This is a genomic window from Pseudomonas azerbaijanoccidentalis, from assembly GCF_019145495.1.
Lineage (GTDB): Bacteria > Pseudomonadota > Gammaproteobacteria > Pseudomonadales > Pseudomonadaceae > Aquipseudomonas > Aquipseudomonas azerbaijanoccidentalis.
Genome location: NZ_JAHSTU010000009.1, coordinates 227,339 through 316,489, shown reverse-complemented (window position 1 = coordinate 316,489; position 89,151 = coordinate 227,339). Strand labels below are relative to the sequence as shown.

Here is an 89,151-nt window from a genome sequence, read left to right as displayed (position 1 = left end):
GTGGCCGTTCACCGCGTTCGCCGTAGCCCGTTTCATCGACCTGCGTCAGATGACCGCCGAGGTTGTAGCTGAAGCGCCGGGTCAGGTTGTCGATGCGTTTTTCTTCGATCAATCGGTCGGACGCATCGTAGGCAAACTGATACGCCGCGTTGTTTTCGTTGACCAAGGCAGTCAGGCGAATCGCCGGGTCGTATTCGTAGCGGATGCGCTGGCCCTTGGCGTCCTGACGACTGCTCGGCAGACCACGGGCGGTACGTAGCAGGCGTGTGGTCTGGCCTTTGCCGTCAGTGTGCGTCAGCACCTGGCCGAGGGCGTTGTAGGTAAACGATTCAGCGCTGCCATCCGGGTGCTGGATGCGCAGCACCTCGCCGTCGGGTTTGCGTTCCAGCGTGGTGGTCTGCCCCAACGCGTCAGTGACGGCGACCAGGTGCTGGCGTTCGTCGAAGCGATACGTGGTGGTTTTACCCGAGCAATCCTGGAAGCGTTCGACTTGGGCCAGAGTGTTCCACCACAGATACTTGGATTTGCCGGTCGCATCGATGATGGTGTGCGGCAGGCCGTCGTCACCGTTCAGGTATTCGGTGGTGTGACCGAGGGCATCGATTTCGGCGATGAGGTTGCCCTTGTCGTCGTAGCGCGCTTGCCAGGTGCTGCCATCGGGGTAGTCGACCTGCGTGACCAAGGGGGTCAGGTGGTGATAGCGATATTTGATCGCGCGCCCGAGCGGATCGGTCTCTTCGAGCAAGCGCGAGAATTCGTCGTACTTGAGCGTGACCCGGTTGCCATCAGGCAATGTCAGGCCCGTCATGTTGCCGCTGTCATCGATGTCGATAACGTAGTGCTCGCCTCCGAAGTCGCGACTTGAGGTGACGCGATGATCGGCGTTGTAATGAATCTCGGCTTCGCGCCCGAGCACATCGGTGATCCACGTGGTACGGGCCTTTATGTCGTAGCGGAACTGGTACCGCTCGCCATCGCTGGTCCAGTGCTCCACCACGCGTGGCTGGCCGCCAATCTGTTCCCAGCGATAGTTACAGGTCAGGCCCAAGGCATTGCTATGACTGGCCATCACGCCATCGACATAGCTGAAACGGCGTACCGAATCGCCGTTGCGGTTGATCACTTCGTTGAGCTGGCCATGGTCGTCGTAGCGGTACTGCACCAGGGTTTCAACGGCCTGGTTGTCGACCACGCGTCTGACGTCGGTCAGGCGACCCAGCGGGTTGTCGTAATGCAGGTGCACCCGCACGCCACCGGTGGCGCTGATGTCGGTAAGCGTGCCCTCGGTGGTGCGGGTGAAATGCAGGAAGTGGCCCAGTGCATTTTCGATGCGTTGCAGCGGCACGGGGATGTTGTCGTCCGCCACTTCACCGAAGTAGAAGAAGGTGTTGTCGAGGGTTTGCAGCAGATAGTGGCCGCCTTCGGTACAGACCAGATGCACCTGCTCGTGGGGGTTGTAGATGCGTTCCCCCGGTTGCACGTCGACGAATGGAACACTGCGGCCCTGATTGTCGGTGAGATAAACGAAAGCACCACTGCGACGCAGGCTCTGCTCCCAGGGCAAGACCCAACCCTTGCCAAGCACGCTGTCGACGCTCAGGTCGCTGGCATAGAAACGCGACCATTGAATGGGCATCAGGCCCGGGAGGCTGAAGTCGGTTTCGTCGGTGATGACCTTGCGGCCGGTGGTGGCGTCGACCGGATTACCGACCAGGCCACCCACCGCACGCTCGATCGCAGGCCCCACGACGTAACGCGAAGCGACCTCGCCGGCGACGAACCCGGCGGTGAATTTCAGGACACAGGGCATGACGGCTTTCATGCCGGCCTGGGTTCCGGCCTTGATCAACTGGGCGATACCACCCGCCGCACCCGCGACCGCCATCAGGATGTCGACCGTGGTCCGCAGCCAACCGGGAATTTCGTCGTCCACTGGCAGGTAGCGATAGGTTCCGCCACCGATGAAGACATTGTCCGAACCGCTCGAGAGCGTTGCGCCGCAGGTCAGCTTGTCACCCTTGCGGGCGGCCGCAGTGCCGTTGATGAAGACGTTGGTCGAACCCTCGGCGACCTTCACCGGGCCGGGATGCTTGTCGCAGGCGCCGGTGCTTTTCTCCACATGAGCCGCTTTGCGACTGTTGATGAAGACGTTGGGCGACGCGGTGACGATGGTCCCCGCGGGTGAAGAAAACATGCTGCCTATTTTCTCCCCGGCCGCGGTGAGCAGGCTACCTCCGACGCCTGCGGCCAAGCCCGCCAACAATGCCACGCCAAACCCACAGGTGAACGTCGCGATCGCCACCGTGGCGATCAGCGCGATACCCAGTGCTGCACCGATGAGAAACCCGCCCAACGCACTGGTGTGCGACAGTTCATCACCAAACCTTGCGGCTTCAAACATGACCGTTACTCCTGGGGGCTGGAGTCGGTCATCGGGGCGCCCGGCTGGCGAGGCTGAAAGCTTGCCAGCAGGTCCATCCAGTTCTGGTTCTGCTCGCTGCTGAAGTCAGCCTGGGCGGTGGTGGAAAAAATGATCGCGCGTCCGGGTTCGATCAGAAACGCTGCCTGGCGCTGATAGAAAGGACGGCCATCGGTCATGTAATACGCATCGATCTGCACGCCGTCGATCGGTGCCGTGGCCGACAGCGCTACGGCTTTTTTGCCCAGGAGCGTGTAGCCGCGCAGCTTGGACGCGAGCATTTTGATCTGACGCTCGACGTAGGCTTTGAGCACCTCGCCGGGCAGCAATGTGTCCCGGGAAATGGTGATGCTCAACGGCGCTGGAATGCTTGCTCCCAGCACGAACATGTTAACGGTTCGATCCTGGAAACCCTGTGGCAACACAATGCTGCCTTCCTGCAACTCATAATCCATGTGATGTAAATTCCTGAATTCAAAAAAAGGGCATTTCAGCGGGCCGCGAGGCCATCGAGCATGCCGTCAAAATCAACCAGCCAGAGACTGAGCGCGGGCCGGGCGGGATCAATCTCGCAAGCAATACTCAGCCATTGCGCATCGTCACGCCCGGCGACAGGCACCAGGGCATCGACCAGGCGCGCGTGACGATCGGCATGGCCGGACTTGAAGTGCAGATCCACCGACTTCGCCGCACTGCCGGCCACGCGGACATCGCGCTGGCGGATGATGCGCACGTCCGGATGGTCCTTGCGAAACGCCTGCACCGAGGCTTCGAAAAGCTGCTCCAGGGTCTGCCACTGTTGCACATCACGACGCTTGATGCTGAGGCTGACCGACTCGCCTTCGTGCTCGAGGGTGGTCTGCACCTCGCGGAAATTGAACCCCGTCGGGAATCCCAGATTGAAGCCACCGAAGTTGAAACTGCTGGGCGTGTCTTGCAGCGCCACCACAGGTTCGGGTTCGGGCTCCGGCTCGGGCTCAATGACCGGCGCGTTCTGCAGCTCAATGCGTGCAGCTTCTTCCTGCGCAATGCGTTTTTCGGAAATTCGATCGTAAAGGCTGGTTCTGATCATGGCGCCACTACCTCAGTCATTGACCCTGACCTCGGAACCAGTGATCTGGGTCATGCCGGTACTCGTCGTGGTGATCGCCTTGCCCTTGATCTCGATGCCGTCCGGCGTGAGGATGATGCTGCTCTCCCCTACCTGAAGAATGATGTGTTGCTTGGCGTTGACCTGAATGAACTGGTTGTCGACCTGAATCGTCAGCGAGCCTTCCTGGACGTTCATCACCGTGTCTTTCTTGATCGTTTCAGTGTGCGTGCCACCCACCGTGATCGTGCGGTTGCTGCCGACACTGTGGCTCTCGTCGACCTCGATCTCGGTGTCCATGTTGCGCTCGGCATGCATGATGATCTGCTCGGCACCGGCCTTGTCTTCGAAACGGAAGAAGTTCGCCGTACCGCCGTCGCCTTTCATCGACCGGGTCAGGAAACCGCTTTGCGTCTTGTTGGCCGGCAACGACCATGGCGGCGTGTTCTGGCTGTTGTAGAGGCTGCCCATGACCAGCGGGCGATCTGGATCACCATCAAGGAAAGACACGACTACCTCGTCGCCAACCCGAGGAATCAAGACACTGCCGAAACCGCCACTGGCTCCGGATTGTGCGACACGGACCCAACAGGAACTCTTGTCGTTGAACTCCCCGTAGCGATCCCAGTGAAACTGCACTTTTACCCGGCCTAGTTCATCGGTGTAGATTTCTTCACCCGGTGGGCCGACGACGATCGCGGTTTGTGGGCCATTAATAGATGGTTTACGCGTGGTCAGTTGGGGACGGTAGGTGATCTTACTACGCACGCAAACAAATTTGTTCAGATAACCAGCTTGATCGCCGGTCATATAATTATTGCTACCGCTGTGTTCAACGCTGATGAGCAAAAACTGTCGATTCTCAGCAGAGCCCAGATCGTGTTCGTAGTGCTGCGTCAACTCAAAGGTGAAACCCGGCTTCATGGCGCGACAGTTGCTGTCGCCATAAAACGTTTTTCCGAGTAACTCCAACGCCTCGACCCGATTTCGCACAAATGCTTCACCGTCTTCATAGGAGCCGTGAGTGTACTGTCCGGGAAAGTCGTAGACTTCAAATTTTTCAACATTCCCTTGTTGATTGAGGCTCTGCATGGTGACAGGTAAGAAGTTCCGCGGCTGTCGGTAATCAAAAGTACGCACAGCGATCTTGCCTGACTGCAACTGACGAGTTGCGCTCCAACGAGTGATCGAGTCTGCCGTTTCTGTCACCGATGCGCTGTGAAAACGAATCTGCGGTTGCTCGGGTAATGGATCTAAAGTTCTGGAGTTATCCGCGATAACCATTAGGTGCGAGTCAGCAGTATGTTCAAAATAGTAAAACAACCCCTCGCTCTCAAGCAGTCGCTGTACAAAATTGAAGTCACTTTCGCGATACTGAGTAATGAAACTGCGCTGCTTGAGTGTTTTGCTCAGGCGAAACTCAAATTTCGGCAAAGTACCAAAATTACCAAAAACGTCGACGAGCACGTCTTGTACCGTCTTGTCCTGAAAAATCCGTGAATCAAATCGGCAGGTAAGCATCCACAACCATGGTCCCAGCACCGCACCGTAGCGAATGACTCCACCATCGCTGCCTTTACTACTGAAACGATTGATGTATCCGTTTAAATAACGTGTAGAACCATCCGCGAGCTCAATTTCAACCGTTGCGAGACGGCCGATCAAAGATTTTAGCTTTACATCCGCCCGGTGGCTTAACAGACCTAGATCAAACTGGAAAGGCTTCGATAATGCTTCAGCTCCGGAGAAGTATTCCAGCAGCAGTTCTTCGTCTCCGGGCTGGGCAAACGTGTTGAGTTTGAAGAGCCGTTTATTTTGCGGGCTCATCATCGCAAGCAAGTCCATTAACATTTCACTCTCCTTGAAACTGAAGTCTGATAAATCTCAACGATCAATATTTGCAGTGAACATCCGACCAATCAAAGAGGAAGCGCGCTTTTTACGAATCTCTTCAATATTCATAAATGTAAAACAAGAACCTTCTCGCGCCTCCTGCTCCTTCAGGGTTCTTAACGCAGATATACTGGAACGGTGATAAAACAGCATAAACAACGATATGACAATAAAAAGAAACACCAGCATTGAAGTCGACGACTTATATGCGTAAAAAACTGGATAGGTTAAAGAGCCCAAAGCAGCGCCAACCACACCTAATAACCAATGATTTTCCTGGATAGCCCCTATCACCTCGACCCGCTGCCCTCGAACGACTAAAGGGCTATGACCTCCACGCCACCGGTATAGGAAGCCATAGACAATCAAGGACAAGAATACGGGAACGAAACTTATAAAAACAGCTAACGGAGCATTCAACTTTAATTGCTTATAGCAAGTCACCAACGCAGCGACAAATGCAAAACCAGGCGCAATGGCAAGATTGGTAAATAGCCGAAGGCTAGCGTATTTGGTGAACCTTTCCGTCCGATAAGCACAATTTATGCACCAATACGTTAACCATAGGACAGCAAAAACTGCAGGCAAAGTCATAATTTCCGGCAGAATCCCAATCGAGAATGCAGCCAGCAAAGAAAACAAAAACCAAGTACCGAACACCGTGGACAAAAACCGCTGAGACTCAACACTAAACATAGTCAATCCTTCCCCAAAAGAACATCTCCGAAAGAAGTCCCCCAACCTGTAACTTCATCACTCATGACCACCTGTATCAACAAGCCTGCTCCAATACCCAACGCAATCACCACAACTGCAGGGGCACTAACGGTTGCACCAATAATTACACCACTGGCAAAAACCAAACCATTGGTAGGCTGACTGTAAGCAGTTTTTTCAAGGAATTCATCGGTACTCTCTGAACTTCTAATATCCATGACGAGTTGGGGACCAAATGCAAGCAGCGGCCCAGCTGCATTGCCAACAAGTACGCGACCCACGCCCCTTTGACCATACGCAGCGGCATCAACATGACTTGTCGCCCGCAACGCCTTGGCTGCGTTATGAGTAGGTATATGAATGACATCACCCACTACTTTGCCAGCGACTCTATAGATACTGGCTTTGGCTGATGCCGGTATTTCGAGATAAAGCGCACCCGCTATTCGAACAACTTTAATTCGCCCACGAAATGTTTTCTTTGCTGAGACACTACCAGATTTGCCACGCGAGGCAATCCATTTTTTAAGTTGCTTCCTAGTTGATTTATCAATATCAAGAAGGTCTTCAACCTTGGCTGCTCGCGAGCCAGCATGAATAAGCCCCCCAACACTTGCCAAGGTACCGGGCAGGTTCGCCGGTGAAAACAGCAATGGTCCAACTACAGGAATTGAAACTGCCTTTTTCTGTATCTTTGCAAATTGCTCTGCCGTGACATTTACAGCCTTTTTCAGTTTAGCAATAAGGGAGATCAGCAGTATCCAGTATTCCTCATATTCGTCTTCACTCAACTCTGCCTCAGGTGAACTCAATTCCTTTATGAGGAACTCAGCAGCACTCAGATCATCGGTAGAGTAGAGCCCTCCGATAGCCAATGAAGAAGGAAACGCTCGGGAAGCAATTTCACTTGGCCATGGTAGTGCCCCCTCACCTAACAACCCATCGTGGGGGCCAACACCCATTGGATCGGCGGCCGTACAGGGATAAAGTCCATTATTCATGCAACAGCTCCTTTAAAAAGTGAAAATCCCTGGATCCTGCGCGGTCGCACATCTGATTATTTCGCTTTTGAAATACTTTCAAACCCTGTCATGGCTCAGCTTGCCGCAATGACAATCGCAAAAATCTCAAGCCCCTCCTGACCGCCAAAGATCACCAGAATCGGTTATTGTTCGGTAGGTAGCGGGGAATCGAAGGCGGTTAGCTGATTTTTCTGGGCGGTCAACTGCCCGTTATCATTCGTTGCATCCCGCAAAAATTGGCCTCAAGTCAGCGATGGAAACCTCTTGAAAGTTCTTTGTCAAGGTAACGAAACACTTCTCAGTGATGGCAATTTGCCTGTTTGATTTTATTTTTCGGTCAGTGCAGCCTGCACTTCAGACGCTTGCCACGTAAGGCGAGTAGACAGGCTTACAGGGAGTTCGTCATGAGTTTGAGTGATACACAACTCGATCAGCTGGGCCGTGACATGGACAGCAATCAACATGAAATGGTCGTTCTGAGCATGGATGACGCAAACGCGTTGATAGCACAACGAAACGGCACCGCAGATACTGGCACCCGGCCACCAACCATGTGCCCAGGACCCAACCGGAAATGCTGGATGGTCTTTGGGGCAACACGCAATCAATCTACAACGCGACCGTACATTCTTTCGTCAATACGAACTGGGGAGTACCGGCAGCGTTGGGCGCCTATGATGCGTACAACGTTGGCCGCTTGCTCAGTGACATTGGCGGAATTGGAACCAAGATTCGCGTCTTAATTAAAAACGGAAAGCAATATGTCGTTTTAACCGGATATCCGGGGTTGCGGAACCGCTTGAAAGGAACTCGTTACGGGATTCGAAATGCTCAGTTAGTTGAGGTTGGAATAGGCAAATATGGGATTCGAGGATCTTCAGTAAAAGGCTTTAAACTTTCTTGCTATGTCGCGGTTGGCATTGAAGTATTGGAATGGGTATTTAATGACGAGGCTGTACTTTCTGATCTTTTTGCAGGCGTTGGCGTTGAGTTAATTAAAGCAGGGATAGCGACTGCGATTGGGTATGCGGCTGCAATGGCGGCAGGGGCGCTTTTTACCGCCGCCGCATTTCCGGTCGCAGTTGGAGCGGTGGTGGTATTCGGCATAGGCATTGGGTTGAATGTTTTGGACAATCAGTACGGCATCAAAAATAGTGTAAAGTCTGGAATGCGCTACGCCCTTCATAACATAGAACAACTACACGAAAAAGCGACCAGAATCAGCATTAAAGACTTGCAAATATATACTGAAAAAGTGGCCACCAGCGTCATAGGCGAACTTATTGATCAAGCATACGACGAAACAAAATCCTGGATTGTCCGGAAAATACAGCCCAACGACCTTCCATTACCTAGCTGGCCAAAAGCTCCGGAACTACCAAATATATCAAAATTGAAATTTTTTTGAAGTCTAGATCACTTATGAACAATAAATCATGCGTATCTGCGCACTCCATGTCTCCTCTGGCCTTCAGACTAGGTGCTTTGGCCTTTGCCTTCTTCATGATACTCACGGGCTTTTTTTCGCTGTATTGGCTTTATGAACACGTGCTCCCAATTTACGGACGCATTTACCGAAACGCTCCCGTTGTAGAGACTCCTTATCTAGCGTTCGGCCTATTGATGGCTCCGCCTATTGTATTAATCGGGATAATAGGTGCCTTTATTGCTGCTTGGACGGGAAAAAAATTTGACCCTCCAAAAAACTCCTTCTTGCTGCGCCTTCAAACTCTGATGTTATACCTGTGTTTCAAGACAATAATATATATTGTACCCGCCACTATGATCCTGACCACTCTTACATTGCTCTATAAAGACTACACACCTTGCCCGAAGCTACTTATCTCTGGGTCGGCCTGGCAGTTGTTCTGGGTAAATGACGAAAACGCCTGCTTCAAGCCTACTCGCTATATCAATGATCATTGGCCTTGTAAAATGATCGGCGAGCAGGAGGTGTGCATACAGGTAGACGGAAGATGAACGTCTTAAGAAAGATTCAACTGCTTTAATCAGCCAGCCTGATCAAACAACATTAGGTTGCGGGTGAGGGAACCGGCGCCGTTGAAGACTGTTGATCCTGCTGAACAGGGAGCTAAGGCGAAAGAGGCACCAGCGGTAAAATCTGCGAAAAGAACTGATATCACCCATCGTCTAGCTAGCGAGGTAAATTCAACCTTTCCTGAAGGTTGGGCACCACCATACAAACCCGGCACTAGAGTCACCGAATTTACAAATACTATGGATGATATGTATGTCCGAGTGCATGGTGAAAATAATATGGCCCGCTCGGCACGTGATATCACACCGTCAACGGTTACACCTCTGTAATGTTGCAAATACCGCTTCACAAAAATTTCGGATCTTCACCGCACGATGAAATGATGGAAATTTAGCGATTGACAACAGCATCCCGCTAAAGAACTCGAATGCTCGTCGAACACCATCAAAACTGAATCCAAAACGACAATTTACGGACAAAAAACCTCACTTAAAAACAAAAAAAAACGTCCGAGACAGACAATGAATAAACCAACAATACTTGAACTAGAGAACCTGATAAAACAACATCCGGATATCGCCGCGCTTGGATCACCCGCTGACGCTGTATCTGATGACTGGCTGATAAAAGCCGAAAAAAAAATCCGCCATAAACTGCCTGCATCCTACATATGGTTCCTTCTCAATTATGCAGGAGGAGAAGTCGGGACGGATGAAATATATAGCATCTATGGAATGAACTTCGAGGACATCAATGGTGGAGATATAGTTTTCCAGCACATCAATCGCCTAAAACACAAATCAACAACCACTAAAAAAGTAGTCATCAGCGAAACCGACCTTGGCGAGGTTTTTTTCTTCGATTACGACACCTATAACGGCGAAGAATGCCAGATTTTCGTTAGAATCCCGTCGGGGAAGAACTTATTGTATGCGAACAATTTTTACGAATTTCTCGCCAAGAGAATTAAGGCGTATTTGCCATAAGGAACGCTTTGTCGTGGAACATCACTGCCTCGCACCGAGAGGTTAAAAAACCATGTTTGATCTCAGAAGCTCAAACGAAGCGCTCACCCAATACACCGAGCGTTACGACCACCTGCTCCCTCCGCCCTCTCCTCAGCTGCTTCAGCGCATGGACCCTATGTTGCAGCCGGACGCACCCAGATATCCGAACAGGAAGCCTGAGTGGCTGACTTCCAGGCCTTGCACCCTCACTGAAGAGCTGGCGCAGGACCGCGCAAAAGGTTGCCTGCTGGGAATCAGATCAAGCTGAAACCCGAAATCAGTCGATAAACCTTCACACCCGGCAAAGGATTCAAGCAACAACTCCTGGCCGCCCTTGAGGGCCATGGTCAGCTTGAACAGGCGCCTGTTCAGCGCGGACAACAGTGAGGAAAGATCCATCGCTTCAACTACTCCTTAAACCGGTAACACGTCATCAGGCTTGGGCGGCCTGCTCGTATTGATCATCGAAAATCAGACACCCGGCGACTTGCGCCAGTAAGCGAACCACTTGAACAATCTGCTCAACCACCAACGACTGCGCGCTTCGCGAATGTCGTCGATTTGCATGAAGGTGTACGGGGTGGGCATGGTTTTTTCTTGGATGCGGAGGGTGCGCAGGCCTCTGATTATGTGGCGTGCGTAGAATAAAAATGTGACGGAAACAGCTAGCATCCCAAACAGGGCAACCATACCGGTAGTGAGGAAGCCGGCTGATTTAGTAAAAATACTCGCCGCCAAGGTGGTTGCGCCAGCCACCAAAAGAGGGCTATATGCGGCCGATGTTTTTTGCTTGTTTTGCGGACGTGGCTGCACCTTGATTCCATCATATTCGAATGGATGAAATGACGATTTGCCATTTGCCAGGACCAAATATGTTAGCAATGTGACGGCCATTGGAAAAAGCCCTACCATGAGGGCAGCAATACTTGTCTTTCCCCAGAAACTTGCACCAATCACATAAGCTGCAGTACAGGCCAAATAGGAAAATGCACCTGCGACCGCAACAAGTATCGAAGTTAAATAAAAAGTAATTCTCTCACATACATAAACAAGATATATAGTACACATGAATGCAAGCAACGACATAATAAAAAATGCCTGCCAAAAATACTTTAAATTTGAAGGCCCAAATACCATAAAAAAAACCAAGAACCCGAAAAAACCCCAACTAATTTTCTTAATATTCTGGGAATCGATCATTCGTCATCCTCAATCTTCAACGCGTCGCTAACCGTCTTATCAAGTCCGGTTTCAACTATGACCCATTGTACAAGTACACCTGCAACAAAGCTGACGGCCACCACCGCTACCAAGGGCGCAGCAGGAAGCGCAAGGGCAGTCGCACCAGCTGTCATCAACCAACCAGCGCCAACTCCGGCAACTGCCGATGCAATGTTAGTTGGCTGACTTTGCACAGACTTGTTATAGAACTCCGTACCTGTTATTGAACTTGAATAATCCAGAAATGCGTGCGGCCCTATAGCCAGAGCAGCACCGACAGAATTCCCCCCCATGAACTTCAACATGCCGGTAGCGCCATTCGCATGCAGATGTGTACGTTGGTTCAGTGCAGCCTTGGTATTCCCGATAGGGATATGAGCGACAGACGGCCCCACCGCACCTAGAATTTTATAATGCTTCGCTACGGCCGTCACAGGCACTTCAAAAAACAACTGACCTTCTTTAGCAATGATTTTTATGCTGCCTTTAAATGTTTTACCGGCCGACTGTGCGCCGGGGGTTCCTCGGCTATTGGCCCACGCGTGAAGCTTCGCTTTTTGGGCGGGAGTCATGTCCAGAAGATCAGTAACCTTCCTCGCCTTGGCTGCTGCCATAACGCCACCCGCTGCAGCCGCAATGGTTCCGGGCAAGTTACCTCCCGAAAACATCAGAGGTCCAATTACTGGAATTTTTTCGGCAGCCTGTTGCAGGGCTTGCAGCGCTTCAACCGATACATTAGTGGCGAACTTCAGCCTCTGCAGAAGCTCGCGGAGCAGCAGAGCAGCACGTCTGAATTCATCAGGGCTCATATCCTCGTCGCGAGATGACAACTGATGTACCAGGTACACTGCAGCCGTGTAATCATCGGTCGCGTATTCTCCGGCGAATTGCCCAGGCTGCATGTAGAAATCCATTGCGGACTCGCCTGCAAACCCCTGCTGCCCACGCCCTAGTAGGCCCGGTTGCCTGCGCTCACATCGCATGCTGGCCGAAGTGGGAGGTCTCAGAAAGTTACTCATGCGTGCGCCGTCACTGTCTGCCCGGTCAGGTTCTGAACCGCGGCATCAATCGATCCAGTCGTGCTCCATAATTCGCACCCACGACGCAGATCGATATTTTGCAATCGTTGGCAATTTGACGGTGTAAGCAGTCTAGAGATGTCCATATTTCTGAATATATCCTTGGATACGACCGCAATGCCACTGCGCTGGAGTGACGAGTCGAGGCGTTGGAGAACCACACTCGGAACGCCAAAATTAACGCTTCCAGCGAAACGGTCCTACTGCTGGCATCGCATCGAACTGTACTAAAGCCCTAGAACTCTGCAGGACAGAGGCTACAGCCTTCCGAGCACCATCATGCTGCTTTCGGCAGGCGTGTGTCTCACCGGACTGAACCGCTGAGACATGGGAAAGTACCATCAGTGCTACAAAAAAAAGAAAGTGGTCACAGTTGCTTTAACGTTACACCCCAATTGCCCAAATGAGACACCGCTGAGCCGATGGTTTCAACCTTAGGACGATCAACTTCAGCATGCTCAGACGCAATTCTGGAATTTTGACACCAAATGCGGAGAACAAAAAACCCTGACTCCAAGAGTTTGCAGTTCGGTCTTGTTCATGGGATTCAACTGTAATCGAAAGTGAATAGCACCAAGCCTTCAATCGGCTCTATCTACGCCGGCCGTCCGGTAATGGTAGCCATGACACCCGTACCGCTCGTTCACAATCAACGACGTTGTTCTATATGAAAACGCAAAACCCTTGCTGGACGAAAACAACGAACTGCAAGGGCTGCTATCAGATCTTCATCAGCTTTGCGCAGGGAGCCTTTGAACCCGGCGCCCCACGCTTGCCGATGCTGAAAGCCTTCAGGCCTGCTCGAATCGTTGCTGCAGCAAGTGCCGCGCAGTACCTGCAATCAGGTAGGTGCCGATCATGTCCGCCAACTCGGGTAATCCACTCGCGCAATCGTGCGCGAAAAGGAAGCGATGTATATCCCGACATCCCGAAATGCCATCACTTCGTGCCAGTAATATGACACTTATCCTGCAATCTTTTCTTCTCTGGGCAATTCAGCACGCATTGGGTGAACCGGTTCACCTTTTTCAAATTATTTTCATTTAAAAATTGGATCCATGGCGTGCCTGAAACCATTGAATTAACTGGGTTTCGGAACTATCCGACAGACACACCCCACAAGTAATGGCAAGCCGACATCATTGCGGCGTGTAACAAAAACGAGAAAAAATCCGTTCTCGAATGAACTTTTCGATACGTGGTGTTGCCATACACGACGTTACTGGCAACTCAATATCCATATGCCAGCATCACACTCCCGGCGATCCCCGGCAGTGTGTTTTTTTGATTTCGAACATTAGCAATCACTTCTCGTGGACAACGGTTTACTCGAGAAATCAGTCGATCGACATGCCCCGGTTTTTATCCAGGAAGGCGTGAAGTGTTCAAGGACGATGTACCGATGACTCAGACGTTTTTTGATGTTGAAGCATTGATCAAGCTGCGAAGCCAGACCCGAGCCATTTCTGATGCGCTGAAGGCGCAGGCTTCGGATTATCTGGCGACCCTGGCATTGCTGATTCGTCCGCAGACGTTTTTCGGTGAGTACCTGCAGGGCGCGCAACGCAGTAGCGGCCGCGAAACCCAGCACCATTTCAAGGAACTCAAGGAACTCTACGACCGCATCGGTTCGGGCGCTCCGTTCCAACTGGTCAATGAACTCGAAGTGCCGCTCAACCTGCTCAGCACCACTCCGCAACTGTATGCGCTGGAGTACGACAAGGTGCTGTCCCAAAGCGGTCAAACCATTCGCATCACCAGTCCCGTGCGTTGGGTGGTGGGCTTCAGCTCTTTCGACCTGGCGCGTTTCCGTACGGTGATCAAAGACCCCAATCGCAGCAGCGCCGAGTTGTACCGGTTCGTGGTGCATTACCTGGTGCTCTTCTACTGCCTGAGCAAGTCGCCCGGCATCAGCCGCCTGCTCGAAGGCCTGCGTTTCCCCGTCAGTTTCGAACGCTTGAAGGACTTCGGCGACCTGCCCTTCTGCGTCATCAGCTCACCGGTTCGTTCGCAATTGCCCGACGAAGCGGTAATCCGCAGCAGCACCCAGATCGCCGGCAACACCAGCTTCGAAGAGTTGGTGGGCCTTGAAAACATCATGGACATGAACGATGAAATCCGTCAGCGCCTGCTGCTGACGATCGAAGGAATGTAACGCGCTCGGCCACCCATTGAACCGACACGCAAACGACTTGCAGCGAATTGTTCGCACAGGAGATCACGATGGCGAAGAAGGAAAGTACCCAGCACAAACTCGACCGCGTTCGCGCGCCTCGGGTCCATATCACCTATGACGTGGATATCGGTGACGCTCAGGAAAAGAAAGAGCTGCCCTTTGTCGTCGGTGTGCTGGGCGATTTCTCCGGCAACCCGCTGGAGCCGCTGCCGAAGCTCAAGGACCGCAAGTTCATTTTCATCGACCGCGACAACTTCAACGGCGTGCTCAAGGGCATCAAGCCGCGCCTGACCTACCGCGTCGACAACACCCTGGCGAAGAACGGCACGCAGCTGGGTGTCGAACTCAACTTCAACGCCCTCGAAGACTTCGAACCACAGAACGTGGTCAAGCAGGTCGAGCCGCTGCGCAAGCTGCTGGAAGTGCGCAACAAGCTGGCGGACCTGCGCAACAAAATGGGCGGCAACGACAAGCTCGAAGAGCTGCTGATGGACGTGTTGCAGAACACCGAGAAGTTGAAAACCCTGGGCAAGGAATTCGGTCGCGAAGCCGCCGTTCCAGCCACCGACGGCAAAGCGTAGGAGCCTGACGATGAACGACAAGCAAACCGTGACTCAACAGGACAGCGAGCTGGTTGAAGTGGAAAACTTCACCGCGCAATCCTCGCTGCTCGACAGCATCATTTCGCAAAGCCGCGTGGCCCGCTCCGAGACCGAGCGCACCCGCACCCGCGACCTGATCGGCGAGTTGGTCAACCAGATCCTGGAAGGCGAAATGACGCCGAGCAAGGACCTGATCGCCGTGCTCGACGCGCGCATCGCCGAGATCGACGCGATGCTCTCCGAGCAAATGAACGAAATCATGCACGCCAACGAATTCCAGCAGCTGGAAGCGTCCTGGCGCGGCCTGAAGTACCAGGTCGACCAGACCGAGACCAGCACCACGCTGAAGATCCACCTGCTCAATGCCTCGAAGAAAGACCTGGTGCGCGACCTCAAGGCCGCTTCCGAATTCGACCAGAGCGCGCTGTTCAAGAAGATCTACGAAGAAGAGTACGGCACCTTCGGTGGTGCACCGTTCGGCATGCTGCTGGGTGACTACGAGTTCAACCGCAGCCCGGAAGACATGTACCTGCTCGAAGAGATTTCCCACGTCGCGGCGGCCGCCCATGCACCGTTCATCTCGGCGGCCTCGCCTGAGCTGTTTGGCTGGGATTCGTTTACCGACATGTCCGGCCCACGGGATCTGGCGAAGATTTTCGACACCGTCGAATATGCCAAGTGGAAGTCGTTCCGCGCCTCCGAAGACTCGCGTTATGTCGGCCTGACCCTGCCCCACGTGCTCGGTCGCCTGCCTTACGGTCCGGATACCACGCCGGTCGAGGAATTCAACTTCGTCGAAAGCGTTGATGGCCGCGACCACAACAAGTATCTGTGGATGAACGCCGCCTACGCGCTGGGCACCCGGGTCACCGATGCGTTCTCCCGTTACGGCTGGTGCGTGGCGATTCGTGGTGTCGAGGGTGGTGGTCTGGTTGAAGGTCTGCCGACCCACACGTTCAAGACCGATGACGGTGAAATCGCCCTCAAGTGCCCGACTGAAATCGCCATCACCGACCGCCGCGAGAAAGAGCTGTCGGACCTCGGGTTCATTCCGCTGGTGCACTGCAAAGGCACCGACTACGCCGCGTTCTTCGGCACCCAGTCGACGCAGAAGCAGAAGCAATACAACACCGACATCGCCAACGCCAACGCCCGGCTGTCCGCGCAGTTGCAGTACATCTTCGCCACCTCGCGCATCGCCCACTACATGAAGGCGATCATGCGCGACAAGATCGGCAGCTTCGCCTCGCGCAAGGACGTCGAGCTGTTCCTCAACAAGTGGCTGTCGAGCTACGTGTTGCTGGACGACACCGCGAGCCAGGAAGCCAAGGCCAAGTTCCCGTTGCGTGAAGCGCGTGCCGAGGTGTTTGAAGTGCCGGGCAAACCGGGCGTCTACAAGGCGGTGACGTACTTGCGCCCACACTATCAACTGGACGAACTGACCGCTTCGTTGCGCCTGGTCGCTGAATTGCCGCAATCGACGCGCGGCTGATCGAGCACATTGCCAGGGAGGCACCATGACCAGTCAACACAAGCTGTTGCCATCACTGCTGGATCGATTGCTGGACGATCGTCCGCATCAGTCCGTCGAAGCGTCATCGCAGCGCTTGTGTTCGCTGGCCGATTACAAGGCCAGCATCATTCGCGACCTGGAAATTCTGGTCAACACCCGCCAGTCCCTGGTCGCCAACGAGCTGGACGGTTTCGTCAACCTGAGCGGCAGCATCCTCGATTACGGCATGCCGGACTTCACCAGCCGCAGCGTGCTTGACCCCAAGGATCGCCTGCTGATCCAGCGGCAACTGGAGAAAGCGATCACGGTCGGCGACCGGCGTTTTCGCAGCGTCAAAGTGCAACTGCTCGCCCAACAGACCGGCCAACGCATGCTGACCTTTCGTGTGGACGCGGTCCTGCGCCTGCAAGACGTTACCCGTCAGGTGTCCTTTGACGCGGTGCTGCAGGTCAACACCCAGGAATACAAAGTGCAGAACCTCAACTGATGCTCGACGATCTGCTGCCCTATTACGAAAAGGAACTGTCGCACCTGCGCTTTTTGGGCCAGGAGTTCGCGAGCCAGTACCCGAAAATCGCTTCGCGGTTGCTCATCGAGGGCGATAACTGCGAAGACCCGCATACCGAGCGCTTGATTGAAGCGTTCTCGTTCCTGTCGGCGCGGGTGCACAAAAAACTCGATGACGAACTGCCGGAAATCGTCGAGTCGTTTCTTGAAGTGCTGTACCCGCATTACCTGCGCCCTACCCCGTCGATGTCGATCGTCGAGTTCAATCTGGGCAAACAGGAAAAAGTCACCGAAGCCTTCCGTGTGCCCCGGCATACCGAGCTCAGTGCCAACCCGATTGATGGTGTGGTGTGTAAATTCCGTACCTGCTACCCGGTTGAGCTGTGGCCGGTGGCGGTGCAACAGGCGTCGTTCATCGAGATGGAGCGCTCGGCGTTCAACGGCCACAGTGCCGATCTGGTCGCACGCTTGCGCATCGGTCTGGCCGCGACCTCCGATGTGATGTTCGGCAAGATGGAACTCGACAGCCTGCGGTTTTTCCTCGACGGCGAAAGCACGTTGATGCTGCAACTGTACGAACTGCTGTTCAACAACCTGGCCAAGGCCACGCTGAGCTTCGAAGATCAGGGGCGCACCCGCGAGGTTGTCTTGCCGGCCAATGCGTTGAAAGCCGTCGGCTATGGTCTGGACGAAGGCCTGGTGGACTATTCGGAGCGCTCGTTCCTCGGCTATCGCCTGCTGCACGAGTACTTCACCTTTCCCGACAAATTCATGTTCTTCGACCTGTCGGGCTTTGCGCGGATTCTGGCGGGCAAGGACATCGAGAAGGTCGAGGTCAACTTCTACTTCTCCGACTATGACCTGAGCGACCGCCTCGCACGCCTGACGCAAAACATCGGGCGCAATAACTTCAAGCTCAATTGCACGCCGATCATCAATTTGTTCCGCCAGCAGGCCGAGCCGATCAAGTTGACCCACGCCCAGCACGAATACGCAGTGACACCGGATGTGCGCCTGCAAAGCTCGGCGGAAGTGGTGTCCATCGATCGCGTGCGGCGCGTGCGCAAGGTCGGCGGTCTCGACCAGGTTGGCACTTGCCACCCGTTTTTCGAACCCCGTGGCGACCAGGGCCCCGGCCAGAGTTTCTGGATTGCCCGACGCCGTGCCGTGCAGACCGGCCAGCGCGATGGCTCGAACGTGTTTATCCGGGTGGTGGACCGAGAGCTGGGGTTGATGGAGTCCAACAACGATACGTTGAGCATCCGCCTGACTTGCAGCAATCGCGATTTGCCCCTGATGTTGCCATTCGGTGGCGAACGCGGTGATTTCAACATTCCCGGTAACTCGGTGATCAAGGACATCCGCTGCCTGCGCAAGCCCACCGCCACCGCGCGCGTGCCGCTGGGCAACGGGGTGATCTGGCGGCTGATTTCACACCTGTCGCTGAACCACATGTCGCTGGTGTCCCGTGGTCGCGAGGTGCTGCTGGAGCTGTTGTCGCTCTACAACTACCGCAACGTTTCGGCGATCCGCAAACAGATCAACGGCATCGTCTCGGTCAGCAGCGAACCGGTGGTTGCGCGCATCGGCCACCCGCGACCGAACTTCGTGCGCGGTGTCGGCATCACCCTCAATTTCGATGAAAGCCAATACACCGGCAGCGGTGTGTTTTTGTTCGGCATGGTGCTCGACCACTTCTTCGGTCAGTACTGCTCGATGAACAGCTTTACCCAATTAACCCTTCGCACCTTGCAGCGCGAAAAGAGAGTCGTCCAATGGCCACCGCGAACCGGCGATCAACCCCTGGTCTAATTGATCAGGCACGGGCTGAGCCGCACCGATTCGAGTTTTTCCAATTGGTGCGCTTGCTTCGCCTGCATTACAGCAGAACCGGGCGCATGGACCTGGAAACCCGACCGCACGAAGACCCTCTGCGTTTTCGCTCGCAGCTGTCGCTCAACTTCCCGGCCAGTGAAGTCAGCGATTTGCAGTTCGAGCGTGAAGGCAAGGTGTCCGTGGCCGGCCTGCCGCTGTCCGAAGTGCAAGTCACGTTCATGGGGCTGGTCGGGCCGTCGGGTGTCTTGCCGCGCCCGTACACCGAGCTGTTGATCGAGCGGCACATTCAGTACCGGGATGACGCGGCCCATGCGTTCCTCGACATCTTTTCGCATCGCATGACCACGCTGTTCTACGAAGCCTGGCAAAAGTACAAGTTCTACATCGAGTACGAGCGCAACGGCAGTTCGGATTTCGACCGCTACCTGCTGAATCTGGTGGGGTTCGGCCCCGAGGCGCAGAAGCAGAAATTCGACAAGCAAGGCTCGCCGCTGCGTCGTGAATTGTTCAGCTACTTCTCCGGGCTGTTCGCGCAGAAGCCACGCAATGCCTTGAACCTGGAAGTGATGCTCAGCTTCTATTTTTCGCTGCCATTCAAGGTCAAGCCCTTTGCCGGTCGCTGGCTGAAGCTCGATACCAGCCAATGCACGCAGCTGGGGCGCAAGAACGCTGTGCTTGGGCAGAGCGCCGTCGCCGGCAACCGGGTCTGGGATTACCAATCGTGCGTGCGCATCGAAACGGCGCCGCTGGAACTGGCCGACTATCAACGCTTGCAGCCGGGCAGCGTCGACTACCAGAAACTGGTTGAACTGGTGCGCTTCTACGTCGGTGCCGAACTCGATTTCCAGTTGGCACCCAAGCTTAAACCCCAAGCCGTCCCTGTCGCCCGCCTCGGTCGTCAGGGCAACGTTTCGCTGGGCCGGCTCGGTTGGCTCAAACGACCAGGCGTCGACGTGGAACTCTCCCGTTGCGCGCTCTTCCACATTCCTTTTGATGGGGTCTCCCTGTGAACCTGAAGTCCCTGTTCGCCAAGCTGAACGACACCAGCCGTACCGCCACCGAAAGCGCCGCGGCGCTGTGCCTGTCGGAACACCATTACGATGTCGAGATCGAGCACCTGTTGTTGCAGTTGCTCGACAGCCACGACAACGACCTGCCAGCCATCCTGCGTCATTACGACGTGGTGCCTGAACGCTTGCAGGCGCAATTGGTGACGGCGCTGGGGACGTTCAAGAAAGGCAATACCCGTACGCCTGCGCTGTCCCCGCACCTGACCCGCATGATCGAGCAGGCATGGGTGCTGGCGTCCATCGAATTCGGTCAGGCGCAGATCCGCACCGGCCATCTGTTGCAGGCGTTGCTCGATGACGACGAACTGCGCCGGGTGGTGATTGCGGGTGCGGCGGAGCTGGAAAAAATCAACGCCGACGATTTGCGCGTGAACCTCAACGCGTTGGTGGAGGGCAGCGCCGAGTCGGCCCTGGCCAAACCGCTGGGCACTTCAGATACCGCCAGCGCCAGCCCGATCAAAGGCAACGGCAAGACCCCGGCCCTCGATCAATACACCATCAACCTTACGCAAAGCGCTCGCGAAGGCCGGATCGACCCGGTGCTGGGTCGTGAATTCGAAGTGCGGCAGATGGTCGACATCCTCACCCGCCGCCGCCAGAACAACCCGATCCTCACCGGTGAAGCCGGCGTGGGTAAAACCGCTGTGGTTGAAGGCCTGGCCCTGCGCATCGTCCAAGGCGACGTGCCGTCTGTGCTCAAGGGCGTTGCCATTCACACCCTGGACCTGGGTTTGTTGCAGGCCGGTGCGGGCGTGAAAGGCGAATTCGAAAACCGCCTCAAGTCAGTCATTGAAGAAACCAAGCGCAGCCTGCACCCGATCATTCTGTTCATTGATGAAGCGCACACCTTGATCGGTTCGGGCGGCCAGGCCGGGCAGAACGATGCCGCCAATCTGCTCAAGCCGGCCCTGGCTCGCGGTGAGTTGCGCACCATCGCGGCGACCACCTGGGCCGAGTACAAGAAGTACTTCGAGAAAGATGCCGCCCTCGCCCGCCGTTTCCAGGTGGTGAAGGTCGAAGAACCGGACGAGGACAAAGCGATCCACATGCTGCGCGGCCTGCTGGTCAAAATGCAGGAGCATCACAAAGTCACGGTGATGGACGAAGCGCTGGTGCAAGCCGTGCGCCTGTCCAATCGCTACATCACCGGGCGCCAACTGCCGGACAAAGCCGTCAGCGTACTGGACACCGCTTGCGCACGAGTGGCCCTCGGGCAATCGGCGCAACCGGGTCCGTTGGAAGACTGCAAGCGCCAGATCGACAACCTGCAAGCGGAAATCTCGGTACTGCAACAGGAAGCCGCCAAAGGCAGCGATCATGCCCGACGTCTGGCCACCCTCAACACCGAGTTGCTGAGCGAACAGCGGAAACGCGAGGCCCTTGAGCAACAATGGCAACGCGAGCTGCAACTGGTGGAAAAACTCGGCGCCCTCAGCCATCCCGAGAATCAGACACCGGATGCCCAGGAGATTGCCGCGGTGCGCGACGAACTGGCCAGCGTCCAGGGTGAGCAACCGCTGGTGCATGCCTTGGTGGATGGCGGCACCATCGGTGAGGTGATCTCAGGCTGGACCGGTATTCCGCTGGGCAAGATGCTGCGCGACGAAATCGAAACCGTGCAACGCCTGCCTGCTCTGCTGGGCGAGCGGGTGCTCGGTCAGGATCACGCGCTGCACGAAATCGGCAAGCGCATCAAGATTTCCCGTGCCCGCATGGAAGATCCGAACAAGCCGATCGGCGTGTTCCTGTTGCTCGGCCCGAGCGGCGTCGGCAAGACCGAAACCGCACTGGCGCTGGCCGACACCTTGTACGGCGGCGAGCGTAACGTCATCACCATCAATATGTCCGAGTACCAGGAAGCCCACACTGTTTCGAGCCTCAAGGGTTCACCTCCGGGTTACGTCGGTTATGGCGAGGGCGGCGTGCTGACTGAAGCCGTGCGGCGCAAGCCCTACAGCGTGGTGCTGCTCGATGAAGTGGAAAAGGCCCACCCGGACGTGCTCGAACTGTTTTTCCAGGTGTTCGACAAAGGTGTGCTGGATGACGGCGAAGGTCGCGAGATCAACTTCCGCAACACCGTGATCATCCTCACGTCCAACACCGGCACCGACCGCATCATGCAGTGGTGCCTCAATGCCCAGCCGCAACCGACACCGGAAGACATCGTCGAAGGTCTGCGTGACGAATTGAACCAGGTATTCAAGCCAGCCTTCCTCGGCCGCCTGACCATCGTCCCGTATTACCCGGTCAAGGACGCGATTCTTGAGCGCATCGTCGCGCTCAAGCTTGCGCGCATTCGCCAGCGCTTCGAGCGCAATCATCAGGCCGTTCTCAGCTATGACGAGGCGCTGATCAAAGCCATTGCCTCGCGCTGCACGGAAGTCGACAGCGGCGCCCGCAACATCGACAACATTCTGTCCAAGACCCTCATGCCGGAACTGGCGCAGCGGGTACTGGAGCGCATGGCGCAGGACAAACCGATCCAGAGTTTGAACATCGAATTGGGCAGCGACGGCGATTTCGCCTATCGCCTGTGCTGATCGAGCATTTACAGGTAGTGGTCATGGACAAGAATTTTTCAGGGAAACGTCCCGCGAAGGCATTGGCTCAATGCCTGACGGTGGTGGCGATGATGACGGTACTGAGCGCCTGCGGCGTCACCGACCGGGTCAGCAAGCGTGTCGACGATACGTGGGCCGGCGACATGCTGTTCGATGACAACGAGAAAGTCATCCTGACCTCCGACGGCGGCAACCAGCTCAACCCCGACGCTGAGGGCAAACCGCTTTCGGTGGTGCTGCGCGTCTATCAGCTGACTTCGCTGGAGCGCTTTTCCTCGGTGGACGCCGACTCGCTGTGGGACGACCCGCAAAAAGCCCTCGGCAACACCCTGATCGAGAACCGCGAGATCACTTTGCTGCCGGGCATGGGCCAGGTCGACAAGTGGCCCCTGAACAAAGCCGCCGGTTATGTCGGCGTTGCGGCGTTTTTCCGCTCCGACGAAAACAGCCGCTGGAAGGTCGCGTTTGACGCCAATTCGTTGCGCAAGGACGGCATCTGGTTTTCTTCCGACGGCCTGCGAGTCCTGGTCGACAACAACACCGTTTCCGCCGTCAGTGGCGTCGACGTGCTGAACAAACCCAAGACCGAAGAGCAACTCGCCAAAGCTTCCGCCCTGCCTGACCAACCGGCGCAGCCAACGCTGACTCAACGGGTGCAGGACGCGTTGATTGAAAAAGCCCAGGACAAGGCAGCGGGCTCCGCGCAGAAAGCCGTGGACTCGAAATTGAATTCATTATTGGAAAGCGCTCAATGAGTAAGCAAAGCCGGGTGATGTGGTCCGAAGGCATGTTCCTTTTGCCACAACATTTCCAGTATCAGGATGAGTTCCACCAGCATCAGCTGGCGCAGGCGACCCTGCGCAATACGCCTTTTCACTGGGGCGTGCAGTTGCTCGAAGTGGACGAAGAAGCCCTCGCCACCGGTTCCCTGCAGCTGAAACGGCTGAAACTGGTGTTTCCCGACGGCAGCCTGTTCGATGCGCCGCAGCATGATCCGCTGCCCGCAGCCCGCGACTTGAAGGACTTGCTCAAGGGCAACGACCTGAAGGTCTACGCCGCGCTGAAACTGCCCGAGCCCTTCGGCCTGAACTATGTCGAAGACGGCCAGGAGCAAAAGACCGGGCGGCGCTTTCGCAAGCAGTTCGACACCTTGCCGGACCTCAACGAAGGCGACCTGGAAAACGAAATCACCAGCCTGCGCCTGAACGTGGTGATGCTGATCGATGGCGACAATCTGGATGGCTATACTTGGTGCCCGATTGCTCGTCTGTCGCGCAACAATATCGGTGGTTTCAACCTCGACGGACATTTCGTGCACCCGACGCTGCACCTGGGCACCCACGACACCCTGATCGGGCTGGGCAAGCGTTTGCTCGGTGCTTTGCAATCGAAAAGCAAGGCTTTGTCCGGCCGTCGTCGCGAGCGCGCGGATCAGATCGCCGAGTTCGGCTCCAGCGACGTAACCCTGTTCTGGCTGTTGAACACGGTAAACCGCGCCCATCCAACCCTCGCGCATTTGCTGGCGCATCCGCGTTTGCACCCTGAGCGCCTATATCTGTTCCTGGCTGAACTCGCCGGCGGCCTGCTGACATTTTCGTTGGATACACAGCTCAACGACATCCCCGAATACGACCACCACGACCCGGCGGCCTCGCTGGTCAAGCTCGACGAAATGATTCGCGTGCTGCTCGACAACGTGGTGCCGAACCAGTGCGTGGTGATCAACCTGACCCAGACCAAACCCTCGTACTGGCAAGGGCAGTTGCACGACCCACGGCTGGCGGAGGCGGATTTCTACATTTCCGTGCATGCCGACATGCCGGGCGCGAGCCTGTTGGAACTGGTGCCACGGGCGTTCAAGGTCGGCTCGCCGGAGGACATCGAAGTGGTGGTCAACAGCGCCATGCCGGGGGTCACGCTCAATCACTCGACGCGCCTGCCCAATGCGATTCCGGTGCGACTGGACAATCACTATTTCTCCATCGAGCCCCATGGTCGGGTCTACGAACGAATGATGAGTGCTCAGGCCATTTCTTTCTATGCGCCCAGCGCGTTCACCAACCTCAAGCTTGAACTGATGGCGGTACTCAAATGACCGAAGCCGTACTGCAAGGCGCCGTTGCGGCCGCCAACGAAAAACCGACACTCAAAGACCTGGTGCAAGATTTCATCAGCATGGCGCTGATCGTGCGCAAGGGCCGCCAAGTGACCTCGGTCAGCGCCTTCGAGGCGAGCGTCGACACCTTCTTCAAGGCACTGGAACGCGATGCGCGCAGCGCCAACTACAGCGTTGAACAAGTGAAGGACACCCAGTACGCCTTGTGCGCCTTTCTTGATGAAAGCGTGTTGCGCTCCGGTGACAACGAACTGCGCCGTCACTTCGAATTGCAGCCGTTGCAGTTCCGCTATTTCGGCGTGCACCTGGCCGGCGAAGGCTTTTTCGAAAAAATCGATTCATTGCGCGGTGACGTCAAACAGAACCTCGATGTCCTCGAGGTTTACCACCTGTGCCTGGCCCTGGGTTTCGAAGGCAAATTCAGCCTCGGGCAAAAAGACCAGCTGCGTTATCTGGCCAATACCCTGGGCCAGGATATCGCGCGGTTTCGCAAGACGCCCAAGGCGCTCTCACCTGACTGGGCTCTGCCCGACCAGGTCTCGCAGATGCTGCGTCACGAAGTTCCACTTTGGCTCTACCTGGCGCTGATTGCGCTGGTCTGCGTGGGGGTTTACCTGACGCTCGACTGGCTGCTGGCCAAAGACGTAGCCGCGTTGTCCGAACAAATCAGCCAGCTGTTCAGTGCCTGAGCACAGGTCAGGTAACCGAGTCAGGAAGACATGAAGACATTATTGCGTTTGTTGAAGAGTTTTTGGTTCCTCGTCCCCGTCCTGTGGCTGGCAAGCCTGGCCGTCTGTTGGTTCGTGGCCCCGCACGTGAGCTGGTTGCGCGGTTATGCGCTGGAGGCGATGGCGATCGTCAGCGCCTTCTACCTGCTGATCATTGTGCTGCGTCAGTACAAGCGTATCCGTGCAGAACACAACCTTGAAAACCTGGTGCAGATCGAAGTCGATCGCTCGCTCAAATCCACCGGCGAGTTCCGCGATCAGCAAGTTCTGCGCGAACGCCTCAAGCACGCCATTGCGATGCTGCGCGCCGACCGTTCGGCCGGTGGTGGCGGTTCGTCGGCACTTTACGATTTGCCGTGGTACCTGGTGATCGGGATGTCGGCAGCGGGCAAGACTTCGTTGCTGACCCGCTCGGGCTTGTCCGCGAGCATTGCCAGCAGCGCCAACGACACCGAAAGTGGCACCCAGCATTGCGATTGGTATTTCAGCCCCGAGGCCGTGATGATCGATACGGCCGGCCGCTACCTGCGCGACGACCCGTCGGCCAGCGAGTTCGCGGCGTTCCTGCGCATGCTGAAAAAGCAGCGCAACAAAGCCGCCGTCAACGGTCTGGTGTTGGTGGTGAGCCTGCCTGAACTGCTGGCGTGCAGCGCGGCCGAACGCAACGAACTTGCCGCACAACTGGTGTCGCGCATCGAGGAATACAACGATTGCCTGGACGCCAACCCACCGATCTACCTGATGCTGAGCAAGACCGATCAACTGCCGGGCTTCAGCCAGGCATTTGAGGGGCTGGACCTGAACGAACGCCAGCAACCACTGGGTATGACCTTCGGTTTGTCCGAGATCCGCAACCAGGGCCTGCGCCCGGTGCTGGATGCCAAACTGGCCAATTTGCACAGCCATATTCGTCGTCACGTCGATGCGCAGATGATTGCGTTGGGCGCCGATGCCAACAGCGCATTGCTGAACTTCCCGAATTATTTCGCCGAGCTGTCGGGCGTGCTCGAGCAGTTCCTCCAGCACTTCGCCGAAACCGGTCGCAGCGGCGCGCCGCTGTTGCTGCGCGGGTTGTATTTCACCAGTGCCCTGCAGACCGACCAGCAACTGAGCCAAGTGTATGAAGACGACCTGGCCGAGTCGTTCGCCCTGCAACCGGCGCATGAGCAACCGGAGCCAAGCACCGGCCGCAAAATCAGCGACCGCAGCTACTTCATCACCGACACTTTCCGTCGGGTGATTTTCCCGGATCGCGACCTGACCCTTTACCAGTCGCGTTTCGGCAAGAACAAATCCGCCAGCCCTGCCCTGCTGGGCCTGGCGGTCCTGGCCGGTGTGGCGTTCATCGGCTGGCAAGCCCTGTCGTTCCAGAACAACCGTCAGTGGCTGGCCACGCTGCGCGAGCAATTGAGCGAACTGCAACAATCCCCGGACAGCGCGCGGTTGCTTGCATCGGGCCAAGGCCTGGAGCTGCTGCGCGATCAACTCACGGCTATCGAGAAGCACCGCGCCAAAGGTGTGCCACTGCAACTCGGCGCCGGCCTGTACCGTGGTGACGACATTTACCGCGTCGCCCAGACCGCCTACTTGCAGCAACTGCGTACCCAGGCGCTGGAACCGATCAGCCTGCAATTGCAGTTGCAGATGCGCGCGTTCAACGAGTTCGCCAAGACCATGGACCCGCAAAATACCTTTGCGCCCGCAACGTCCAAGGCCGGCTCGGCAAAAAACCGCTTGCAGGGGCAGAAACTGCCAATCCGCTTGAACAACGTGCCACGCAGCACCGCTGATGTTGCCGGTCGCCTGAACGGTGCAGCCCGTGGGGCCGTCAACAAGGCTCGCGGCGAAGCCCTGACCGCATTGCGCAACCCGGCCACGGCGAGCGATGCCGCGGAACTGTCGGCGACAACCGGCGGGCTTTCGTTGTCCGAAGAAATGCTCGGTCGACTGGATGAGCGCCAGGTCGCTTCGATCATCGAGTCCTACAACGCACTCAAGCTCTACCTGATGCTGACCCAACCCGCCACCCATCCGGATGCGGAGTTCGTGGCGGCTGCGTTGCCGCTGGCCTGGGCCAATACCGCCAGCGCCGACAACGCTGTCAGCAGCGCGGTGATTGCCGACAACGCGCCGGTGTATGTGCAATTGCTCAAGAGTGGTCAGGCGCCGACATTGTCGCGCAACGAACAACTCATCAGCGAAACCCGCAACAGCCTCAAGTCCTTCATGATTTCCAGCTCGCTGGTCGATCGCGAATACCTGCGCCTGCAACTGGAATCCAGTCGCCAGTTCCCGGCCGTCGGCCTGAGTGATCTGGTGCCATTGCCGGGCCGTCAGTTGCTCTACGGCACTGAAGCAGTCCCGGCGATTTTCACCCGTCAGGGCTGGGAACAGTTCGTCAAGCCGGAGCTGATCAAACTGGTGTCGGGCAACCTGCAGAACGAATCGGATTGGGTGCTGGACGGCGAAGGTGCCGACAGCATCGTGCAGAAAGCCAACTTCATCCGTGAGTTCATGACGCGCTACAAGCGCGACTACACGCAAGCCTGGTACACCCTGATCGACAGCGTCGGCGTGCGCCATTTCACCGACATGGCCAACGCCACCCAACAACTGTCGCTGCTCAGCGACGTGCAGAACTCGCCAGTAAAAATTCTCCTGGCGGCGGTCAACGACAACACCCAATGGGATGTCCCTGCCCCACGCGAAACCCTGCCAGCGGGTATCAAGCCTGAGGACGGTTTCTGGAGCAGCGTCACCGGTATTTTTGACGGCAAGAACGCATCGCCGAGCACGCTGATTTCGCCTTTGCCGGCGGTCGACGACGGCAGCCTGGCGAAACGCTTCGAGCCTGTGTCCCGGGTGTTCGCCGTGCAAAACGCCGAAGGCGCCGACAGCACGATCATGGATCGTTATCTGGCGGCGTTGCGCAAACTCAAGGTGCGAATGAACAACATCCAGCGCTCCCAGGACGTTGGCAAGAGCAGCAAGCAGTTGATCAGCGAAACCCTCGAAGGGCTGCCGAGCGAAGTGACCAGCGTGCGCAACTACGTTGAAACCACCGTCGACACCAGCCAGGGCGGCCTGTCCACGTCGTTGCAGGGGCTGTTCAGCCTGCCGATCCAGTTTGCCTGGGAAACCCTGCGCGACCCGGCCGGCCAACAGATTGCCAAAGCCTGGGCGCAGCAGATTGCCAAGCCGTGGGAACAGGTCATGGCGCACCGTTACCCGATTGCACCCGGCAGCCGCAACGAAGCGTCGGTCAAGGACCTGCAGCGTTTCGTCGACCCGGAATCCGGGCTGCTGCCGAACTTCAAGCGTAACGAAATCGGCAACCTGTCCGGTGGTGAAGGCCTGGGGATGAGCAGCGACAGCAAGGCCACGCCGTTGGTTAATCCGAGCATGGTCAACAGCATCGACAAGGCCAGTTCGTTGGGCCAGGTGATTGCCAGCCTGTCGGACCGCGACAACGGTTTCGAGATCATGCTCGAACCCGCGGCCAGTCTCACCGACATCATCTTCACCCTCGACGGCCAGGTGCAGCACTACCGCAACGGCAAAACCAGTTGGAGCCGCTTCTCGTGGCCGGGCACGACCACCACGCCGGGCGCACGCCTGGATGTGGTGACCCTGACCGGCGAGCGCATCACGGTGTTCGACTACCCGGGCCGTTGGGGCCTGCTGCGCATGAACGACAGTGCACGGGTCAGCGATCTGGACGGTATCCAGCAACGCTTCAGCTGGAACACCAGCAGTGGCCCGGTCAGCCTCGCCGTGCGCAACTACGGCGGCGTCAAACTGACGGACCTGGCCAACGTCAAAGCCTTGAGCGCGCTGAACGCCAAAGAAGGTCGTCCGCTGTGAGTCGCCGAACCTTGAATCAGGGAACCGGCCAATGATCGGCTGCTTCGGAAAAGTCCCGTCGAGCCCGGACTTCGTCAGCCTGCAAGGTGCGGGCGACGACGTGTGCGAGTTCGATGGCTGGCTGCAAGGCGCGCTGGCCGCCTTGCAGCACCGCGAAGACTGGCGCGAGCTGTTCGACGCGTTGCCGGTGTGCTTTTTCAGCTATCGCGCGCGCAGCGGCAACTGGTTGCTGGGCGGGCTGATCAGCTCGAAAGATTCGAGTGGGCGGCGCTACCCGTTTTTCATTTTCCAGACACTCAAGGCCAGCGAAGCCGAACCTCTGGTCAATCCGTTCACCCTTGGCGAACTGTTCAGTGGCCAGATCAAGCCTCTGCTGCACATGGCCGTCCAGGGTGAAAGCACCTCGGTGCTGTTCGAACGCATCAAGGCCCTGCGCCCGTTGCAAGGCCAGGACTTCGAGTTGTTCCGACGCGTGCATGACAAGTTCCTGGTGAACTTCAACCTGCGCGATATCAGTCGCGCACTCCAGGGTGCCTACCCGGAATTCGTCGCCAACGCCGTGCTGACCCGGCTTCAGGCCCTCAGACGACACTTGGCGCACGCGACGCCAATTGGCATCGCCCTGCCCTTGCCGGCGGAACGAGGCCTGAAGAATCCAACCGCTGATTTGTGGGTCACCTGGCTGACGCAAATGACCCCGGAGCGCGCAGTGCCGCAGATCAGCCTGCTGGCCGACGACTTCATACGCCCCCGGTTGATCTGCTTCGCCTCACGCCAAACCAGCGATGCCTACCGCGTGCTGACGGGCATCAGTGATCGCTCGCAAAGCTACGACGTGCTGGCGTCTTTCGATGCGTTCGACGAGCACCACCGCCAACACGCCTTTCCCGAAATCGACCGCCCTCTGGGTGACGTTATCGACCGTTTTGTCGATGCCCTGGATTCGAAGCCTGTATGAACAAGATCAAGTACTACTTCTTGCGCTATCAACCCTACATTCTGGGGGTGTGCTTTTTCCTCACGATTTTCGTGGTGTGGGGCATCGGCCGTGCGTTTGATTTCAGTTCGCTCAACAGCCTGCTGACCGGCATCGGCGTGTTCCTGGTGCTGTCGGCGGGCTATGTGCTGCTGCTCTATCGTGGCGTGTCGCGGCATCACAACCTCGAAGAGCTGCTGCGTGACGATGCCGATCAGGCGGTGTTGAACGCGAGCCCGGCGGATCGCGAAGAGGTCAGTCTGTTGCGTGAGCGGCTGTTGCAGAGCATCGAACGCTTGCACAGCAACAAGCCCCGAGGCAGCAACGCCAAAGATGCGCTGTACGCTTTGCCCTGGTATCTGGTGGTCGGCCAACCTGCGGCGGGCAAAAGCACCATGCTGTACCAATCGGGTCTCAATTTCCCCTACGCCGAACGTGAAGGCGTGCGCGTTGCCGGCCTGGGTGGCACGCGCAACTGCGACTGGTTTTTCAGCTCCGAGGCGGTCCTGCTGGACACCGCCGGCCGCTACATGAACAACCAGGAAGAGGCCGGCAAATGGCGGGCCTTCCTGCAACTGCTGCGCCAGCATCGGCAGCGCCGGCCACTCAATGGCCTGATCGTTACCGTCAGCATCCACGACATCCTGCAAGCCTCGCTCGAAGATCAGGAGCGTATCGCCAAGCGCCTGCGCGAACGTATTCAGGAAACCCATGCGCTGCTCGAAGTGCGTCTGCCGGTGTACCTGGTGTTCACCAAGTGTGACCTGGTGCCGGGCTTCGCACCCTTCTATCGCCAACTGGACGAAACCGCGCGCGGCGAAGTCATGGGCAAGACTTTTTCCCATAAAGGTTACGAACAGGCCGATTGGGGCCAGCGCTTCGGCGTCGCAATGGATGAACTGGTCAGCTACTGGCAACAGGTAGCGAGCCAGCAATTAGTGACGCAGGACATCCAGATCACCCGCCAGGATTCGGCGGTGTACCGCTTCCCGCTGGAACTGGCGGCTCTCAAGCCACGGCTGCAACTGTTCGTCGATGCGTTGCTGCGCGCCAACCCGTATCAACAGGCAGAACTGCTGCGCGGCTTCTATTTCACCAGTGCCCTGGATGCCGACCAACCGGAAATGGGCGGACACGCGCGCCAGGTGACCGAGCGTTTCTCACTGGAACGCGACCTGGAGATCGCCAGCGGCAACGCCCAGCCACGTCCTTTGTTCATCAACAGCCTGTTCCGCAAGGTCATCATCCCCGACCAGCATCTGGTGGCGCTGTACACCACCAACCATCGCGAACGCCGGCGCAAGGCGGCATGGATCGGCGGCGCCGGGTTGGTGGCGGTGCTGCTGTGCAGCCTGCTCGGCTGGTCGTACGTCAACAACCGGAACACCCTGCATAACATCACGGCCGAGCTGACCCAGGCAGGTGTCGATGATCGCTCGGCCAGCGGTCAATACACCGATTGGCAAACCCTGGATCGCCTGCGCTTCTGGACCGCGCATTACTACGCACAGCATCACGATGAAGGCGTGCCATTGCGCATGCGCCTCGGGCTTTATCAGGGCCATAAGGTAGAGCCACTGGTGCGCAGCCAGTATTTCGATCGGCTGGAAAGCGTGATGCTCAAGCCCACCGCCGACAACCTGACCCGCTCGTTGTATCTGCTGACCACGCTCAAGGTCTATCAGCGCAATGCCAAAGAGCTGATGCCCGTCACCGGTGTGGACAGTGTCGAGCCCAAGGCGCTGCCCAACGACAACCGCGCGCAATCCATTGCCGCGTTCGGCAAGGCAACGCTGGACACTTACGTCATGTTGTCGCGAGCCCAACGGGACAAGGCCGACCCGGCCTTCCTGAAAGCGAAAATCCCGGATTACTGGTACCCGGCAATCGCCCGCCAGGTCGGCAGCGCCGCTGTCGCCACCGGTAATCAGGACTACGAATTCGCCAGCCGCCAGATCAATTTCTATAGCGATCAGATTCACGAGCCGGACGTGCCGCGGATTCTCGATAACGCGTTCCTGATCTCCAGCTCGCGCAACTACATCAACAGTTTGCTGACCCAGTCGCTGCGTTCGATCGAGACCATCACGCTGGAGTCGGACACCTTGTTCGCCTTCGCCCGTGCCGATTTCCAGAGCCTCAAGACCGAGGGTCAAAGCCAGCTCAGCGCGATTGCCGGCAAGCTGCTCAGCACCCCCAACATCGGGAAAATCATCATCGCCGGGCACGCCGATCAACTCGGCGACCCACAAGGCAACCTCCAGGTTTCCAAACAGCGGGCGCAAACCATCAAGACCTATCTGGTGGGCAAAGGCGTCCCTGGCGAGCTGGTAGAAGCGGTCGGCGAAGGCAGCACCAAGCCTTTGGTCAAGTGCGATATGCAGCAACCACGGGCGCAACTGATTCACTGTCTGGAACCTAACCGACGAGTAGAAATCGAAGTGCGGGCACTCAACTGAGAAGCCTGCGCCGGTGATAGAAAATCCGGTGCCTGGGCCATCTCGAAGTGGGCCGAGGCTGCCGTAACACACCTCTCTTGATCGTTTCAAAGAGGTTAAAACGAAGGGCTGCGATCTGTTTTCAGATTCATCCCTTTAAATGAAGGTAAGGAGAAATTAGAAATGGCATTTGACGCATACATCCAGATCGACGGCATTCCAGGTGAAGTACTGGACGACAAACACAAGGATTGGATCGAAGTGCTGGGCTACGAGTACGGCGCTACCCAGGCCACTTCCGCGACTGCCAGCTCGTCGGGCGGTGCTTCGTCGGAGCGTGTCGCGCTGAGCGATTTCAGCATCCGCAAAGCCGTGGACAAGGCTTCTGCCAAGCTGTTCGAAGCCTGCTGCAAAGGCACGCACATCCCCAAGATCCAACTGAATGTGAACCGCGCTGGTGGTGACAAGGTGACCTACCTGACCATCAACCTGGAAGAAGTCGTGGTGTCGTCGGTCAAAGCGGTCGCCGGTGGCAGCCAGAACGGCGAAGACAAATCGGTTGGCGACCTGCCAATCGAAGAAATCAGCTTCAACTTTGCCCGCATCAAAACCACCTACACCCAGCAGAGCCGTGCCGATGGCCAGGGCGGCGGCAACGTCACCGGCGGTTGGGATCGCACTGCCAACAAGGTTTTCGCATAACACCGTGGCAATGACGGGCCGTCCAGGCGGCTCGTTTTCAGCACCGTGCCCGCCGGGCGGGTACGGTGTTCTTTTATTTTGATCAGAGTTACCTATGTCTGAATTTCTCAACGACCTTTCGCTGGCCGAACTGACCGCGCCCATCAATGAGGGGAGCGGCGAAGACTTGAGCTTTTCCGCCTTGTTCGATCAGGTGAAAGAAGCGCGGCGAGCAGACCCCGATTATTTGACCCAGGGTGACTGGCAAACGGATCTGAAGTCCTCTGACTGGGACCTGACCATCACCCTGGCGGCCCAAGGCCTGGCTCGACAGAGCAAGGACCTGATGCTGGTCGCCTGGCTCAGCGAAGGGCTGGCGCACCAGCATCATTTCAGCGGTATCACCTTTGGCCTGACGCTGGCCGAACGCATTCTGGATAATTTCTGGAGCGATCTCTATCCCTCCCTCGAAGACGGCGTCGATGAACGCGCGGCGCGTTTGGCGTGGATGAAAACCACCCTGACCGATGTCGTAGGCGGACTGCCCATCACTCAGGGCCAGCAGTACGGTTTGCTGCGTTACGACGAGTCCAGGCATGTCGAAAACCTGGCACTGCAAAGCCCTCAGGCCATGCGCGCCGCCCTTGATGAAGGCAAGATCAACGCTGAGGTTTTTCAGCGCTCGGTGGTGCTAACCGATTCCGATCACCTGCGCCGCAAGGCCGCCGAAATCGCCGCCAGCCTCAACGCGTGCCAGCAATTGCAGAGCACCGCTGACCGGCTGTTCGGCCACGAGGCGCCGAGCTTTGCCGGGCTGCATGACGTGCTGTCCCGTGCCGGCCAATTGGCCGAGAAGCTGCTTAAAGATCGGGGGATCGAACTGCATCCGGCCCCTGTCGCTGCAACCCCGACCGTCTCTGAAAGCGCTGGCGCACAACCTACAGGTGCTGCAATGACCCAGACCCAGCAAGACATTCCCGTCACGCCGCTGCGCACCACGCCGCAGACCCGCGACGAAGCGTTCACCCTGCTGGCGGGTATCGCGCAGTTCTTCAAGCAGACCGAGCCCCAGAGCCCTGTCCCCTACTTGATCGAACGCGCGATCAAATGGGGCAACATGCCGCTCGAAGGCTGGCTCAACGATGTGATCAAGGACAGCAATGTCGTGGACAACATACGCGACGTGCTGGGCACCAAGGAAGCGAAGTCCTGATGAGCTGATGGGCGCAGAAATGACAGGCAAAAAAAATCCCGGGCAGCTGATGGACGCCCGGGATTTAAAAATGCATAAACCGTGGTGGTGAACGCGGCGCGGATATTACGCAATGTTTCACGCTGTAACAAGATATTTTATTTAACCGGTCAGTTACTAAAATCTCTAAGCCGTTAAATAGCCAGACATTTTTTAGGGCTAACCTCGAAACGTCTTTAACTACAGGAACCAGCGGTACTCCCGCGCGCTGATGTCGTGCAGGAATGCCAAATGATCCTGACGCTTGTTCTCGCAATAGACATCGACAAACTCGGCCCCCAACCCTGCGCGCAGTGACGAATGGTTTTGCATCGACTGCACGGCCTCAAGCATTTCCAGCGGGAAGTCGATGCCGCTGCTGCGGTCTTCGTTCAGCGGCGCAATCGGCTCGCGCTCCCCTTCCAGCCCCTGCTCCAACCCCACCAGAATGGCGGCAAGTACCAGGTATGGATTGGCATCGGCGCCGGCCAGGCGATGCTCGATCCGCAGGTTCTTCGCGTCCGAGTCCGGCACCCGCAGGCAGGCGTCACGGTCTTCAAAACCCCAACTGGCGCGCGATGCGACGTTCACCGTGCCGCTCAGGCGGCGCATGGCATTGTGGTTCGGCGCGAAGATCGGCATGCAGTGCGGCAACACATCCAGGCAACCGGCCACGGCATGGCGCAACGCACGCTGACCATTGGCCGCCAACAGGTTATTGCCGGCCTTGTCGTAGAGGCTCACATGCACATGCATGCCGCTGCCAGGATGCTGCAGGTAGGGTTTGGCCATGAAACTGGCGCGGTAGTTGTGCTTGAGCGCCACGCCACGGGTGCTGCGGCAAAACAGGGCGGACCAATCGGCGGCACGCAAGCCGTCATCGCAGTGGCCGAAATTGATTTCAAATTGACCTGGCCCCAGTTCGGCGGTGATCACCGTGGCGTCGATGCCTTGCGCCCGCGCGGTCTCGACCATTTCATCGAGCACCGGGGCGAAACGCGAAAGACGCTCGATGTGCATGTTCGGCTGATCATCGGCATCGCCTGTCAGCGGATCGCGGGCAAACTGCGGCAAGCCGTCACGCAACTGGCTGTCGAACAGATAGAACTCCAGCTCGAATGCCACCACCGGAAAAATGCCCTTGCGGCCCAGCCGCGCCAGCACTTGTGCCAACACTTCGCGCGGCTCGAACTCGATCGGTTTTTCTGTGCCGTCGGAGGTGATCAGCATTTGTCCCAGCGGCTGTTTTTCCCAGCTCACCAACTTCAGCGTGCCGGGCACCAGGCGCCGCAATGCATCCGGGTCGCCGTCGTTGAAGCAGTAGTCGCCGATCTTGAACAACCCGCCCTGAGTACCGAGCAATACACAGTTCTGCGGCAATTTCAGCGCACTGCCGGCAGCCACTTTTTCGAGCATTTCGACCGGGTAGCGCTTGCCGTAAAAATGCCCGGGGATGTCCAGGGAAATCAGGTCGACGTAACGCACATCGGGGTAGCGCTGACGAAACCCACGCACTTCGGCCAGCAGTTCAGAGCACACAGCATCCATCATCTTGTTCCTTGTTGTTTTTATCAGGTGTAAACCCAAAGCACGCGGGTAAGTTGGTCGCTCAGATTGCCATAGCGGCAGTGGGCATGGCTGGCCAGTTGAAAGCTGTCACCGGCGTGCAGGGTCACCGGCTCGTCGTTATCCAGCCACAGTGTCAACGCGCCTTCGAGGACATAACCGCCCTGCTCCGAGCTGTCTTTCATGTGCCGGTCACCGCTGCTCGCACCGGGTTCGAGCTGGCTTTCGAGCATCGAAAACGAGGCGCGCATCTTGGGTGAGACCATGATGTCGGTGATGCCGTCGGCGTAGTACAACGTGCGGCGTTCATCCGGCCGGGTCACCCAGGGCAACGCCATGGGTTTGGGCAGACTGTAGAAATAGGTGGTTGGCACACCGAGGGTTTCGCTGATGGCCGTCAGGTCCGCGACCGTCGGGCGCGATAACCCGCGTTCGACCTGCGACAGGAAACCCACCGAACGGCCGATTTTGTCCGCCAGTTCCTTGAGGGTGTACTTCTTGTGTTTGCGCAGGTCCTGAATCAGGATCGCCAACGCCGAAATCTCTTCTTGCATGTCCATCGAAAGGCTTCCGCAAATTCTCGTTTTTTCAAATGCTGTCGCGCAGCCGATACCAGGCTTTGCCGATGGCTTCCAGCGGCGCGGCCATGTATTTGCCGCCGGGAAAGCTGCCGTTGGTCAAACCCTGGTACAACGCCAGTTCGTCCTGCTGGCCCAGTATTGCATCGGACACCGCACGCGCCGCAGCCAGGGTGGGCAGCACACCGTGCCCGGAGTAGCCCTGCAGCCAGTAAAGGTCGCCGCGTCGGCCGATGTCAGGCGTGCGCTTGAGGGTCAGGTCGATATGACCGCCCCAGGCGAACTCCAGCTCGACGCCCTTCAATTGTGGAAACACACGTTCCAGGCACGGCCGGGTCGCACCGGCGATATCCTTCGGCATGCCCCCCAGATACGTGCAACCTCCGCCGAACAGCAGCCGGTTGTCCGGTGTGCGGCGGAAATAATCGAGCACGAACTGGTTGTCGGTGACGCACACATTGCTCGGCAACAACGCGGTTGCCTGTTCCTCGGTCAGCGCTGCGGTGGCCACCTGATAAGTGCCGACCGGCAACACACAACTCGACAGTTGCGGGTCGAGCCGATCCAGGTAGGCGTTGCAGGCCAGTACCAGTACATCGGCGCGGACACGTCCGCGTTCGGTAGTCACCACGTAGCCGTTTGCATCCTCGCGATAATTCAGTGCCTTGCTGTGTTCATGAATCACCCCGCCGGCCCGCTCAACCGCAGCAGCCAGCCCCAGCGCCAGCTTCAGCGGATTCAAATGCCCGCCTTCGGGATCAAACAGCCCCGCCTGATAACGCTCGCTGGCAACCCAGTCGGGCAGTTGTTGCCGCGGGATGAATTGCAGACCGTCATGCCCCCATTTGTGACTGGCTTCGTGCTGCCAATCGGTGAGCAGACTGACCCGTCGTGGCATCACCGAGGTCCACAGGTGACCCGGCCGGTAATCGCACTCGAAGCCATGGCGTGCTGGCAGTTCACGCAACTCGCGCGCCGCCCAGCGCATGCCCTCCCACAACTGCCGTGCGCGCCCGTAACCCAGCGCCGCTTCCAGCGGTGGCATGTCACACGACCAGCCGAGAATGGCCTGGCCGCCGTTGCGTCCCGATGCCGCCCAAGCCACCCGACTGGCTTCGAGCAACGTCACTCGCTTACCGGCCAGGGCCAGGCGCAATGCCGTGTGAAGGCCACTGAAACCGGCGCCGATGATCAGTATGTCGGTGGCGTGTTCGCCTTCCAGAGCCGGTCGATTGGGCAGCTGATCCGCGCAGGTGTGGGCGTAATAGCTGTCGATGTGTCGGGTGGATTGCTGAAACATGCCGGCTCCATGAAATTTTATCGTTTTAATTTCATGAAAAAATACACGATAGATTTCATACGGGCAAATTGATTGTCGGATGAGCTGACTGCCACACACGAGCAACCCGGTGTATACCGCCCCAAAAACCGGCAAACACAATTCCCCGCCACTCCCCTAGAATGGGCGAACCGCGAATAACAAAAGGATCACGCAATGGACCACACCAACCACATCCTGATCGTCGACGACGATCGCGAAATTCGCGAACTGGTGGGCAACTACCTCAAGAAAAACGGCCTGCGCACGACTATGGTCCCCGACGGCCGGCACATGCGCAGCTTCCTCGAAACCAACCAGGTCGACCTGATCGTCCTCGACATCATGCTGCCCGGCGATGACGGCCTGGTGCTGTGCCGCGAACTGCGCTCAGGCAAACACAAAGCCACGCCGATCCTGATGCTGACCGCTCGCAATGACGAAACCGACCGCATCCTTGGCCTGGAAATGGGCGCCGATGACTACCTGACCAAACCTTTCGCCGCCCGTGAATTACTGGCGCGGATCAACGCCGTGTTGCGCCGCACCCGAATGCTGCCGCCGAACCTGCTGGTCACCGAAAGTGGCCGCCTGCTCGGTTTCGGCCGTTGGCGGCTGGACACCACCGCGCGCCATTTGCTGGACGAAGACGGCACCCTGGTCGCCCTCAGCGGTGCCGAATATCGATTGCTGCGGGTATTCCTCGATCACCCGCAACGGGTGCTCAACCGCGATCAACTGCTCAACCTGACCCAGGGCCGCGACGCCGATCTGTTCGATCGCTCCATCGACTTGCTGGTCAGCCGCTTGCGCCAACGACTCAAGGATGACTCGCGGGAGTCGACCTACATCAAAACCGTACGCAGCGAGGGCTATGTGTTTTCCTATCCGGTGGAAATGCTCGATGAACAGGCTTAAGCCTTTATCAAGGGTTTTGTATCCGTTTGTATAAGACCCTCGCCCAGATACGTTAAAGCCGATTTCGCGCGTTTCAGGCACACATCAGCGATACACCCCGGCGTTTAACTGTGACCACCAGATAGCACGAGCTACTGACCCCTCACACTTAAGCGCACGGAGAATTACCCATGATCAACTTCTCGAAAGTTTCGTCCCTGGCACTCGGTCTCGCCCTGGTGGGCGGTCTTGGCTTGTCGAACCTGGCATCGGCCAACACTTCCAGCACCGTTTCCCACAGCCAGATCCAGTCGCTGCTGGCCAAAGACGGTTCGGACCGGTTGCAGCAGAATCGTGTGGCCGAAGGTGGCTCTGATCGCCTGATCCAGAACCGCGTGGCCGAAGGCGGCTCTGATCGCCTGATCCAGAATCGCGTGGCCGAAGGTGGCTCTGATCGCCTGATTCAGAATCGTGTGGCCGAAGGTGGCGCCGACCGTCTGCAAGAACTGCGTGAGCGCGTGGCCTCGATCCCGAGCAACGCACTGCTCGGTGGCGTGATCGTCGCGGAAAACCGTGCCGAGTTCGGTTCGAAATATCAGCGCTACTGATTACGATCTCCCCGCCCACAACGATCCACTGCAGGAGCGAGCCTGCTCGCGATGAGGCAATGTCAGACGACATCATTGTCGACTGGAAGGCCCAATCGCGAGCAGGCTCACTCCTGCAGTTCGCGTCTATCGATCAACGCGCTCGATAACGACTATTCCTCAGGGTGTTTTCTCATCGTGCAGCTCCAGCACTACAGTGGCCACATCTTCTTCCCACGCTCTGGAGCAACACCATGAAAAGCATCATCGGTCTTGGATTCGCCCTCTCGGTTCTTGGCGCTACTTCCGCCATCGCCGCCCCACACGCCACTTCGCAAGTGGTTGCCGCTGCCAAAGTCAGCCAGCCGGCCACTTTGAACGTGAACACTGTGGGTATCGACCACAAAGACAGCCAACAAGGGAAAATCTACGTCGCAGAAAATCGCCCTGAGTTCGGTTCCAAATACCAGCGCTATTGATCAACAGCCTTGGGCTGCCTGAAACAAGAAACCCCGCCAAAAGCGGGGTTTCTTGCATTTGCCACCACCAAAATCTGTAGCAGCTGCCGAGGCTGCGTTCGGCTGCGCAGCAGACGCAAAACCTGTGATCGAAATCTTCTGGGTTCAGACTATCGCCTGCCGCTTCACGACCGCTGCGCGCTCGAACGCAGCCTCGCAGGCTCGGCAGCTGCTACACAGGTCGGGGAGTTGCCAAGCGCGCCGCCAAGGACTTGGCTTGGCTGGCCACGTCCGTCACCGCGGTACTTTCCCACCACATCCCGCGCAATGGCGGCCCCATCGCGAACAATCGTTCGGCGGGACGTCCTTCGGCATCCAGTACCGCACCATCCACTTCGGCGGCAATCCCCAGCGCCAACGGCCCCGGACGAATCAAGCCGCGTGCCAGCAATTGCTGCGGCAGCGGGCGTGCCACCCGGCGCCAGTCGTACTCGATGCCGCTGGAGTTGATCAACGCCGCACCGCTGACCATCGTGGTGTGCGCCTCGCCCCGACGTCGAATGCGTATGCTCACTTCGCCGTTCGTCGACGGTTCCAGCCCTTGGAACGACGCCGCTTGAATCCGCAACCGTCCCTCCCCGTGCAAGCGTTCCACCATTTCGGCGCTCAGCGGTGGCGAGCGGTGGTGATGGCTTTCCCACCATGGCCGCACATGGCGCACAAACTGCCGGCGCTGCACATCCGTCGCCTGATGCCACAAACGCCCGATATGCGCGCGCACCGTGTCCAGCGGCGCTTGCCAATCGATGCCCTGAGCGATGGCTTCCCGGCAATGCCGACGCAGTTCGCGCAGCAATTGACGGGGTGTGCGAATGCTGTGGTCTTCAGCCAGAAAATCCACCCAGGCCGGAGGTTGCCGTCGCACATGGGGCAGCAAACCGTGACGGGAAAACACTTCGATCGGCCCGCGATGCCCAGCCTGTTCCAGTGACACCACGGCATCGACCATGGTCAGACCCGAGCCGATGATCAGCACCGTCGACTGTGGATCCAGCTGCTGCATCGCAGCCACATCCCACGGATCGAGGGCCGCGGCATTCAAGCCGCTGGATTCGGTTTGCGGCGTGCGCGCGGCGGGAAACATGCCAGTGGCGAGCACGGCGAATGTGCCTTGCAAGCGCTGGCCGTCGCTCAAGGTCAAGCGCACCGCTTGCGCTTCGGTTTGCAGATCCACGACTTCAGCCCGCACATGTTCGACCGTCGAGCCGATCACCAATCCCGCGACCTTGGCCTCGGCCAGACGCTGCTGCACATACAGGCCGAACATTCCCCGAGGCGGAAACAGTTCACTGATCGGCACATGCTGTTCATCCGACTCCGGCCAGCCACCGGCGGCAATGAACTCGGTCAGCCACTGGGTCAGGTCATCGGCGTTGTCCGGATCGACGCTCATGCGCGCCGCATTGCCGTTCAGCGTATGGCCCAGCTCCAAGGCGCTGTAGGCCTCGCCCCGGCCCAGTTCGGCGCGGGGTTCTATCACCAGCACTTGCCGCTGGCCCGGCAGGCGCATCAACTGCGCCGCCAGCATCGCGCCGCTGAGGCCGCCGCCGATGATCAGGATGTCCGCGTGACGGATGGCGTCGGTCGCCTGTCCGCTTTGGGTTTCACTCATGCCGTTCTCACTGGTCAATGTTTAGCTGGATAGAAATCACGTACACCGCGCGAACGATAATAGGCGCCTAAGCCATGGAAGGTTCGCCCAGCAGGACTAAAGTAGGACGCTTCACCCGCCAGGTGACATCGATACTGAATGTACCGGCCTCATCGCGAGCAAGCTTGCTCCTACGGTGGATCGGCGTTCGGCGCAATATTACCGAACATCCCCATTCCCCTGTGGGAGCTAGCCTGCTAGCGATGGTGGCCTTACAGGCGAGACTTCTAGGCGGACACCACCTTCTTCTCTTGCTGTCGCAAAGCCGCGAGGTCGCGATAGCCGGCGCCTGGGTGAATGTCCGGCAGCTTCGGTCCCTGGCCGAACAATTTCTCACGCAAGGTGCCAGGGGCGTATTCGGTTTTGTACACGCCGCGTTTCTGCAACTCCGGCACCAGTAAATCCACAGCGTCAATGAAGGTCTCGTGGGTCAGCGCATAAGCCAGGTTGAACCCATCGACATCAGTCTCGTCGACCCACTCTTGCAACAGATCGGCCACTGTTTCCGGGCTGCCGACAAACAGCGGACCGAAACCGCCGATACCCACCCAATCCGCCAGCTCGTTGGGCGTCCAGACCTTGTTCGGATCGGCCGTGGAGAACGCCTCCACCGCCGATTGAATGGCATTGGTGTGCACATGCTTGAGCGGCTCATCCGGTTTGAAACGGCTGAAGTCGATGCCGGTCCAGCCGGAAATCAGCGCCATGGCGCCCTCATAGCTGACCCAGCTTTTGTATTCCTCGAACTTGGCCTTGGCTTTGGCATCGGTCTCGCCCAGGATCACCGTTTGCAGGTTGAAGATCAGGACCTTCGACGGATCGCGCCCCGCTTCGGCGGCTCGTCGACGAATATCGGCCACGGTTTTTTTCAGCAGCACTTTCGATGGCGCAGCGACGAACACACACTCGGCATGTTCAGCCGCGAACTGTTTGCCGCGGCTCGATGCACCGGCCTGATACAGCACCGGCGTGCGTTGCGGCGAAGGTTCGCAAAGGTGGATGCCTGGTACCTGGAAGTGTTTGCCGACGTGCTGGATCTCGTGGATCTTGCTCGGGTCGCTGAACACCCGGCGCTCGCGGTCACGCAGGATCGCGCCGTCTTCCCAACTGCCCTCCCACAGCTTGTAGCAAACCTCCAGGTACTCTTCGGCAAAGTCATAACGCGCGTCGTGTTCGGTCTGGGCCTTTTGGCCAAGGTTTTTCGCACCGCTCTCCAGGTATGACGTGACAATGTTCCAGCCAGCACGGCCCTTGGTCAGATGATCGAGGGTCGAAAGACGCCGGGCGAACGGATACGGATGTTCGAACGACAGCGACGCGGTCAAGCCGAAACCCAGATGCTCGGTGACTAGCGCCATCGGCGGGATCAGTTGTAGCGGATCATTGACCGGCACCTGCGCCGCCTGGCGAATCGCCGCGTCACCATTGCCGTTGTAGACGTCATAGATGCCCAGCACATCGGCAATGAACAATCCGTCGAACTTGCCGCGCTCAAGGATTTTCGCCAGGTCGGTCCAGTACTCCAGATCCTTGTACTGCCAAGAGCGATCCCGCGGGTGCGCCCACAGTCCTGGCGACTGGTGACCGACGCAGTTCATGTCAAAAGCGTTGAGACGAATTTCACGGGCCATCAAACGGCACTCCGAAAACCTGAGGATGAATAGCCAGAGGTTTGCAGGAGTCATGCCTGAAAATAAATTACTTAAATTTCAATTGGATACGCAAATAAAGACAGGAAGCTTACAACTTCAAAAAGGCAAAATGTAGATCCGCTGTTGCTGGCCCAACAGTCAGATCACCACATTGCGCACGAATCGCACGGCCACGGGCCCTTCGTTGCGATAGGAGTGCGGCTGGTTACTGGCGAACATGAAAAATTCACCGGCAGCGATCCTGTGCGGCACATCGCCGACCATCAGCGTCAGGCAGCCTTCAAAGACGTAGAACTGCTCGCTCCAGCCATCGGCGTCCGGTTCCGAGGGATAGTGCTCGCCCGGTTCAAGGCGCCATTCCCACAGTTCCACTTCACGGCTGGCATTGGCCTTGGCCAGCAAAACGGCCTTGCTGCCGGGGATCGTACCGGCCCAGGCCAGTTCGTTGATGCGGCTGTGGTCGCGGACGTCTGGGGCCTGGATCAGATCGCTGAACGCCACGTCCAACGCCTCGGCCACGCGGTCGAGTGTGGTCAGGCTGACGTTTTTTTCACCGGCCTCGATGGCCACCAGCATGCGGCGGCTGACACCGGACTTTTCCGCCAAAGCGGTCTGGCTCATGTCGGCGGCATGGCGCAAACGTCGAACGTTTTGACTGACGTGCTGGAGGACCGAAGCCCGTTGCGTGGAATCTTTGTGCACTATATTGCTCACTTGGTGGTGCTGCGCAGTATACTGCCCAACTTCCGGCGCATTGTGCGTCCCCCTCAGGTAGCGCGCAAGATCATGACGTCGGTGAACACCCCTCAGGCTTCCTCCCGTTTCCTTCGGCTCAGCAAGGCCGAATGTGTACTGGTGTTGATCACCATGGTCTGGGGCGGGACCTTTTTGCTGGTCCAGCATGCGATGACCGTCAGCGGCCCGATGTTTTTCGTCGGCCTGCGTTTTGCCGCTGCGGCGATCATCGTTGCCCTGTTCTCCTGGCGCAGCCTGCGGAACCTGACTCTGTTCGAACTCAAGGCCGGTGCTTTTATCGGCGTGGCGATCATGCTCGGTTACGGCTTGCAGACCGTCGGCCTGCAAAGTATTCCCAGCAGCCAATCGGCTTTTATTACCGCGCTGTACGTGCCTTTCGTGCCGTTGCTGCAATGGCTGGTGCTGGGTCGTCGACCGGGGCTGATGCCGAGCGTCGGGATCATGCTGGCGTTTACCGGGTTGATGCTGCTGTCCGGCCCGTCCGGTGCTTCGCTCAACTTCAGTCCCGGTGAAATCGCCACGCTGATCAGCGCCATTGCCATCGCCGCAGAGATCATTCTGATCAGCAACTTTGCCGGTCAAGTCGACGTCAAGCGAGTGACCGTGGTGCAACTGGCGGTGACGTCGGTGCTGTCATTCCTGATGGTGGTGCCGACCAATGAAGCCCTGCCGGATTTTTCCTGGTTGTTGCTGTGCAGCGCACTCGGCCTGGGTGCGGCGAGCGCGGCGATCCAGGTGGCGATGAACTGGGCGCAGAAGAGTGTTTCGCCGACCCGCGCCACGTTGATATACGCCGGTGAACCGGTGTGGGCCGGGATCGTCGGACGGATCGCCGGGGAGCGCTTGCCGGCAATTGCATTGCTGGGTGCCGGGTTGATCGTGGCGGCGGTGATTGTCAGTGAATTGAAGACCAAGGGTAAGACGGTAGCCGAGGTTGAAGAATCGCTGGAGAGTGAAAGCGGCAATTGATAGCAAGATTAAAAGATCGCAGCCTTCGGCAGCTCCTACAGTAGGAGCTGACGAAGGCTGCGATCTTTTTTCTATGCCGGTTGAAACAATGATAAACAAGACTTTTCCGTCTACCTTGTAGGATTCTGCGACAGCTTGGCGTTTGGTGATCCGGGAGCTGGCACGTATGATGCTTCACAAACTTCCGCAGATTAGAAGCCTATGTCCCTGATAGTTCTACTGCTTCTGCCTTTCATAGGCAGCTGTCTGGCAGCGGTGCTGCCACACAATGCGCGTAATACCGAATCGCTGCTGGCTGGTCTGGTTGCCCTGATCGGCACCGTCCAGGTCGCCCTCCTGTACCCGCAAATCGCCCATGGCGGCGTGATCCGCGAAGAGTTCATGTGGCTGCCCAGCCTGGGCCTGAACTTCGTTTTGCGCATGGACGGTTTCGCCTGGCTGTTCTCGATGCTGGTGCTGGGCATCGGCACGCTGGTGTCGTTGTATGCCCGCTACTACATGTCGCCGAACGATCCAGTGCCGCGCTTCTTCGCGTTTTTCCTTGCGTTCATGGGCGCCATGCTGGGGCTGGTGATTTCCGGCAACCTGATCCAGATCGTGTTTTTCTGGGAGCTGACCAGCCTCTTCTCATTCCTGTTGATCGGCTACTGGCACCACCGCGCCGATGCGCGACGCGGCGCATACATGGCGCTGATGGTCACCGGTGCAGGCGGGTTGTGCCTGCTGGCGGGGGTGATGCTGCTCGGCCATGTGGTCGGCAGCTATGACCTGGACAAGGTCCTGGCCGCCGGCGATCTGATTCGCGCTCATGCCCTCTACCCCATCCTGCTACCCCTGATCCTGATCGGCGCGCTGAGCAAAAGCGCGCAATTCCCTTTCCATTTCTGGCTACCCCACGCCATGGCGGCGCCGACTCCGGTCTCGGCCTATCTGCACTCGGCGACCATGGTCAAGGCCGGCGTATTTCTACTGGCGCGGCTCTGGCCGTCACTGTCCGGCAGTGAAGAATGGTTCTACATCGTCAGCGGCGCCGGGGCCTGCACCCTGTTGCTCGGTGCTTACTGCGCGATGTTCCAGAACGACCTCAAGGGTTTGCTGGCCTATTCGACCATCAGCCACCTCGGCCTGATCACCCTGCTCCTGGGCCTGAACAGTCCGCTGGCCGCCGTCGCCGCGGTATTCCACATCCTCAACCACGCCACGTTCAAAGCCTCGTTGTTCATGGCCGCCGGGATCATCGACCACGAAAGCGGCACCCGCGACATCCGCAAACTCAGCGGGCTGGTCAAACTGATTCCGTTCACCGCCACCCTGGCCATGGTCGCCAGCGCCTCGATGGCCGGCGTGCCGTTGCTCAACGGTTTTCTGTCGAAAGAAATGTTCTTCGCCGAAACCGTGTTCATCAACGCTACGGCCTGGGTCGAAGCGACCTTGCCGATCGTCGCGACCATCGCCGGGACTTTCAGTGTCGCCTATTCCCTGCGCTTCACCGTTGACGTGTTCTTCGGCCCGCCCGCCACCGACCTGCCTCACACCCCGCACGAACCACCGCGCTGGATGCGTGCGCCGGTCGAGTTGCTGGTGTTCGCCTGCCTGGTGGTCGGGATCTTCCCGGCGCAAGTGGTCGGCCCGCTGCTCGCCGCTGCCGCGCAACCGGTGGTTGGTGGTCAATTGCCCGAATACAGCCTGGCCATCTGGCACGGCTTGAACGCGCCGATGATCATGAGCCTGATCGCCATGTCCTGCGGCGTAGTGCTCTACCTGCTGCTGCGCAACCAGCTCAAGCGCGGTCGTTTCAGCCATCCGCCACTCGTGGGGCGATTCAACGGCAAGCGCCTGTTCGAACTGACACTGATGCTCAAGATGCGCCTGGCCCGTCGTCTACAGCGCCGAATCAGCACCAACCGCCTGCAAACCCAACTGTTCCTGATGGTGCTCGCCGCCGTGCTGGCCGGATTGATCCCGATGTTGCACAGCAGCCTGCACTGGGGCGACCGGCCGAAGATTCCGGGCTCGATCGTATTCGTCATCCTGTGGTTGCTGGCGATCGTCTGCGCGCTGGGCGCGGCGTATCAGGCCAAGTATCACCGTCTCGCGGCCCTGACCATGGTCAGTGTTTGCGGCCTGATGACCTGCGTGACGTTCGTGTGGTTCTCGGCGCCGGACCTGGCCCTGACGCAACTGGTGGTCGAGGTGGTGACCACTGTGTTGATCCTGCTCGGCCTGCGCTGGCTGCCACGGCGGATCGAAGAAGTTTCGCCATTGCCGAGCAGCCTGCGCAAGGCGCGCATCCGCCGTATCCGCGACTTGCTGCTGTCGACCGTGGTCGGTGGCGGCATGGCGGTGCTTTCGTACGCGATGCTGACGCGCCAGACACCCAACGACATTTCCTCGTTCTACCTCAGCCGTGCCCTGCCCGAAGGCGGCGGCAGCAACGTGGTCAACGTGATGCTGGTGGATTTCCGCGGGTTCGACACCCTCGGCGAAATCACCGTACTGGCGGCCGTTGCGCTGACCGTGTTCGCTCTGCTACGGCGTTTCCGCCCACCGAAAGAAAGCCTGCAACTGCCGGCCCAGCAGCGTTTGCTCGCGCCCGACGTGGTCACCGACCTGGTCAACCCGCGTCACGCCAGCGACACCGCGCTCGGCTTCATGATGGTGCCGGCGGTGCTGGTGCGCCTGCTGTTGCCGATTGCACTGGTGGTGTCGTTCTACCTGTTCATGCGCGGGCACAACCAACCGGGTGGCGGGTTTGTCGCCGGGCTGGTGATGTCGGTGGCGTTCATCCTGCAATACATGGTGGCCGGCACCCAATGGGTCGAAGCGCAAATGAGCCTGCGACCGCTGCGCTGGATGAGCGTTGGCCTGCTGTTCGCCACCCTCACCGGCCTCGGTGCGATGGTGGTCGGTTATCCGTTCCTGACCACGCACACCTGGCACTTCGATTTGCCGTTGCTGGGTGACATTCACCTGGCCAGCGCGCTGTTCTTCGACGTGGGCGTGTACGCGGTGGTGGTCGGCTCGACGCTGTTGATCCTCACGGCTCTCGCCCACCAATCGGTGCGGGGTCACAAGACCGCGGCCCAGCCTAAACCCGTCGCCATGAAGGAGGCCATCTGATGGAAGAAGTCATCGCAATCGCCATCGGCGTCCTCGCCGCGTCCGGCGTGTGGTTGATCCTGCGTCCAAGGACATTCCAGGTGGTCATGGGCCTGTGCCTGCTGTCCTACGGCGTCAACCTGTTCATCTTCAGCATGGGCAGCCTGTTCATCGGCAAGGAGCCGATCATCAAGGACGGCGTGCCGCAGGACCTGCTGCACTACACCGACCCGTTGCCCCAGGCACTGGTGTTGACCGCGATCGTCATCAGCTTCGCCATGACCGCGTTGTTTCTCGTGGTTTTGCTGGCCTCCCGGGGCCTGACCGGCACCGACCATGTGGATGGCCGGGAGCCTAAAGAATGAATGCAATGACGCACCTGATCGCCGCGCCCATCCTGCTGCCGCTGCTGACCGCCGCGATCATGCTGATGCTCGGCGAGAAACACCGCCCGCTCAAAGCCAAAATCAATCTGTTCTCCAGCCTGCTGGGCCTGGGCATCTCTTTGTTACTGCTGCAATGGACGCAAACCACCGGCGTGCCCGGCTCCATCGGCGTGTACCTGCCGGGCAACTGGCAGGTGCCGTTTGGCCTGGTGCTGGTGGTCGATCGGCTGTCGGCATTAATGCTGGTGCTCACCGGCATCATCGGCGTGTGTGCCCTGCTGTTTGCCATGGCGCGCTGGGACAGTGCCGGTTCGAGTTTCCATGCGCTGTTCCAGATTCAGTTGATGGGCCTGTACGGCGCGTTCCTGACGGCGGACCTGTTCAACCTGTTCGTGTTCTTCGAAGTGTTGCTGGCCGCCTCATACGGCCTGATGCTCCACGGTTCCGGCCGAGCGCGGGTGTCTTCGGGGCTGCATTACATCTCGATCAACCTCTTGGCCTCAACCCTGTTCCTGATCGGTGCGGCGCTGATCTACGGCGTCACCGGCACCCTGAACATGGCCGACCTGGCGCTGAAAATCCCGCTGGTGCCGGAAGCCGATCGCGGCCTGCTGCATGCAGGCGCGGGGATTCTGGCGGTGGCGTTCCTGGCCAAGGCCGGCATGTGGCCGCTGAATTTCTGGCTGGTGCCGGCGTATTCGTCGGCAAGCGCGCCGGTCGCGGCAATGTTCGCGATCATGACCAAGGTCGGCATCTACACCCTGCTGCGCCTGTGGACCTTGCTGTTCTCCGGTCAGGCCGGGGCGTCGGCGTATTTCGGTGGTGACTGGCTGATTTACGGCGGCATGGTGACCATCCTTTGCGCCGCCGTGGCGATCGTCGCCGCGCAACGCCTGGAGCGCATGGCCAGCCTGAGCATTCTGGTGTCGGCAGGGATTCTGTTGTCGGCCATCGGTTTCGCCCAGCCGAACCTGATTGCCGCAGCGTTGTTTTATCTGGTCAGTTCGACCCTGGCCCTGAGCGCGCTGTTCTTGCTGGCCGAACTGATCGAACGCTCGCGCTCGGCCAACGAAATTCCGCTGGAAGACGAAAACGAGATGCTGCCACGGCCCCTGGAATCGTTGCATCCGGCCAAGGGCGTCAACCTCGACGACGAGCAGAAAGCCGTGGTCGGCCAAGTGATTCCCTGGACCATGGCGTTCCTCGGCCTGAGCTTCATCGCCTGCGCGCTGCTGATCATCGGCATGCCGCCGCTGTCCGGGTTCATTGGCAAACTGGGGCTGCTCAGCGCACTGCTCAATCCCCTGGGCCTGGGCAATGGCAGTGACGCACCGATTTCGAATGCTGCGTGGGGTTTGCTGGCCTTGCTGATCATCTCGGGGTTGGCGTCACTGGTGGCTTTCTCGCGGCTGGGCATCCAGCGTTTCTGGACCCCGGCCGAGCGCCCATCGCCCGTGCTGCGGCGTTTTGAGTGCGTGCCGATTTTCGCCTTGCTGGGCTTGAGCATCGCGCTGACCTTCCAGGCTGAGCCGCTGTTGCGCTACACCCAGGCGGCCGCCAACGCCTTGAACAACCCGCAACAATACGTGATGGCCGTGCTCGGCACCCGCGCGGTGCCGAGTCCCGAAGCCCGGGCGGCATTGCTGGAGGTGCAACCATGAAGCGTCTGTTTCCTGCGCCGTGGTTGTCGCTGGCTTTGTGGCTGCTGTGGCTGGTGCTGAACCTGTCGATGAGCCCGGGCAACCTGCTGTTGGGCGCGGCGCTGGGTTTTTGCGCGCCGCTGATGATGCGCAAACTGCGCCCGTTGCCGATCAGCATTCGCCGGCCGGGGGTGATCCTGCGCCTGTTCCTCGTGGTCGGTCGTGATGTGCTGGTGTCCAACCTCGCCGTCGCCTGGAGCGTGCTCAATGCCGGTCGTCGGCCGCCGCGCTCACGCTTCATCAAGGTGCCGCTGGACCTGCGCGATGCCAATGGCCTGGCCACGCTGTCGATGATCTGCACCGTGGTGCCCGGCACGGTCTGGTCGGAACTGGCGCTGGACCGCAGCATTCTGTTGCTGCACGTCTTCGATCTGGATGACGAAGCGCAGTTCATTGAACACTTCAAGACGACTTACGAGCGTCCGCTGATGGAGATTTTCGAATGAGCGCCCTGCTGTCGAATGCGATTGTTTTCAGTCTGTTCCTGTTTTCCGTGGCGATGATCCTGACCCTGATCCGCCTGTTCAAAGGCCCTTCGGCCCAGGACCGGGTTCTGGCGCTGGACTATCTGTACATTGTCGCGATGCTGATGATGCTGACGCTGGGCATTCGCTATGCCAGTGACACCTACTTTGAAGCGGCGCTGCTGATTGCGCTGTTCGGCTTCGTCGGCTCGTTTGCCCTGGCGAAGTTCCTGCTGCGCGGCGAGGTGATCGAATGAACGCAGAACTGTCTCTATGGGTGGAAATCCCGGTGGCGATCCTGCTGGTGCTGGGCGGCCTGTTCGCGTTGATCGGTGCCACGGGATTGCTGCGCATGAAGGACTACTTCCAGCGCATGCACCCACCAGCCCTGGCCTCGACCCTGGGCGCGTGGTGCGTGGCACTGGCTTCGATCATTTACTTTTCGGCGTTGAAATCGGCGCCGGTGCTGCATGCCTGGCTGATCCCGATCCTGTTGGCGATCACCGTACCGGTAACGACCTTGCTGCTGGCGCGGGCGGCGCTTTTTCGTAAGCGCATGGCCGGGGACGATGTGCCGGCCGAGGTGAGTAGTCGACGGACTGAGAGTGGTAGTTGACCAATAGATCAAAAGATCAAAAGATCGCAGCCTGTAGGAGCTGCCGAAGGCTGCAATCTTTTGATCTTAGCTTTCAAATCCACGCCACCGCCAGCAACCCACCGCCCAACACCACACACAACGGCGAATACACCCAGGTGTCCCACCCGGCAAACCTGGAGCCTTTGACCTCTTTGAAAAAGCCCACCAGTTCCGAATCGCCAATCGCCCGGGCGAACAGCAACAGCGCGATGGCACTGATCACCCACTGCAACACTTGATGATGCACCTGCGGCAGCCACCAGCCGACCCGCAGACACACCAACAGGGCAATCACCATCAGGGCTGCAGCCACCAGCAGCGTGAGCCAGCCTCGCGGCTTGAACGCCGGGCGTAGTTGCGTGCCGCCTTCTTGCGGCACTTGAGGAACGGCCGCCACCGCGGCCCATTCGCCGCCCAGCGCCCAATAAACGTGAACCAGAGCAATCGCCGCAAATATCGTCACCAGCCATTGAGCCAACGCAAAGGTCATGGTTGAGGATCCTTGAAAGGGATTTGGTCAAATCATCCTAGTCGGCATTTTTTGATGTGCACGACCGTTAGTGCACAACCTGACAAACGTGGGGTGACGCAGAAAAAAGCATCGCGAGCAGGCTCGCTCCCACAGGGGTTCTTCAGTGATCACAGATTTTGCGAACGACCGTGAACCATTGTGGGAGCGAGCCTGCTCGCGATAGCGGTGTCAGACTCGCCGCATCACTTCAACTCGGCAGACACCTTGTCCGCCACATCCTTGGGCACCCAGGCCTTCCACACGTCCGGATGTTTCTTCATGAAGTCTTCGGCTGCCTGACGCGGCGCGGTGTGCTTCTCGCTCATTTCGGCCAGGGCCTTGTTCAAAGGATCGATCGGGAAATCGACCTTGGCGAAGAATTCGGCGATCTGCGGGTATTGCTTCTGGAATGGCGTGGACACGCCGATCGACAGCTTCGAAGGCAATGAGCGGGTGGGTTGTGGATTGGGGTTGTCGGCATCGGTCAGGGTTTTCCAGGCTTCGGCGTCGAATGGCGGCTCTTCCAGCTGGATCAGTTTGAAGCGACCGAGCAGCGGCGTGGGCGACCAGTAATAGAACAGCACCGGTTTACCGCGTCGAATCGACGAACTGATTTCCGCGTCCAGCGCCGCCCCTGAACCGCTGCGGAAGTTCACGTAGCTGTCGTCCAGCCCATAGGCCTTGAGCTTTTGCTTGTTGACCACTTCCGAGGTCCAGCCAATGGGGCTGTTGAGGAAGCGTCCCTTGCTCGGGGCTTCCGGGTCCTTGAACACATCCTTGTACTTGGGCAGATCGCTGACATTGCGCAAGTCCGGCGCCATCGGCTTGATGCCTTTGGCCGGGTCGCCCTTGATCACGTATTCCGGTACCCACCAGCCTTCGGTGGCGCCCTTGACCGTGTCGCCGAGACTGACGACCTTGCCCTCGGCCTCGGCCTTGACCCACACCGGACTGCGCCCGGCCCACTCTTCGCCGATCACCTGGATGTCGTTGTTGGCCAGGGCGGTTTCCAGGGTGATGGTCGTACCCGGCAAGGTATCGGTCGGCAGCCCATAGCCCTTCTCGACGATGATCCGCAGGATATCGGTGATCAGGCTGCCGCTCTCCCAATTGAGGTCGGCAAAATGAATGGGTGTCTGGGCCGCCAGTACCGGAACCGGTGACGCCGACAATGCGCAAGTAGCCAATACCGCAGCCAGCAGCTGTCGAAAACCTTTCATGCTTTTGCACCTCGTGCTGTTCACAGCAATCGCAGGATGGCCTGGCAGAAGACCGCAAAGCCTCTGAATAATCAGTCAACTGACTGTAGTAGAGGTTCCTGCTTTCGAGGGGCGTGGATCAGTTTTCAGAAATTTCCTGCAAGCGTGCCAGCTCTCTTCTGACCATGCTGGCGTACTCCGCCGGACGCAACGCGTAGAGCTGTGATGCCACCCAATTCAGCCAGCCCCCCTGCAGAACAGTTTTTTGCTCGAACAATCGCAAGGCTTCGGCTTGCGCGCCAGCGTGATTCTGTTCGTGGAAGTCGGCGCGGGTCTGGGTCATTACTCGCTGGCCTTGAACGTCACCAGCTCGCCTTTGCGCCATTTGGCTGCCTTGGCGGTGACCGCTTTCAGGGTTTTGGTCAGGCCTTCCTGCAATTGCTGGTGGGCGGCAAACACCGTTACCACGCTATGACCTTCCTTGAACAAGATGGCCTGGCCATCGGCCGTGGTGACAAAGGCATAGTCGCCCAGGCCATAGACCGTCAGTTTGATTTCGCGGAATTTGATTTCCAGTTTGCCGCCTTCACGGCTGGGCAATACCGAAGCGCTGAAGTGGTCGCCAACCTTGAGTTTGAGCCCCGGTTTGTCATCCACCACCAGTGCCGATTCGGTGTCGATCTCGGCAACGTAAATGCCTTCAGCACTCTGCTCGGTGATGTAGACGAAACGAGATTGAAACAACTTGACCAGCTTTGCGCGCAAATCACCCAGAACGAACAAAGCATGCATATCGAGATTACTTACTGCCAAGGAAACATCCCCACATCTAAAAATGATGCTGCACGCGAAAGAAGCGCACAGCCGAAAAAAGCGGCAATGCCGAAAATGAAACCAAAAGACCCGGGTTGAAAGTCTGAATGAGCAGAGGTCTCATCCATCACGAAACTTGAGCAGACTACTGGAATGTCGCTCGTGTCGCCTTGCCTGGCATTCGTCAAAGGTTGAAGGAAAACGCCTTTCTTACGGCCAGAGAAATACGGACTATCAACTTCAGGGAAAAAACTCTCAAAAAAAAGCACTTTTCTGACATATCGCCAGCCAAAAATTGCTTTAGATAAACATCAATCACCCACCAGTGACGGTGATTCTAGAGCAGCGATGCTCACCGAGACTACCCATAACGACGTACATACGTCGGCAAAACAACGAAAAGGACTTCATATGTGCACGATGACACACTTCGCCCATCCTCAAGCGCCCTGCTCCGGCAACCCTTCGCCTCTGTTTCCCGTGCCATTGCAACACCCGGAGATGCACCTGCCGGACCTGCAGCCGCCAAGGTTTCAGGTGATCCTGGCCGGGAATGCGTTTTTCCATATCAAGGAAGTTTCCACGGGACATGTAAGAGGTTTCCGTGGAAATCACAACGACGCCTGCGCCCTTGCCCGCTCACTTGAGTCGCGCATTTGAGCCATTGGCTGCATCTGAGCGTTAAAACGTTTCGTCGTGCCGGCGACTTTACTCAGCCGCCGGCCTGCAACTGCTGCCATACTGCCCGACCAATCAAACGCGTCCCGCCAAAGAGGACGACGTTGAACACAACAATATATTTCCAAGGGAAGGCTGCGACGTGACGGAATTTGATATCGGCGAGTTTTTTATCCGGGGCGAAGCCAGAGAAATCGAAGGCGAGTTCCAGGCAGTGATTGTCATGCGCGCCAAGCCACCGCAAAAAGCCGTGACCTATCACCAGGTTGAAAAAGATCGCTGGTTCAAGAACTCTGAAGTCGCCGCCATCGCGGCCCAGGAATCCGCCCGGGAACTGAAGGCTGCCGTCGACGCCGGTGCATTGAAAGCCTGATACCCCGGTGTGTGGCGTCTATGCTCATTGCTGCGTTTGAACATCGCTTTCGAACTTCCTGATACACGGCTCGCTCAGAAGTAGGGAGCCGTCGCTCAGCCCTCGTACGCGACCGATTATCTGCAAGGAGATGAAGATGGAATCACCGACCCACGACTTGAAAGGTTTGTTCGACCAGCTCGGCCTGGACTCCACCCAGAAAGCTATCGACGATTTCATTGCCAGCCATTCGCCGCTGCCCGATGACAAGAAGCTCATCGATGCCGAGTTCTGGACGCCGCAGCAGGCAGGGTTCCTGAAAGAACAACTGCGCGAAGATGCCGACTGGGCGCGGGTGGTCGACGACCTCAACCTGCGGATGCATCAGGTTCACTAGCTTCAGTCTCAATGCAGGCTGTCTGAGGTGTTGGCGTTCAATTGCGCCAACCAGGCAGCCCTGCACTCCTCTGCCTCGGTGCGACTGGAAAATGCCGTCCCCCGGCGCTCACCGTTGAGCAGCACCACCCAGCACACACTTTGCCCCAACGCTCGCAAACTGGCGGGTACGCCGCTGCCGATCATCACCGCGACATCAACTTTGCTTTGCATGCTGACCTCTCGCATTTCGTTAGCAACCTAATTAATAGATATGTTAATTAGGTTCGCCGCGAGGAAAAAGCAAAAACCCTGCACAGATTAATTGCAGGGTTAGTAACAATCGTTCGCCAAACTGGATGGACTAGCGCGGTTTTTCTGGCTTATAGCCCAAGCGCAAACCACCCCAATGCCGGCCTTTGAGCATGATCGGCACCGACAGGTCGTGCATCAGCTCACCCGTATCACGGGTGTAGGTCTGCAGCAGCACCGGTTGTTGATGGTTGCCACAGCGGATCCCGGTGCGATCGGCGAACTTGCGCTTGGTACGGTTTTGCACGGTATCGACCTGTGCATCACCGGTCAGTGGCTGGCTGAAAACGCTGTTATGGGTCGGCACGTAGCCTTGCTGAGTGCAGGCGATGGCGAACACCAACCCCTCGTGACGAGGCAGCAACGGCTCCTGAATTGGCGGCAAGACCTGATCGGTATAACGGTCGAAACGAGTGTGGAACTTTGCCGGGCTGGTGTTGGGAATTGCCTGATACTGACGGTCGAACAGGTCATCGAGGCTGATCCGACCGGCATCAATGTCTGCTTCGAATCGCGCGGTAATCTGGCTGGCGCCTTCCCGGGCCAGGTCATAGATGCGTTGGTGATAGTCATCCAGACCGACTTCAGCCAAGCGCTCGCTGATGGTTTCGGCCTGGCCTTCCATCTGCACCGCCGCGTCGGCCAGACGCCGGGTTTGCTGGTCGCTGATGGCCAGGTCGCTACGCATTTGTTCAATGGCATGGAACAGGCTATCGAGTTGCTCGCGATTGGTGTCGGCGCCACGGGCGATTTCGCCAACCTGACTTTCGACGCTGGCAGCCAGCCGGGCGATGTTTTCCAGGTGCTGCCCGGTGTGTTCAACCTGTTGGACCCCGGTATCCAGGTCGCTGGACAGCTGGCGAATCTGCTCCACCACCTGTGCCGTGCGCTGCTGGATATCGGCTACCATTTCCCCGACTTCTCCCGTCGCCGTGGCCGTACGTGCCGCGAGCCCGCGAACTTCGTCGGCGACCACCGCAAAACCACGACCGTGCTCACCGGCGCGTGCGGCTTCGATCGCTGCGTTCAACGCCAACAGGTTGGTCTGACTGGCGATGGACTGAATCACCAGGGTGACACGCTGGATATCGTCACTGCGCAGGCTCAAGGCTTCGATCAACTCACGACTGCTGTTGGCACGCTGGCTGAGCTGATGCATGCGCGCAATCGACTCGATCAGTTCCGTCCGCCCCGCAGCCCCGCTCTGATGGGCCTCACTGGCAGCAGTCAGCGCCTCGCGACTGAGGATCGACGTGGCATGTTCGGTAGCGATCATGACTTCAGCGTTACTGACGATTTGCGCGGCAGCGCCGAGTTGCGATTGCAGCTTGTCGGCCAATTGCTTGACCGAGAAGGCAACGCCAGCGGCTGACAGTGCATTGTGACTGGTGGTGTAGGAAAGATCGCGGGTCAGCGTGGAAATGGCGCTTGACGTATCGAGAGGTGCGACTTCGGAGATGGCCCGCGAACGCAGGCGGGGCAACCAGATAATCAGCACGGCCACGGGCAGACCGAGGTAAAGCGACCAGCCCCCCAGCGTCATGCCACACAGCAACAGCACCAGGGCGATGCTTTGCAGCGTCGGTGCGAACCAGCGGTTCTTCGGTAAAAACACCGGTGCAGGCACTGCCGCAACCAGAGACTCGTCCCTCGCCATCGTTGTCACCCCACGCATCTTCTAATTGTTGTCTTCGCATTAAACGCCACTATAAAGCCATTATCTATGAGCCTTTAGTCGCGGGCATTGCAGTAGATCAATAGAAGTTCGGGGTTTTGTGCAGACGTCAAAAAGCAAAGATCGCAGCCTGCGGCAGCGCCTACGGATTCACGCGAACCCTATAGGAGCTGCCGAAGGCTGCGATCTTTTCAAAGGCAACCCATATCGAATGGGCTACCCCGCAGAATCAGGCCTGACGCTGGTGCTTGTCGATTTGCTCGTGACGTTCTTGAGCTTCGATGCAGTATTTGGTGGTCGGGCTGATCAGCAGGCGCTTGAGGCCGATGGCCTCGCCGCTGTCGTCGCACCAGCCAAAGCTGTCTTCCTTGATGCGCTCAAGGGCTTGTTCCAACTGAGGCAGCATGCGCTGGTCGCGATCGATCGCGTTCACCAGCCAGGTGCGCTCTTCTTCAACGGAAGCCGCGTCAGCCGGATCGGCCGGGGTGTCCAGGCTCTCGATGGCGATGCGGTTCTGTTCGATGCGCTCATGGGTTTCGACTTTCATGTTCTGCAACAGCTCGGAGAAAAAAGCATGTTGCTCGGCATTCATGTAGTCATCCGCCGGCATGGCCAGCAACTTGTCCTTTGTCATTGATATCTCTATAAAAAAACGTGCATTAAGGCGAATTAGGGAGCGTTCCGGCCAACCTGTGAAGGTCATCGGAAAGGCGCCGTTTATACCAAGCGCCACCCGGCACTCAATTTACGAGGGGCGGCAGTCTAAGGCCGACTTGAGGCCTCAGCAACTGAAAAGACAGCGAATTTGTCCGACAAAGCCTCGAAAATGCTCTGTGGCAGGCATTGAGGTGGATATCGGAGTGCGTTTATAGCAAGAAATTCAATCCAGCACAGGTATATAGAAGATAAACGGCTGTGTTTGCACATCCCCTATACCGGCCCTGCATAAACAAAATCGCCGCTTCCACCAAAGGCAGAAGCGGCAGAGGCACGAGCCTCAGTCGATCAATGCATGAACAGAGCGATCAGGATGATGATCGGGATCGGTACACCGAGAAAGAACAACAGTAATGAACGCATGATGATTCTCCTGGTTTAACGAATGGTTGGGGTGTTCACGTAGGTGTCGGTTTCCAGGTACACCACGGCATCCCGGCGACGGCCACCGAAGGTCGCGGCGAGGCTGGCGAAAAATGCACCGGCCAGCAGCGCAACAAACATCCAGAGGGTGGTCCAGGCCGCTACTTTGGCGGCAGTGTCGGCCGCTTGTTGCGCAGCGAGTTTGGCGTCGGCCACGGCTTTTTGCGTGCGGGCATAGACTTCATCGACACGACGCTCCGCGTCCGCTTGCGTCAGGTTGGTACGCTGCGCGACCAGTTGTGCCAGGTAGGCCCGATCTTCGGCAGCCAGTTGCCCGTCGTTGCTCAGGGAGCGTGCGAAGATCCGGGTGACCGTACCCCGGGCGGCGTCATCGCTGACAGCGGCCGGCCGATCATCGCGGAACAGGCTATCAATGAAATAGCCGTATTGATCGCTGTCAGCATTGCCCGCCGCAGCCCCCGCCGCTTGCGTGGCCGCAGTGGCAGCACCACCGACCATGTTTGCACCGGCCTGCACCCCGCCGCCCACCAGGCTGCTGACCGAACCGGCCACCAGCGTGGCTGTCACCAGTGTTGCCACGCACCACGCCAGAAAACCATGGGCGGTGTCGCGGAAATACACTTCATCACCATGCATATAGGCCCACTTCACCCGCAGTCTGCCGGCGATGTAGCCACCGAGCCCGGACGCCACGATTTGCGTGAACGCCAACCAGACGATGGTGGAAATGCCCAGGCTCTTGGCGCTCACGCCTTCATTCGCCCAAGGCGAAACCGCCGAGAAGCCCAAGCCGAACCCCAGCAGCACCAGGATCAGCGACAACGCTGCAGCCGCCGCGGCCCCGGCGAAAATCGCCCCCCACGACACGCCGGAGAGCGTCGTTGATTCTTCTACGGCAGGATAGAAACCATCAGAGGATCTATTCATTGTTGTATCGCTCCAGGCAGAAAAATGGTGTTACAACTCTCAAAGGAGCAATTGCAGTCACCGTGCCAGACGCGCACTTTGAATAAATCGTTATGGTTCAGCGAGTTATAAACATTGAACTTCCATAACCCATGCAATTTGCAAGGAACCGTTATGCTCAACGGGTTTTATGCACTGACCAGAAGATCAAAAGATCAAAAGATCGCAGCCTTCGGCAGCTCCTACATTTAAAACGCATTTCCCTGTAGGAGCTGCCGAAGGCTGCGATCTTTTCATTGTCCATGAACTTTTATTTAGAAAGCCTGCGATCATTTCTTGGCAAAATGCAGCACAACGTTGTGAACATTAAATCAGGCCAGCCCTATGACCCGCATCTTGACCATCGAAGACGACGCCGTGACCGCCCGTGAAATCGTCGCCGAATTGAGCAGCCATGGCCTCGACGTCGACTGGGTCGACAATGGCCGTGAAGGGCTGGAGCGCGCGGTCAGCGGCAACTATGACTTGATCACCCTCGACCGCATGCTGCCCGAGCTCGATGGCCTGGCGATTGTCACCACGCTGCGGACCATGGGCGTGGCCACGCCGATTCTGATGATCAGTGCCCTCTCCGACGTCGATGAGCGCGTGCGTGGTTTGCGCGCGGGCGGTGACGATTACCTGACCAAGCCCTTCGCCACCGATGAAATGGCCGCCCGGGTCGAAGTCCTGCTGCGTCGGCAGAACACCGTGACCGCCCAGGCCACCACGCTGCGGGTGGCGGATCTTGAGCTGAACCTGATCAGCCACGAGGCCAGCCGCGACGGTCAATTGCTCACGCTGCTGCCCACCGAATACAAACTGCTGGAATTCCTCATGCGCAACACCGGGCAGATCCTGTCGCGGATGATGATTTTCGAAGAGGTCTGGGGTTATCACTTCGACCCTGGCACCAACCTCATCGACGTGCACATCGGCCGCCTGCGCAAAAAGATCGATCCACCTGGCAATGTCCCATTGATTCGAACCGTGCGAGGCTCGGGTTATGTCATTGCCGAACCCGTCTAAAGGCTGGCGTTCTTCCAGCAGTCGTTTGCTGGCGCTGTACAGTGCGCTGTTCGTGGTCTGGAGCGGCATTCTGATGGGGGTCATGTACTTCGAGGTGTCCGCGTACCTGGACAACCTGGCCAAGCATTCGCTGATGCAGCGTCAGCATTTGTTCTCGCGGTTCCAGGGCGAACAACTGGTGGACGCCCTCGCCGTCAGCATGACCTTCGACATCCGCGGCATCGACGGCTATGGCCTGTTCGATCAGCAGCGCCGTTACCTGAGCGGTGCGCTGGACCACATCCCCCATGGGCTGCCGCTGGACGGCAAGATCCACATGCTCAGCGATTGCGCCGACTCCGACGACCCGACGCTGCCCAATGACAGCTGCGACGCCGTGGCGACCCAGACCCGGGACGGCCTGTTGTTGGTGCTGGTGCGCGACAACGGTTCGCTGTTTGCCGTGACCCGGATCATCCTCCACGCGCTGTTTTGGGGGGTAACCCTGACCATCCTGCCGGGCATCGTCGGTTGGCACCTATTGCGCCGCCGTCCGCTACGGCGGATCCGTGCGATACAAGCTAGCGCCGAAGCCATCGTCGCCGGCGACCTGACCCGACGCTTGCCGCTGTCCAATCGCCGGGATGAACTGGACATGCTCGCCGCCATCGTCAACGCCATGCTCGAACGCATCGAGCGCTTGATGCACGAGGTCAAAGGCGTGTGCGACAACATTGCCCATGACCTACGCACCCCGCTGACCCGCTTGCGCGCGCAGCTTTACCGCATGCAACAGCAGGCCGGTGAAGGTTCGGCGCAAGCGGCGCAGCTGGATCTGGTGCTCGGCGAGGCCGACACGCTGATGGCGAGGTTTCGTGGCTTGCTGCGGATTTCCGAACTGGAGGATCGCCAGCGCCGATCTGGCTTCGTACAACTCGATCCGGTGTCATTGCTACAGGAACTGCACGAGTTCTATCTGCCCCTGGCGGAAGACGACGGCCTGACGTTTGAACTTCAATTGCCCGAAACCTTACCGCCGCTCCATGGCGACCGCGCGCTGCTGTTCGAAGCGTTGGCCAACTTGCTGAGCAACTCGATCAAATTCACCCCGCCCGGTGGCCAGGTGATCTTGCGTGGCCTAGATGAAGGCGGACATACCCGCATCGAAGTCCTCGACTCCGGCCCGGGCATTCCCGAGGCTGAGCGTGACGCGGTGTTCCAGCGTTTCTATCGCGCCGAGGCAGGCAATCTTAAAAGCGGTTTCGGGCTGGGGCTGTCGATCGTCGCGGCGATTGTCAGCCTGCATGGGTTTACGCTTGAGGTGGGGAGCAGTGAAATGGGTGGGGCGCGGTTGGCGCTGGATTGCAACAATGTCGCCTTGGCGAAAACCTTGTAGCAGCTGCCGAGCTCGCGAGGCTGCGTTCGACTGCGAAGCGGTCGCAAAGCCTGAGTGCGAGGTATTCCTGAAAAACCGCGCTGGCTGATTATACGACTGCTGCGCAGCCGAACGCAGCCTCGCGAGCTCGGCAGCTGCTACGAGGCTGCGTGCTGACACTCAGGTTGGGTAATTGGCCCGCAGCGCCTCAAGCCCGCCCTGATAGATGCCGGTGAACAACGCCACCACTTCCTCTTCGCTCACACCCACCGGTTCAAACCGACCGGACCAAGTCACCCGCGCGCCCTGCCCTTGCGCTTCAACCTTGATTGTCGCCAGATACCCGGTGGCCGGAAACGGCGCCTGCAAAATCGAGTAGCTGTAGCTCTTCGCGGCGTTGTCGAACGCTTGCAGACGCTCAATCACCACCGCGCCATCGGCGGTTTGCAGGCTGCGCACGCGGCCGCCTTCGCTGAGTTCACTTTTGGGAATGAACGGCAGCCATTCCGGCAGCGAGTTGAAGCCGCCAATCAATTGCCAGACCTGATCGGCCGAGGCCGGGATGTCGATGAATGCTGATGCAGTTGCCATGTAAAAACGCTCTCTCAATGAATAAAATTCAGATGGCCATGCTGTCGACGACGCCGCCGTCGACGCGCAAAGCCGCGCCCGTGGTAGCCGAGGAAAGCGGCGAAGCGATGTAGGCCACCAGATTGGCGACTTCCTCGACATGGGCCACGCGCTGGATGATCGAGGTCGGCCGCGCCTTGCGCACAAATTCGTCGGCTTCCTCTTGAAGGCTGCGACCGGATTGGGCAATGGCATCCTTGAGCATTTCTTCCACCCCGTCGGTTAACGTCGGACCGGGCAGGATCGCATTGACCGTCACCCCGGTGCCCGCCAGCCGTTTGGCCAGGCCGTGGGACACTGCCAGGTTGGCGCTTTTGGTCACCCCGTAGTTGAGCATGTCCGCGGGGATCGCGATCCCGGACTCCGAAGACAGGAAAATCACCCGGCCCCAGCCCTGCTTGACCATGTCCGGTACGTAATGCCGGGACAGGCGCACACCCGAGATCACGTTGATCTCATAGAAGCGCGTCCATTCGCTATCGGGCGTATCAAAGAATTCTACGGCGTTGAAGATCCCGAGGTTGTTCACCAGGATGTCAGCGCGCGGCTCGGCGGCGAACAGTTTCTCGGCGCCTTCAGCGGTGCCCAGGTCGGCGGTCAAACCGCGCAACTGTGCATCCGGCACGCTCTGGCGAATGCTTGCCAGTGCCTGGTCGACCTTGGCCGTGTCGCGGCCGATCACCACCACCGTGGCGCCGGATTCGGCCAGCGCCTTGCTGATGCCCAGGCCGATGCCGGCAGTGCTGCCGCTGACAATCGCCAGTTTTCCGCTCAAATCGATTTTCATATTCAGGCTCCAATGAGTGGCAACGGTGCGCGCTCGGACACCAGTTTTGCGTCGCGCAGCGCCTGCCAGAAGGCTGCTGGAATGACCGCCGACAACGCGGCCACATCTTCGGCAATCCGCTCTGGTCGGCTGGCACCTGGAATGACTGCCGCCACCGCCGGGTTAGCCAACGAGAACTGCAACGCCGCCGCTTTGATGTCGACCCCATGGGCCGCCGCAATGCGCTTGATCTGCTCGACCTTGTTGATGATCGCCGGACTCGCCTTCTGGTATTCGAAGTGCGCGCCACCGGCCAGAATGCCCGAGCTGTACGGGCCGCCGACCACGATCTCGACGTTCTGTGCCAGGGCCGCGTCCATCAAACGTTGCAAGGCGCGGTCATGGTCGAGAAGAGTGTAGCGGCCGGCCAGCAGAAAACCGTCCGGCTGTGCTTCGCTCAGATCAAGGGTCAATTCGCAGGGCTCGACCTTGTTCACGCCCAGGCCCCAGCCCTTGATCACGCCTTCTTCACGCAGGCGGGTGAGCACTTTGAATGCGCCGGTGCGGGCCTGGTTGAAGTATTCCAGCCACTGGTCGCCGTAGAAGTCCTGGGCGATGTCATGCACCCAGACGATGTCCAGGCGATCGGTTTGCAGACGCTTGAGGCTGTCTTCGATCGAACGCAGGGTCGCGTCGGCGCTATAGTCGTTGACGATCTTGTTCGGCAGCCCGTGTTCGAACACCCCGCTCTTCTCGCCCAGATCGCGGGCTGCGGCGTCTTCGACTTCATCAAGAATTACTCGGCCGACCTTGCTGCTGAGCACGTAGTCGTCGCGGTTATAGCGGGACAGCGCGGCGCCGAGGCGGATTTCCGACAGGCCCGAACCGTAGAACGGCGCGGTGTCGAAGTAACGCACACCGGCATCCCAGGCAGCGTGGACAGTGGCTTGCGCTTCCTCTTCAGGAATGGCGCGGAACATGTTGCCCAGTGGTGCAGTACCGAAGCCCAGCGCGCCGGGCAGTTTGTCTTTCAAGCTCATGATTCAATCCTCGTCGTTTCATTGGCCATTGGTGACCGTTGAGCAGATGCTAGATTGCAGCGATCGGACCGTCCAAGACATAATTCGCGGCACTTGAGTCCTCAGAGGTCTGACATGATCGACATCCGCCAATTGCGCTACTTCGTCGCCGTCGCCGAGGAAGAACACGTCGGTCGCGCCGCCGAACGCCTGCATATTTCCCAGTCACCCCTGAGCCGGCAGATCGCCCAGCTCGAAGAACGCCTTGGCCTGACCCTGTTCGAGCGCAGCCAGCAACGCATCCGCCTGACCCGCGACGGCCAGACCTTCCTCGCCGAGACCCGCGCGCTGCTGACCCACGCCAATCGCCTGGAATCCCTGGGCAAGCGCCTCGGTCGTGGCGAAGAAGGCGGCTTGTGCATCGGCTACATCGAAAACGCCATGCACGCGGGCGTCCTGCCCAATGCGTTGCGTGTATTGCGGGTTGATCGGCCGAATGTGCATGTCGCGCTGTACAACCAAAGTTCCGCCGAACAATTGGAAGGCTTGCGCCAGCGTAGTCTGGATATTGCGCTGGTCAGCGAGCCGCCGACGGACGACGACCCGGATCTGTTGGGTTTTCAGGTGCTGGACGATCCGATGCTGCTGGCCCTGCCCGAGGATCATCCGCTGGCGCAGCAGGCGGTACTGACGCCTGCCGACCTCGCCAGCCAGGAGTGGATCGGGGTGCAGCATCACCAGAATGTCGCCAGCCGCGAAAACTTCGTCAGCGCCTGCATCCGCGCCGGTTTCACCCCGGACATCCGCATGGAAGCCACCGGCCCCTTCACGGCAATGGCGTTGGTGGCCTCGGGGCTGGGCATCGCGATGATTCAGAAAGGCCTGAGCCGCAACGCACCGCCAGGCGTGGTGCTGCGGGAAGTGCCGTGGATTTCTCTCACGCGACCGCTATGGGCGGCATGGCACCGGATCAATCTGCGGCCGTTGGTAGAGACCTTCCGCAAAGTGCTGACCGAGCCGGACTCGGCTCACTGACATGTCGCCCGTAGGAGCTGCCGAAGGCTGCGATCTTTTGGCGGTATCAACGTTGTCTCCATCAAAATCAAAAGATCGCAGCCTTCGGCAGCTCCTACAGATTGAGGTTTTCTGGAAGGTTGTTTAACGGCTGTCCAAGCAATTGCTGCTTTTAGGGTTTACCACCACCATTCGTTTGGTAGCGAAAGTGATGGCTCCAATATTTCTAGTACTGGAGTTCTATCGATGATCAAACCAACCCCCAACCCGCCAGAATCAGATCCGGCCTCCCCTACGAAAGCCCCGATTCCAAGCAATTCCACGAAGCCGCCCAGCGCGCCCTCGATCACTACCTCAACCCTGCCGCCAACATCATGGCCACCTCCCACAAATGACCAATGATCTGGCAGGTTTTCTCGAAGGCTCGCACCGAAACACACTGCTGGGCATTGCCGAGGCGATCATGCTGGGCGAATTGGCGGTGAACCGGGCACTGGATCGACTGGACCCAACCCAATATCGGCTAAACCGATAACCCCCTGTGGGAGCGAGCCTGCTCGCGATGGCGTCAGTCAATCCAACATTTCTGTGTCTGACACACCGCTATCGCGAGCAGGCGTGCTCCCACAGGGTTTGGTGCTTTACTGAATGAACCCAAACCCCAGCGAGCCACCCCCATGAACCGCAACGACCTGCGCCGCGTGGACATGAACCTGTTGGTGATTTTCGAAACGCTGATGTTCGAGAAGAACCTGACCCGGGCCGGGGAGAAGCTGTTTCTCGGCCAGCCTGCGGTGAGTGCGGCGTTGGCGCGGTTGCGGGATTTGTTTGATGATCCGTTGCTGGTGCGCAACGGTCGGATCCTTGAAGCGACGCCACGCGCGTTGGCGATTCTCAAGGAGTTGCAGCCGGCGATGGACACCATTTCCGGGGCGGTCAGCCGGGCCAAGGATTTCGACCCGTCCATCAGCCGCGATGTGTTTCGCATCGGGCTGTCCGATGACGCCGAGTTCGGACTGTTTCCGCCCTTGCTCAAGCAGATTCGCGAAGAAGCGCAGAACGTCGTCGTGGTCGTGCGGCGAGTGAATTACCTGTTGATGTCGTCGATGCTCGCCAGCGGTGAAATTTCCGTGGGCATCAGTTACACCACCGAGTTGCCGGCCAATGCCAAACGCAAGAAATTGCGCGACCTGAGCGTCAAGGTTTTGCGCGGTGACAATCGCCCAGGTGCGCTGACCCTGGAGGAATTCTGCGAGCGTCCCCATGCGCTGGTGTCGTTTTCCGGGGACTTGAGCGGCGCCATCGATAATGACCTGGCTCGTATCGGGCGTTCACGGCGTGTGGTGTTGGCGGTACCGCAGTTTTCCGGGTTGCGGGCCTTGTTGGCAGGAACCGACATGCTTGCCTCGGTGCCCGATTATGCGGCGAGCGCGCTGATTGAAGGCAGCGACCAATTGCGCGCCGATGACCCGCCGTTTGATATCAACCTGTCGGAGCTGTCGATGGTCTGGAACGGCGTCAGCGATAACGATCCGGCAGAACGTTGGTTGCGCTCGCGAATTGCGGAGCACATGTCAGCTCCACTGCCGAAGCATTGAGCGAATTGAAATTCGGGTCGGTCTCGCGCAGGTAGATCGGCAGGTCGGTCATGGGCGGCATGGCCGGGATTTCGAAGTACATCTGGATTACCCAGCCGCGGTGATAACTGGCGTGGTTGACCACGTGCATGAGCATCGCGCCGGCGCTCATGGTCCCGCTTTCGCCGGAGATAAAGGTGAACCGCAAGGGTTTATCCAGCGACGCATCGGTCTGCCGGGCGCTCCAGTCGCAATACCAGTGATCGACGTTTTGTTGCGCCTGGCGCAGGTTGGGCAATGCGCGATGCACCAGATCATGGGAGGTCTTGAAGCCATGCCCCCGGCCTTCAAGATGCGCCTGCCAGAGGCAGTCCACGACATACATGTGGTTGAGCGTGCCAATCATGTTCTTGAAAATCCCGGCGCGTTCCTTTTCAACTTCACCCGGCGGCAGTTGCGCCAGATTGTCGAACAGGCGCTGATTGGCCCATTGTTTGTAATCGGCGAGCATGCGGGCAGTGCGTGCATTGATCATCGAACTTCTCCGATGGCGAATAGCGCATTCCCCAAGGATAGCGCTATCCACGCATAGCGGCGTCAACACTGATTACCGGTCGTCACACGATTTGTAGCAGCAGCCTAGCCTGCAAGGCTGCGTTCGGCTGCTACGACGTGTGCGCAGGGGGCAGGGTTTTCAAGACCCGTTCGGCCAGCGCCAGGCAACTGGTGAGTCCCGGTGATTCAATCCCGAACAGATTCACCAGACCGGGCACCCCATGTTCGGCGGGGCCGCTGATGCAAAAGTCGGCGGCCGCTTCACCCGGACCACTGATTTTCGGGCGAATGCCGCTGTAGGCCGGTTGCAGGCTGTTGTCCGGCAAGCCCGGCCAGTAACGGCGGATCGCTTCATAAAAACCGTCGGCTCGTGCGGGGTCCACGCGGTAATCAACCGCGCCGACCCACTCCACATCGGGTCCGAATCGCGCCTGGCCGCCCAGGTCGAGCGTCATGTGCACCCCCAATCCGGCGCTCTCCGGTGCCGGGTACACCAGATGTCGGAACGGCGCGCGGCCGCTGAAGCTGAAATAACTGCCCTTGCACAACCGCGCCGTCGGAACGTGTTGCGCGGGCAGACCGGCGATATGGCTCGCTACATCCGGCGCGGACAAACCGGCGCAATTGATCAGCTCGCGGCAGCGCAAGGTCATGGGTTCGGCGCCGCCGATGTGCAGTTCGAACGTCTGTTCGATGCAACGGGCCGACAGCAACGGCGTATGAAAAACCAGCGATCCACCACCGGCTTCGACATCGCCCTGCAACGCCAGCATCAACCCATGGGAATCGACAATCCCGGTGGACGGTGACCACAACGCAGCGACGCAGACCAACGCCGGTTCCAGCGCCTGTGCCTCACTCGCCTCCAGCCATTGCAGATCATCGACACCGTTGCGCCGCCCCTGCTCCAGCAACACCTGCAAGGCCGAACGCTGCGCCTCATCGGTGGCGACGATCAGTTTCCCAAGGCGTTGATATTTGACGCCGCGCTCATCGCAGAAGGCGTAGAGGCGATGCTTGCCCTCGACACATAACTGCGCCTTGAGGCTACCGGTAGGATAGTAAATGCCGGCGTGGATCACTTCTGAGTTGCGCGAACTGATGCCCGTGCCGATGCCTTCGCCGGCTTCGAGCACAATCACTTCACGCCCACTCATGGCCAACGCCCTGGCGACCGCCAAGCCGACCACACCGGCGCCGACCACCACACAATCGATGTCGACACTGCCCTGCCCTGCACTCATGTCAAACCAGCCCTCGCTCGCGGTAATCGATCAGGCTGGAGAATATCGCCAGCAGCATGGCCATGACCACGAAGAAGATCAGCACCAGGAAATACGAACCGGTGAACTGCACGATCAAACCGATCAGGATCGGCACGATCACCCCGGCCATGTTGCCGCAGAAGTTCATGGTGCCGGCCAGCACACCGGTTTTCGAGGTGCCGCCGAGGATCGACGGAATGCACCAGTACATGCCGCACCAGCGAATGAAAAACATTGCCACGCACAGCAAACCAATCGCTTGGCTCGCTTCGGCGGTGTAGGCCGTGGCCAGCATGCACAAGGCTGCGACCAGCGCCGAGCCGCTGAACATGCTGCGCATCACCAGGTTTGGCGAGGCACCACTGGATTTCCATTTATCGCCCAGGTAACCGCCGACCAGTTCGCCGACGAAGCCGCACATGAAGATCAGGAAAGTCGCGCCGCCCATGCCGGAAATGTTCAGGCCGTGGGTCTGGTGCAGGTAGCTCGGCATCCAGGTCAGCAGGCCGTAGAACACGCTGAGGATGCAGCAGTAACCGGCGAACATCGCCAGCACCGAGCGATCCTTGAGCAGTTCCTTGAACGGGATGCTGGTGACCGCGCCGGGCTGGCTGACCGTGGCGTTGCCTTCGGTGATGTGCTTGAGCTCGGCCGCGTTGACGCCTGGGTGTTCACTCGGATGATTGCGGATGTACTTCCACGCCAACACACCGGCGAGCATGGTGCCAACCCCGGCGATCACGAAAGCGATGCGCCAGGAGTCGAACCAGCCGATCAGTCCGGCAATGATGATCGCGCCGAAGGCACTGCCCAGCGGCGCACCGCCATCGACCAGCACGGCGCCGCGACCGCGTTCGTTGGGGGTCAGCCAGGCGCCGTTGAGCTTGGCGCCGGCAGGCATGATCGGCGACTCGGCGACGCCCAGGCCCATGCGGGTGATCAACAGGGTGATCCAGTTGTGCGCACCGGCCGCCAGCGCCTGGAAGGCGCCCCACGCCACCGTTGCTACGACGATCACGCGGCGGGTGTGGAAGCGATCGAGCAACATGCCGCCGGGAATCTGCATCAACGCGTAAGACCAGAAAAACGCGCTGAGCATCAACCCTTCAAGGGCCGGCGGGATCTGGAACTCACTGGAAATCAGCGGCAACGCCACCGACAGCGATGCGCGGTCGATGTAGTTGATCGCGGTCAGCAGCAACATGATGAGGAAGATTCGCCAGCGTACATTCGTGGGACGTTCGGACGCGGTTGCGGCTGGCAACGCCAGGCTTTCGGCACTTGGATTATTCATGTGGGGGCTCTTATTGTTGTGGAAACAAGTCGCCCAATGCCAGTCCGTCAAGGTTCTGGAATACCGCAAAAAACTGTGGGAGCTAGCCTGCTGGCGATGACGGCAGCACACCCAACCTTTCTGTGGCTGACCTACCGCTATCGCCAGCAGGCTGGCTCCCACAGTTTTTTGCGTTTTGACGGACAGACATGAGGCAAGCGGCCCCACTCTAATCACGCCCCCGCGTGCTGAATAATGATGGGATCTGATAGGGGGATCACCGATTGTCATCCCCCCCCCAAAATGCTTAAAACGTTCCCGGGTAGCTGCCGCCATCCAGCAACAGGTTTTGCCCGGTGAGGAACCCCGACTGGGCGCCGCAGATGAACGCGCAATACGCGCCGAATTCATCGGGTTGGCCGAAGCGTTGCGCCGGGACGTTTTTGCGCCGTTGCTCGGCGATGCTTTCGATGCTGGTACCGTTGGCCTCGGCGGCGGCATTCAGGGTTTTATGCAAACGCTCGGTCTCGAACGGCCCCGGCAGCAGGTTGTTGACCGTGACGTTATTGCCGGCCAATCGCGCCTGGCGTGCCAGCCCGGCGATGAAACCGGTCAGGCCGCTGCGCGCTCCGTTGGACAATCCCAGTACATCAATCGGCGCCTTCACCGCGCCGGAGGTGATGTTGACGATGCGCCCGAAACCGCGCTCGGCCATGCCATCGACGCAGGCCTTGATCAATTCGATGGGCGTGAGCATGTTGGCATCCAGCGCCTTTAGCCAGTCTTCGCGCTGCCAGTCACGGAAGTCACCCGGTGGCGGCCCGCCCGCGTTGTTCACCAGAATGTCCACCTGCGGACACGCCGCCAGCACCTGCGCACGCACACCCGGTTCGCTGATGTCGCCCGCCACGGTGCGCACTTCAATGCTCGGCGCCAACTCGCGCAATTGCACCGCAGCGGCCTGCAACGTCTCGTCGCCGCGAGCGTTGATCACCAGGTTCACGCCCTCCTTCGCCAAGGCCCGCGCGCAGGCCAGGCCCAAGCCTTTGCTGGCGGCGCAGACAATCGCCCAGCGCCCCGAAATACCCAAATCCATGACGATGCTCCTCTTGGTTCGAAGGCCTTACGTTACCACCGCCCACCCGCAACTCGGGGGATGACAAAGGGTGATCGCTGTATCAAGCCTTTTCATTATCGGCGGCGCGCACGGCTAATTACTGTTCCGGGACCAATAAGAAACCGGAGACACCCATGAACCCGTTCCAGTTTTATTTCCCCACGACTTTGAAAAGCGGCAACGGCCTGGTGCGTCAGGCCGGTGCATTGCTCAAACCCCATGTCCGAAAAAAACTGCTGGTGGTCACCGACAATGGATTGATGGCGTCGGGCGTGATGGAACCGTTTTTTGCGTCCCTGGCCGCCAGTGAAATTGCCTATGAAGTGTTTGCCGGCGTCGAACCCAACCCCACCACCGAGGTGCTGGAACGCGCCGTCGCGTTCCTGAAAAACCATGATTGCGATTCGGTGATCGGCGTCGGTGGCGGCAGCAGCATCGACACCGCCAAGGGTGTCGCGGCCATGGCCACCAACCCCGGCAACATCCTCGACTACGAGGGCTACGACAAACTGCTGCACCCGCCACTGCCGATCTTCGCCATTCCGACTACCTCGGGCACCGGCAGCGAATGCACGGCCTCGACCGTGTTCACCAACACCCAGACCCTGTTCAAAACGGTGATCATCAGCCCGGCGCTGTTCCCCAAACTGGCGATTCTCGACGCCGAACTGACCCTCAAGCTGCCGCCGTCGATCACCGCCGCCACCGGCATGGACGCGCTGACCCACGCCATCGAATCCTACGTCTCGAAGCAGGCCAACCCGATCAGCCAGGCCTTGGCCCTGCAAGCGATCAAGATGATTTGCACCTACCTGCCGAAAGCGTTTTTCACCGGCGTAGATCTGCACGCCCGCGAGCAGATGCTGCTTGGTTCGTTCCTCGCCGGCGTTGCGTTCGCGCAATCGAAACTGGGCAACGTGCATGCGATCTCCCACACCTTCGGCGGCGTGTTCAACATTCCCCATGGCATCGCCAACGCCACGCTGCTGCCTTACGTCATTGAATACAACCTGCCGGCCTGCCCTGAACTGTTCCGCGACATCGCCCTGGCCATGGGCGAAAACGTCGACGGCCTGAGCCCTGCCCGTGCCGGGCAAAAAGTGGTGGAACACGTGATGGCGCTGAACAAGGCCATCGGCATTCCCGACAACATCAAGGACCTGGGCGTGGACCTGGACTACATGCCGCAAATGGTCAGCGACTCGATGCGCAGCGGTAATGTGCTGGTCAACCCGCGATTGACCACGGCCGCCGACGTCGAGCGAATCATCAGCAACGCCTTCCACGGCATCCATTCTTGAGAGACGCCCCCCATGTTTTATGAAATGCGTACCTACACGATCCAGATCGGAAAAATGCAAACCTACCTCAAGCACTTCGAGGAAAACGGCCTGCCGGTGATCTCTCGCTACACGACGCTGGTGGGCTGGTGGTACACCGAAATCGGCGAGCTCAACCAGGTGATCCACATCTGGGCTTACGAGAGCCTCGATGACCGCATCAAGAAACGCGCCGCGCTGTACCAGGATCCGGACTGGCTCGAAGGCTTCGTGCCGATCGCCTTCCCGATGCTGGAAAAAATGGAGTCGAAACTGCTGATGCCGGCGCAGTTTTCACCGATCAAATAATCCCTGAACACCACCTTCCCTGTAGGAGCTGCCGAAGGCTGCGATCTTTTGACTTGGCTTTTTAGAAACAAGATCAAAAGATCGCAGCCTTCGGCAGCTCCTACAGGGGTGATTCGGTTTTACATTCAAGGACAACCCCATGTGCGACCACAACACCAACAACACTGCCGCCGACCGTTCTCCCGATATCAAAACCTTGCTCGAAGGCCTGCCAACCAACTGGGGCAAATGGGGGCCGGACGATGAAGTCGGTGCCCTGAATTACCTGCAAAGCGCCGAGATCCTCCGTGGCATTGCCTCTGTGCGACAGGGCAAGACCTTCACCCTGCAAGTGCAGATCGGCCACCCGAAAGGTGAACCGTTATGGCCCGGCCGACGTCCGTCGATGCGGGTCAACGTCCTCGACAAAGGCCATTTCCTGGCCGGCAAAACCCACTTCGACGGCCACGTGGAATACGCCGACGACGTGATCTTCATGCACCTGCAAGGCTCGACCCAATACGACGCGCTGGGCCATGTCTGGCACGACAACAAACTGTGGAACGGCTACGACGCCATGAGCACCATCGGCAGCATGGACAAGGCCAGCATCCTGCCGATTGCCGAGCGCGGTATCGTCGGCCGGGCCGTGCTGATCGACATGGCCCGCCACCGTGGCAAAGCGGTACTGGACAAGGGCGAAACCTTCAATCACCACGACCTGCTGGCCGCCGCCAAAGCCCAGGGCATCGAGATCCACAAGCGCGACATTCTGATCATCCGCACCGGCTGGATCGGCTCGTTCTATGAGCGCGAGCCGGAAGAGTTCTACAAGGATTTCGCCGAGCCAGGCCTGACCTTCAGCCGTGAACTGGTGGAGTGGTTTCACCAGATGGAAATCCCCAACCTGGTCACCGATACCATGGCCAATGAAGTCGCGGTCGACCCCTCCTCCGGCGTGCTGATCCCGTTGCATAACGCGTTGATGCGCAACCTCGGCGTGACCTTCACCGAAGTGGCGATGCTCGATGCGCTGGCCGACGACTGCGCCGCAGACGGTCAGTGGCAGTTTCTCTACACCGCCGCGCCGTTGAAAATCGTCGGTGGCACGGGAGCGCCCGTGAACCCGATCGTGATCAAGTAATCAGGTCCTGCTTGAGTTCATTGATCAGCAGGGTCGCCGCCGGAGACAAATCGGCGCCGGCCCGGCTGATCACGCCGTAGGGCTCGATCAGCGCGCGCAACGACACCGGCAGTTTCACCAGCAAATCGAATTGCTCGCAAAATTCGGCGACTTCCACCGGGATGACCGCGAGCAAGGTCGGGTCTTGTTGCACCAGCAAAATGGTGGCGAAGGTCGACGAGGTTTCCAGCGGATAACGGGGAATTTCCAGCCCCGCTTCATTGAGCTCACGCTCCAGGGCCTGACGCATAGGCATGTCCTTGGGGTAAACCACCCAGCGATAATCACTCAGCTGCGATAACTGCAAGGACTCGGCGCTGGCCAATGGATGACGCTGGCTGGCAACGACCGCCAAGGGTTCTTCGCTCAGCTCGATACAATCGTAGGCATCCGAGCGCTGGCCGACGCTGGTCCGGCAGATCGCCAAATCCAGCCGCCCTTGATCAAGCAACCCGAGCAGGGTCGCACTGGTGTTTTCCACCAGCTCGACGGACAGCTCCGGCTGTTTGAGCCGCAGCTCGGTCAAGGCCCGGGTCAACAACGGCACCGCGCCCATGATCACCCCAACCGAGAGCCGCCCGCCCTGCCCCTGCATGATGCTGAGCATTTCTTCGCGCAAGTGCTCGACATCGCTGTAGATCAACCGCGCATAACGAATCATGCAACGCCCCATTTCATTGGCCACCAGGCCTTTGGGCTGGCGTTCGAACAAGGGCATGCCGAGCAGCGACTCGACCTCATGCAGTGCCTTGGTCGCACCGGACTGGGAAATCGAGATTTGCTCGGCAGCCTTGTGCAAGGAGCCGCGGTCATCCAGCGCGATCAGCAACCGCAGTTGTTTGAGGCGCAGGCGTGAAGCGATGCTGCCAAGGGAAGGAACCATGTCTGGGGGTGCTCGTTTCAAGGGCAAAAATCCGTGAAGCCCAGCGCCGGCAAAAACCGGCGCAGGCCAGTAATCAAATCAGCGAAGCCCTGCTCCACTGGCCATTGACCAGTCGATTGAGGCCCAGCGGGTTATGGTTTTGCAGCGCCTCGGGCAGGTACTCATCAGGATAGTTCTGGTAGCAGACCGGGCGCAGGAAGCGATCAATGGCCAGGCTGCCCACGGACGTTCCGCGCGCATCCGAGGTCGCCGGGTATGGCCCGCCATGCACCATTGCATCGCTGACTTCGACACCGGTCGGGTAGCCATTGAGCAGCAACCGGCCGACCTTGTCTTCGAGCACGGGCAGCAGTTCGCCGAAGCGTTCCAGGTCTGCCGGCTCAGCGATCAGGGTGGCGGTGAGTTGGCCGTGCAGGCTGTCGAGTAAAGCGCGCAGTTGTTGCGGATCGTCCACTTCCACCAGCACCGTGGCCGGGCCGAAGATCTCCTCTTGCAACAACGGATCGCCGTCGAGCAACAGTTGCACATCGGCCTTGAACAGCTGCGGCTGCGCCTGGCGCTCGCCTTGGGGTTGTCCGGCGAGGTGACTCACCCGGCCATGGCCGGCGATGTGTTTGAGCCCGGCGCCATAGCTTTTCAGTGCGCCGGCATTGAGCATGGTTTGGGCCGGTTGATCTGCCATGAGCTGGGCAAAGCGTTGCTGGAACTCGCTGAACTGCGGCGAGCGCAGACCGATGATCAAGCCGGGGCTGGTGCAGAATTGACCGCAACCGAGGTTGACCGACGCCGTCAGCTCTTCAGCGATTTGGTCGCCCCGTATGGCCAAGGCCTGCGGCAGAATGATCACCGGATTGATGCTCGACATCTCGGCGAACACCGGAATCGGTTGCGGCCGCGCTGCCGCCAGATCGGACAACGCCCGACCGCCCTTCAGGGAACCGGTAAATCCAACGGCCTTGATGCCTTCGGCCTTGACCAGCGCCTGGCCGACACCGGCCCCGTAGATCATGTTGAACACTCCCGACGGCATGCCCGTGCGCTGCGCTGCGCGAACGATGGCGTTGGCCACGCAATCGGCGGTTGCCATGTGCCCGCTGTGGGCCTTGAACACCACCGGGCACCCGGCAGCGAGCGCCGAAGCGGTATCGCCACCGGCAGTGGAAAAGGCCAAGGGGAAATTGCTCGCACCAAACACCGCGACCGGGCCGACACCGATGCGGTACTGGCGAATATCCGCTCGCGGCAAAGGAATACGCTCCGGCAATGCCTGATCGATGCGCGCACCAAGGAAGTCGCCGCGCTTGAGCACTTGCGCAAACAAACGCAACTGACCGCTGGTGCGGCTGCGCTCTCCACGAATCCGGCCCTCGGGTAGCGCGGTTTCCCGGCAGACCAGCGCAATGAAATCCTCGCCAAGCCCATCGATCTCGTCAGCGATCGCCTGAAGAAAATCCGCACGCCGCGCTGGCGACAATTGCCGAAACGGGGCGAAGGCGCGGGTGGCGGCGGCCACTGCCAGCGTCACTTCCTGGTCACTGGCCTGATGGAAAACGTAAGGCAATGCCTGACCGCTGCTGGCGTCGACGCTGTGCAGCGTCTCGCGGCCCAAGGCACTGCGTTGCCCGTCAATGAACTGCTGGCCGAGAATATCGGACATCAAAAACTCCCTCGCCTGGGTTCGGCAGGCGATCACTCGAATTGAAGGAATGCGCCCACGGCGCAGGTCCCACTCTAGGGGTCGGGATCAGAGACGAACAAATGACAACAACGGGCCGGGGGATGAGCGTTTGTCATCCCCGCGTCCGAAGGTGAGGTGATTGGGCATGTCGGGGGACTTGTCTGGGTTTCCATAAAGCCAAAATACTCAGCCCTTATGTGTGGAAACAGCCAGCGATCGGCAATACATTTGTTCCGGATTTTCACGAGTGCGCCACGGCAGCCGGCCGATGGTAGAGTGGCAGCTGTCGGGTTGGGAGACATAAAACCCTTAAATCCGGACAGCCCGATCAGAGGCGGCAACGCTTATATCGTTTGCGAATTATGATTATTCCAACTCGCTGAAACAGAAGCCCATGAACGAAATCGCCAACGCCCTCCACAGCCCCGAACTTCAAGCCGAACAACCGCGACTGATCGTTTTCCTTGCCTACCCGCAAATGGGCCTGCTCGACCTGACGGGCGCACAGACCGTGTTCTGGGCCGCCTCGCGTTACCTCGACAGCAGCAACCTGCCCGGCTACAAACTGCAGACCGCCAGCCTGGCCGGCGGCCTCATCGAAACCGCTGAGGGCCTCGCCGTCGACACGGTGCCGTTGAGCCATTTTGATGAGCAGACGATCGACACCCTGATCGTGCCCGGCGCGCCGGTGATCATCATGGCCATGAACAATTCTCTGCAGGTCGTTGATTGGCTCAAGGTAGCTTCAACGAAGGTCAGGCGCACCGCCTCGGTGTGCAGCGGCACATTCCTGTTGGCCGAAGCCGGTTTGCTCGACGGCCTGCGCGCCGCTACCCATTGGGCGATGTGCGGCATGCTCAAGGAACGTCACCCTTCGATTGAAGTCGACAACGACGCCATTTTCGTCCAGCAAGGCTCCGTCTGGACGTCCGCCGGGGTCAGCGCCGGCATCGACCTGGCCCTGGCACTGATCGAAGAGGATTGTGGCCGCGAACTGGCGTTGCTGGTGGCGCGCGAGATGGTGGTGTTTCTCAAGCGGCCCGGCGGCCAGGCCCAGTTCAGCCAGTTGCTGCAATCACAAACCAGCGACGGTGCCGCTTTCGACGAACTGCATTTGTGGATCACGCAAAATCTGTCCGGTGAAAACCTCACCATCGAGCGGCTTGCCCAGCAAGTGCAAATGAGCCCGCGCAACTTCGCCCGGGTCTACAAACTCAAGACCGGCCGCACCCCGGCCAAAGCCGTGGAGGTGCTGCGCGTGGAAGCCGCCCGACGTTTGCTGGAAGACTCCGAACGTAATATCGATCAAATTTCCCGACTGTGCGGGTTTGGTGATGAAGAGCGTATGCGCCTTACATTCCAGCGTAACCTGGGCGTCTCGCCAAGGGACTATCGCAATCGCTTTTCCCGTTGAATCAACGGCCAGTTGCATCGAAAGGGAACTCTTGAGCGTGGTCGTGCATCCTAAATGGTGAGGTATTTCCTTTTTGCTGCACGCTTTCAGAGGACACCGTCATGCGCCGTCTGATTATCATTTCTTCCCTTATGCTGTGCTTACCGTTCGGCTCCGCAATGGCCGATGTGGACGCAAAAGATGTCGCCACCTCGGCAGGGGTCTCCGCTTCGCTGTACTCGACGTTCAAGGACGACAAGTTGATGATTCCCGCCCGGGACGATGCGTCCAGCTTCGTAGCCAGTGACGGTGCGATTCGTGGCGTTTATCTGGAGCAGGTCTTGCAAAGGGTACGTCACGAAAATCCTGGGCTCAATGCCAGTGACGAGGAACTGGCCCGTGCCATTCTCGTTCAGGACGGCACGCAAGCACTTCAGTAGCCAGCGTCAAACTGAGCGGTGGGGCTTGTGACACTTCGATAGCGTTGTCGGCCCTGCCTGCTTTTGGCCCCACCGTTGCACATTCAGCCTGACCCTGAAGCGCCAGCGACAGGGCCGGCATTTCAGCGATAACGCGGTGCCGCCGTGGAGCTGCCGAACAACCCGCTCAACACTTGACGCTGAGCTTCGTGTCGGTCCCACTGGCTGCCATCGTGCAACCCCGGGATGGTCACCACTTCACCCTTCGCCAACCCCACCAACGCTGCATCGACCATGTCCTGCGCGGACATGACGATTTCTTGCGGCAGGTTTTCCACCGGGTTGCCAGCTTCGCTCCAGAAGTCGGTGGCCGTCGCACCCGGCAAAACGGCCTGGACACGCACGCCTTTATCCGCCAGTTCCCGATGCATCGACTGGCTCAAGCCCAGCACAAATGCCTTGGTCCCACCGTAAACGCCGTTGAGGATTTCCGGGGCGATGGCAACAATCGAAGAGATGTTGATCACCGTGCCGGTGCCGCGCGCGACGAAGCCAGGCACCACGGCGTAAGCCAGTCGCATCAACGCGGTGACATTGAGGGTGATCATCTCTTCCATCTCGTCGACCGGGCTGCCGAGCAACGGCATGACCGCGCCGACGCCGGCGTTGTTGACCAACAAAGTGATGCTGGCATCGTTGCGCAGGATCTCTTCCACGCGCCGTACATCGGCCTTCTCCTTGAGGTCGGCGGCGACCACTTCCACGGTGCGGCCGGTCTGGTCGCTCAAGTGCCTGGCCAGGGCATTGAGTTTTGCCTGACTGCGAGCCACCAAAATCAAGTCGTAACCCAGGCGGGCAAGACGGTCGGCGTACACCGCGCCAATCCCGGAGGATGCGCCGGTGATCAATGCCGTGCCTTTGGATGAGAGCGTCATAATCGGTTTCCTTAACAGTCGGGCGAGACGTTCGCCGGTTAAGATCCGTTATAAAGGTGCTCGCTCGTGGCGCAAATGACGTTTAAAGTACGTTTTTCGGACATCATCATTTGAGGGCACCTCGATGATTACCGTGGCGTTTGTGGTTTTCGAAGGCTTCCAGTCCATGGCGCTGGCGGCGATGCCGGTGTTCGAGTACGCCAACTTCAGCGCTGGCGAAGCGTTGTACGACGTGCGGGTGCTGTCCGAAAAGGGCCACCCGTTGCGTGCTTCTGGCGGTTTGAGTGTCGGCACCGAAGCATTCGACGCGCGCGTGTTCGATACGGTGATCGTGGTCGGCGGCGACAGCATCCTTGAGCAGGCGCCCGATGCAGTGCTCGACTATTTGCGCACCAGCGTCAACACCGCTCGCCGCACTGCGTCGATTTGCTCCGGGGCGTTCGTCCTGGCCCAGGCCGGTTTGCTCGAGGGCAAGCGTGCGACCACCCATTGGGCATATGCGCGACAGCTGCAAGAACGCTTTGCGGGGATCAACGTCGAGGCCGACCGGATCTACGTGATCGACGGTTCGATCTGGACGTCCGCCGGCATGACGGCCGGTATCGACCTGGCGCTGGCCATGGTCGAAAAAGACCACGGCGCCGACCTCGCCCGCTCGGTGGCGCAAAAACTGGTGATGTACCACCGTCGCGCAGGCGGTCAGTCGCAACATTCGGCGCTGCTGGAACTGGAGCCGAAATCCGATCGCATTCAGACCGTTTTGAGCTACGCCCGTGAGCACCTCGACCAGGCACTTTCAGTCGAACAACTGGCCGAGGTGGCGCGCCTGAGCCCGCGACAATTCAGCCGGGCATTCCGCGCCGAAACCGGCCAGTCGCCGGCCAAGGCCATCGAAAACCTGCGCCTGGAAGCGGCGCGGCAAATGCTCGAGCGCGGACGCTTAACCCTCGACCAGATTGCCCTCGAAACCGGCTTCAGCGACCGCCGCCGCATGCGCGAAGCGTTCCTGCGAGCATTCGGACAGCCGCCGCAGGTGATACGGCGCGGTGCGCGGCTGGAAATCTCCACGTAGGAGCTGCCGCAGGCTGCGATCTTTTGACTTGTTTTTTTGAAGCAAGATCAAAAGATCGCAGCCTGCGGCAGCTCCTACAATTGGTTGGGCGCTGGCGATTCGGTCAGGGGCGGGATTGCTGTTGGCGGGGCTTACTGCGCACGGAGTTGGCGGCTTGTGCCGGGCCTCTACTGAACGCGTAATCCAACAGTTAGAGGGTGTGCAGGCTGAGGGTTTGTTCACCTGAACGGGCTTCGATCAATTCATAACTGGCCAGCGTCGCATGCTCCGTCTCGATCGGTTCTTCATGCGTTGCCGTCACGATCATCAAATCCGCGCCTGCTGCTTGTGCGGCGAGAATCCCCACGGTCGCGTCTTCAAACACCAGGCAATCGCTGATCGGTACGCCCAGTCTATGTGCGGCCAATCGATAGCCGGCCGGGTCGGGTTTACCGATGCTGACGTCTTCAGCGGTGATCATCACCTCCGGTTCGGGAATTCCCGCTGCTGCCATTCGTCGCAACGCCAATGTCTTGGGCGCCGAGGTGACGATGGCCCACTGGTGAGCTGGCAGCGACTTGAGGAAAGCCGCTGCACCGGCCACTTGTTCAACCCCGGCGACATCGTTGATTTCCGCTTCGGTGATCCACGCCGCTTCGACTTCGGCATCGACCCCAGGCAGGGCCAGACGGCGGATGGTGTCGATGGCACGGGCGCCGTGGATAGTCGGCAGAAAAGTCTCGACATCGACACCATGGCGCAAGGCCCAGGTGGTCCAGACGCGTTCGGCGGCGGCAATCGAGGTGAGGATGGTGCCGTCCATGTCGAACAGGAAGGCACGGTAAGGGACATTGAAAACGGATTTGGGTGCAGACAAAGGGTCGTTCCTGTCTCAAGGATCTGACGGATGTCTGGCCAAATCTACACGATCTCTGTAGGAGCTGCCGCAGGCTGCGATCTTTTTCCAATCAGGATCAAAAGATCGCAGCCTGCGGCAGCTCCTACGGTATGCGACGTGAATTGAGCGCGCCTTCCACACAGTCCAGCAACTGCCCGAGCGCCCAGGGTTTCTTGATGAACGCCACCTCGTGCCGAACCCCGGAACTCTGCGGGGTTTCGTAGCCGGACATGATCATGATCGGTTTTTCCGGCCAGCGGTCACCGAACTGATTGGCCAGGTCGGCGCCATTGAGTTTGCCGGGCATGGTGATGTCCGTGAGCAACAACCGCACTTGCGCGGCATGCTGCTCCAGATACACCGATGCCGCATCGGCACTCGCCTGCGGCTCTACCACAAAGCCTTCGTCCTGGAGAATTTCACAGAGAAACTCCAGGATCAGCGGGTCGTCCTCAACCACCAGAATCAACCCGTCAGGAAGATTTCCGCCCGCCGTCGTCATTCGACTCATGACCTTGCCGCTCCCTGATTGCACCTATGATTTCGCGGGCTTGAATCCGCTACCTACAGGTAGGAGCAGCGGACTCGGCGGAAATTCATTTTTGATACAGCCAGTGTCGAAATCAGGCGTCCTTAAGAGGTGTCCGGAATAATTAGCCAGTTCAGCCTGCTCGCGATGGCGGCGGATCAGTCAACATGGACGGTGACTGACACTACGTCATCGCGAGCAGGCTCACTCCTACAGGTATTGAGTGGCTTGTGGTTATTGCGACATGGCGTCCTTTTTCATCGCGTCCTTGGACATGGCATCTTTTTTCATGCCGTCCTTGGACATCGAGTCTTTCTTCATTTCGTCTTTCTTCATGGCGTCCTTGGACATGGCATCTTTCTTCATGGCGTCTTTGGACATGGCATCCTTGGACATCGAATCCTTGCTCATGCTGTCGTTGCTCATGGTGTCAGCCGCGAACACGCTAGCGGCACCGACGGCCAGGCACATGGACAGAACAACGGTGGTCAACTTTTTCATGATGAAACTCCTTGAAGCACAGGTTGCGGACGGGTGAATTTTCAGGGAATTGATCAGCTGCCACCGAACCAGTTGTAGCCCTGGTCTTCCCAGTAGCCACCGCTGTAGGTGTTGCTGACGAAAATCGCCTGAATGTGTTTGGGGTTCTTGTAGCCAAGCTTGGTGGGCATGCGCAGCTTCATCGGGAAGCCGTACTCACGCGGCAGCACCGCGCCGTCGTAGGTCAGCGCCAACAGGGTTTGCGCATGCAGCGCGGTGGCCATGTCGATGCTGGTGTAGTAGTCGTCGGCGCATTTGAAGCCGACGTATTTGGCATCGGTGTCGGCGCCGATGCGCTTGAGGAAATCGCTGAAACGCACGCCGCCCCAACGGCCTATCGCGCTCCAGCCTTCAACACAGATGTGCCGGGTGATCTGTTCGGTCTGAGCCATGGCGCGCAGTTCTTCGAGGCGCCAACTGCGTTTATCGGCGACCAGGCCGGTGACTTCCAGGCGAAAGCTCTCTTCCTCCACCGTCGGCGCGTCATCGATACCGTAGAAGGCATTGAACGGAAACGGTCGGGTGATCATCGACGTCGGATAGGTCGGCGCCATGGCATTGGGGTTGAACAACCAGCCCTGCACCCGATCATTGAGGCGCGACATGGACGACAACGCGGTATCGACGCTGTCGTTGTCGGTGATGTTGCACCCGGACAACATCGCCACGCCGCCGAGGGTCAGGCCACGCAAGAGGAACGAGCGACGCGAGCGGTCTTCGATCTGTGGCGCGAGAATTTTACGGGCATCCGTGAGGATCGAAGCCTCATCCAGCCCGGGCACCTGAATGCGCTTTTTCATACCGGCTCCTTGCGGCCAACGATCATGGCCAATAGCGTTTTGGGCACCAGCGCGACCATCACCAGATGCACCGCGACAAAGGCCACCAACAGCGCCATCGCGAAGAAGTGCACATGGCGCGCGCCTTCGTAACCCCACATCAATTCGCGCAAAATCGGGAACTGCACCGACTTCCACAGCACCAGTCCGGACAGCACCAGCAGCGTGATGTCGACGATCACGAACAGGTACGCAACGCGTTGCACCTGGTTGTAATGGCTGAGGTCGGCGTGGCCGAGTTTTCCGCGCAACGCGGCCGACAAGTCATGGAGTACGCCTTTGGGCGAGACCGGAAAAAAGCGCCGTTTCAGACGACCGCTGAACAGATTGATGATCAGGTAGACCAGGCCGTTGATCGCCAGGAACCACATCGCCGCGAAGTGCCACTGCAAGGCACCGCCAAGCCAGCCGCCGAGGGTGATCGACTTGGGAAAACTGAAGTCGTAGATCGGCGAAGCGTTGTAGATGCGCCAACCGCTGGTGACCATCACCAGCACCGCCAGGGCGTTGAGCCAATGGGTCAGGCGTAGCCAGCGTGGATGACTGGCCTTGGGTGAGGCAGATGGCTGCGACATGTCCGGCTCCGGATGTTGTTGTTCGTTGGAGCCGAGTATGGGAGCCGGAAGATCGCCAAATCCTCACGTAAAGTTAAATTTAATGTGATAACTGGCCTCTCCGGATACCCCAAAACCTGTGGGAGCGGGCTTGGCCGCGATGAGGCCCTCACCTTCAACATCAAGGGTGTCTGATCCACCGCTATCGCGGGCAAGCCCGCTCCCACAGGGTTTTGTGTGATCTGTAACGAGCGCATCTATGGTTAAATGCCGCCCCCCGCAAATTGCCGACCCAAACCCATGAACGCAGACGCCCTCTCCACCCTTCACGACCACTTGCTGACGGCGCTGGCAACACCGCCCGCCGAAACCCGGCGCCTGTTCCACGGCCGTGGACGTTGCTGGCCGGGGCTGGAGCAGATCACCGTGGACTGGCTGCAAGGCGTGGTGCTGGTGGCGTTATTCAAGGAACCGGAAGCGGCGCAATTGGAAGACTTGAAGCAACGTTTGATGGCAATCACCCAGTCTGAACAGTGGGCACAATCCGGGGCGCACACCTTATTGCTGCAACATCGTTACCTGCTGCAAAGCACCACTGAATGGTTGCTCGGCGAGGTCATCGACGAAATGACCATCACCGAGGGCGGGCTGAAATACCGGGTGGACCTGGGCCGCAAACAGAACACCGGGCTTTTCCTCGACATGCGCTACGGCCGTGATTGGGTGCGGGCCAACGCCGAGGGCAAACGGGTGTTGAACCTGTTCGCCTACACCTGTGGCTTCTCGGTTGCAGCGATCGAAGGCGGCGCGACGCACGTGGTCAACCTCGACATGTCGAGCCCGGCCTTGAGCCGTGGCCGCGACAATCACCGGCTCAACGGCCACGACTTGAGCCAGGTCACGTTCCTTGGCCACGACCTGTTCAAATCCTGGGGCAAGGTGATCGGCAAAGGTCCGTATGACCTGGTGATCATCGACCCGCCGTCGTTCCAGAAAGGCAGTTTTTTGCTGACCAAGGATTACCAGCGTGTGCTGCGTCGATTGCCGGAATTGCTCGCTGGCAACGGCACCGTGCTGGCCTGCATGAACGACCCGGCGTTCGGCGCCGATTTCCTGATCGACGGCGTCACCCGCGAAGCGCCAAGCCTGCGCTTTGAACAGCGGCTGGAAAACCCGCCGGAGTTTCCGGACGCGGATGTGGAATGTGGGTTGAAGGCGTTGGTGTTCAAACTCGAAAACTGAAAAGCATAAAATCGCAGCCTGCGGCAGGACCCTGTATTCCCTGTAGGAGCTGCCGCAGGCTGCGATCTTTTGACCTTGATCTCATCGCGGTTGCAACACCAACGCAAACAACTCCCCATGCCCGTTCACATTGAGCTTGTGATAGAGGTTGCGTCGATGCACCTTCACCGTCTCCGGTGAAATGCCCATTTGCTGGGCGATGGCCTTGCTGGAGAATCCCTGCAGGATCAGCCGTGCAGTCTCGACTTCGCGCACTGACAGGCGTGCGTCGAAACGGTCCAGCAACGTCGCCAGATCACCGGCAGCGGCTTCGGCGACCGGGCCTTCCGGTGGCAACAATTGCAGGTGGCGGCGCATGGCCGTCAGCACCCAGTCGCGCACGCACAACAGGCGGCCCTGCTCTTCGAGACTGAAGCGCGTCGAGCGCCCGAGGGACAAGCCGAGCACCGCACCCTCGACGTTGACCATGAACTGCAACTCGTCAGCGCCGACCACCGAGCGGAAATAACTGAGGTAGTACTCGCTCTGCTGGAACTGGTCCGGGGCCACGGAATCGAGGCTGTGCAATCCGTCATTGATGCCGGCACACACGGCCAGATAAAACGGATCGAGCAGGTACATGCCGACGCGGTAGTCCGCCAGTTCTTCAGACTCGTTACCGCTGGCGTCGAAATCGATCAGCAGGCGCGGCACCCGCCCTTGCTGCATCACCGCGACCAGCGCGTTGTCCAGCGGCACCAGCAGGCGCAGGGTATCGACCAGCGCCCGCCAGAATCCTTCCTCGCCCAAGGTGGCAAACACCCGCGCCAGGCTTTGGTGCAACGGCAACTCTTTCAACAACGCGTCCACGCACTACCCCTTTCGAGTAACCCATGATGGGAATGGGTAACGGCCACCCCGGTCGATACGCTGCAAGCTCCTGAACATCACCGGCCGCAGCAGGCCAGGAGTGCCGCATCATGAGTGGTCACCGCTCGTATTTCAATCTGGGGTTTGGCGCCTGTCTGGCGGTCTCGCTGTCGGCAGTGGCGGCCGAGAGCCCGACCGTTCACGTCTACAACTGGTACGACTACATCGGCCCGAACACCCTGCAAGACTTCAAGCGTGACACCGGGATTCAGCCGGTCTACGACACCTTCGACAGCGCCGAAGTGCTGGAAGGCAAACTGCTGACCAGCCGCAGCGGCTACGACGTGGTGGTGGCCAGTAACTTCAGCTTGCCGACACTGATCAAGGCCGGCGCGCTGGCACCCCTGCCCCACGCCGACATGCCGGATTTCAAGAACATGGACACCGACCTGCTGGCGAAACTGGCCAACAACGACCCGGGCAACCAGTACGCCGTGCCGTATCTGTGGGGCACCAACGGCATCGGCTACAACATCGACAAAGTGCGCGCGGTACTCGGCGACAAGGCGCCGGTGGATTCCTGGGACCTGGTGTTCAACGAAGAGAACCTGGCCAAGCTCGGTGAATGCGGTGTGGCGATGCTGGATTCGCCCTCGGAAATGCTCCCGGTGGCCCTCCACTACCTCGGCTTGCCACCCAACAGCACCAACCCCGAAGACTACAAGAAAGCCGAGGCGCTGCTGCTCAAGTTGCGCCCGCACATTGCCTACTTCAACTCGTCGAAGTTCATCAGCGATTTGTCCAATGGCAACATCTGCGTGGCGGTCGGTTGGTCCGGTGCGATGCTGGAAGCCAAGGCCACCGCCGAGCAGGCCGGCAACGGTGTGAAGATCGCCTACAGCTTGCCCAAGGAAGGCGCGCCGGTTTGGTTCGACACGCTGGTATTGCTCAAGGATGCGCCGCATCCACAACAAGGGCTGGCCTTCATCGACTACCTGATGCGCGCCGACGTCATCGCCCCAGTCAGCAATCACCTCAACTATCCCAACGGCAACCGCAATGCGACAGCGCTGGTGGCCGAGGCGACCCGCAACAACCCGGCCGTTTACCCGTCGGCCGAAGCACTGGCCACGCTTTACACCTTGCAACCGCTGCCGCCGGCTACCGAGCGAGTGCGGACGCGGATATGGAGCAAGGTCAAGAACGGTCAATGAATCGCGACCTGTGTAGGAGCTGCCGCAGGCTGCGATCTTTTGATCCTGGCATGCCTGAAATGGCTCAGATCAAGATCAAAAGATCGCAGCCTTCGGCAGCTCCTACAGGGTGTTTGATCCACTTTCTGCCACGCATTTGAAGATGAGAAAACCAATGAAACCACGTGCCCGTGACCTGAACATTCACTTCGGCCATCTGCAACCCGGCCCGCTCAACGCTATCACCGACGTGCCCGGCGTACGGGTCGGCCACAGCAATGTGCGAGGTCGCACCGCCAAGGGTCGCGACATTCTGACCGGCGTTACGGTGATCGAACCGCGGGCCGGTTCCACCAGCCAGCAACCGTGTTTTGCCGGGGTTCATGTGCTCAATGGCAACGGCGACGCCACCGGGTTGGAATGGATTCGCGAGGCAGGTCTGCTGACCAGCCCGATTGCCTTCACCAACACCCACAGCCTGGGTGTGGTACGCGATGCGCTGATCGCAGTGGACCGCGAACAGCAACCGGACGACGGCAGACTCTACTGGAACATGCCGGTGGTGCTTGAAACCTATGACGGCTTGCTCAACGACATCAACGGCTTTCACGTGAAACCCGAGCACGTCGCCGAAGCGGTGCGCAATGCCACCAGCGGCCCGGTAACCGAAGGCAATGTTGGCGGTGGCAGCGGCATGATCTGCCACGAATTCAAGGGCGGCATCGGCACCGCATCGCGACGCTTGAGTAGTGCTCAGGGCGGCTGGACGGTCGGTGCGATTGTGCAGGCCAACCACGGCATCCGCCAGGAATTGCGCGTCGATGGTTACCCGGTCGGGCGTTACATGGACCAGGTCGACTCGCCGTTTCTCAAGGCAGCGTTGCCCCATCCGGGCATGGGTTCGATCGTGGTCTGCCTGGCCACCGATGCGCCGTTGCTGCCGCACCAGTGCACGCGTCTGGCACAACGCGCCAGCCTTGGCCTGGCCCGCACCGGCGGCGGCAATGAAGACCACAGCGGCGACATTTTCATCGCTTTTGCCACCGGTAACCAGCACGTGCCTCCAGCGGCGTACGAGCGCAAAAAAGCCCCCGTCACCGGCAATCTGAGCATGGTCAACAACGACCACATCAGCGAGCTGTTCCTGGCGGCCACCGAGGCCGTGGAAGAAGCCATCATCAACGCTGTGCTGGCCGCCGACACCGCCGAAGGTAACGGCCACGCGGTGTCGGGGCTGGATGCCGAAACGCTGCTCAAGGCACTGCGTCGGGCCGGGTGGCCGGGGGATGCGACTAGTGGTACTTGAGTGAAACACTCGGTCTTTCTAGGATGAACTTACGCAGCCGCTTGTTTGCTCAACAAGCCGTTGCGTAAGTGGTGAGTGCACTGAACCCCTACAAGCTCACCGCTTGCTTCATGCGCATCTTGAGCCTCAGCGGCTCTACTTCTCCCCATCAAAGAGCTTTTGAGGCTCTTTTTTAATCACTGCCGCTTTCTAAAAACCAACACATCACCCTGTGGGAGCGGGCTTGCCCGCTCCCACAGGGTTCTTCATTGCGTTTTATCTAAGGCGACAGAACGCCATGCCGCGTCGGCCAGCAATTCCCGGTAGGCCTTGGGGCTGCCCTTGACTCGCCCCGACAGCCAGGCGCGGCAGTAGCTGTCGGCCTGGCCGATGATCAGCGACAGCATCAACTCGGCCGGCACCCCCGCCAGCTCGTCCTGACGGCCAGGGTTGAACAGCCACTCCAGGAGCGCCTTGTTACGCGTCTTGTTGCGTGTGACGAGTTCGTCCTTGAGCGGGCCTTTGGTCACCGCAAATCGCGCGTGGTACTGGAACCGCGCCCATTCAGGCTGGCTGTCGACCCAATCCACGTAACTGTGCACCAGCGCCTGCACGCCTTCACGGGTGGTTGTGGCGTCGGCCAGATAGCTGTCACGCAGCCGTGCCTGGTCGTCCAGTGCGGTGAAAAACAACGCGGCCACCAGCCCTTCCTTGTTGCCGAAGTGATGATAAATCGCGCCGACGCTGGTATCGCACTCGGCGCGAATCATTTCGATGGTGGTGGCTTCGATGCCCTGCTCGTTGAACAGCGTGAGGGCCTTGCGAAAGATGTCGCGCTTGAGCTCAGCGCGACGGCCGGGGTAGCAGCGTTCGAGTAGATCAGCAGTGTCCATGCGGGAGTCGGTCCAAAAATATCAACGGTTGGGGCTGGCATCAGGTTGACAGATTTCGCACCGACAGAATACTGTTCCGTCACAGAACATTATTCT

General features: G+C 58.9%; 84 protein-coding genes and 2 pseudogenes. 47 read left to right on the top strand and 39 right to left on the bottom strand.

The window, feature by feature from the left end:
* The 6 genes from KVG88_RS25960 to KVG88_RS25935 form a co-directional block, all read right to left on the bottom strand.
* A partial coding sequence (locus tag KVG88_RS25960) for a DUF6531 domain-containing protein (RefSeq protein WP_217873151.1) occupies nucleotides 1-2,401 on the bottom strand: 2,401 nt, incomplete at its 3' end.
* Nucleotides 2,402-2,406: 5 nt separating this feature from the next.
* A complete protein-coding gene (locus tag KVG88_RS25955) occupies nucleotides 2,407-2,874 on the bottom strand; it encodes a DcrB-related protein (protein WP_150736170.1) in 468 nt (155 codons plus the stop codon).
* 35 nt (nucleotides 2,875-2,909) lie between these two features.
* Nucleotides 2,910-3,491 carry a hypothetical protein gene (locus tag KVG88_RS25950; RefSeq protein WP_217873150.1) on the bottom strand — a complete coding sequence of 194 codons (582 nt, stop codon included), beginning with the start codon at nucleotides 3,489-3,491 and terminating at the stop codon, nucleotides 2,910-2,912.
* Between the two features lie 12 nt (nucleotides 3,492-3,503).
* Entirely contained in the window at nucleotides 3,504-5,360 is a 1,857-nt protein-coding gene (locus KVG88_RS25945) for a type VI secretion system Vgr family protein (RefSeq protein ID WP_217873149.1), read from the bottom strand.
* A gap of 33 nt (nucleotides 5,361-5,393) precedes the next feature.
* Nucleotides 5,394-6,098, bottom strand: a complete 705-nt coding sequence (locus KVG88_RS25940; protein ID WP_150705102.1) for a hypothetical protein — start codon at nucleotides 6,096-6,098, stop codon at nucleotides 5,394-5,396.
* A gap of 2 nt (nucleotides 6,099-6,100) precedes the next feature.
* Complete coding sequence (locus tag KVG88_RS25935; protein ID WP_075949364.1) at nucleotides 6,101-7,120, bottom strand: hypothetical protein; 1,020 nt, start codon at nucleotides 7,118-7,120, stop codon at nucleotides 6,101-6,103.
* A 595-nt stretch (nucleotides 7,121-7,715) separates the two neighbouring features.
* Between KVG88_RS25935 and KVG88_RS25930 the strand changes: the two genes are divergently transcribed.
* From KVG88_RS25930 to KVG88_RS31135, 4 genes and pseudogenes are all read left to right on the top strand, one after another.
* A complete protein-coding gene (locus KVG88_RS25930; RefSeq protein ID WP_225934153.1) occupies nucleotides 7,716-8,549 on the top strand; it encodes a hypothetical protein in 834 nt (277 codons plus the stop codon).
* A gap of 14 nt (nucleotides 8,550-8,563) precedes the next feature.
* Nucleotides 8,564-9,121: a hypothetical protein gene (locus tag KVG88_RS25925; RefSeq protein ID WP_224792408.1), complete on the top strand. Its 558-nt coding sequence runs from the start codon at nucleotides 8,564-8,566 to the stop codon at nucleotides 9,119-9,121.
* Between the two features lie 540 nt (nucleotides 9,122-9,661).
* Entirely contained in the window at nucleotides 9,662-10,126 is a 465-nt protein-coding gene (locus tag KVG88_RS25920; protein WP_217873148.1) for an SMI1/KNR4 family protein, read from the top strand.
* A gap of 52 nt (nucleotides 10,127-10,178) precedes the next feature.
* Nucleotides 10,179-10,403: pseudogene (locus tag KVG88_RS31135) on the top strand (ADP-ribosylarginine hydrolase Tri1); the annotation flags it as partial.
* Between the two features lie 215 nt (nucleotides 10,404-10,618).
* On the opposite strand, the gene KVG88_RS25910 reads toward KVG88_RS31135, so the two are convergent.
* A complete protein-coding gene (locus KVG88_RS25910) occupies nucleotides 10,619-11,347 on the bottom strand; it encodes a hypothetical protein (protein ID WP_217873147.1) in 729 nt (242 codons plus the stop codon).
* Nucleotides 11,344-12,282, bottom strand: coding sequence for a hypothetical protein (locus KVG88_RS25905; RefSeq protein ID WP_225934152.1), 939 nt, complete (start codon nucleotides 12,280-12,282; stop codon nucleotides 11,344-11,346). The genes KVG88_RS25910 and KVG88_RS25905 overlap by 4 nt, the downstream gene beginning before the upstream one ends.
* A 1,567-nt stretch (nucleotides 12,283-13,849) precedes the next feature.
* Between KVG88_RS25905 and KVG88_RS25900 the strand changes: the two genes are divergently transcribed.
* The 15 genes from KVG88_RS25900 to tssA all read left to right on the top strand — a co-directional run bounded on the left by KVG88_RS25900 (nucleotide 13,850) and on the right by tssA (nucleotide 34,728).
* Nucleotides 13,850-14,602, top strand: coding sequence for a hypothetical protein (locus KVG88_RS25900; RefSeq protein ID WP_150705099.1), 753 nt, complete (start codon nucleotides 13,850-13,852; stop codon nucleotides 14,600-14,602).
* 68 nt (nucleotides 14,603-14,670) lie between these two features.
* Complete coding sequence (gene tssB / locus KVG88_RS25895) at nucleotides 14,671-15,204, top strand: type VI secretion system contractile sheath small subunit (protein ID WP_007978739.1); 534 nt, start codon at nucleotides 14,671-14,673, stop codon at nucleotides 15,202-15,204.
* Between the two features lie 10 nt (nucleotides 15,205-15,214).
* Nucleotides 15,215-16,717 carry a type VI secretion system contractile sheath large subunit gene (gene tssC, locus KVG88_RS25890; RefSeq protein WP_150705098.1) on the top strand — a complete coding sequence of 501 codons (1,503 nt, stop codon included), beginning with the start codon at nucleotides 15,215-15,217 and terminating at the stop codon, nucleotides 16,715-16,717.
* 25 nt (nucleotides 16,718-16,742) lie between these two features.
* The gene (tssE, locus tag KVG88_RS25885) at nucleotides 16,743-17,225 is read left to right on the top strand and encodes a type VI secretion system baseplate subunit TssE (protein WP_150705097.1); all 483 of its coding nucleotides are present in this window, start codon (nucleotides 16,743-16,745) and stop codon (nucleotides 17,223-17,225) included.
* The gene (tssF, locus tag KVG88_RS25880) at nucleotides 17,225-19,057 is read left to right on the top strand and encodes a type VI secretion system baseplate subunit TssF (protein ID WP_217873145.1); all 1,833 of its coding nucleotides are present in this window, start codon (nucleotides 17,225-17,227) and stop codon (nucleotides 19,055-19,057) included. Before tssE ends, tssF begins: the two co-directional genes overlap by 1 nt.
* On the top strand, nucleotides 19,021-20,091 hold the full coding sequence (gene tssG / locus KVG88_RS25875) for a type VI secretion system baseplate subunit TssG (RefSeq protein ID WP_217873144.1): 1,071 nt from the start codon (nucleotides 19,021-19,023) through the stop codon (nucleotides 20,089-20,091). The genes tssF and tssG overlap by 37 nt, the downstream gene beginning before the upstream one ends.
* Nucleotides 20,088-22,691 carry a type VI secretion system ATPase TssH gene (gene tssH, locus KVG88_RS25870; RefSeq protein ID WP_217873143.1) on the top strand — a complete coding sequence of 868 codons (2,604 nt, stop codon included), beginning with the start codon at nucleotides 20,088-20,090 and terminating at the stop codon, nucleotides 22,689-22,691. Before tssG ends, tssH begins: the two co-directional genes overlap by 4 nt.
* Before the next feature lie 23 nt (nucleotides 22,692-22,714).
* Nucleotides 22,715-23,467 (top strand): type VI secretion system lipoprotein TssJ, encoded by a 753-nt coding sequence (gene tssJ / locus KVG88_RS25865; protein ID WP_150705093.1) that lies wholly within the window; start codon nucleotides 22,715-22,717, stop codon nucleotides 23,465-23,467.
* A complete protein-coding gene (gene tssK, locus KVG88_RS25860) occupies nucleotides 23,464-24,807 on the top strand; it encodes a type VI secretion system baseplate subunit TssK (protein WP_150705092.1) in 1,344 nt (447 codons plus the stop codon). Before tssJ ends, tssK begins: the two co-directional genes overlap by 4 nt.
* On the top strand, nucleotides 24,804-25,517 hold the full coding sequence (gene icmH / locus KVG88_RS25855) for a type IVB secretion system protein IcmH/DotU (protein WP_150705091.1): 714 nt from the start codon (nucleotides 24,804-24,806) through the stop codon (nucleotides 25,515-25,517). Before tssK ends, icmH begins: the two co-directional genes overlap by 4 nt.
* A 30-nt stretch (nucleotides 25,518-25,547) precedes the next feature.
* A complete protein-coding gene (locus KVG88_RS25850) occupies nucleotides 25,548-29,420 on the top strand; it encodes a type VI secretion protein IcmF/TssM N-terminal domain-containing protein (protein WP_217873142.1) in 3,873 nt (1,290 codons plus the stop codon).
* 31 nt (nucleotides 29,421-29,451) lie between these two features.
* A complete protein-coding gene (tagF, locus tag KVG88_RS25845; protein WP_217873141.1) occupies nucleotides 29,452-30,378 on the top strand; it encodes a type VI secretion system-associated protein TagF in 927 nt (308 codons plus the stop codon).
* Nucleotides 30,375-32,855, top strand: a complete 2,481-nt coding sequence (tssM, locus tag KVG88_RS25840) for a type VI secretion system membrane subunit TssM (RefSeq protein ID WP_217873140.1) — start codon at nucleotides 30,375-30,377, stop codon at nucleotides 32,853-32,855. Before tagF ends, tssM begins: the two co-directional genes overlap by 4 nt.
* A 162-nt stretch (nucleotides 32,856-33,017) precedes the next feature.
* Nucleotides 33,018-33,536, top strand: coding sequence for an Hcp family type VI secretion system effector (locus KVG88_RS25835; RefSeq protein ID WP_217873139.1), 519 nt, complete (start codon nucleotides 33,018-33,020; stop codon nucleotides 33,534-33,536).
* 94 nt (nucleotides 33,537-33,630) lie between these two features.
* On the top strand, nucleotides 33,631-34,728 hold the full coding sequence (tssA, locus tag KVG88_RS25830) for a type VI secretion system protein TssA (protein WP_150705086.1): 1,098 nt from the start codon (nucleotides 33,631-33,633) through the stop codon (nucleotides 34,726-34,728).
* Nucleotides 34,729-34,947: 219 nt separating this feature from the next.
* Here the strand turns inward: tssA and KVG88_RS25825 are convergent, their stop codons facing one another.
* The 3 genes from KVG88_RS25825 to KVG88_RS25815 are packed head-to-tail and all read right to left on the bottom strand — an operon-like array spanning nucleotide 34,948 to nucleotide 38,190.
* The gene (locus KVG88_RS25825) at nucleotides 34,948-36,294 is read right to left on the bottom strand and encodes a glutamine synthetase family protein (protein ID WP_217873138.1); all 1,347 of its coding nucleotides are present in this window, start codon (nucleotides 36,292-36,294) and stop codon (nucleotides 34,948-34,950) included.
* 23 nt (nucleotides 36,295-36,317) lie between these two features.
* Nucleotides 36,318-36,872 (bottom strand): helix-turn-helix domain-containing protein, encoded by a 555-nt coding sequence (locus KVG88_RS25820; protein ID WP_150705084.1) that lies wholly within the window; start codon nucleotides 36,870-36,872, stop codon nucleotides 36,318-36,320.
* Nucleotides 36,873-36,900: 28 nt separating this feature from the next.
* Nucleotides 36,901-38,190, bottom strand: coding sequence for an NAD(P)/FAD-dependent oxidoreductase (locus tag KVG88_RS25815; RefSeq protein ID WP_150705083.1), 1,290 nt, complete (start codon nucleotides 38,188-38,190; stop codon nucleotides 36,901-36,903).
* Between the two features lie 195 nt (nucleotides 38,191-38,385).
* Here KVG88_RS25815 and KVG88_RS25810 point away from each other — a divergent pair, with 195 nt between their 5' ends.
* The 3 genes from KVG88_RS25810 to KVG88_RS25800 all read left to right on the top strand — a co-directional run bounded on the left by KVG88_RS25810 (nucleotide 38,386) and on the right by KVG88_RS25800 (nucleotide 40,171).
* Nucleotides 38,386-39,126, top strand: a complete 741-nt coding sequence (locus tag KVG88_RS25810) for a response regulator (RefSeq protein ID WP_150705082.1) — start codon at nucleotides 38,386-38,388, stop codon at nucleotides 39,124-39,126.
* A 170-nt stretch (nucleotides 39,127-39,296) separates the two neighbouring features.
* Nucleotides 39,297-39,713, top strand: a complete 417-nt coding sequence (locus KVG88_RS25805; protein WP_217873137.1) for a hypothetical protein — start codon at nucleotides 39,297-39,299, stop codon at nucleotides 39,711-39,713.
* A gap of 233 nt (nucleotides 39,714-39,946) precedes the next feature.
* Nucleotides 39,947-40,171: a hypothetical protein gene (locus KVG88_RS25800; protein ID WP_217873136.1), complete on the top strand. Its 225-nt coding sequence runs from the start codon at nucleotides 39,947-39,949 to the stop codon at nucleotides 40,169-40,171.
* A gap of 211 nt (nucleotides 40,172-40,382) precedes the next feature.
* On the opposite strand, the gene KVG88_RS25795 is transcribed toward KVG88_RS25800, so the two are convergent.
* From KVG88_RS25795 to KVG88_RS25785, 3 genes are all read right to left on the bottom strand, one after another.
* Nucleotides 40,383-41,822: an FAD/NAD(P)-binding protein gene (locus KVG88_RS25795; protein WP_217873135.1), complete on the bottom strand. Its 1,440-nt coding sequence runs from the start codon at nucleotides 41,820-41,822 to the stop codon at nucleotides 40,383-40,385.
* Nucleotides 41,823-42,088: 266 nt separating this feature from the next.
* On the bottom strand, nucleotides 42,089-43,492 hold the full coding sequence (locus tag KVG88_RS25790; protein ID WP_217873134.1) for an LLM class flavin-dependent oxidoreductase: 1,404 nt from the start codon (nucleotides 43,490-43,492) through the stop codon (nucleotides 42,089-42,091).
* 159 nt (nucleotides 43,493-43,651) lie between these two features.
* Nucleotides 43,652-44,215 (bottom strand): helix-turn-helix domain-containing protein, encoded by a 564-nt coding sequence (locus KVG88_RS25785; RefSeq protein WP_150701457.1) that lies wholly within the window; start codon nucleotides 44,213-44,215, stop codon nucleotides 43,652-43,654.
* On the opposite strand from KVG88_RS25785, the gene KVG88_RS25780 reads away from it, so the two are divergent.
* The 7 genes from KVG88_RS25780 to KVG88_RS25750 all read left to right on the top strand — a co-directional run bounded on the left by KVG88_RS25780 (nucleotide 44,210) and on the right by KVG88_RS25750 (nucleotide 51,503).
* On the top strand, nucleotides 44,210-45,238 hold the full coding sequence (locus KVG88_RS25780; protein ID WP_217873133.1) for a DMT family transporter: 1,029 nt from the start codon (nucleotides 44,210-44,212) through the stop codon (nucleotides 45,236-45,238). The two genes, KVG88_RS25785 and KVG88_RS25780, sit on opposite strands and share 6 nt — an antisense overlap.
* A 201-nt stretch (nucleotides 45,239-45,439) precedes the next feature.
* Nucleotides 45,440-48,358, top strand: coding sequence for a monovalent cation/H+ antiporter subunit A (locus tag KVG88_RS25775; RefSeq protein ID WP_150701455.1), 2,919 nt, complete (start codon nucleotides 45,440-45,442; stop codon nucleotides 48,356-48,358).
* Nucleotides 48,358-48,702, top strand: a complete 345-nt coding sequence (locus KVG88_RS25770) for a Na+/H+ antiporter subunit C (protein ID WP_007986256.1) — start codon at nucleotides 48,358-48,360, stop codon at nucleotides 48,700-48,702. Before KVG88_RS25775 ends, KVG88_RS25770 begins: the two co-directional genes overlap by 1 nt.
* Nucleotides 48,699-50,384 carry a monovalent cation/H+ antiporter subunit D gene (locus KVG88_RS25765; protein ID WP_217873132.1) on the top strand — a complete coding sequence of 562 codons (1,686 nt, stop codon included), beginning with the start codon at nucleotides 48,699-48,701 and terminating at the stop codon, nucleotides 50,382-50,384. Before KVG88_RS25770 ends, KVG88_RS25765 begins: the two co-directional genes overlap by 4 nt.
* Nucleotides 50,381-50,869, top strand: coding sequence for a Na+/H+ antiporter subunit E (locus KVG88_RS25760; protein WP_150701453.1), 489 nt, complete (start codon nucleotides 50,381-50,383; stop codon nucleotides 50,867-50,869). The genes KVG88_RS25765 and KVG88_RS25760 overlap by 4 nt, the downstream gene beginning before the upstream one ends.
* Complete coding sequence (locus KVG88_RS25755) at nucleotides 50,866-51,144, top strand: K+/H+ antiporter subunit F (protein WP_150701452.1); 279 nt, start codon at nucleotides 50,866-50,868, stop codon at nucleotides 51,142-51,144. Before KVG88_RS25760 ends, KVG88_RS25755 begins: the two co-directional genes overlap by 4 nt.
* Entirely contained in the window at nucleotides 51,141-51,503 is a 363-nt protein-coding gene (locus tag KVG88_RS25750) for a Na+/H+ antiporter subunit G (protein WP_217873131.1), read from the top strand. The genes KVG88_RS25755 and KVG88_RS25750 overlap by 4 nt, the downstream gene beginning before the upstream one ends.
* Before the next feature lie 73 nt (nucleotides 51,504-51,576).
* Here KVG88_RS25750 and KVG88_RS25745 read toward each other — a convergent pair whose 3' ends face one another.
* From KVG88_RS25745 to KVG88_RS25730, 4 genes are all read right to left on the bottom strand, one after another.
* Nucleotides 51,577-52,014, bottom strand: a complete 438-nt coding sequence (locus tag KVG88_RS25745) for a DUF3995 domain-containing protein (protein WP_150701450.1) — start codon at nucleotides 52,012-52,014, stop codon at nucleotides 51,577-51,579.
* Nucleotides 52,015-52,238: 224 nt separating this feature from the next.
* Nucleotides 52,239-53,255, bottom strand: coding sequence for an ABC transporter substrate-binding protein (locus tag KVG88_RS25740; RefSeq protein WP_217873130.1), 1,017 nt, complete (start codon nucleotides 53,253-53,255; stop codon nucleotides 52,239-52,241).
* A 118-nt stretch (nucleotides 53,256-53,373) separates the two neighbouring features.
* On the bottom strand, nucleotides 53,374-53,577 hold the full coding sequence (locus KVG88_RS25735) for a hypothetical protein (protein WP_150701448.1): 204 nt from the start codon (nucleotides 53,575-53,577) through the stop codon (nucleotides 53,374-53,376).
* Nucleotides 53,577-54,026: a hypothetical protein gene (locus KVG88_RS25730; RefSeq protein WP_177434434.1), complete on the bottom strand. Its 450-nt coding sequence runs from the start codon at nucleotides 54,024-54,026 to the stop codon at nucleotides 53,577-53,579. The genes KVG88_RS25735 and KVG88_RS25730 overlap by 1 nt, the downstream gene beginning before the upstream one ends.
* Between KVG88_RS25730 and KVG88_RS31215 the strand changes: the two genes are divergently transcribed.
* The 4 genes from KVG88_RS31215 (at nucleotide 54,021) to KVG88_RS25715 (ending at nucleotide 55,474) form a co-directional block, all read left to right on the top strand.
* Nucleotides 54,021-54,146: a hypothetical protein gene (locus KVG88_RS31215; protein ID WP_263597376.1), complete on the top strand. Its 126-nt coding sequence runs from the start codon at nucleotides 54,021-54,023 to the stop codon at nucleotides 54,144-54,146. The two genes, KVG88_RS25730 and KVG88_RS31215, sit on opposite strands and share 6 nt — an antisense overlap.
* 312 nt (nucleotides 54,147-54,458) lie before the next feature.
* Nucleotides 54,459-54,707 carry a hypothetical protein gene (locus KVG88_RS25725; RefSeq protein WP_150701447.1) on the top strand — a complete coding sequence of 83 codons (249 nt, stop codon included), beginning with the start codon at nucleotides 54,459-54,461 and terminating at the stop codon, nucleotides 54,705-54,707.
* 160 nt (nucleotides 54,708-54,867) lie between these two features.
* The gene (locus KVG88_RS25720) at nucleotides 54,868-55,098 is read left to right on the top strand and encodes a hypothetical protein (protein WP_150701446.1); all 231 of its coding nucleotides are present in this window, start codon (nucleotides 54,868-54,870) and stop codon (nucleotides 55,096-55,098) included.
* 136 nt (nucleotides 55,099-55,234) lie between these two features.
* On the top strand, nucleotides 55,235-55,474 hold the full coding sequence (locus KVG88_RS25715; protein ID WP_150701445.1) for a DUF2789 domain-containing protein: 240 nt from the start codon (nucleotides 55,235-55,237) through the stop codon (nucleotides 55,472-55,474).
* Between the two features lie 8 nt (nucleotides 55,475-55,482).
* On the opposite strand, the gene KVG88_RS25710 is transcribed toward KVG88_RS25715, so the two are convergent.
* From KVG88_RS25710 to KVG88_RS25695, 4 genes are all read right to left on the bottom strand, one after another.
* Nucleotides 55,483-55,686, bottom strand: coding sequence for a hypothetical protein (locus KVG88_RS25710; protein WP_150701444.1), 204 nt, complete (start codon nucleotides 55,684-55,686; stop codon nucleotides 55,483-55,485).
* A 130-nt stretch (nucleotides 55,687-55,816) separates the two neighbouring features.
* Nucleotides 55,817-57,040 carry a methyl-accepting chemotaxis protein gene (locus KVG88_RS25705; RefSeq protein WP_437179969.1) on the bottom strand — a complete coding sequence of 408 codons (1,224 nt, stop codon included), beginning with the start codon at nucleotides 57,038-57,040 and terminating at the stop codon, nucleotides 55,817-55,819.
* 628 nt (nucleotides 57,041-57,668) lie between these two features.
* On the bottom strand, nucleotides 57,669-58,073 hold the full coding sequence (locus KVG88_RS25700; protein ID WP_007907888.1) for a TraR/DksA family transcriptional regulator: 405 nt from the start codon (nucleotides 58,071-58,073) through the stop codon (nucleotides 57,669-57,671).
* Nucleotides 58,074-58,534: 461 nt separating this feature from the next.
* Entirely contained in the window at nucleotides 58,535-59,467 is a 933-nt protein-coding gene (locus KVG88_RS25695; protein WP_217873128.1) for a hypothetical protein, read from the bottom strand.
* Between the two features lie 363 nt (nucleotides 59,468-59,830).
* On the opposite strand from KVG88_RS25695, the gene KVG88_RS25690 reads away from it, so the two are divergent.
* Complete coding sequence (locus KVG88_RS25690; RefSeq protein ID WP_020796732.1) at nucleotides 59,831-60,514, top strand: response regulator transcription factor; 684 nt, start codon at nucleotides 59,831-59,833, stop codon at nucleotides 60,512-60,514.
* Entirely contained in the window at nucleotides 60,492-61,889 is a 1,398-nt protein-coding gene (locus tag KVG88_RS25685) for a sensor histidine kinase (RefSeq protein WP_217873127.1), read from the top strand. Before KVG88_RS25690 ends, KVG88_RS25685 begins: the two co-directional genes overlap by 23 nt.
* 159 nt (nucleotides 61,890-62,048) lie before the next feature.
* Here KVG88_RS25685 and KVG88_RS25680 read toward each other — a convergent pair whose 3' ends face one another.
* The 3 genes from KVG88_RS25680 to KVG88_RS25670 are packed head-to-tail and all read right to left on the bottom strand — an operon-like array spanning nucleotide 62,049 to nucleotide 64,304.
* Complete coding sequence (locus tag KVG88_RS25680; RefSeq protein WP_217873126.1) at nucleotides 62,049-62,459, bottom strand: SRPBCC family protein; 411 nt, start codon at nucleotides 62,457-62,459, stop codon at nucleotides 62,049-62,051.
* A 28-nt stretch (nucleotides 62,460-62,487) separates the two neighbouring features.
* Nucleotides 62,488-63,285, bottom strand: coding sequence for an SDR family NAD(P)-dependent oxidoreductase (locus tag KVG88_RS25675; protein ID WP_150701439.1), 798 nt, complete (start codon nucleotides 63,283-63,285; stop codon nucleotides 62,488-62,490).
* A 2-nt stretch (nucleotides 63,286-63,287) separates the two neighbouring features.
* Entirely contained in the window at nucleotides 63,288-64,304 is a 1,017-nt protein-coding gene (locus tag KVG88_RS25670) for an aldo/keto reductase (protein ID WP_150701438.1), read from the bottom strand.
* A 114-nt stretch (nucleotides 64,305-64,418) separates the two neighbouring features.
* Here KVG88_RS25670 and KVG88_RS25665 point away from each other — a divergent pair, with 114 nt between their 5' ends.
* The 3 genes and pseudogenes from KVG88_RS25665 (at nucleotide 64,419) to KVG88_RS25655 (ending at nucleotide 66,895) form a co-directional block, all read left to right on the top strand.
* A complete protein-coding gene (locus KVG88_RS25665; protein WP_150701437.1) occupies nucleotides 64,419-65,318 on the top strand; it encodes a LysR substrate-binding domain-containing protein in 900 nt (299 codons plus the stop codon).
* Between the two features lie 225 nt (nucleotides 65,319-65,543).
* Nucleotides 65,544-65,832: pseudogene (locus KVG88_RS25660) on the top strand (DUF6124 family protein).
* Between the two features lie 142 nt (nucleotides 65,833-65,974).
* Nucleotides 65,975-66,895: a LysR family transcriptional regulator gene (locus KVG88_RS25655; protein ID WP_150701436.1), complete on the top strand. Its 921-nt coding sequence runs from the start codon at nucleotides 65,975-65,977 to the stop codon at nucleotides 66,893-66,895.
* Here KVG88_RS25655 and KVG88_RS25650 read toward each other — a convergent pair.
* The 4 genes from KVG88_RS25650 to KVG88_RS25635 all read right to left on the bottom strand — a co-directional run bounded on the left by KVG88_RS25650 (nucleotide 66,816) and on the right by KVG88_RS25635 (nucleotide 71,063).
* A complete protein-coding gene (locus KVG88_RS25650) occupies nucleotides 66,816-67,409 on the bottom strand; it encodes a DinB family protein (protein WP_150701435.1) in 594 nt (197 codons plus the stop codon). The two genes, KVG88_RS25655 and KVG88_RS25650, sit on opposite strands and share 80 nt — an antisense overlap.
* 130 nt (nucleotides 67,410-67,539) lie before the next feature.
* Nucleotides 67,540-68,673, bottom strand: coding sequence for an NAD(P)/FAD-dependent oxidoreductase (locus KVG88_RS25645; RefSeq protein WP_150701434.1), 1,134 nt, complete (start codon nucleotides 68,671-68,673; stop codon nucleotides 67,540-67,542).
* Nucleotide 68,674: 1 nt separating this feature from the next.
* A complete protein-coding gene (locus tag KVG88_RS25640) occupies nucleotides 68,675-69,988 on the bottom strand; it encodes an MFS transporter (RefSeq protein WP_217873125.1) in 1,314 nt (437 codons plus the stop codon).
* A 286-nt stretch (nucleotides 69,989-70,274) separates the two neighbouring features.
* A complete protein-coding gene (locus KVG88_RS25635; protein ID WP_150701432.1) occupies nucleotides 70,275-71,063 on the bottom strand; it encodes an SDR family oxidoreductase in 789 nt (262 codons plus the stop codon).
* A 155-nt stretch (nucleotides 71,064-71,218) separates the two neighbouring features.
* Here KVG88_RS25635 and KVG88_RS25630 point away from each other — a divergent pair, with 155 nt between their 5' ends.
* The 3 genes from KVG88_RS25630 (at nucleotide 71,219) to KVG88_RS25620 (ending at nucleotide 73,835) form a co-directional block, all read left to right on the top strand.
* The gene (locus KVG88_RS25630) at nucleotides 71,219-72,385 is read left to right on the top strand and encodes an iron-containing alcohol dehydrogenase (RefSeq protein ID WP_217873124.1); all 1,167 of its coding nucleotides are present in this window, start codon (nucleotides 71,219-71,221) and stop codon (nucleotides 72,383-72,385) included.
* A 12-nt stretch (nucleotides 72,386-72,397) separates the two neighbouring features.
* A complete protein-coding gene (locus tag KVG88_RS25625; protein WP_150701430.1) occupies nucleotides 72,398-72,712 on the top strand; it encodes an NIPSNAP family protein in 315 nt (104 codons plus the stop codon).
* Nucleotides 72,713-72,851: 139 nt separating this feature from the next.
* Nucleotides 72,852-73,835, top strand: a complete 984-nt coding sequence (locus KVG88_RS25620; RefSeq protein ID WP_217873123.1) for a cyclase family protein — start codon at nucleotides 72,852-72,854, stop codon at nucleotides 73,833-73,835.
* Here the strand turns inward: KVG88_RS25620 and KVG88_RS25615 are convergent.
* Nucleotides 73,828-74,757 (bottom strand): LysR family transcriptional regulator, encoded by a 930-nt coding sequence (locus KVG88_RS25615; protein ID WP_150701428.1) that lies wholly within the window; start codon nucleotides 74,755-74,757, stop codon nucleotides 73,828-73,830. The genes KVG88_RS25620 and KVG88_RS25615 overlap by 8 nt on opposite strands.
* A gap of 73 nt (nucleotides 74,758-74,830) precedes the next feature.
* Nucleotides 74,831-76,414 carry an aldehyde dehydrogenase (NADP(+)) gene (locus KVG88_RS25610; protein ID WP_217873122.1) on the bottom strand — a complete coding sequence of 528 codons (1,584 nt, stop codon included), beginning with the start codon at nucleotides 76,412-76,414 and terminating at the stop codon, nucleotides 74,831-74,833.
* 415 nt (nucleotides 76,415-76,829) lie between these two features.
* Here KVG88_RS25610 and KVG88_RS25605 point away from each other — a divergent pair, with 415 nt between their 5' ends.
* Nucleotides 76,830-77,849, top strand: coding sequence for a GlxA family transcriptional regulator (locus KVG88_RS25605; RefSeq protein WP_217873121.1), 1,020 nt, complete (start codon nucleotides 76,830-76,832; stop codon nucleotides 77,847-77,849).
* A 101-nt stretch (nucleotides 77,850-77,950) separates the two neighbouring features.
* Entirely contained in the window at nucleotides 77,951-78,268 is a 318-nt protein-coding gene (locus KVG88_RS25600) for a DUF2388 domain-containing protein (RefSeq protein WP_150701425.1), read from the top strand.
* Between the two features lie 122 nt (nucleotides 78,269-78,390).
* Here KVG88_RS25600 and KVG88_RS25595 read toward each other — a convergent pair whose 3' ends face one another.
* The gene (locus KVG88_RS25595) at nucleotides 78,391-79,182 is read right to left on the bottom strand and encodes an SDR family NAD(P)-dependent oxidoreductase (protein WP_217873120.1); all 792 of its coding nucleotides are present in this window, start codon (nucleotides 79,180-79,182) and stop codon (nucleotides 78,391-78,393) included.
* A 124-nt stretch (nucleotides 79,183-79,306) separates the two neighbouring features.
* Here KVG88_RS25595 and KVG88_RS25590 point away from each other — a divergent pair, with 124 nt between their 5' ends.
* Nucleotides 79,307-80,254: a GlxA family transcriptional regulator gene (locus tag KVG88_RS25590; RefSeq protein ID WP_217873119.1), complete on the top strand. Its 948-nt coding sequence runs from the start codon at nucleotides 79,307-79,309 to the stop codon at nucleotides 80,252-80,254.
* Between the two features lie 190 nt (nucleotides 80,255-80,444).
* Here KVG88_RS25590 and KVG88_RS25585 read toward each other — a convergent pair whose 3' ends face one another.
* The 5 genes from KVG88_RS25585 to KVG88_RS25565 all read right to left on the bottom strand — a co-directional run bounded on the left by KVG88_RS25585 (nucleotide 80,445) and on the right by KVG88_RS25565 (nucleotide 83,614).
* A complete protein-coding gene (locus KVG88_RS25585) occupies nucleotides 80,445-81,110 on the bottom strand; it encodes an HAD-IA family hydrolase (protein WP_217873118.1) in 666 nt (221 codons plus the stop codon).
* A gap of 124 nt (nucleotides 81,111-81,234) precedes the next feature.
* Complete coding sequence (locus tag KVG88_RS25580) at nucleotides 81,235-81,642, bottom strand: response regulator (RefSeq protein ID WP_150701421.1); 408 nt, start codon at nucleotides 81,640-81,642, stop codon at nucleotides 81,235-81,237.
* 252 nt (nucleotides 81,643-81,894) lie between these two features.
* The gene (locus tag KVG88_RS25575) at nucleotides 81,895-82,161 is read right to left on the bottom strand and encodes a pentapeptide MXKDX repeat protein (protein ID WP_150701420.1); all 267 of its coding nucleotides are present in this window, start codon (nucleotides 82,159-82,161) and stop codon (nucleotides 81,895-81,897) included.
* Between the two features lie 53 nt (nucleotides 82,162-82,214).
* On the bottom strand, nucleotides 82,215-83,000 hold the full coding sequence (locus KVG88_RS25570; RefSeq protein ID WP_217873117.1) for a molybdopterin-dependent oxidoreductase: 786 nt from the start codon (nucleotides 82,998-83,000) through the stop codon (nucleotides 82,215-82,217).
* Entirely contained in the window at nucleotides 82,997-83,614 is a 618-nt protein-coding gene (locus KVG88_RS25565; protein WP_217873116.1) for a cytochrome b/b6 domain-containing protein, read from the bottom strand. Before KVG88_RS25565 ends, KVG88_RS25570 begins: the two co-directional genes overlap by 4 nt.
* A gap of 279 nt (nucleotides 83,615-83,893) precedes the next feature.
* Here KVG88_RS25565 and KVG88_RS25560 point away from each other — a divergent pair, with 279 nt between their 5' ends.
* Entirely contained in the window at nucleotides 83,894-84,835 is a 942-nt protein-coding gene (locus tag KVG88_RS25560) for a class I SAM-dependent methyltransferase (protein WP_217873115.1), read from the top strand.
* Between the two features lie 81 nt (nucleotides 84,836-84,916).
* Here the strand turns inward: KVG88_RS25560 and KVG88_RS25555 are convergent, their stop codons facing one another.
* Nucleotides 84,917-85,684 (bottom strand): helix-turn-helix transcriptional regulator, encoded by a 768-nt coding sequence (locus KVG88_RS25555; RefSeq protein WP_217873114.1) that lies wholly within the window; start codon nucleotides 85,682-85,684, stop codon nucleotides 84,917-84,919.
* A 110-nt stretch (nucleotides 85,685-85,794) separates the two neighbouring features.
* Here KVG88_RS25555 and KVG88_RS25550 point away from each other — a divergent pair, with 110 nt between their 5' ends.
* Both KVG88_RS25550 and KVG88_RS25545 read left to right on the top strand, forming a co-directional pair.
* Nucleotides 85,795-86,898 (top strand): polyamine ABC transporter substrate-binding protein, encoded by a 1,104-nt coding sequence (locus KVG88_RS25550; protein WP_150701415.1) that lies wholly within the window; start codon nucleotides 85,795-85,797, stop codon nucleotides 86,896-86,898.
* A 154-nt stretch (nucleotides 86,899-87,052) separates the two neighbouring features.
* On the top strand, nucleotides 87,053-88,183 hold the full coding sequence (locus KVG88_RS25545; RefSeq protein WP_217873113.1) for a DmpA family aminopeptidase: 1,131 nt from the start codon (nucleotides 87,053-87,055) through the stop codon (nucleotides 88,181-88,183).
* Nucleotides 88,184-88,428: 245 nt separating this feature from the next.
* Here the strand turns inward: KVG88_RS25545 and KVG88_RS25540 are convergent, their stop codons facing one another.
* A complete protein-coding gene (locus KVG88_RS25540) occupies nucleotides 88,429-89,055 on the bottom strand; it encodes a TetR/AcrR family transcriptional regulator (protein ID WP_217873112.1) in 627 nt (208 codons plus the stop codon).
* Nucleotides 89,056-89,151 lie beyond the last annotated feature (96 nt).

Excerpts from the sequence above, each read along its gene's own strand:
- KVG88_RS25605 (WP_217873121.1), top strand. The coding sequence starts at position 76,830 with ATGAACGAAATCGCCAACGCCCTCCACAGCCCCGAACTTCAAGCCGAA.
- tssM (WP_217873140.1), top strand. The coding sequence starts at position 30,375 with ATGAACAAGATCAAGTACTACTTCTTGCGCTATCAACCCTACATTCTG.
- KVG88_RS25725 (WP_150701447.1), top strand. The coding sequence starts at position 54,459 with ATGTGCACGATGACACACTTCGCCCATCCTCAAGCGCCCTGCTCCGGC.
- KVG88_RS25595 (WP_217873120.1), bottom strand. The coding sequence starts at position 79,182 with ATGACGCTCTCATCCAAAGGCACGGCATTGATCACCGGCGCATCCTCC.
- KVG88_RS25770 (WP_007986256.1), top strand. The coding sequence starts at position 48,358 with ATGGAAGAAGTCATCGCAATCGCCATCGGCGTCCTCGCCGCGTCCGGC.
- KVG88_RS25695 (WP_217873128.1), bottom strand. The coding sequence starts at position 59,467 with ATGAATAGATCCTCTGATGGTTTCTATCCTGCCGTAGAAGAATCAACG.
- tssF (WP_217873145.1), top strand. The coding sequence starts at position 17,225 with ATGCTCGACGATCTGCTGCCCTATTACGAAAAGGAACTGTCGCACCTG.
- KVG88_RS25775 (WP_150701455.1), top strand. The coding sequence starts at position 45,440 with ATGTCCCTGATAGTTCTACTGCTTCTGCCTTTCATAGGCAGCTGTCTG.
- KVG88_RS25825 (WP_217873138.1), bottom strand. The coding sequence starts at position 36,294 with ATGGATGCTGTGTGCTCTGAACTGCTGGCCGAAGTGCGTGGGTTTCGT.
- KVG88_RS25575 (WP_150701420.1), bottom strand. The coding sequence starts at position 82,161 with ATGAAAAAGTTGACCACCGTTGTTCTGTCCATGTGCCTGGCCGTCGGT.
- KVG88_RS25655 (WP_150701436.1), top strand. The coding sequence starts at position 65,975 with ATGAACCGCAACGACCTGCGCCGCGTGGACATGAACCTGTTGGTGATT.
- KVG88_RS25610 (WP_217873122.1), bottom strand. The coding sequence starts at position 76,414 with ATGTCCGATATTCTCGGCCAGCAGTTCATTGACGGGCAACGCAGTGCC.
- KVG88_RS25690 (WP_020796732.1), top strand. The coding sequence starts at position 59,831 with ATGACCCGCATCTTGACCATCGAAGACGACGCCGTGACCGCCCGTGAA.
- KVG88_RS25625 (WP_150701430.1), top strand. The coding sequence starts at position 72,398 with ATGTTTTATGAAATGCGTACCTACACGATCCAGATCGGAAAAATGCAA.
- KVG88_RS25565 (WP_217873116.1), bottom strand. The coding sequence starts at position 83,614 with ATGTCGCAGCCATCTGCCTCACCCAAGGCCAGTCATCCACGCTGGCTA.
- KVG88_RS25600 (WP_150701425.1), top strand. The coding sequence starts at position 77,951 with ATGCGCCGTCTGATTATCATTTCTTCCCTTATGCTGTGCTTACCGTTC.
- KVG88_RS25945 (WP_217873149.1), bottom strand. The coding sequence starts at position 5,360 with ATGTTAATGGACTTGCTTGCGATGATGAGCCCGCAAAATAAACGGCTC.
- tssK (WP_150705092.1), top strand. The coding sequence starts at position 23,464 with ATGAGTAAGCAAAGCCGGGTGATGTGGTCCGAAGGCATGTTCCTTTTG.
- KVG88_RS25580 (WP_150701421.1), bottom strand. The coding sequence starts at position 81,642 with ATGAGTCGAATGACGACGGCGGGCGGAAATCTTCCTGACGGGTTGATT.
- KVG88_RS25645 (WP_150701434.1), bottom strand. The coding sequence starts at position 68,673 with ATGAGTGCAGGGCAGGGCAGTGTCGACATCGATTGTGTGGTGGTCGGC.
- KVG88_RS25910 (WP_217873147.1), bottom strand. The coding sequence starts at position 11,347 with ATGATCGATTCCCAGAATATTAAGAAAATTAGTTGGGGTTTTTTCGGG.
- tssJ (WP_150705093.1), top strand. The coding sequence starts at position 22,715 with ATGGACAAGAATTTTTCAGGGAAACGTCCCGCGAAGGCATTGGCTCAA.
- KVG88_RS25925 (WP_224792408.1), top strand. The coding sequence starts at position 8,564 with ATGAACAATAAATCATGCGTATCTGCGCACTCCATGTCTCCTCTGGCC.
- KVG88_RS25800 (WP_217873136.1), top strand. The coding sequence starts at position 39,947 with ATGAAAAGCATCATCGGTCTTGGATTCGCCCTCTCGGTTCTTGGCGCT.
- KVG88_RS25755 (WP_150701452.1), top strand. The coding sequence starts at position 50,866 with ATGAGCGCCCTGCTGTCGAATGCGATTGTTTTCAGTCTGTTCCTGTTT.
- KVG88_RS25740 (WP_217873130.1), bottom strand. The coding sequence starts at position 53,255 with ATGAAAGGTTTTCGACAGCTGCTGGCTGCGGTATTGGCTACTTGCGCA.
- KVG88_RS25940 (WP_150705102.1), bottom strand. The coding sequence starts at position 6,098 with ATGTTTAGTGTTGAGTCTCAGCGGTTTTTGTCCACGGTGTTCGGTACT.
- KVG88_RS25670 (WP_150701438.1), bottom strand. The coding sequence starts at position 64,304 with ATGAGCTTGAAAGACAAACTGCCCGGCGCGCTGGGCTTCGGTACTGCA.
- KVG88_RS25950 (WP_217873150.1), bottom strand. The coding sequence starts at position 3,491 with ATGATCAGAACCAGCCTTTACGATCGAATTTCCGAAAAACGCATTGCG.
- KVG88_RS25730 (WP_177434434.1), bottom strand. The coding sequence starts at position 54,026 with ATGCATGCTTTGTTCGTTCTGGGTGATTTGCGCGCAAAGCTGGTCAAG.
- tssE (WP_150705097.1), top strand. The coding sequence starts at position 16,743 with ATGACCAGTCAACACAAGCTGTTGCCATCACTGCTGGATCGATTGCTG.
- KVG88_RS25685 (WP_217873127.1), top strand. The coding sequence starts at position 60,492 with ATGTCATTGCCGAACCCGTCTAAAGGCTGGCGTTCTTCCAGCAGTCGT.
- KVG88_RS25805 (WP_217873137.1), top strand. The coding sequence starts at position 39,297 with ATGATCAACTTCTCGAAAGTTTCGTCCCTGGCACTCGGTCTCGCCCTG.
- KVG88_RS25570 (WP_217873117.1), bottom strand. The coding sequence starts at position 83,000 with ATGAAAAAGCGCATTCAGGTGCCCGGGCTGGATGAGGCTTCGATCCTC.
- tssB (WP_007978739.1), top strand. The coding sequence starts at position 14,671 with ATGGCGAAGAAGGAAAGTACCCAGCACAAACTCGACCGCGTTCGCGCG.
- KVG88_RS25680 (WP_217873126.1), bottom strand. The coding sequence starts at position 62,459 with ATGGCAACTGCATCAGCATTCATCGACATCCCGGCCTCGGCCGATCAG.
- tssG (WP_217873144.1), top strand. The coding sequence starts at position 19,021 with ATGGCCACCGCGAACCGGCGATCAACCCCTGGTCTAATTGATCAGGCA.
- KVG88_RS25675 (WP_150701439.1), bottom strand. The coding sequence starts at position 63,285 with ATGAAAATCGATTTGAGCGGAAAACTGGCGATTGTCAGCGGCAGCACT.
- KVG88_RS25795 (WP_217873135.1), bottom strand. The coding sequence starts at position 41,822 with ATGAGTGAAACCCAAAGCGGACAGGCGACCGACGCCATCCGTCACGCG.
- tagF (WP_217873141.1), top strand. The coding sequence starts at position 29,452 with ATGATCGGCTGCTTCGGAAAAGTCCCGTCGAGCCCGGACTTCGTCAGC.
- tssC (WP_150705098.1), top strand. The coding sequence starts at position 15,215 with ATGAACGACAAGCAAACCGTGACTCAACAGGACAGCGAGCTGGTTGAA.
- KVG88_RS25750 (WP_217873131.1), top strand. The coding sequence starts at position 51,141 with ATGAACGCAGAACTGTCTCTATGGGTGGAAATCCCGGTGGCGATCCTG.
- KVG88_RS25955 (WP_150736170.1), bottom strand. The coding sequence starts at position 2,874 with ATGGATTATGAGTTGCAGGAAGGCAGCATTGTGTTGCCACAGGGTTTC.
- tssA (WP_150705086.1), top strand. The coding sequence starts at position 33,631 with ATGTCTGAATTTCTCAACGACCTTTCGCTGGCCGAACTGACCGCGCCC.
- KVG88_RS25815 (WP_150705083.1), bottom strand. The coding sequence starts at position 38,190 with ATGTTTCAGCAATCCACCCGACACATCGACAGCTATTACGCCCACACC.
- KVG88_RS25715 (WP_150701445.1), top strand. The coding sequence starts at position 55,235 with ATGGAATCACCGACCCACGACTTGAAAGGTTTGTTCGACCAGCTCGGC.
- KVG88_RS25705 (WP_437179969.1), bottom strand. The coding sequence starts at position 57,040 with ATGATCGCTACCGAACATGCCACGTCGATCCTCAGTCGCGAGGCGCTG.
- KVG88_RS25560 (WP_217873115.1), top strand. The coding sequence starts at position 83,894 with ATGAACGCAGACGCCCTCTCCACCCTTCACGACCACTTGCTGACGGCG.
- icmH (WP_150705091.1), top strand. The coding sequence starts at position 24,804 with ATGACCGAAGCCGTACTGCAAGGCGCCGTTGCGGCCGCCAACGAAAAA.
- KVG88_RS25745 (WP_150701450.1), bottom strand. The coding sequence starts at position 52,014 with ATGACCTTTGCGTTGGCTCAATGGCTGGTGACGATATTTGCGGCGATT.
- KVG88_RS25620 (WP_217873123.1), top strand. The coding sequence starts at position 72,852 with ATGTGCGACCACAACACCAACAACACTGCCGCCGACCGTTCTCCCGAT.
- KVG88_RS25615 (WP_150701428.1), bottom strand. The coding sequence starts at position 74,757 with ATGGTTCCTTCCCTTGGCAGCATCGCTTCACGCCTGCGCCTCAAACAA.
- KVG88_RS25765 (WP_217873132.1), top strand. The coding sequence starts at position 48,699 with ATGAATGCAATGACGCACCTGATCGCCGCGCCCATCCTGCTGCCGCTG.
- KVG88_RS25590 (WP_217873119.1), top strand. The coding sequence starts at position 79,307 with ATGATTACCGTGGCGTTTGTGGTTTTCGAAGGCTTCCAGTCCATGGCG.
- KVG88_RS25935 (WP_075949364.1), bottom strand. The coding sequence starts at position 7,120 with ATGAATAATGGACTTTATCCCTGTACGGCCGCCGATCCAATGGGTGTT.
- KVG88_RS25735 (WP_150701448.1), bottom strand. The coding sequence starts at position 53,577 with ATGACCCAGACCCGCGCCGACTTCCACGAACAGAATCACGCTGGCGCG.
- KVG88_RS25920 (WP_217873148.1), top strand. The coding sequence starts at position 9,662 with ATGAATAAACCAACAATACTTGAACTAGAGAACCTGATAAAACAACAT.
- KVG88_RS25905 (WP_225934152.1), bottom strand. The coding sequence starts at position 12,282 with ATGGATTTCTACATGCAGCCTGGGCAATTCGCCGGAGAATACGCGACC.
- KVG88_RS25790 (WP_217873134.1), bottom strand. The coding sequence starts at position 43,492 with ATGGCCCGTGAAATTCGTCTCAACGCTTTTGACATGAACTGCGTCGGT.
- KVG88_RS25710 (WP_150701444.1), bottom strand. The coding sequence starts at position 55,686 with ATGCAAAGCAAAGTTGATGTCGCGGTGATGATCGGCAGCGGCGTACCC.
- KVG88_RS25540 (WP_217873112.1), bottom strand. The coding sequence starts at position 89,055 with ATGGACACTGCTGATCTACTCGAACGCTGCTACCCCGGCCGTCGCGCT.
- KVG88_RS25900 (WP_150705099.1), top strand. The coding sequence starts at position 13,850 with ATGACTCAGACGTTTTTTGATGTTGAAGCATTGATCAAGCTGCGAAGC.
- KVG88_RS25545 (WP_217873113.1), top strand. The coding sequence starts at position 87,053 with ATGAAACCACGTGCCCGTGACCTGAACATTCACTTCGGCCATCTGCAA.
- KVG88_RS25820 (WP_150705084.1), bottom strand. The coding sequence starts at position 36,872 with ATGGACATGCAAGAAGAGATTTCGGCGTTGGCGATCCTGATTCAGGAC.
- KVG88_RS31215 (WP_263597376.1), top strand. The coding sequence starts at position 54,021 with ATGCATATCGAGATTACTTACTGCCAAGGAAACATCCCCACATCTAAA.
- KVG88_RS25650 (WP_150701435.1), bottom strand. The coding sequence starts at position 67,409 with ATGATCAATGCACGCACTGCCCGCATGCTCGCCGATTACAAACAATGG.
- KVG88_RS25810 (WP_150705082.1), top strand. The coding sequence starts at position 38,386 with ATGGACCACACCAACCACATCCTGATCGTCGACGACGATCGCGAAATT.
- KVG88_RS25630 (WP_217873124.1), top strand. The coding sequence starts at position 71,219 with ATGAACCCGTTCCAGTTTTATTTCCCCACGACTTTGAAAAGCGGCAAC.
- KVG88_RS25760 (WP_150701453.1), top strand. The coding sequence starts at position 50,381 with ATGAAGCGTCTGTTTCCTGCGCCGTGGTTGTCGCTGGCTTTGTGGCTG.
- KVG88_RS25665 (WP_150701437.1), top strand. The coding sequence starts at position 64,419 with ATGATCGACATCCGCCAATTGCGCTACTTCGTCGCCGTCGCCGAGGAA.
- KVG88_RS25640 (WP_217873125.1), bottom strand. The coding sequence starts at position 69,988 with ATGAATAATCCAAGTGCCGAAAGCCTGGCGTTGCCAGCCGCAACCGCG.
- KVG88_RS25850 (WP_217873142.1), top strand. The coding sequence starts at position 25,548 with ATGAAGACATTATTGCGTTTGTTGAAGAGTTTTTGGTTCCTCGTCCCC.
- KVG88_RS25700 (WP_007907888.1), bottom strand. The coding sequence starts at position 58,073 with ATGACAAAGGACAAGTTGCTGGCCATGCCGGCGGATGACTACATGAAT.
- KVG88_RS25550 (WP_150701415.1), top strand. The coding sequence starts at position 85,795 with ATGAGTGGTCACCGCTCGTATTTCAATCTGGGGTTTGGCGCCTGTCTG.
- KVG88_RS25835 (WP_217873139.1), top strand. The coding sequence starts at position 33,018 with ATGGCATTTGACGCATACATCCAGATCGACGGCATTCCAGGTGAAGTA.
- KVG88_RS25930 (WP_225934153.1), top strand. The coding sequence starts at position 7,716 with ATGCTGGATGGTCTTTGGGGCAACACGCAATCAATCTACAACGCGACC.
- KVG88_RS25635 (WP_150701432.1), bottom strand. The coding sequence starts at position 71,063 with ATGGATTTGGGTATTTCGGGGCGCTGGGCGATTGTCTGCGCCGCCAGC.